The organism is Edaphosphingomonas haloaromaticamans (genome assembly GCF_001853345.1).
Taxonomy (GTDB): domain Bacteria; phylum Pseudomonadota; class Alphaproteobacteria; order Sphingomonadales; family Sphingomonadaceae; genus Sphingomonas_E; species Sphingomonas_E fennica.
In genome coordinates this window covers 4,409,327-4,523,124 of sequence record NZ_MIPT01000001.1, presented here as the reverse complement: position 1 = coordinate 4,523,124, position 113,798 = coordinate 4,409,327, and the positions used below count along the sequence as shown (strand labels likewise).

The window sequence follows — 113,798 nt, the reverse complement described above, 5'->3', positions numbered from 1 at the left end:
ATGCTGGCGATGACCCTGCTCACCGCGCTGCCCAGCTTCGTCACCGGGCCGGTGCTGGCGCTGGTCTTCGCGCTCTGGCTCGGCTGGCTGCCCGTATCGGGCTGGGGCGATGGCCGGCCGGCTTTCCTGGTGCTGCCGGTAATCGCGCTTGCCTTGCCGGTGGCGGGCGCCATCGCCAAGCTGGCGCGCGCGGGCCTGGCGACGGCGCTGGCGCAGGATCATGTCCGCACCGCGCGGGCGCGGGGCCTGTCGCCGCTGCGCGTCCTCGTCCGCCATGCGCTCCGGCCGGCGCTGGTGCCGGTGGCGAGCTATCTGGGCCCGGCCGCCGCCGGGCTGCTCACCGGCGCGGTGGTGATCGAAACGGTGTTCGCGCTGCCCGGCCTCGGCGGCTATTTCGTGCAGGGCGCGCTCAACCGGGATTATCCCCTGGTGCTGGCGGTGGTCATCCTCTACGCCGCGCTGATCCTGCTGTTCAACCTGATCGCCGACCTCGCTTATGGCTGGCTCGATCCGCGGATACGCGGATGAAGGCGGCGCGCCTGCCCGTCCTCCTGCTGGGGCTGGTGATCCTCGCCGCGATCGTCGGGCCGATGCTGCTGCCGTGGCGGCATGACGCCATCGACTGGAATGCCGTGCGCGTGCCGCCGGGAAGCCCCGGCCATCCGCTCGGCACCGACATGGTGGGCCGCGATCTGCTGGCCCGTTCGCTCGCCGGCACCCGGATCACCCTGCTGGTCGCGGCGGCGGCGGCCGGCGTGTCGCTGCTGATCGGCGTCGCCTGGGGCGCGGTGGCGGGCTGGAAGGGCGGCCGCACCGACGAGGCGATGATGCGGATCGTCGACGGGCTCTATGCGCTGCCCTTCATGTTCGTCGTCATCCTGCTGATGGTGCTGTTCGGCCGGTCGATCCTGCTCGTCTTCCTCGGCATCGGCGCGGTGGAATGGCTGACGATGGCCCGCGTGGTGCGCGGCCAGGTGCTGGCGCTGCGCGAACGCCCCTTCGTGCTCGCGGCCGAGGCGGCGGGCGCGCGGGCGCCGGCGATCATGATCGGCCATATCCTGCCCAATCTCGCCGGCATCGCCATCGCCTATCTGCTGCTGACGATCCCGCAGGTGGTGATGATCGAAAGTTTCCTCTCCTTCCTCGGCCTCGGCGTGCAGGAGCCGCTGACCTCGCTCGGCATATTGGTGAAGGAAGGGGCGGACGACATGGACGTGGCGCCCCACGCGCTGCTGCTGCCGGGCGGGATATTGGTGACGATCCTGATCTGCCTCACCCTGATCGGCGAGGATTTGCGGGATCGTCTGGCATGAGCGCGGTCTATGCGGTCGCGGGGCTGGAGGTGCATGCCGGCGACCGGGCGATCGTGCGCGGCGTCGATTTCGCCATCGCGGCGGGCGAATGCGTGGCGCTGGTGGGGGCATCGGGATCGGGCAAGAGCCAGACCTGCCTCGCCCCCTTCGGCCTCTCCCCGCTTCGCGCCATGGGATCGGCGCGGCTCTGCGGGGAGGAATTGGTCGGTGCGGACGAGGCGCGGCTGCGGCTGCTGCGTGCCGCCCATGCCGGCTTCGTCTTCCAGCAGCCGCTGACCGCGCTCACGCCCCATCTCAGGATAGGCCGCCAGCTGGACGAGGCATGGCGGCAGGCCGGGGCGCCCCGGCCCGACCGGCGCGATCTGGTGACGCTGATGGCCCGCGTCGGCCTCGATCGCGGCGACGAGTGGCTCGATCAATATCCCCATCGCCTGTCCGGCGGGCAGCGCCAGCGGGTGATGATCGCCGCCGCCATCGCCCACGGCCCGCGCCTGCTGGTGGCGGACGAGCCGACGACCGCGCTCGATGCCGGCCTGCGCCGCGATGTCATGGCCCTGATCGCGCGGCTGCGGCGGGAGGAAGGATTGGCGCTGCTGCTGGTCAGCCACGATCTGCCGGCGGTGGCCGAGCATGCCGATCGGGTGGTGGTGCTGGAGGAAGGCCATGTCGCCGAGGCGGGGGATGCGGCGCGGATATTCGCCGAACCGCGCGCCGATTATACCCGCGCGCTGATCGCGGCCAGCCCCCGGCTCACCGATCCGCGGCCCGATCTTCCGCTGGCGGGCGGGACATTGCTGGAGGCGCGGGGCGTCGCGGTTTCCTTTCCCCGGCCGGGCTGGCGGCGCGGGCGCATCGCGGCGGTGGCGGGCGTCTCGATCGGGCTGGGCCGGGGCGAAGGGCTGGCGATCGTCGGCGGATCGGGATCGGGCAAGTCCACGCTGGGCCGTGCCATCGCCCGGATCGGCCCGGCCGATGCCGGCGCGGTCCGCTGGCAGGGCCGGGATCTGCCGCCGCGCAAGGCGATGCGGCCGGGCGATCGGCGGCTGATCCAGCCTGTCTTCCAGGATCCGGTGGCGAGCCTCGATCCGCAATGGCGCGTGGCCGATATCATTGCCGAGCCGCTGCGCCATCTGCGGCCGGGGCTGGATGCCGCCGCGCGGGACGAGGCGGTGGCGAGGGCGATCGCCGAGGTGGAGCTGGAGCCGGCGATTGCCAGGCGGCGGCCGGCCACGCTTTCCGGCGGGCAGGCGCAGCGCGTGGCCATCGCCCGTGCCCTGGTGGCGGAGCCGGAGATGCTGCTGCTCGACGAGGCGACGTCCGCGCTCGACGTGCTGGTGGCGGGCCGCGTGCTGGATCTGCTGGCGCGGCTTCAGCGCGCGCGCGGGTTGGCGATCCTGTTCATCTCCCACGATCTGGCCGTCGCCCGGCGGCTATGCGGGCGGATCGCGGTGATGGAAGGCGGCAGGATCGTGGAGGAAGGCGATATGGAGGCGGTGATCCGCACGCCCTGTCATCCCGTCACCCGCGCGCTCGTCGCCGCCAGCGCCTGAGGGGCGGTTTGGCAAATCCGGTTCCGCCGGATTTGCCACTCGGCCCAAAAAAGAAGGCGCGTGGTTGCCCACGCGCCCTTTCTCGCTCCGGCTTGCCCGGAGTGTCGTTCAGAAGGCGACGCCGAGCGAGAAGACCACGGCATCGTCCGCCAGCCGGGGTTCGGCATAGGGGCGGATGCCCTTGATGTTGGTGCCGGAATAGGTGACGCCGGCGGTTATCACGCCGAAGGTGGCCGAGGCGCCGAGCGACCAGTCGCTGTAGCTGTGCGCATAATTGCCCAGTTCCTGATGGCCGAACTTGCCGGTCACGGTGATGGGCGTGCTCGGAATGGCGGCGGAAAGCTGGCCGTAGCTGTAGAACCAGTCCTCATTGCCCGTCGCGTTGGACGAGATCGCCCAGTTCACGCCCGCCTTCGCGGTGACGGGGCCGATCGTGTAGGACGCGCTGACATAGGGTTCGAAATAGTCGCTGTCGCCGTGGCCATCGAGATAGGTGTAATAGAGCACGGCGGCGTCGACGGTGATGCCGGCGCCGACCTCGCCCGTCCAGCCGGCGTAGAGATCGGTTTCCCAGCTGCCATAGGTGTAGCTGTCCTTCAGGTTCGACATCCAGGTGCCGACATAGAAGCCGCTCTTGTGGCTGATGGTCAGCGTCGGCTGGATGGCGAGATCCTTGTCCGTCAGCGATACGCCGCGGAAACGATAATCGGTGACGCCGGTGATGCCGCCGCTGATGGTGATGCCCTCGATCGGCTCGGTGCCGCCGGCAAAGGCGGGTGCGGACGCGGCGAAAAGGGCCAGGGCCGGAAGGCCCAGCAGAATCTTGCGCATGAGAAATGTTTCCCCTTCTTGTGTTCGTTCCATTCCCCGCGCCTTCAGCGCCGGGCCTCATTTTCCACTATAGACGTGGCGGGCCGGCTGCCTTCGGAACGGCTCTTTTGTGCATGGGCTTTTCGCACTGCACAAACGGAATTGGCCGTTCGCAAGGGGGAATCAGACAAACTGTTGCTGGATCGCAACAGATGATGTCCATGCGCGCGGCCGGCCCGGCGGGCGAATCGTTTAGGCTTTCCTTACCGGCGGCCTGCTATCACCGAAGGCGCAGATGACGGGAAATCATGCCCTTGCCCCCCCGATCCCGGCCGCGGCCGAGGATGCGGACGATCCCGGCCGGCGTTTCGCGCGGCTGGCGGGCGCGCTTGCGCTCGTGGAGCGGCTGGCGGGGATGGAATCGCCCCTGGAAGACCGGGCCTCGGCGGAAGACATCGCCGCCGGCTATGGCCGCGCGACGCCGATCGCGCGCCGGCGATTCGATGCGCTGGCATCCGAAACGGCGACGTTCAGCGCGGCGGGGATGGAGATATTGCTGCGCCAGCGCACGGCGGGCCGGGGCGATTGCCGCGCCGCCGCACGGCGCCTCGCCGCCGAGATCGCGGCCGCGCTGGCGGCTATGGCGACGCTCGTCGCCCGGCGCGGCCCGGCCGCCTGATCCCGCCGGCGCCGGCCCCGTTCAGCGGCCGGGGTAGCGATCCAGCCCGCGCTTCAGGTCGGCGATCAGATCGGCGGGGTCCTCCAGCCCGATATGGAGCCGGACGAGCGGCCCTTCCGCCTGCCAGCGGGTGGCGGTGCGGATCGGCGCCGGATCGACCGGCAGGGCCAGGCTTTCAAAGCCGCCCCAGGAAAAGCCGATGCCGAACAGGTCGAGCCCGTCGATCAGGGCGGCGCGGTCCGCGTCGCTGCCGCCGGCCAGCACGAAGGCGAACAGCCCGGAAGCACCCCGGAAGTCGCGCTGCCACAGGTCGTGGCCGGGGCAGGAGGGCAGGGCCGGATGGAGGACGCGGGCGACGGCGGGATGCGTTTCCAGCCAGCGCGCCACCTCCAGCCCGCCGGCCTGATGCTGGCGCAGCCGGACGTCGAGCGTGCGCAGCCCCCGGCTGCCCAGCGCCGCATCGTCCGGGCCGACATGCTGGCCGAAGGCGTGGGTCATGCGGCGCAATCCATCGAGCAGGCCGGGCGCCGCCGTCACCGATCCCAGCATCGCATCCGAATGGCCGACGATATATTTGGTGCAGGCGAGGATCGACAGATCGACCCCGCTGGCGATGGCGGGCAGGAAAAGCGGTGTCGCCCAGGTATTGTCGAGCAGGGTCGCGATGCCGCGCGCCTTGGCGGCCGCGCAGATCGCCGGGATATCCTGCACCTCGAAGGTGAGGCTGCCGGGGCTCTCCATGAACACGGCGCGGGTGCGATCGCCGAACAGCTCGGCTATGCCGGCGCCGATTAGCGGATCATAGAAACGGGTGGTGACGCCCATCGGCGCCAGCACGTTGCGGCAGAAAGCGCGCGTCGGCTCATAGGCCGAATCGACCATCAGCAGCTCGTCCCCCGCCTTCAGCACCGAAAGCAGCGCCATGCCGACGGCCGCCACGCCCGACGGGTAGAGCATCGTGCCTTCCGCGCCCGGCTCCAGCCGGGTCAGCGCATCGGCCAGCGACCATTGGGTCGGCGTGCCGCGCCGGCCGTAATAGAGCCGGTCGTTGGGGCTGGCGACGGCGGCGCGCAGGTCGCCCACGCTGTCGAACAATATGGTTGATGCCCGCCAGACCGGCGTGTTGACCACGCCCTGCGTCCATTCCCGCCGCCGCCCTGCCGCCACAACCTCTGTCGCGGGGCGGAAAGCCCGATCGTCCGTATCGCTCATGCCGGCCCCAGCGCCTTGGGTGTGTCGGGGCGCATGCCCCATTCGCTCCACGACCCGTCATAGAGCGCGACATCGTCCTTGCCGATCAGATGGGCGGCGAACAGCACCGTCGCCGCCGTGACGCCCGATCCGCAGGTGGTGACGAGCGGCCGGGCGAGATCGATCCCGGCGGCGGCGAATTCGGCGCGGATGCCGGCTTCGTCCTTGAAGGTGCCGTCCGCGTTCAGCAGGCGATCCATCGGCAGGCTGCGCGATTCCGGGATATGGCCGGAAGCGAGGCCGCGCGGATCGGCCTCCTCGCCCGTAAAGCGCTTCGCGCCGCGGGCGTCGACGACCTGCTCGGCCCCGCTGGCGAGGTTGGCGCGCATCTGATCGAGATCGCGGACGCGCGCCTCGTCCTTCCAGACGGTGAAGTGGCGGTGGCGCGTCTCCCGCCGCCCGGTTTCCAGCGGGCGGCCCTCGGCCTGCCATTTCTGGAAGCCGCCGTCGAGGATCGCGACCTGGTTCTTGCCGAAGGTGCGGAACATCCACCAGGCGCGCGCCGAGGTGCGGTGCGGCGTCGAATCGTAGAGGACGACGCGGCTGCCGTCGCCGATGCCCAGCGCCGCCATCCGGCTGGCGAATTTCTCCGCCGGGGGCAGCATGCCGGGCAGGGGGGAATTGGTGTCGGCCAGTGATGCCAGCCCCATGAACATGGCGCCGGGAATATGGCCCGCTTCATATTCGGTCGCCGGATCGCGCGTGGGATCGAGCGGGAAATAACTCGCGTCGAGGATGACGAGATCGGGCTCGTCCATCGCATCCGCCAGCCATCGGGTCGAAACCAGTGGGTCCATCGCCTGCTCCTTCGGCCTCCGCCTAGCCGATCGCCGCGCGCGTGGCGAGGTTGCGCAAGCCCCGGGCCTTACCTAGGTGGGGCGGCATGAACCCGATCCATCTTGGCCAGGCCAGCGCGCTGCCCGCCTCCCCCGAGGAAGCGGTGCTCGATTACGTCCCCAATCCGCGCGTCGGAAGCCTCTATCTGGTGCGCTTCGCCGCGCCCGAATTCACCTCGCTCTGCCCGGTGACGGGGCAGCCGGATTTCGCCCATCTGGTGATCGATTATGCGCCGGGCGAAACGATCGTCGAATCCAAGTCGCTCAAGCTGTTCCTGGGCAGCTTCCGCAACCACCGCGCCTTCCACGAGGATTGCACCGTCGGCATCGGCCAGCGCCTGTTCGACGAGATGAAGCCCGAATGGCTGCGGATCGGCGGCTATTGGTATCCGCGCGGCGGCATCCCGATCGACGTGTTCTGGCAGTCCGGCCCGCCGCCGGCGGGGCTTTGGCTGCCCGATCAGGGGGTCGCCCCCTATCGCGGTCGGGGATGAAGCCTCCCCGGCCCGACCGCCAGGCCGGCTTGCGCCGGCATGGCGGCCAGGCTTCAGGATGACGATTAACGCGAGCGGATGAACTGGCGGACATCCGCCGACAGCTTCTTCAGATCCTGTTCGCGCACATACATCATGTGCCCGGACTCGTAATAATGGAACTGGATGCGGCCGTCCGTGGGCATGCCGGTCCGCGACAGCGAATATTCCGCCGCGAAGAAGGGCGTGGCGAAATCATAATAGCCCTGGCCCACGAAGATGCGCAGGCCGCTATTCTCGCGCAGGCCCCGCCCGATATAGGGGGCGACGTTCATATAGACTTCCTGGTCGCGGCCGGCGCCTTCCAGCTTCCAGTCCCAGCCCCTGACCCCGCCGATGCTGATATAGTCGCGCTCGGTCTTGAAGCCGAGCGTCTGGCGGGCATAGCTGTTCATCGCCGCCGCATAGGCGCCGTCGATGCCGTAGAAGCTGGGATCATTGTCCGGCTCCTCACCCGCCGAATCATAGTCGACGCCGGTGTAGCGGCTGTCGAGGCGGCCGACGGTGAGGCCGCGATCGCGCAGCAGCTCCTTGTAGAAGCGGCTGGGCAGCACGCGCAGGTCCGCCCGGTCGAGGAACTGTTCGGACAGGCCGGTGAAGTGCGAAAGCTGCTGGCGGACGCTGGCGCGTTCCTCGGCGCCCAGCGCATTGCCCTTCAGCAGCGCGGCGGCATAGGGGCCGGCGGCGAAGGCGCGGGCCTGGGCGACGAAATCCTCCACCTTGGCCGGGCGGTCGCCGCTCACCTTGTTGTGATACCAGGCGGTCGCCGCCATCGACGGCAGGTTCAGGATGTGCGTCATCTCGTTGCCGGGCGTATCCGCGCCGGCCGCGAAATCGAGAATCGTCGAGATCAGGATGACGCCGTTGACCGCGACGTCGTTATAGGTGCCTTCCAACTCGTTCAGCAGCGCCGCCGAGCGGGTGGTGCCATAGCTTTCGCCGCCGATGAACTTGGGCGCGTTCCAGCGGCCATTCTCGTTCAGCCAGATGCGGATGAATTCGGCGATCGACTTCGCGTCCTTGGTGACGCCCCAATAATCCTTGGGGTCCTTCTTGCCGAGCGCGCGCGAGAAGCCGGTGCCGACCGGATCGATGAAGACGAGGTCGGTGACGTCGAGCAGGCTCTCCGGATTGTCGACGATCGGATAGGGCGGCGCGCCATCGTCGCGCGCGTCGGACGGGATGGCGACGCGCTTCGGGCCGAAGGCGCCCATGTGGAGCCACAGCGAGCCGGAGCCGGGGCCGCCATTGTAGAGGAAGGTGATCGGCCGGTTCGGATCGACCGGACCTTCCTTCACATAGGAGGTGGAATAGATCGCCGCGATCGGCTTGCCGTCCTGATCCTTCAGATAGGTTTCGCCGGCGGTGGCGCGATAGTTGATCGTCGTGCCGCCGAAACGGCCGCTATGCTTGGTGACGGAAACGGTGGGCGGGGGGATCTCGGCCGCCGGCTGTTCGGCCTTCTTCTCGTCCTTGGCGGGCGCGTCCGCATAAGCGGCGGGGGGGAAGGCGGCTATCGCGCAGGCAAGCAGCAACGAACGGAATTTCATGAGGAATGCAGCCCCTTTTATGGACCGCACGAGCCCCGATCCCCCCAAGACCTCGGCACATACGGCGGTTGTTGAGGCCTGCCGTTATGCCGCGCCGACGGTGATTTGCAACACTATTACAGCAGTTTGATCTCCCGCAGCCGCTGCATCAGATAATCGTGCGCGGTGATCGGTTCGGGATAGAGGTCGGGCCGGCCCTCGCCCGTGCAGCCCGGCAGCGTTTCGATCAGGAAATCGGGGCGGAAATGCAGGAAGAAGGGCATGGAATAGCGCGAGAAACCGCGTCGTTCGGGCGGCGGGTTGCGGACGCGGTGGGTGGTCGACCGCAGCATGTTGTTGGTGAGCCGCTGCAGCATGTCGCCCACATTCACCACAAGCTCGCCCTCATTGGGCGCGACCGCCAGCCAGCGGCCGTCGCGGTCGAGCAGCTCGAGGCCCGCTTCCTCGGCGCCCAGCAGCAGCGTGATGGTGTTGATATCCTCGTGCGCGCCCGCGCGGATGCCCGGCGCATCGGCCGATACCGGCGGATAATGGAGCAGGCGCAGCACCGAATTGCCGTCCGCCACCGTATCGTCGAACCAGTCGGGCGCGAGGCCCAGATAGCGGGCGATGGCGGAAAGCAGCTTGCGGCCGGTGGCGTCGAAGGCATCGAACAGCGCGAGCTGGGTTTCGCGGAAATCGGCGACTTCCGTGGGCCAGAGATTGGGCTGCATATATTCGGCGAAGCGGTGGCCGGCCGGCAGCTCGCGCCCGACATGCCAGAATTCCTTGAGGTCGGACTGGACGGCATCCTTGGCGGTCTCGACGCCGAAGGGGGTGTAGCCGCGCGCGCCGCCGGTGCCGGGCACATGATAGCGGCGCTTCACCTCCTCCGGCAGGGCGAAGAAGGCGCGGGCGGCGGCATCGGCGCGCGCGATCAGCGCGGCATCGATCCCGTGATCGGCGACGATGGCGAAGCCGTAGCGTTCGAAGCTGCCGCCCAGCGCCCGGGCGAATTCCATGGGATCGGCCCCGGCCCGCAGCAGCGAGACGGAGGCGACGCGATCCTGATCGGCATTGTGAAGGCTTGTCATGCCGCCCTTATAGTGCGGCCGTGGCGGCGCTCAATCGGCTGCGCCGAAGCCGTCCCTCATCGCCGCCGGAAGGTGATCGCCTCCCCGAACCGCTCGAAATGGAGCTTGTCCCCGTCGATCGGCAGCCGCGTGCCGTTGAAGGCGGCGCGGCCGAGATCGTTGGGGGCGAAACGCACCTCGATCCGCCGTCCGCCGCCCTTCAGGTCCAGCGGGAATTCCTGGCTGACCAGATCGTAGATCGGCAGGATCAGGTGGATGGCGCGGGGCGGCTGGGCGGGATCATAAGCGATTTCCGCCGTCCCACCCTGACGGACACGGCCTTCGACAGGCGACATCGTCGGGCCGACCAGCACGAAGGAGAAGAATTGCGGGTTCAGCTCCTTGGGCAGAACCAGCCGGGCCGTGACGACACCCGGTTCCCCGCGGCCGCGATCGGTGAAGCTGAAGGCCGGCGCGCGGACGGGATCGCTGTCCAGCACCACCGATCCGGCGGCGACGTGCCAGCGGCCGGACGCGGTCTCGTCCAGCGCGCCATAGGCCAGCCCATATTCGAAGCGGCCGTCCGGGCGGAGGATCAGCTCGGCCGCTACCTCCGCCCGCGATCCGTTATAGGCGCCGGCCAGGCTTGCCGGATCGGGCGTCGCGTCGATCGACTGGAGCAGCGCCAGCGCGGCCAGTATCAGCGCCATCGTTCCGGTCTCCCTCTGCCGCCGCCGCCGTCAGCGCCCCTTGAACAGGCCGCCCAATATGCCGCGCACGAGTTGGCCGGCGATGCCGCCCCCGCTGCGCGAACGGCCGCTGCCGCCGAAGATCTGGCGACCCAGCTCGTTCGCCACCTGCCGGCCCAATGAGGAGGAGGCCGATCGCGTGGCGGAGGTGATCGCCCTGTCCAGGGCGTCGGGCTTCGCGGCCTCGCGCTCGGCGGCGACGCGGGCGCGTTCGGCTTCCTTCGCCTGCCGGGCGGCTTCCCGTTCCGCGGCGATCCGGGCCTTTTCGTCCTCCTTGGCCTTGGCGGCATCCAGCTTCGCCTGCTCCGCGGCCGCCCTGGCTTCCGCGGCGGCGGCGGCGGCCTCCCCGGCCTTGGCCGCCAGAATCTCCTCGGCGGACTCGCGATTGATGGCCGTGTCATATTTGCCGTCGATGGGCGAGACGGAGCGGATGATCGCGCGCTCCTTCTCCGTCAGCGGGCCGACCCGGCTGGACGGCGGCTTGATCAGCGTGCGCTGCACTGGCGACGGCGCGCCATCGGCCTGGAGCAGTGACACCAGCGCCTCGCCCACCTTCAGCTCGGTAATCACGGTGGCGACGTCGATGTCCGGGTTGGCGCGGAAGGTTTCGGCCGCCGCCTTCACCGCCTTCTGGTCGCGCGGGGTGAAGGCGCGCAGCGCGTGCTGCACGCGATTGCCGAGCTGGCCCGCCACCTTTTCGGGGATGTCGATCGGATTCTGGGTGATGAAGTAGATGCCGACGCCCTTGGACCGGATCAGCCGCACCACCTGCTCGATCTTGTCGAGCAGCGCCGGGGGCGCGTCATCGAACAGCAGGTGCGCCTCGTCGAAGAAGAAGACGAGCTTCGGCTTGTCCGGATCGCCCACCTCGGGCAGCGTCTCGAACAGTTCGGACATCAGCCAGAGCAGGAAGGTGGCGTAGAGCTTGGGGTTCGCCATCAATTTGTCGGCGGCGAGGATGTTGATCGTGCCGTGACCCTTTTCATCGGTGGTGATGAAATCGGCGATGTCGAGCGCGGGCTCGCCGAAGAAGCGGTCGCCACCCTGCGATTCGAGCTGGAGGAGCTGGCGCTGGATCGATCCCACGCTCTGCTTGGTGACGTTGCCGTAGCGCGTGGTGAGATCGGCGGCATTCTCCCCCACATGGGTCAGCATCGCCTGCAGGTCGCCCAGGTCGAGCAGCAGCAGCCCCTGTTCGTCGGCGACGCGGAAGACGATCGAGAGCACGCCTTCCTGCACCTCGTTCAGCCCCATCAGCTGCGCCAGCAGCAGCGGCCCCATTTCGGATATGGTGGTGCGCACGGGATGGCCCTGCTCGCCGAACAGGTCCCAGAAGACCACGGGATTGTCCGCGTAGGCCCAGTCGGAATAGCCGATCTCGGCGGCGCGCGCGGCCCAGGTGTCGTGCAGCTTGTCGGTCGGCGATCCGGCCAGCGCCATGCCGGAAAGATCGCCCTTCACATCGGCGACGAAGGCGGGAACGCCGGCGCGGGAAAAGCCTTCGACGATGCCCTGGAGGGTGACGGTCTTGCCGGTGCCGGTGGCGCCTGCGATCAGGCCGTGGCGGTTGGCGCGGCGGAGGTTGAGATATTGGGGGCCGGCCGCGGGGCTCGTGCCGATGAAGATGCCGCTAGTGTCGTCGGTCATGCCCATGGATCTCCGTCGTCATGCCGAAGGGAATTCAGCATGACGACGGGATTTAGGCAATCGCGCGATCAGTTGCCGCTGCCGGAGTTGATCTTCACGCCGATATAGCGCGGCGTGCCGTTGCCGCGCTGGATGAACAGCAGGGCAGTGGAGCGGCCGGCCTTGCGCGCGGCATCCACGGCGGCGGCGGCATCGGCCACCGTCGTCACCGGGCGCTGGTTGATCGAAAGGATGATGTCGCCGCGCTGGATGCCTTCCTGGGCCGCATCGCTGTTCGGATCGACCTGCGCCACGACCACGCCGCGCGTGGTGGTGGGCACGCCGAGCTGGCGGGCGACCTCGGGCGTCAGGGCCTGCACGCCGAGGCCGATCGACTGGCGTGTCGACTGGGCGTTGGGCGCGGGCGTGGCCGAACCGTCGCCATCATCGTCATCGCCGGCGGCGGCGGCAAGCTGGTCCTCGGGCGGGCGTTCGCCCACCACCACCGTCAGGGTCATGCGCTTGCCGTCTCGGATCAGCTCGATCGGCATGCGGGTGCCGACGGGCGAATTGGCGACGATGTAGCTCAGCGTCTCGTCCGGCGTGACCTCGCGGTTGTTGACCTTCACGATCACGTCGCCCTGGCGGATGCCGGCGCGGGCGGCCGCCTCGCCCGGCTCGACCCGGCTCACGATCTCGCCGCGATCCTTGGGCAGGCCGAGGCCGGAGGCGATATCCTCGCTCATCGGCTGGATGCCGACGCCCAGATAGCCGCGCTTCACCCGGCCGCCGCCCTTGAGCTGCTCGATCACCGGCTTGGCCTGTTCCGCCGGGATGGCGAAGCCGATGCCGACATTGCCGCCGGTTGGCGAGAAGATGGCGGTGTTGATGCCGATCACATTGCCCGAAAGATCGAACATCGGGCCACCGGAATTGCCCTGGTTGATCGAGGCGTCGGTCTGGATGTAGCGATCATAGGCGCCGCCGCTGATCGAGCGGTGCAGCGCCGATACGATGCCCGCCGTCACCGTGCCGCCCAGGCCGAAGGGGTTGCCGATCGCGACCACCCAGTCGCCCACGCGCGTCCGGGTGGAATCGCCGAACTGGACGAAGGGCAGCGGCGTCTTCGATTCGATCTTGAGCAGGGCGAGATCGGAATAGGGATCCCGGCCGATCACCTTGGCCTTGTATTCGCTGCGGTCGGGAAGCGTGACGGTGATCGAATCCACCACCGAGCTGACGATGCCGCGCCCCTGGGCGCCGCCCGAGATCACATGGTTGTTGGTGACGACATAGCCGTCCGGCGACACGATGAAGCCCGAGCCGAGCGACGTCGCCTCGCGCGTGATCGGCTGGCCGTCGCCGCTGCCGCCGAAGCGGCCGAAAAGGTCGCCAAAGGGCGTGCCGGCGAACGGGTTCTGGTTCTGCACCTGCACCCGCTGGGTGGTGGAGATGTTGACCACCGCCGGCTGGAGCTTGGCGGCGAGATCGGCAAAGCTCAGCGGCGCGCCGGGGCGCGGCGCCGCGGCCTGGATCTGGCCCGGCGCGTTCTGCGCCACCTGTGCCCCCACCGGTTGCTGCAGCACCATCGTCGCAGAGGCCCCGCCGGCGAGCAGGGCGGCAGTGATGGCATAAGCGTATCGCACGATCGCAGACTCCTCAGATATTCCCCCCGCGCCGCCATCTGGTCGAACGGGCGGGGCGCGAGCCTATATTAGGTGGGAAGCGGCGCCTGAACGGCGATTGAATGAACGCCGCCTGCCCAACCCTGTCCTTATCTAGCGCCGCCCGCGGAACTCGCGAAGATATTCGTTGTCCGGCGAGAGTATTACGGACGAAGCTCCCGACGCCTCATTGCCGTCCGTCCCGAAGGTGATGCGATAGGACTGCATGGCCCGATAGAAATCGTAGAAGGCCGGGTCCTTGCCGAAGCTTTCGGCATAGACGCGCGAGGCATCGGCATCGGCCTCGCTGGTGATGAGCTGGGCCTGCTTGCGGCCTTCGGCCTCGATGGAGCGGGCTTCCTGCTGGCGCGCGGTGCGCATGCGCTGGAAGGCGCTTTCCAGCGGCGACCCGCTGGGCAGATCGGCGCGCTTGATGCGGACGTCCACGATCTCCGCGCCATATTGCCGGGCGACGCGGGCGAGCGCGTTCTGGATATTGTCCATCACCTGGCCGCGTTCGGGGCTGAGCAGCGCCGCGAAGGGCCGCTTGCCCAGCTCGTTGCGGAGCGCCGATCCCAGGATCGGGCGCAGCGCCTCGCCCACGCGCTTTTCGCTGCCGGCGGATACGAACATCCGCCGGGGATCGACGATGCGGTAGCGGGCGAAGGCGTCGACCTCGAGCCGGAGCTGGTCGGTCGAAAGCACCGCCTGGCGCTGCATGTCGAAATCGAGCACGCGCTTGTCGACCCAGATGATCTGCTCGACGAAGGGGATGCGGAACAGCAGGCCCGCGCCGGTGCGGCCGAAATCCTCATTGGCGTGATAGCGGTTGGCCACCTGCACCGGCTGGCCGAAGCGGACGATCAGCGCCTGCTTGGTTTCGGGCACCACCTTCACGCACATCAGCAGGGCGGCGAGCAGGATGGCGGCCAGCACCAGCCAGGCGGTGGGCGTGCGGCCGAAGCGATCGGCGGGGCTCATCGGCCGGCTCCCTGCGCGGTCGCGGGCGGCGTGGCGGCTTCCGGCCGGCGCAGCTGCTGCAGCGGCAGATAGGGCTGCACGCCGTTCGCCTCGATCACCGTCTTGTCGGTCTTGGCCAGAACCTTCTCCATCGTCTCATAATACATGCGCTTGCGCGTCACTTCGGGCGCCAGCTTATATTCGGCATAGACCTTGTCGAACGCCTGCGCCTCGCCCGATGCCTGGGCCGTCTTCTGCATCGCATAAGCGCGCGCCTGGTTGAGGAAGGACTGGGCGAGCTGCTGGGCGGCGGTGACTTCCTTGAAGGCGTCGTTCACGGCGGCCGGCGGATCGGCCTGCTTGATCGCCACGCCCTGCACGGCGACGCCGGCGCGATAGCTGTCCAGCAATTCCTGCATGCGGGCGGCGACGCGGGCCTCGATCTGGCTGCGCTGCGGGCCGATCGCGTCGTTCAGGGTGACGCGGGCCAGCTCCTCGCGCATCGCGCTTTCGGCGACCTCGCGGATCGTGTCGTCGGGATCGGCCAGCTCGAACAGGTAAAGTTCGGGATCGCGGATGTTCCAGCGCGCGGAATAAGCGAGGTCGACGATATTCTGGTCGCCCGTCAGCACCAGATTCTCGGAGCTTTCGCTGGTCGATCCGATGTCGACGGTGCGGATCTCGTCCACGTCGATCTTCTGGACGATCTCGAAGGGCGCGGGCAGCGAGAAGTTGAGGCCGGTGCCCATCGTGCGCGCATAGGCGCCGAAGAAGGTGACGACGCCGCGCTGCTGCGGGCCGATCGTGTGGATGCTGGTGATGGCGACCCAGATGGCGATGAAGCCCAGCAGGCCCCAGAACCAGAGTGGCCGGCCGCCGAACTGGGGCATGCCGCCCATGCCGCCGCCACCGCCCATCTTCTCCCGGCCGCGGCGCAGCAACTCGTCCAGCGCGCTCGGCCCCTGATTCTTGCCGCCGCCGCCGCCCGGGGGGCGCTTGCGCGGAGGCTGGCTCCACGGATTGCGCGGGCCGAGGCCGCCGCCGTCCCCGCCGCCATTGCCGCCGGACCCGCCCGATCCGCCGCCGCCCCACGGGCCGCCCCCGCCGCTTTCGTTCAGGTGCGCGATGGAAGAAGCGGACGGGCCGGAAATCTGTTGCATGGGCGTCATTATAAGTAGCGGTTCGCGGAAAAACAGTGCCATCCGCCGTTTGCGTGGCCTATGGCGCCAATCATGAGCGATTCCGATCCTTTCGCCGCCGCCCTCGATGCCATTGCCGATCCCGTTTCGGGCCGCGGCCTGATCGCGAGCGGGCGGGCGGCCGCACCCCGCGTCAACGATGCCGATGCCACCGCCAGCGTGATCCTGGACGTGACCGGCCTTTCGGGCGACGACCGCGCCGGGCTGGAACGGGCGATCCGGGCGAAGCTGATCGGCCTCGGCGGGCTGCGCGACGTGCGCATTGCCATGACGGCGGAGAAGACGGCGCGGCGGCTGATCGTGGTGGGCAGCGGCAAGGGCGGCGTCGGCAAATCGACGCTGGCGGCCAATCTGGCGGTGGCGCTCAAGCGGCTGGGCGCGAAGGTGGGGCTGGTGGATGCGGATATCTACGGCCCGTCGCAGGCCCGGCTGCTCGCCACCGAGGGCCGCCGCCCCGAAGCCGAGGGCCAGCGGCTGCTGCCGATCGAATCTCCCTTCGGCCTGCCGATGCTGTCCATGGCCCATCTGGTGAAGCCGGGGCAGGCGATCGCCTGGCGCGGGCCGATGGCCGGCAACGCGCTGGGCCAGCTGATCGAGGCGGACTGGGGGGATGTGGACACGCTGATCCTCGATCTGCCGCCCGGCACCGGCGACGTGCAGCTCTCGCTGATCCAGAAACACAAGCCCGCGGGCGCGATCATCGTCTCCACCCCGCAGGATCTGGCGCTGATCGATGCCACCCGCGCGATCGACCTGTTCCGCCAGGCGACGGTGCCGATCATCGGGCTGGTGGAGAATATGGCCGGCTATGCCTGCCCCCATTGCGGCGAGGTGAGCGACCCCTTCGGCGCCGGGGGCGCGGAGGCGGCGGCCGGGGCGCTGGGCGTGCCCTTCCTCGGCCGCGTGCCGCTGGAGATCGCGATCCGCAAGGCATCCGACGCGGGCGATCCGCCGGCAGCCCATGGCGAGGCGATCGCCCAGCCTTTCCTCGATATCGCCGGCGCGCTGATGGGCTGGCTGAACGCGAAGGCCGCTCCTACGTTCTGAACGGGACGAACAGAGGAGAATGACCGTGCCGCTCACGTCCGACGAAGATATCGCAGCCCTGCTGTCCGAAGTGCGGACCATTGCGATGATCGGCGCGTCCGACCGGCCCGACCGGCCGAGCTACGGCGTCATGCGCTTCCTGCAGGATCATGGCTATCGCGTGATCCCGGTGAACCCGCAGATCACCGGCGAGCATGTCCATGGCGAATTCATCTGGCGGGAGCTGTCCCAGCTGGGCGATCCGATCGACATGGTCGATATCTTCCGCCGACCCGAAGCGGCGGGCGAGGCGGTGGACCAGGCGATCGCGGCCGGCGCGAAGGCGGTGTGGATGCAGCTGGGTGTCGTCAACGAAGCTGCCGCCGCCCGCGCCGAGGCGGCCGGCCTCAAGGTGGTTATGGACCGCTGCCCCGCGATCGAAATCCCGCGCCTGGGCCTGCCCCCCGTCGCCTGAAATGGAGGCGGCGGTGTCGGGCCCGCACAACGGCGCACCCCGCCATAAGGCAGTGCGCCGATGATCCAACGTTGCCGGATTCACCGATATGGATGGTGACCCCTACGGGAATCGAACCCGTGTTTCAGCCGTGAAAGGGCCGCGTCCTGACCGCTAGACGAAGGGGCCGTCAATCGGTGTCGCGCCGTTAAAGCAGCGATCGGGCGGGGTCAAGCATCCCGTGCAATATTATTTCCCGCCCTCGTCCGCTCAGCGATGCTCGTCCGCCCAGGCCGCATCCTCGAGGTGGAGCTCGGCCGCCGGGCGGCTGTTCCAGTCGTCCACCTTGGGCCGGCCAGCCAGCCACAGGCGGCGATCCGCGCCCGCGCCGAGCAGGGCCTGGCCGAGCGCGCTGTCCGCCTGGCGGAAGGCGATCGTCTTGATCGAGCGGCCGTCGTCGCCCTGGACGATGGCGCGGACATGGCCCTGGCCGACGATATCGGCCCTGACGATGCGGACCGGGCCAGCTGCCACGCGCGGCGACGGCCAGCCCGCGCCATAAGGGCCGCCGGCATCGAGCGCATCGACCAGCGCCGGGTTGATCCCGCCCGGCGCCAGCACCGCATCGAGCAGCAAGGCGCGGCCGTCCTGCGCGCGGGCCACGTCCGCCGCGAGCCTGTCGTCGAGGAAGTCGGCGAGCGCGTCGAGCCTTGCCTGCTCCACCGTCAGCCCGGCGGCCATGGCGTGGCCGCCACCGGCAACGAGCAGGCCCATATCCTTGGCCGCCAGCACCGCCGCGCCGAGATCGACGCCCGAGATCGACCGGCCGGAACCCTTGCCGATGCCGGCATCGTCCATCGCCACGACGATGGCGGGGCGGCCGAGCTTCTCCTTCAACCGGCCGGCGACGATGCCGATCACGCCGGGATGCCAGCCGGCGCCCGAAACCAGCGCCACCGCGCGGTTGCCCTGCGTGGCGGCGGCGACTTCCGCCGCCTCGGTGACGAGCATCTCGATGGCGCGCCGCTCGCCGTTCAAGCGGTCCAGCTCGGCGGCGATCGTGCGGGCCTCCTCCGGGTCCTCGGTGGTCAGCAGGCGGACGCCGAGGTCGGACTTGCCGACGCGGCCGCCGGCATTGATGCGCGGCCCCAGCGCGAAGCCGAGATCGGTGCAGGTCGGCGCGCGATCCAGCCGGGCGGCCTGGGAGAGGGCGGCCAGGCCGATATTGTGCCGCTGCGCCATCACCTTCAGGCCCTGGGCGACGAAGGCGCGGTTGAGCCCGCGCAGCGCCGCGACATCGGCCACCGTGCCCAGCGCCACGAGATCGAGCAGATCGATCAGCCGGGGTTCGGCGCGGGTGGCGAACCAGTTGCGCGCGCGCAGCGTGCGCAGCAGCGCGGCGCCCAGCAGGAAGGCGACGCCGACGGCGGCGAGGTGGCCGTGGGCGGCGGCGTCCGCCGCCTCGTCCAGCCGGTTGGGGTTCACCAGCGCCAGCGCCGGGGGCAGGGTGGCGGCGCATTTGTGATGATCGACGACGATCACGTCGACGCCGGTGGCGCGCGCCATTTCCAGCGCCTCGAACGCCTGGGCGCCGCAATCGACGGTGACGATCAGCCGCGCGCCGCCGGCCGCGATTCGCACCAGCGCCTCGCCCGACGGGCCATAGCCTTCCATCAGCCGGTCGGGGATATAGGCCTGCGGATCGAGCCCCAGCCCCCGCAGCAGCCGGATCAGCAGCGCCGCCGATGTCGCCCCGTCGACGTCATAGTCGCCGAAGATGGTCACCGGCTCGCCGCGCGCGACGGCGTCGGCCAGCCGCTCGGCCGCTTGGTCCATGTCGCGGAAGATCGAGGGGTCCGGCATGAAGCCGCGGATGGTGGGCGCGCGGTGCGCCTCCACCGCCTCGCGCGGGACGCCGCGCGCCATCAGCAGGCCTGCGACGAGGTCGTCCGGCCGGAAACCCGCGTCGCGGCCGTCGGTGCCCGATCCCCGCCAGCGCCAGGGCTGGCCGAGGATCGATCGGGAGATGTTGAGCACGGCAGTCATGCCCATGCCCTAGAGCATTTTCGCGCCCGCCGGAATCGGCTGGCGGCGGAATCGGGAAATGGCGGGAGGCGGCGCGCTCAGCCGCCCTTGTGATGTTCGCCCTTCACCCAGCGCACGGTGCCGGAGCTGGCGCGCATCACCACGCTTTCCGTGGTCATCACGCCGTTCTTGCGGCGCTTCACGCCTTCCAGCAGCGATCCGTCGGTCACGCCGGTCGCGGCGAAGATGGCGTCGCCCTTCACCAGATCCTCGAGATGATAGATGCGATCGAGATCGGTGACGCCCCATTTGTGGGCGCGGGCACGCTCCTCCTCGTTGCGGAAGAGCAGTCGGCCCTGGAACTGGCCGCCCACGCAGCGCAGCGCGGCCGCCGCCAGCACGCCTTCCGGCGCGCCGCCCGATCCCAGATAGATGTCGATGGTGGTGTCGGGATCGGTGACGGCGATCACGCCGGCCACGTCGCCGTCGGGGATCAGCACGATGCCGCAGCCGATCTGGCGCAGCTCCGCGATCAGCTTTTCGTGGCGCGGGCGATCGAGGACGCAGGCGATGATCTCGTTCGGCTGCACGCCCTTGGCGGCGGCCAGCGCGGTGATGTTCTCGGTCGGCGTGCGATCGAGGCCGACGAGGCCGGCCGGATAGCCGGGGCCGATCGCGATCTTGTCCATATAGACGTCGGGCGCGTTCAGCAGGCCGCCTTCCTCGGCGATGGCCAGCACGGCGAGCGCGTTGGGGCCGGCCTTGGCGGTGATGGTGGTGCCTTCCAGCGGATCGAGCGCGATATCGATCTTCGGGCCGGTGCCGACGGCGGCGCCCACCTTCTCGCCGATATAGAGCATCGGCGCCTCGTCGCGCTCGCCCTCGCCGATCACGACGGTGCCGTCGAACTCCAGGCCGTTGAAGGCCTTGCGCATGGCTTCGACCGCGGCGGCGTCGGCGGCTTTCTCATCCCCCCGGCCGATCAGCCGCGAGGCGGCGATCGCGGCCGCCTCGGTGACGCGCACCATTTCCAGAACCAGCACGCGATCGAGCGCCTTGCTTGCCTTCACCATCGTTCCCACGCCTTTCCGTTAATCACCGGCCCGATAGGCAAGGCGTGCGACAAAGTCGAGAATCGATCGCATGCAAGATTCATGGAACCACGGCGGGCCGTGTGCTTTGATCGGTTATATGGTCTTTTACCTTCGGTTAACCAATCTGAACTAGCTCTGTCGGCGATAAGCCGATGCGGAGACCATGATGAGCCTCGCGGCCAAGCTACGTCAGACCTTTGACGAGGACGAAGAGCGCCGCTCGACCCGCACGCGGTTGCTGCTGGACGGCGGCGTGCGCCACGGGACCGAGGATTTCGCCGACATCACCGTGCACGATCTGTCGGTCGACGGCTTCCGCGCCGAATCGGCGATGGAATTGTCGCCGGGCATGACGGTGGAGATCGACCTGCCGGGCATCGGCGTGCGCGAGGCGGACGTGATGTGGGCGGGCTACCCCTATGCCGGCTGTGCCTTCGTCCAGCCGCTGCTGCGCGAACAGGTGCGCGCGGCGCTGGCGGAAAGCCCGGTCGTGTGGGGCGAATTCGGCGGATCGGAGGACATGACCTCCGCAGTGTCGCGCGGCGCGGCCATCCAGATCGCCGCCGCCGTCGCGGAGGCCGTGACGCCGCCGGCGACTGCCGGCGAGACCGAACGTCCGCTGCCCTTCGGCACGCGGCTGCGTTCCATCCTCGTCATCAACGGCCTGCTGTGGGCCGGGATCGTCGCGGTCGCCTGGATGCTGTTCGGCTGACGGCGGGGGAAGGGGCAGGCCCCTTCCCGAATCCTCGGATGTCGAGCCGGAATCCTCAGATATCGAGGATGTGCATCAGCATCGGCTGGCTCAGGATGCTGGCCGACCCTTTCAGCCGGTCGAGCGCGTCGGCGACGGCGCTTTCCGGGCAGTCGTGCGTCACCATCACCAGAAGCACGCCGCCATCGGCCGCCGCCCCGCGCTGGATCAGGCTTTCGATCGAGACGCCGGCATCGCGCATCGCGGCGGTGATCTCCGCCAGCACGCCGGGCCGGTCGGCCACGGTGAAGCGCAGATAGGCACGGCCGTTGCGCTCGCCGGGAATCGCGGGCGGCAGGTGGGCGAGGCTCGCGACCGGCATGGCGAAGGCGGGGCCATATTCGCCGCGCGCGATATCGATGAGATCGGCCACCACCGCCGATGCGGTCGGACCCTCGCCGGCGCCGCGGCCTTCGAAGAACAGGCGGCCGACGAAATTGCCCTCGGCCACCACCGCGTTCAGCGATCCGACGACATGGGCGAGCGGGTGGCTGATCGGCACCAGGCAGGCATGGACGCGCTGGAACAGGCCGCCCCCGCCGGCTTCGGCCAGCCCGACCAGGCGGACGCGGAAGCCCAGCGCCTGCGCCTCGGCGATGTCGGCGGCGATCACGTGGCGGATGCCCGATATGGCGACGGAATCGAAATCCAGCGTCGTGCCGAAGGCCAGGCTGGCGAGGATCGAAAGCTTGTGCGCGGCATCGACCCCGTCGATGTCGAAGCTGGGATCGGCCTCGGCATAGCCCAGCGCCTGCGCCTCGGCGAGGACGTCGGCGAAGTCGAGGCCCTCCTGCTCCATCTTGGTCAGGATATAATTGCAGGTACCGTTGAGGATGCCGTAGACATGGCCGATCTCGTTGGCGGCCGCGCCCTCGCGCAGGCCCTTGATCACCGGGATGCCGCCGGCCACCGCTGCTTCATATTTCAGCGCGGCATCGGCCTTCTCCGCCGCTTCGGCCAGCTCAACGCCATGATGCGCGATCATCGCCTTGTTGGCGGTGACGAAGGCCTTGCCCGCCGCCAGCGTGGCGCGCGCCAGCGTCAGCGCCGGGCCATCCGCGCCGCCGATCAGCTCGACCACCACGTCGACATCGTCGCGCGTCGCGAGCGTCGCGGCATCGTCCACCCAGGCAAAGCCGGAAAGGTCCACGCCGCGATCCCGCGTGCGATCGCGCGCGGAAATGGCGGTGATCGCGATCGGGCGGCCGGCGCGGCGCTCGATCAGCGCGCGATTGGCCTCCAGCAGCTTGACCACCCCGCCACCGACCGTGCCGAGCCCCGCGAGCGCGATTCGCAGCGGTTGCGTCATGAACAGATTCTCCAGCCTCTAACCACGCCGCCTCCTAGAGCAGATGCGCGAGGGGTGGGAACCAGTTTTTCCAGCAGGATGGAAAGCGATTGCATTTCGTGCAACCGTAGGCGCTTTCTTCGCACTTGCAGCATGTGCACTGCAACATAAATTCGAACGGGAAATCGGGGTAGGACGGGAAAGCCGGATCGATACCCCTCACAGGAGATCGTTCGATGCGTTTCATCAAGACCGTCGCGGCGCTGGCCGCCGTCGCCGCCCCCGCCCTTGCCGTGCAGCCGGCCTTCGCCCAGAGCGAATGGACCGAAAGCCGCTTCCAGCGCGATGGCGACGAATATGTCGTCAAGACCAGCCAGGTCGGCGAAACCACGCGCCTCAAGGGCTATGTGGTCGGCAAGATGGTGAATTTCGACCTCAACGTGCGCGGCGATCGCGTGCGCGGCAAGGTGAACAACACCAATGTCGAGTTCCGCCGCAAGGACGCTGCCGAGCTCGCTTCCAACTGATCGCCCGCCGATCGCTTCGGCGGATCGGCTGATCGCTCAAGCGGCCCCGCCCTCACCGGCGGGGCCGTTTCAGTTGCAGAACATCGCATTTTCCGTGCTTTTCGCATTGGCCGATGGAGCCGCCGCGCTTGGCCTTCGTTCATTGTTCGTCCCTTTCCGGGACGAGGAAGGAACGGACATGGCGAACCAGAAGCAGGACGGCCAGGGCCAGCGCAATCAGCAACGCGAACAGCAGCGCCAGGCCGAACGCCAGCAGCAACAGCAGCAGCGCGGCCAGCAACAGCAGGGCGATCGCGGCGGCAAGCAGGATCGCGAAGGCGGCGATCGGCAGCGCTGACCGCGGCTCTCCCCCGAAACCGTCAAAATCGAAACCGTCAAAGCGGGCCGCCTTCGGGCGGCCCTTTTTTGTCCCGCACGGGGACGGGATTATCCCCTCCCGCCTGACGCCGGATGCTGGCAATGACGGAGCAGGGAGCGAGTGTCCATGCGTGGCGTAGCGGATGAGGAGGAAGCGCGGCGGGCGCTTCGGGTTGCACGAGCGATGATGGCGGACGCGCTGGAGCGGCTGGATGTCTATTCCCGCTCGCCGGCCGCCGCGACGCTCGATCTCGCCATCCATCATCTCGATCGGGAGCTTGGCGGGCCGGTGCCGGCCGCGGCCGGCGGCTGATGCGACCGGAAGATGGGTGCCGGGGCATCGCGGCCCTTGCTTGCGCCCGCTCGGATCGTCCAAAGGCTGATATGTGACGATCAGGATCGAGATGGGAAATGATGCCGCCGGCCGGCCGGTGGCGATGGATGTCGAGGAGCTTCTCGCCACCCGGTTGCTCGTGCAGGGCAATTCCGGGTCCGGCAAGTCGCACCTGCTGCGCCGGATGCTGGAGGAGAGCGCCGGCGTCGTCCAGCAGGTGGTGATCGATCCCGAGGGCGATTTCGTCACGCTTTCCGGCCCTTATGGCCATCTGCCGATCGAGGCGGGCGATTATAGCGAGGGCGAGATCGCCCGGATCGCCGCGCGCGTGCGCGAGCATCGCGTGTCGGTGGTGCTGAGCCTGGAGGGGCTGGAGCTGGAAGCCCAGATGCGCTGCGCCGCCACCTTCCTTTCCGCCCTGTTCGATGCGCCGCGCGATCACTGGTATCCCGCGCTGGTGGTGGTGGACGAGGCGCAGCTCTTCGCGCCCGCCGTGGCCGGCGAGGTTTCGGACGAGGCGCGCCGCGCGTCGCTGGGCGCGATGACCAACCTGATGTGCCGCGGCCGCAAGCGCGGCCTCGCCGGCGTGATCGCCACCCAGCGCCTGGCCAAGCTTGCCAAGAATGTCGCGGCCGAAGCCTCCAACTTCCTGATGGGGCGCACCTTCCTCGATATCGACATGGCGCGCGCCGCCGATCTGCTGGGCATGGAGCGGCGGCAGGCGGAAACCATCCGCGATCTGGCGCGCGGCCAGTTCCTGGCGCTCGGCCCGGCGGTCTCGCGCCGGCCGGTCGCGGTGAACATCGGCCCGGTCAAGACGTCCGCGCGCAGCGGCAGCCCCAAATTGGTGCCGCTGCCCACCGCGCCGGCCGAGGATGTCGAAAATCTCATCCTCGCGCGGGACGAGGCGCCTCCGCCGCCCCCGCCGCCGCCCGCGCGGCCGGCGGTCTCCTCGGAGGACCTGATCCGCGCCATCGCCCGGCCGCAGCTTGCCCCGGCCGTGGATGCGCCCGCCGGGCCGGCGATGGCAGAGGACGAGCGTGCCGATATCGTCGCGGCAGTGCTGGCCGATGTCGCCGCCGATCCCGAGGCCGCCTTCCGGCCGGTGGCGGTGCTGTTCCAGGATTTCCAGCTCCGCTGCCGGATGCGGCGGCTCACGGATTCCGGCGTCGATCTCGTTGCCTTCCGCCGGCGCATGGCGATGGCGCGCGCCGGCATCTTCGACGAGCGGGAGGAAGGCTGGGCCGAGGCGCTGGCGCTCGCCGCCGAGCTGCCGGAAGATATGCTGGGCGCCTTCCTGCTGATCGCGCGGGCGGCGCGCGAGGGCCGCGAGGCGCCGGGCGAGGCGGAGCTGGCCGAGGTCTATGGCACCCGGTCGCCGGGCCGGGTCCGCCGCCTGATCGCCTATATGGAGGCGCGCGACCTGATCGTCGTGCGCACCGATCTCGGCGGCAAGCGATCGATCGCCATCCCCCGGCTGGGCTGGACGACGGCGGCCACGGCGGCCGAGGCGGAAGCGCCGCCGCGCCCGCCGCGCCCGACGGAAGGCGCCACGCTCTTCTAGGCGGGCGCCGGCGCGGGTCTATTTCTCCCCCGTCTCCGCCGGGGCGGCCGGCTTCACCACGCGGTAGAGCACACCCCGCTCGCGCCCATGCCAGATCGGGATCAGATCCGGCTCGTGGGGCCAGCGTTCGCGCGGCATGTCGATCAGCCAGAAATAGTCGAAGGCGGCGCGGGGGAAGTTGGCGAGCGTATCCTCCCAGGTCGGCTCGCCCCGGCCGTGACATTCCGGCGGGCGGAGCAGTTGGGAGGGATCGCGCGCGAAGCGGCCGGCGGCGGCATATTTCACCGTCAGCAATTGCGCGCCCGCCATCGTCCATTGCCCGTTGGCAAACGCATCGCGGCGCAGGATCGCCTGGCTGCCGAGATGGTCCATGCGCGACGTGATCCATTGCGTGCGGCATTTGAGGTTGACCATCACCATCACCGCCGAACCGGGGCGGATATGGTCGATCGCGCCCAGCTGGTCGTCATAGGCGCGGGAGAATTGGTAGAAGCTGACGGTGGAGGCGCCGATGCGCGCCACGCAGAACAAGGCGGCGGCCACCGCGATGCCGCGCACGAAACCGCGCCCGGCCCCCGGCTTCGGCGCCAGCGCGATCACGCCGATGGCCAGCGCATAAGGCACCAGCCGCATGTCGGCATAGGCCGATCCCAACAGGATGCGCGGCAGCATGACGAAGGCGATCGCCAGGATCAGGAAGGCCAGCCCCAGCATCTTTTCGAAGCGCAGCTTCACCCGGAACAGGCCGGCCAGCAGCAGCAGGCCGATCAGCGCGATGCTGGCGGTATCGAACAGCTCCCACCGTTCGCGCAGCGCCCACCACAGCCAATAGCCCTTCATCTCCCAGTTGAACCAGTCGGCCGTCTGCCCGGCGACATTGCCGCTGCGCCAGGCCAGCATCAGCGCGGCCGGCGGCCAGAGCGGCCAGGTGGAAAGGCCCGCCCGCCAGATCGCGTGCAGGCGGGTGCCGCCATGGCCGCGATCGCGCACCAGCTCGGCGGCGAAGGCCAGCAGCCCCAGCACGCCCCAGCCGAAGCTGTGCACCAGCCAGATCGCCGCGCCCAGCGGCACGAACAGCGCGCCGCGCAACGCCCAGCGCTCCGCCCGCGCCAGCCGGAGCCACAGGCCGAAGGCGAGGAAGGCGAACGCCATCGCCAGCGTGTAGTTCAGGAAACCGAACTGGAAGGGATAGCCGAAGGCGAGCGGCAGGGCGAAGGCAGCGGTGGGCGGGATGCGGCCATGCGCCTCGCGCGCGATCCACAGCAGGCCGGCGGCGGTGATCGGCGGCACCGAGAGCGCGATCAGCTTCACCGCGAGCTGGAGGCCGAAGACCTTGGATAGCGGGATCACCAGCAGGTCGACGCCGAGATTGCCGAGCAGCGCCCATTCGAAGCCGAAATAGCGCGACAGATAGGGCGAGCTGTCGATCGTCAGCTGCACATGGTAGCGCGCCAGATGGCCGAGCAGGTCGGTCAGCGGCGGCAGCGGCGGATAGACGAGCGGGATCGCGCAGAGGATCACCAGGGCCGCGGCATAGCGCCAGTCGGCCCACCAGGGGGCAGCGTCGGTCGGGGGCGGATTCATGCGCGCGGCTTATTCTCCGCCGCGCGGGCGGCCGCAAGCGGGGATTTCATCGCGCTCGGCGCCTTGTGCCGCTTCAAATCGCCGGCGCGAGGCAGTACAGGCCCGCCGATGATTCTGATCCGCCGTTTCGCGATCGCGCTGGCCGCGATCCTCATCCTCGCGATCGCAGGCTGGTTCCGCATCCGCGGCACGCTGGCCGAACCGCTGTGGCTGGATGAGGCCTATAGCGCCTATGCCGCCGCCAAGGGCTTCGATTTCCTCTGGAATATCGTTCCGCTCTACGAAACCCATCCGCCCTTTTATTATTCGCTGCTCCGGCTCTGGACCTTGGGCTTCGGCGATTCGCTCGCCGCGCTCCGCGCGCTCGGCATCGCCTGCGGGCTGCTGACCGTGCCGGTGACGGTGCTGGCGGCGCGGGAAGCGGCGCGGCTCGTCCGCCTGCCGGCGATGCCGGTCATGCTGGCGGCGGGGCTGGTGGCGGCGCTTTCGCCGGCGCTGGTCGAAATGGCGCGCGAGGTGCGCCCCTATCCGGTGCTGATCCTCGTCTATGCCGCCGCGCTCCTCGCGCTGATCCGCGCCGCGCGCGGGGTGGAGGCGGCGGGGCGCATCCCGCGCCGGCCCTTCGCCGCTTATTGCGCCTGCCTGCTGCTGGTGCTCTGGCTCCACAATCTCGGCCCGCTTTATGCCGCCGCGCTCGGGCTCGCCTCGCTGCTGCTGATCGCCCGGCCGGGGCTTTCGCGGCGGGACTGGGCGTTGCTGATCGGCGGGCAGGCGCTGGCCGGGCTGCTCTATCTGCCGGGCCTCCTCATCCTGATCGATCAGGCGCCGACCTGGGTGAAATCCACCTGGCTGCATTTCTCCACGGTCAATCTCGTGCCGCGCCTGGCGGAAATCTATGTCGCGCAGGGCACGAAGGGGATCGTCGGCGGCTGCCTGCTCCTGCTCGGCGCGATCGTCCTGCTGGCTTTGCGCAGGGGCGGCTGGCGGCTGGCGGCGGCGCTGCTGGTCGCGGCGCTGCTGCCGGTCGCGGCTTCCATCGCCCTGTCGCTGCTGGTGGCGCCGGTGTTCATCGTGCGGACGATGACGGCGGCGGCGGTGCCCAGCCTGATCCTGATCGCCATCGGCATGGGCGGCGTATTCGGGCTTCCCGGCTGGCCGCGCCGCATCGCCATGGTCGCCGCCGGGGTTTGCCTGATCCTGCTGGCGGGCCGGATGGCGGTGATCGACGTCCGCCGTCGCGCCAGCCCGCCGATGCAGGACTGGTATGCCGCCGTCCGCTGGCTGGAGCAGCGCTACCGCCCCGGCGACATGGTATGGGCCTATCCCAACGAAGGCGCGCTGCCGTTCGATTATGCGGTCCGCGATCTCGGCCTCAGGATCGCCACCCGGCCGATCCCGACGCCGATACCGACGCTGGATGGCGGGCCGGGCGCCTGGAATCCCACCGGCAGCCGGGGCGTCTTCTCGCTGCCGGCGGATCGGCTGGCGGCGATCGCCGATGCGCCGGATGCCCGCGCGGTGCCGACCATCTGGCTGCTGCGGCTGGGCGCCAACGCCTACGACAAGGGCGATCATCTGCTCGACGCCCTGGATCGCACCCGCGTGCGGGTGGGTGATTGCGAAAGCTATCCGATCGACATCATCGGGCTCGCCCGGCCCGACGTCGCCGGCCCGCCGCAGATCTTCCCCGAGGATCGCGTGCCCTGCGAGCCCGATGACAAGCCGCCCGTCCGCCACAAAATGAAATCGCCGCCCCCGCGTGACGGGGACGGCGATCGTTTCTCGACGAAGAAGAAGCGGGCCGCGCTCAGCGGCCGTCGCGGCGGCCCAGCAGGCGCAGGCGCAGCGCGTTGAGCTTGATGAAGCCGGCGGCGTCGCGCTGGTCGTAGGCGCCGGCGTCGTCCTCGAACGTCACCACCTTCTCGCTGTAGAGCGTGTAGGGGGACTTCCGCCCGATCACATGCACGCCGCCCTTGTAGAGCTTGAGGCGGACGGTGCCCGTCACCTTCTCCTGGCTGTGGTCGATCGCGGCCTGCAGCATCTCGCGCTCGGGCGAGAACCAGAAGCCGTTGTAGATCAGCTCCGCATAGCGCGGCGCCAGTTCGTCCTTCAGGTGCGCCGCGCCGCGATCCAGCGTGATCTGCTCGATCCCGCGATGGGCGAGGTGCAGGATGGTGCCGCCCGGCGTCTCATACATGCCGCGCGACTTCATGCCGACGAAGCGGTTTTCGACCAGGTCGAGCCGGCCGATGCCATGGGTGCGGCCGAGATCGTTGAGCTTCGCCAGCAGGGTGGCCGGGCTCAGCCCCTCGCCGTTGATCGCCACCGCGTCGCCGCGCTCGAAATCGATCGTGATGATCTCCGGCTGGTCGGGCGCGTCCTCGGGATTGACGGTGCGCGAATAGACATAATCGGGCACCTCCTCCCACGGATCCTCCAGCACCTTGCCCTCGGACGAGGTGTGGAGGAGGTTGGCGTCGGTGGAGAAGGGGCTTTCGCCGCGCTTGTCCTTGGGCACCGGAATCTGGTGCTTCTCGGCAAATTCGATCAGCGCGGTGCGGCTGGTCAGGTCCCACTCGCGCCACGGCGCGATCACCTTGATGTCGGGCGACAGCGCGTAATAGCCCAGCTCGAAGCGCACCTGATCGTTGCCCTTGCCGGTGGCGCCGTGGGACACCGCGTCGGCGCCGACCTGCTTCGCGATCTCGATCTGGCGCTTGGCGATCAGCGGCCGGGCGATCGAGGTGCCGAGCAGGTAGAGCCCTTCATAGAGCGCATTGGCGCGCATCATCGGATAGACATAGTCCTTCACGAACTCCTCGCGGAGATCGTGGATGAAGATATGCTCTTCCTTGATGCCCATCAGCCGGGCCTTGGCGCGGGCGGGTTCCAGTTCCTCGCCCTGGCCGAGATCGGCGGTGAAGGTCACGACCTCGCAGCCGTAGGTCTGCTGCAGCCATTTCAGGATGACGCTCGTGTCGAGCCCCCCCGAATAGGCCAGCACCACGCGCTTCACATCGTTCGTCATCTTGATCTCCGAAAGGGGGCCGGATTCCCGGTGCGGGCGCGCTCTGCCACAGCGCTTGGCCACGGTTCAAGCGCGATACAGGCAGGCGGGCCAAAGATGTCAGCGTTGAAACTTGCTTTCAGCGTCGAACACGGGCCGCAACATCCCCCTGCGAATCAGGGAGGGTGCAGAACGAGAATCGCACGTTCGATCGACAGGATGAAAGGAACAAGTCCATGAAGAAGTTCGTCATCGGCGCTTCGCTGGCCGCCCTGGTCGCCGTGCCGGCCCTGGCCTTCCAGGATGCGCCGCGCGCGCCCAAGGCCCCGCAGACGCGGGCCGAGGTGCAGGCGCAGGTCGCCGAGCATTTCGCCCGCATGGATCTCAACAAGGACGGCTTCGTTACCCAGGAGGAGATCAAGGCCGGCCGCGAGGCGCGGGCGAAGGCGCGGGCCGACCAGCGCTTCGCGGCGCTGGATAGCGACAAGAACGGCCAGATCAGCCGTGCCGAGTGGGATGCCGGCCGCGAACATGCGAAGGAACGCTTCGCCGAACGGCGCGGCGGCGATCACGGCCCCGGCAAGGGCCGGGGCATGCGCGGCCATCACCGCATGGGCGGACATGGCTGGGGCGGCCAGGGTGCCGGCGGCTGGGGCGACCGGATGTTCGCCATGGCCGATGCCAACAAGGACGGGAAGGTCTCGCTGGCCGAGGCGACCGCGGCGCGGCTCGCCTGGTTCGACCGGATCGACACCAACAAGGATGGCACCATCTCGCCCGAGGAACGCAAGGCCGCCTTCGATCAGATGCGCGCCCAGCGGGCCGATCGCAAGGCGCCGCCCGCCGGCAACTGACGATCGGCGCCGGCCTTCCGGCGCACGGCCTGCCTTGATGCCGTCGGCCTCCACGCGAGGGGCCGGCGGCATCGTCGTTTCCGGGAAGGGAACGGCGTCCGCCCGCCCGGTTTGCACGGCTGCCTATCGGCGCTATGCTGATTCAACTGCCGTCCTGTCCACGCAAGATGGGAATTGACGGCGCGAACAATGTCATCCTTCGAAGCGAGAGGCGGGTGATGGCGCATACCAACTGGACGACGCTGGCGGAAACGCGGGCGGGCGGGGTCGTCGCCCAGCTCCGCCAATATGAGCTGCCGACGCCGGTGGAGATGACGGTGCGCGAGACCCAGCCCGTCATCAGCATGATGATGCCGCCCTATCCGGTGGAACGGCTGGGTCGCTATGAAGGCGCGGGCGCGGACTATCACGGCCTCGGCAACATCGTCTTCACGCCGGCGGCGGCCGATTGCCAGTTCCGCGGGGACGGCGGCCGGCCGGTGAGCATCAGCTGCCTGTTCGATCCGGCCCTGTTCGACCGCGTCGTGCCGATCGGCGAGGGCTGGAGCCGCAGCCGGCTTGCCGCCACGCTCGACATCGGCGGCACGGCGGGCGGCGCGATCGATCGGCTGCTCCGGCGCATGGCCGAGGAACTGCGCGCGCCTGGCTTCGCCGCCGACATCATGGTGGAAGGGCTGGGCCTGGCCACGCTGGCGGAGCTTGCCCGTTTCCTGCGCGCCGGCAAGGTGCACGAGTCGCGCGAGAGCGGCCGGATGAGCGCGGGCCAGCTCCGCCGGCTGGAGGAATATGTCGATGCCTTTCCCCGCCAGCCGCCGACCATCGCCACCTTGGCGAGGTTGCTGGGCATCAGCCCGCGCCGCCTCACCACCTTGTTCCGCGATACCACGGGGCTCACCGTCCGCGCCTGGGTGGAGGGCCGGCGCATGGAGCAGGCCCGGCGGCTGCTGACCGAGGGCGATCTGCCGCTGAAGGCGATCGCCTATGATCTGGGCTTCGCCAATCAGGGCGTGTTCTCCACCGCCTTCCGCCGCATCGCCGGCATGACCCCCAGCGCCTATCGCGACGCCTATCGTTGACCGGGCGGCGCAACAGCCTGCCCGTATGCGGAAGACATAGCCGGCGCGCGCTTGTGCCGGCGGGCTTATGCTGCCGGCAAAAGCAAGGGAGGGTTGGATGAAGGCCGTGCGCGTCCACGGGCCGGGCGATGTCCGGCTGGATGAGGTCGAGGCGCCCGTGGCGGGCGAGCGCGACGTGGTGGTCCGGGTGGCGGCCGCGGGCATTTGCGGCAGCGACGTCACCTATGTCCGCACCGGCGGCGTCGCCGCGCCCGCGACCGAGCCGTTCGGGCTGGGGCATGAACTGGCCGGCACCGTCGAAACGGTGGGCGCGGCCGTCCAGGGCATCCGGCCGGGCGACCGGGTGATCGTCAACCCGATGGGGGATGGCAACGCCATCGGCGCCGGCGTGCCGGAAGGCGCCTTCGCCCCCCGGCTGCTGGTGCGCGACGCCACCCTGGGCGGCGCGATCCACCGCATCCCGGACGATCTCTCCTTCGATCGCGCCGCGCTAGCGGAGCCGCTCTCGGTCAGCCTCCACGCCGTCAACCGATCGGAAGCGAAACCGGGCGATCGCGTCGTGCTGTTCGGCGCGGGGCCGATCGGGCTCGGCATCCTCATCTTCCTGAAGCAGCGCGGCATCACCGATATCGCCGTGGTCGACACCACCGATCACCGGCTCGATCGCGCCCGCCGGCTCGGCGCCACCCTCACCGTCAACCCGGATCGGCAGGATCTGCGCGAGGCGCTCGGCGTCGCCTTCGGCATGGGCGAGCTGTTCGGCTGGCCGGTGGTGAATGCCACCCATTGGTTCGAGGTGACGGGATCGGCGGCGGTGGTCGATTCGATCGTCGCGCTCGCGCCTTTCCATGCCCGCATGGTGCTGGTGGCGGTCCACCACGATCCGGTGCCGGTCAATTTTCAGATGGCGCTGGGCAAGGAGATGACGATCGTCACCTCCATGGCCTATCCCGATGAATTCCCGGACGTGATCGCCGCGATCGAAGGCGGCGTCGATCTTTCGCCGATGATCAGCCACGTCCTGCCCTTCGCCGATTTCGAGGCCGCCTTCGCCACCGCGCAGGATCGCCATGTCTCGGCCAAGGTGCTGGTGACCTTCGATGACTGAGATTCGGGCGATGACGGGAATGCAGGCGAAGACCGGGATGGAGGAGGCGCCGGCGATCCGCATCGCCGATCTCGCCCGGCCCGTGCTCACCGATATGCAGGCGGCCGCGATCGCGGCGGCCCCGCCGGTCGCGATGGAGGTGGAGGCAGTGCTCGCCGCCGCGCGGGGCGCCACCGGGCTTGCCGATTTCGGCGCGCCCGATTTCCGCGNGCGGCTGGCCATATGGCTTGCCGCCTTCGATGCGGACAAGGGCCTCGGCCCGCTGGGCCGCGCCGGCCTGTTCGGCGATTGCGTGCGCTATGCCTCCACCCGGCTGCGCGTCGAGGATATCCATCGCCGCCATCCCGAGATCGCCGATGTCGCGATCGACCGGCCGATCATGATCGCCGGGCTGCCGCGATCGGGCACCACCCATCTCGTCAACATCCTCGCGGCCGATCCGCGCCTCAGGTCCATGCCGCTCTGGGAAACGATGGAGCCGATCCCGGCCGATGACGCGCCGGCCGTGCCGGGGGAGGACCCGCGCTTCACCCGCACGCGGGCGATGTGGGGCCAGTTCGAGGCGATCGTGCCGCTGATGCCGGCGATGCACGAAATGGCGCCCGATCATGTCCATGAGGATATCGAGCTGCAGGGCGCGGACTTCTCCTCCTACCTGCCCGAATGGCTGAGCCGGCCTTATGCCTGGCGGGATTATTATGCGGCGCACGATCAGACGCCGCATTATGCCTATGGCCGGCGCGTGCTGCAGGCGATGACGTGGCTGCGCGGGCCCAACCGCTGGGTGATGAAGTCCCCGCCGCACATGGAGAATTTCGGGCCGCTGCTGGCGACCTATCCCGACGCGACCGTGATCGTCACCCATCGCGATCCGCTGGCGGTGATCCAGTCGGCCGTCACCATGCTGGCCTATGGCGATCGCATCCGCCGCACCCTGCCGATCGACCTCAAGGAACTGGCCGATTATTGGATCGACCGGATCGAGATGCTGCTGCGCGCCTGCGTTCGCGATCATGATCTGCTGCCGCCGGGCCGGTCGATGGACGTGCTGTTCCACGAATATATGGCCGATCAGAAAGCGGTGATCCGCCGCGCTTATGCGCTCGCCGATCTCGATCTCACGCCCGAGGCCGAAGCCGCGATCGATCGCTATCTCGCCGCCAACCGGCGCGGCAAGCATGGGCAGGTCGCCTATGACCTCGCCGGCGATTTCGGCGTCGATATCGGCGCTTTGCGCGAACGCTTCGCCTTTTATTACGATCGCTTCCCCGTCCGGCGGGAGCGGATGGCCGGGGAGGCCCAATGACCGATACGACCAGCGAAACCGCGCGCCAGCGCCTGCTTTCCGGCAAGGCGTGGGACGATTTCTGCGAAACCATCCGCCGCACCGGCCATATGGTCGATCGCTTCGGCGAGGATGCCGACGCGCTGGACCGGGCCGAATGGTATCGCTTCATGACACGGCTGATGCGCAACGGCTTCGAACGCTTCATGGAGAATTGCGAGCCCGATCGCCCCCGGCTGCGCGATGCGCCCTGGCGGCAGGGCATCAATTTCCAGTCGCCCGATCAGGATCACCTGCTCGCCGAGTTCGTCGACGGATCGGCCGATTACCGCATCACCGGCAATCGCGGCACCATCCCCTATTTCGTGATGGCGGCGTGGGAGGCGAAGCAGCCCGCCGACATCGGCGCCCGCGACTGGGCCGGGCGCGAGGTGGAGGGGCTGGCCGAATTCGATCCGGCGACGCTGCGCACCACCGGCTTCCTGCAAAGCGATGCGATCCGGTTCGACGCCAATGGCGATTTCGAGGTGATCGTCAGCCGGAACAAGCCGGCGGGCGACGTCGCCTGGCTGCCGATCACCGATCATTGCGTCGGCCTGCTAGTCCGCACCGTCTATCATGACCGCGGCGCCACGGTGCCGCCGGTGATGCGGATCGAGCGGCTCGACGGCGCCGATCCGCGCCCGATCCGCCCGGCGGAGATGAGCGACGGGCTCGCCAAGGCGGGCCAGCTCGTCCTTGCCTATGCGGAACTGGTGCGAAGCTGGTGGCAGGACAATCTCGCCAAGCGGCCCAACCGCATCCGCTTCAGCCGCGCCGTCTATCTCTCCAATGGCGGCGTGCCCGATCGCCATCACGGCTTCGGCACGTGGCAGAAGGCGCCCGGCGAGGCGATCGTCCTGCGCTTCACGCCAACGCCCTGCGATTACTGGATCTTCCAGCTCTGCAACATCTGGCAGGAAAATCTGGATAATTATGAGGACGGCCAGGGCTATGTGCAGAAATACACCGCCCGCTACGAATCCGACGGGTCGGTGCTGCTGGTGGTGGCCGATGAGGACCCCCGTATCGGCGGCAACTGGATCGATCCCTTCGGCCACGCCCATGGCGGCTGGAGCCTGCGCCTGATCAAGACGGAAGGCGATCCGCCGCCCGTCACCCTCTATCGCCTGCCGCTCGCCGCGCTGAAGCGGGACGGCCTCGCCGCGGTCGATGCGGCGGACGCGGTCGAGACCGGCGAGATCAGCGACTGAGCGCGAACAGGCCCAGTCCCGCGACCGCCGTGGGATCGAGCGCGATCCCGAACCGGTCGGCCAGCAGGCGCGACCAGCCTGCGGCGTCGCCGGCCTCGACCTGATCGACGATCCGCCCATTCGCCCGTTCAGTGAAGCTGCGGTCGGTGAGCGAGAGGAATCCCGTCTCCGTCACCCGGCTGGCGATATGCAGCCGGGTGAAGCGCGATGCTGGCGCGGTCGCCGTCCAATGGTTCGCCATCTCCAGATCGGCGGGCACCACCGGCGCCAGGGTGAAGCTGTATTGATCGGCCCAGCCATTGCCGTCGTGGCGTTCCAGCATCCAGGCGGATTCGCCGCCGATTGCGCGTGCCGATAGCCGGTGGCGGGCGCCATCGGGTGACGACGCCTCGGCACCATCGTTGAGCGGCATGGGCGGCGTGAAGGCGCCGCCGAAGCCCGCATCGGCGATCCACGGCCGGCCGCCCAGTTCCACGAGGTTAAAGCTGTGGGTGCGGGGCGGCGTCGTGTCCGTGGGGATCAGCCATACCCGCGCCAGCAATGGTCGCGCGGTAAAGCCTGCCGCCAGCAGCGCGCGCAGGAAAAGCTGGTTCTGCTCGAAGCAATATCCCCCGCGCCGCGCCGTCACCAGCTTGGCGAACACGCTATCCGGCGCCAGATCTATGCCGCGGCCCAGCATGATATCCAGATTCTCGAAGGGGATGGCCAGCCGGTGCGCCCGCTGCATCAGCGCCAGCCCCTCGGCATCGGCGGCGGGCAATGCCGCTAGGCCGATCCGCGCGCAATAAGCGGCGCTCTTCCCGTTATCCAAGGCTGCGATCATCGGCGGCACGTCTCCCTCGCGCGCCGATGTGCCCGCGCCGGGGCCCGCGATCAATCCTTGGCGGAGACCCAGGCCATTGCCGCTTCGGCCTCGCCGGGTTCGAAGGTCCTGATCGCCATGAAGGGTATGACGGGATCGAGCAGGCGGATGGCCGTCCTGATCCATTCCTTGTCGGTGATCACCGCCTCGCGCGAAAAGCGGTTGAGCTGGAACAGCTTGGACAGGCTGTAACGCATGTCCTTGAGGCCGGCCTGGAAGGTCATGTCGCGGAAATCGGCGAGGTCGGCGAGGATGGCGATCTTGTCGTGCCGGCCCAGCCGCGCCTCGATATCCGCGATCATCCGGTCATAATCGCCATCGTCGAGGATGCCCGACAGGCGGTAGGCGGCGACATGATCGGGCGAGGGCAGGATTTCCAGCATGGCGCTCTCCGTTGCGCGTGCAGGTGCGCTTCACGAAACAACGATCCTTGCCGGCTTCGGCTCCGCCGCCGAACAGGTTGACGACATGGGGCGGTTGATGGCAGTGGCAGCGCTTGGCCGTTAGGCGAGCGGGTATAGCATAGTGGTAATGCACTAGCCTTCCAAGCTAGCTAGAGGGGTTCGATTCCCCTTACCCGCTCCAGACTTCCTTCAGTATCTCAGGAAGCTGCGGGCGAAGGGGCATCCCTCCGCCCGCCGGGTGGCGCGTCAGTCGAGCACGGGCGCGCCGGGCATGCCCATATAATAATGGCCCGCGTTGAGGCCGCCATCGACCGACAATTCGGTGCCGATGCAATAAGCCGCGTCGTCGGACGCGAGATAGGCGGCGGCCGCGCCGATATCGGCAGGGTCGCCGGCGCGCTGGGCGGGATAGATGCGGAAATTGCGGTCATAATCCGCGCGCGGCACGCCGGTGGGGTTGGCGAGCGGGGTGTAGATGCCGCCGGGGTGGATGGAGTTCACCCGGATGCCGCGGGGCCCAAGCTCCAGCGCGGCGGCCTTGGTGAAGCCGCGCACCCCGAATTTGGACGCGCAATAAGCGGTCAGCGCATTGGCGCCGGAAATGCCATCGGCCGAGCTCATGTTGATGATCGATCCGCCGCCCGCGCGCTCGATCGCGGGGATCACCGCCTGGGTGCCGATCATCACCCCCATCAGGTTCACGTCGATGATGCGGCGCATCTCCGCCTCGCTCAGGTCGTCCAGCCCCTTGAACACGATGATGCCGGCATTGTTGACCAGGCTGTCGATCCGGCCGAAGCGCGCCTCGGCCGCGGCGATCACCCGATCCCAGTCGGCGCGGGAGGTGACGTCGAGATGCTCGTAGGCGGCGACGTCGCCCAGCTCGGCGGCGAGCGCCCGGCCCGCATCGTCCAGCACGTCGGCGATCACCACGCGCGCGCCCTCGGCGACGAAGCGGCGCACGATCCCCTCGCCGATGCCGCGCGCGCCACCCGTTACGATGGCAACCTTGTTCTCCAGGCGACGCATATATCCTCCCTCGATGCTCCGCATCGCCAATATGCGTAGCCGTGCCTGCCTGCAATCGCGGGTTGTGCGGAAACGGGCGGTGGAACCGCGATGCCGGTGCGTGAAGCATCTTGGTCGATAGGGCGGAGCGATCCGTCGATTGACCCTTCTTCCTTTTGGGTTAATCCTTTAGGCGAGCATCGGGGGCAATGCGGAGTATCCTATATTGCCTTCATCCGATTCCGGCGGGACCGTCGCGGAAAGATTGCCCGCCAGTCTCGATACGGTGCGCGGCCTCGCCTGCCTGCTGCTGGTCTGCTTCCACGTCGTCGGCGATACGCCGGCGCGCGGGCTGGGGCTGCCGGCGGAATCGGGCTGGCATTATGCCAGCGACAGCCTGGCGCTGATCCGCATGCCGGTCTTCACCATCCTGTCCGGGCTGCTTTACGGCTGCCACCGCGCCAGCCTGCGCAATATCGAGGATTTCGCGATCAAGAAGCTGCGCCGGCTGGGAATTCCGCTGCTGGTGCTGACCTTGCTGATGTGGTCCGGCCGGTCGCTGGTGCATGGCGAGGATGTATCGCTGCCTTATGCGCTCACCCACAGCTATGAGCATCTCTGGTTCCTGCAGGCGCTGCTCTGGGTGTTCGCGTCCGTCGCACTGGTCGATTGCCTGGCGCGGCCTTCGCCCGTCCGGCTGGCGATGCTGGTCGGCGGCGCGGCGCTGCTTTCGGCGCTGACCCACACCACTTCCTTCCTCTCGCTGGAACGCGCCATCTACCTGCTGCCCTTCTTCCTCTACGGCCTCTTGCTGTCGCAATTGCCGGCGGGTTTCCTGTCCCGGCGGAACGGGATAGCGGCGCTGGTCGCGGCGCTCGCGATCATGGCCTATGCGCAGGGCGGCCTGCTGGGGATCGTCCCCCGGCTGCGGCCGGACGGAATCCCCGCCTTCGCCTGCGGGGCGGCGGCCTGCACCGCGCTGCTCGCATTATTGCCCCGGATCGGCGCGCTGGCGACGATCGGCCATTATTCCTATTCGATCTACCTCTGGCACGTCTTCTTCCTGGCCGGCGGCCGGATGGCGCTGCGCGCGGCGGGCCATGAGGATGTGCCGATGCTGTTCCTCGCCAGCGCCTTCTGCGGGCTGGCGGGGCCGATCCTGCTCCATCGCGTCGCGATCCGACACGAATGGAGCGCGATCGCGCTGCTGGGGATCAAGCCCGCCCGCCGCGGGCTGCAGGCGGCCTGAGGTCAGGCGGGCTCGGCGACCAGGCCGATCGATACGCCGAAGGGCAGGCTCCACCGGCCCACCCAGCGCCGCTCGGCCGCGAATATGCCCTGAAGCAGGCGGTTGACCAGCGGGGAGGGCATCGCATCGTCGCCGTCCTCCTGCCCCCTGAGCTTGCCCAGCCCGCGCGCGGCGGCGATCAGCGGGAAGAGCAGGGTGTTGAAATGGGTGGCGTGGCGCACCTTCAGCCCGCTATCGGCAAGCACCTTGCGGACATGCGCCATGGTGTAGCGCCGCTGGTGGTGGTGGGCGACGTCATGCGCGCTCCACATCCAGGGCGCGGCGGGCACCGTCACCAGGATGCGTCCGCCGGGGGCGAGCTTGGGCACCAGCGCGGACAGGGCCTCGCGGTCGCCGGGAATATGTTCCAGCACGTCGAGTAGGACGATGAGGTCGTAGGTGCCGTCGTCCAGCACCACGTCATGCGGCAGGAGGCCACCCTTCACGGCGACGCCGGTGCGCTCCGTGGTCAGCGCGCGCGCGGCGTCGTCCGGCTCGATCGCGTCGACGGTGCCGTAGCGCTGGAGCATCGGGATGTTCGATCCCGTGCCGCATCCCACCTCCAGGATACGGGCGCCGGGCCGGGGCCGGACCTGCTGTTCGATCAGCGCTGCGATGATGCGGCGGCGGGCGACGAACCACCAATGCGCGCCATCGATCTCGGCCATCCGGTCATAGATGGCGCGATTCATCCAATTCTGCCTTCCAAGCTAGTCCTGTCCTTCGATCCGTTCGCGGATCACATAGATGGGGCGACGCTTCACCTCCACCAGAATGCGGCCGATATACTCGCCCAGCACGCCCAGCGACAGCAATTGCACGCCGCCGAGGAACAGGATCGCCACCATCATCGAGGGATAGCCCGCCACATCCGCGCCGTAGATCACGGTGCGGATCACGACGAACGCCGCATAGACCAGCGCCACCAACGCGATCATCGCGCCCAGATAGCTCCATATCCGCAGCGGGACGGTGGAGGCGGAGGTGATGCCGTCCAGCGCCAGCGTCCATAATTTCCAATAATTGAACTTGGTGCGGCCCACCTGGCGTTCGGCGCGGTCATATTCCACGCCCGCCTGGCGGAAGCCGGACCAGGCGAACAGCCCCTTCATGAAGCGGTTGCGTTCCGGCATCAGCTTGATGACCTCGACCACCTTGCGGTCGAGCAGGCGGAAATCGCCAGCATGCTCGGGTATCTTGTCCGACGAAAGCCAGTTGTGCGCGCGATAATAGAGATCGGCGGTCATCCGCTTGGGCAGCGAATCCGTCTGGCGATCGCGGCGGATGCCGTAGACCACCTCGCAGCCCGCGCGCCAGCGATCGAGCATCTCGCCGATCACCTCGGGCGGGTCCTGCATGTCCACGTCGATCGGGATCACCGCGTCGCCCAGCGCATGGTCCAGCCCCGCCGAAAGCGCGGCCTCCTTGCCGAAATTGCGGGAGAGCGAGAGCGCCCACACCCGCGGATCGGCGCGATGGGCTGCGTGGATCGCGGCCAGCGTCGCATCCTTGCTGCCATCGTCGATGAACAGGATCTCCCAGCTCAACGGCGTGCCGTCCGGCTCGCGCAGCCCGTCCAGCACGCCGCCGACGCGGGTGACGAACGGCGCGATCGCGGCCTCCTCATCCTTGACGGGCACGATTACCGAAAGGCGGGGTGCGGTCATGCGCTGGCTTTCATCCGGTGGGTGTCCCGCGCATAGCCTTTCGCAGGCGCGGCGAACAGATGGCCTTGCGCGGCGGCCGGAGTAAAATCATCGCGAGGGGGAGTGGGCCGGCGGCGGGCCGGCCCGTCAGATGCGTTCGCCCTGGAGCAGCCTTGGCAGCTTGCCGGTTTCGCCCCTGGCCTCCGCCATGAAACGGCGCTTGAGCGGGGCGATCCGCTCCACCGCGCCCAGGCCGAAGCGCCGGATCGCCGATGCGGTGCGGCCGGGCACGCCGAACAGGCGGGTGAGCCCGTCGGTCGCGGCGGCGACCATGAAGGTATCGAGCGAGCGCCACCGTTCGTAGCGGGCGAGGAGCTGCGCATCGCCCAGGTCCATTCCCAGCCGCGCGCCTTCCACCAGCACCTCGGTGAAGGCGGCGACATCGCGGAAGCCGAGGTTCAGGCCCTGGCCGGCGATCGGGTGGATGCCGTGGGCGGCATCCCCCACCAGCGCGAGCCGCGTGCCGGTGATCCGCGCGGCATGGTGGAAGCCCAGCGGATAGCTGGAAAGCGGCGAGGCGAGCTCCAGCGCGCCCAGCAGGCCGCCCATCTTGCCGGCCGCCTCCGCCGCGAAGGCGCGCGGGCCGAGGCCGAGCATGGCGGGCGCATCCTTGCCGGCGACCGTCCAGACGATCGCCGAGCGGTGGCGGCCTTCGGCATCGTCCACCAGTGGCAGGATGGCGAAGGGGCCCTGCGGATAGAATATCTCGTGCGCCACGCCCTGATGGGGATGTTCGTGGATCACCGATCCGATGATCGCGGCGTGATCATATTTCCAGTGGGCGATGCGGATGCCGGCGGCGTCGCGGGTGGGCGACCGGCGGCCCTCGGCGCCGATCAGCAGCGGCGCCTGCACCCTCCGCCCATCGGCCAGCGTGACGCGGGCGGACGTGCCGTCGCGCTCCACGGCGGCGGGGCGGGCGGGCATCAGCAGGGTGATGTTCTTCGCCGCCAGCGCCGTTTCGCGGAGCGCGACGCGGAGCGCCCGATTCTCGAACATGATTCCGACGGCGCCTTCATCCTCGCCCGGCTCGAATATCAGCGCCTGCGGGGTCAGCCCGTCCGTCACCCGGATCGTCTCGATCGGGCAGCCCTTGCCGGCCAGCCTGTCGCCCACGCCGATCGCCTGCAGCATCCGCCACGGCGCGGCGGCGACCGCCGATGCGCGCCCGTCGAAGCCGGCGGTAAGCGTCGCTTCCGGATCGGCGGGGTCGATCACGATCGTGCTCAGGCCGTGCGCATCGAGCGCGATCGCCAGCGTCAGGCCGACCAGCCCGCCGCCCAGGATGATGACATCGCTTCTGAGGTCGCTGCTTTCCATTCCCGCCTGCTAAAGCATTTTCGAGCCGGGTGGAAACACCCGACGGCCCGGACGATACGGAAAACCGGCCGCGCCGGGCGTCGCGCTTGACCCGGAGTCCGCCGCAGGCGATTGTCGGCGGACGGAACATTTCGGGCACGCCCGCCGGCCCCGGCCGCGCGGACGTGCGCATGGCGGGCAAGCAGCATGGCGATGGAACAACCAGTCTGGCGGGAAACCGCGCGTCGCGCGGCGCAGCGTGGCGGATCGATGGGCGGCGCGCTGGCGCTGCTCGCGCTGATGCTGGCGCTGGCCTTCGCGCTGGCGAGCTACCAGCCGACCGATGCCGCGCTCAACACCGCCGCCGGCGGGGACATCGGCAATATCCTGGGGCCGGTGGGCGCATGGGTGGCGGATCTGCTGCTCAGCCTGTTCGGCCCGCCGGCGGCGCTGCTGCTGCCGATCGGGATCATCGCGGCGCTCAGGCTGTGGCGCGGCGCCACCGTGGGCCGGTGGAAGCGATCGCTGCTGCTGTGCATCGCCGGTCTGCTGCTGCTGGGCATGGCGCTCTCGCTGCTGCGCGGCGGCTCGGTCTCCGGCCTGCCCGCCGGCTGGGGGGGCGTGCTGGGCCTCGTCCTCGCCAACGGCCTCGACGCCCTGATCGGCCTTGCCGGCAATGCGAGCTGGATCTCGGCACTGCGCGTCGCCGCCATCCTGCTGTTCGGGGCGGGTGGCATCGCCTTGTGGATTTGGGGCCTGGGGCTGGAGGCCGGCGAGCGCGAATGGCTGTTCCGCCGCCGCGATCGCGCGGCCGCCGATGCCGCCGATGCGGATGCGGACGAAACCCCGCGCCGCGAACGCCAGCCCGCGCGGATTCGCGAGGCGATGCCCGCGCCGCGCCCGCGCGCCACCGCCCTTGTCGACGAGGATGAGGGCGAGGCGCCTTCCGGCCCCACGATCAAGGAGCCGGAGCGCCGCCCGCCGCCCAAGGAGGCGCGCCGCGAACAGCGCCAGCTGCCGCTGGGCGATACCTACACGCTGCCGCCGCTCACCCTGCTGGCGGAGCCGCCGGCCGCCGCTGGCCCCGCGATCGACCGCACCGCGCTGGAACGCAATGCCCGGCTCCTCGAAACCGTGCTCGACGATTTCCACGTCAAGGGCCGCATCGTCGAGGTCCGCCCCGGCCCCGTCGTCACCATGTATGAGCTGGAACCCGCCGCCGGCATCAAGGCCAGCCGCGTCATCCAGCTTGCCGACGACATCGCCCGCAACATGTCCGCCCTGTCGGCGCGCGTCGCCACCATTCCGGGGCGCACCGTGATCGGCATCGAACTGCCCAACAAGGTGCGCGAGGCGGTGGTGCTGCGCGAGCTGATCGACAGCGCCGCCTTCGAGACCCAGGGCGGCGCGCTGCCGCTGGTGCTGGGCAAGAACATCGCTGGCGATCCGGTGATCCACGATCTCGCCCCCATGCCGCACCTGCTGGTGGCCGGCACCACCGGATCGGGCAAGTCGGTGGGTCTCAACTGCATGATCCTGTCGCTGCTCTACCGGCTGACGCCAGACCAGTGCCGGATGATCATGATCGATCCCAAGATGCTGGAACTCAGCGTCTATGACGATATCCCCCACCTCCTCTCGCCCGTCGTCACCGAGCCGCAGAAGGCCGTCCGCGCGCTGAAATGGGCGGTGGAGCAGATGGAGGACCGCTATCGCATGATGGCCTCGGTCGGCGTGCGCAGCCTGACCAGCTTCAACGATCTGCTGCGCACCGCGCGCGCCAAGGGCAAGCCGATCACCCGCCGGGTGCAGACCGGCTACGACGCCGAGACCGGCCAGCCCATCTACGAGGAAGAGACGCTGGAATTCGAGGTGCTGCCCCAGATCGTCGTTATCGTCGATGAGCTGGCGGACCTGATGATGACGGCGGGCAAGGAGGTGGAATTCCTGATCCAGCGGCTGGCGCAGAAGGCGCGCGCCGCCGGCATCCACCTCATCATGGCGACGCAGCGCCCCTCGGTGGACGTCATCACCGGCGTCATCAAGGCGAACCTGCCGACGCGCATCAGCTTCCAGGTCACCTCCAAGATCGATTCGCGCACCATCTTGGGCGAACAGGGGGCCGAACAGCTGCTCGGCAAGGGCGACATGCTGTTCATGCCCGGCGGCAAGCAGATCGCCCGCGTCCATGGCCCCTTCGTCTCGGACGACGAGGTGCGCGCCGTGGCGGAGNATTGGAAGGCGCAGGGCACGCCCGAATATATCAACGCCGTCACCGAGGAGCCGGCCGAATCCTATGAGCTGGAGGGCGCGCCCACCGGGCCGGACGATCCCGAGACCAAGGATTATCGCCGCGCCGTGCAGCTCGTGGTCGAAAACCGCAAGGCATCGACCAGCTGGCTCCAGCGGCAATTGCGCGTCGGCTACAACTCCGCCGCGCGGCTGATCGAGAGGATGGAGAAGGATGGGGTCATCTCGTCCCCCGATCATGTCGGCCGGCGCGAGGTGCTGCTGGACGTGGGCGATCTCCCCGATTTCGGTCGCAGGCTCGGCTGATCGATTCGCCGCCGGTTCACAGCCTATTCAAGCCGCAGACGGCATCCCCGCGCCATGACCTACCCGGAGAAACGCATGATCCGCCCCTTCCTGCTTGCGCTCGCCGCGCTGCCGCTGGCCGCCGCGGCCGTCATCGGCGCCGGCCCGGTCGCGGCGCCGGCCGCCGCCGAGGCGGCCGATCCGCTGGCGCAGGTTTCGGCGCATCTCAGGGCCGTGAACACGATGACCGCGGCGTTCGCGCAGACCGACCGCAACGGCAAGACGCTGACCGGCACGCTCACCCTCAAGCGGCCGGGGCGCATCCGTTTCGAATATCAGAAGGGCGTGCCCCTGCTGGTGGTGGGCGACGGCAAGGCGCTCACCATGATCGATTATCAGGTGAAGCAGGTTTCCCGCTGGCCGATCGGCGATTCGCCGCTGTCGGTGCTGCTCGATCCGTCACGCGATCTGTCGCGCTTCGCCAAGGTGGTGCCCAGCGGCGATCCGAAGCTGCTCCTCGTCCAGGCGCGCGATCCCAAGCGGCCGGAATTCGGCACGATCACCATCGCCTTCAGCCGCTCGCCCTCGGCGCCGGCGGGGCTGATGCTGCGCGGCTGGACGATCGTCGACGCGCAGAACAACCGTTCGACCATCGAACTCGACAGCCAGGCCTTCAACATGCCCGTCGCCGACGGCGCCTTCCGCTGGACCGACCCGCGCCCGCGCGGCCCGCGCGGCTGATCGGCGCGACGGTAAACGATTTGTAATGTCCATTCATCCCGGCGACAGCTTTGGGGGCGTAGATATTCCCAAGCGGCCATGGAAGCCGCGCGGGATTTCCCCCTGTTGCCCGCGTCGCACATATCCATGTCCCGCCTTCGCGTGACGAACGCAAGGTCGGCCCCTGTTCCACGCCCCCGGAGCAGGGGCCATTCCTTTTCAGGGTGGCCGCCCTTCAGCTGCAGACGCGCTTGCGCACCGTGGTGACGTCCGTCACCCGGCCGCTGCGGGTGGCGATGGCGACGCACTGGCTGGTGCCGCCGTTCCAGTAATAAGCGGTGTGGCCGCCATCCGAATTGCTGTCCCGATCCACCTGGCGGAAGCCGCGGCGCGACAGTTCGGACTGCGCCCGCTCCCAGTCCTGGTAGGAAATGTCCGACAGGTTGACGTAGTCGCCATAGCCCCCGCGCGGATGATTGGGCCGGTAGGCGGTTTCCTGGTTCCGCTGCTCCACGCCTGCCGAATAGCCGCTGGCATAAGCATCGCTGCGCGAATAATTATGGTAGGACTGGTTGTAGAGCCCGTCGCGATAGCCGCGTTCATAATCCGCTTCGGACTGGCTGTCCGAATAATGCTGGCCGTCGTCATGATTGTGGGATTTGTGGGCCAGCGCGATCACGCCGATCAGCGCCGCCGCGCCCACGGCGACCGCCGCCGCCGTATCGCCGCCACCGCCTTTCTGCCCGCAATCCGCCGCCGGCGTGGATGTGATCGCGTCGTATCGGCCGTCCACCGTCGATACCGACAGGCACTGCTTCTTGTCGCGGTTCCACCAATAGGTCCATTTGCGGTCGTCGCCGGTGCTGCCGTGCTGGAACGTATAGCCCCGCGATTCGAGCGCGGACTCCCCTGCCGAGGCGCGGGCGCCCACCAGATCGCGGACGTCGCCGGGTGTCGCCGCCAGGGCCGGCGCCCCCGGCAGCATGGCGATAAGGAACGACGCCATCGCGGCGCCGGAAACGACCTGCTTCATTCGACTTTCCCCATATCGATGATAGGCGGCGGGCCGAGGCTATCATGATTCTTCGCGCCCCGTAACGGATTGCAGCCGCCCCGTGGGGCTGGTGACTGGCGCCGGCGCGGCGGCATCGCTACATCGCGGCCATGTCCGATACGCTCAAGATCGCTTCCTGGAACATCAATTCGGTGCGCGCCCGCATCGATATCGTCACTCGCTTCCTCGAGGAGGAGCGGCCGGACATATTGTGCCTCCAGGAAACCAAGGTGGTGAACGACATCTTCCCCGGCGATCCGTTCCGCCGCATGGGCTATGTCCACCAGGTGCTGAACGGCCAGCGGATGCACCATGGCGTCGCGATCCTGAGCAAGGTGCCGCTGGACGAGAATCTCAACCATGACTGGCAGGATAATGGCGAGGCCCGCCATGTCGGCGTGCGCCTCCCCAACGGCGTCAGGCTGGAAAATGTCTATGTGCCCGCCGGCGGCGACATTCCCGATCGCGTGCTGAACCCGAAATTCGGGCAGAAGCTGGATTTCATCGAGCGGATGACGCGCTGGTCCGAGACGCTGGCCGAACCGACGCTGATGGTGGGCGATTTCAATATCGCGCCGCTGGAATGCGACGTGTGGAGCCACAAGCAGCTCCTCGACGTCGTCAGCCACACGCCTGTCGAGGTGGAGGCGCTGACCCGCCTGCAGCAGAGCCATGGCTGGATCGATCTCGGCCGCCATTTCCACCCGGCGCCGGCGCGGCTCTATACGTGGTGGAGCTATCGTTCGAAGGACTGGACCGCCAATGATCGCGGTCGCCGCCTCGATCATATGTGGGCGAGCCCCACGGTCGCCGCCGCGGCGACCGGCCATCGCGTGCTCGAGCCGTGCCGGAGCTGGCTCAAGCCGTCCGACCATGTGCCGCTGGTGACGGAGTTCTCCTTTTGACGGGCCTGCGCGATGCCGCCCGCGCGCTGGACGCGCTGCGCCGGGGCTGGCCGGTGCGCATCCTATCGGCCGAAGGGGCGATCGCGGTGCTGGCGATCGAGACGGCCGACGACGGCCGGCTCGCCACCTTCGATCCCGATGGCCGCGCCGATGTGCTGCTGTCGAGCGGCCGGGCCGCGACGCTGAAGCTCGCCAACCAGCGCGATGCGGCGACGCCGGGAACCGCCGTCCGCATCGAACGCGCGCCCTGGCTCGATCTGCCGGCGGCCGTGGCGCTGGCCGATCCGGCGCTCGATCTGGCGACGCCGCTGAAGGGGCCGTTCCGCGCGATAGCCACGTCCGCGCCCGATGCCGCCGCCGCTGCCCTGCGGCTGGCGCGGCTGGCCGGCCTGCTGCCCGCCTTCTTCGTGCTGGACGACGGGGCCGGCGAGGTGGAGGTTTCGGCCGAAGCCATTGCCGGGCAGGATGCGGCGGCCAGGCTGGTCGTCGCCGCGCGGGCGCGCCTGCCGGTCGAGGTGTCCGAACGCAGCGAGATCGTCGCCTTCCGCAATGCCGATGACGCGGCCGAGCATGTCGCCCTCATCATCGGCGAGCCGGACGGGACGCCGCCTCTGGTGCGCCTCCACAGCGAATGCCTGACCGGCGACGTGCTGGGATCGCTGAAGTGCGATTGCGGGCCGCAGCTCCACGCCGCCCTCCACGAGATCGCCGATTCGCGCTGGGGCATATTGCTCTATCTCAGGCAGGAAGGGCGCGGCATCGGCCTGGTCAACAAGCTGCGCGCCTATGCGCTACAGGATCAGGGCTATGACACGGTGGACGCGAACGTCCGCCTCGGCTTCGATGTCGATGCCCGCGATTTCGGCGTGGCCGCGCGGATGCTGCAATTGCTGGGGCAGGACAGGGTGCGCCTCCTCACCAACAATCCTGCCAAGGTCGCGGGGCTGGAGGCGGCGGGGGTCGCGGTGGTCGAACGGGTGGCGCACGCGATGGAGGCGAACCCCCACAATCGCGCCTATCTGGATACCAAGCGCGACCGCACCGGCCACCAGCTATGATCCGCGTCGATACCGGGGCATTGACGCTCGAGGCCGCCGGCCGGCGGATCGCCTGCGCGATCGGCCGTTCGGGCGCCTGCCCGGCGGCGGACAAGCGCGAGGGCGACGGCATGACGCCACTCGGCCTCTGGGCGATCCGCACCGTGCTGTTCCGCCCCGGCCGCGCCGCGCCGCCGGCGGGCCTCGCCCTGCCATGGCGCTGGACCCGCGCGGACGACGGCTGGTCGGACGATCCCGCCGATCCCGCCTATAATCGCCCGGTCCGGCATCCGCGTGCCGCTTCGGCCGAGCATCTCTGGCGGGAGGACGGGCTTTACGACGTGATCGTCACGCTGGGCCACAATGATGCGCCTCCCGTGCCGGGCCTCGGCAGCGCGATCTTCCTGCATTGCTGGAACGAGGCGAAACCGACCGAAGGCTGCGTCGCTATCGAAAAGGCCGCGCTGCTCGACCTGCTGCCCCTGATCGGGCGCGGCGAAAGCGTCGAGATCGCTGACCGCACGCACAACCGCCGTGCCGGCCCGGTTTCGGCATCCATCGCCGCAACGCCCGAATATCGGGCGCAGCGGCAATGAATCGCGGCTTTCGTCAGGATGGCGGCCGGGCGATGGCCTCAGTCGAACAGCGACGATACCGACGTCTCGTCGGCGATGCGTTTGATCGCCTCGGCAAGCAGCGGCGCGATCGTCAGGTGGCGGATCTTCTCCGCCGCCGCGACCGCTTCCGGCGCGCCGATCGAATCGGTGATCACCAGTTCGCGCAGCTGCGATCCCTCCACGCGGGCGACCGCGCCGCCCGAAAGCACGCCATGGGTGACATAGGCGACCACGTCCTCCGCGCCCGCTTCCTTGAGCGCGGCGGCGGCGTTGCACAGCGTGCCCGCCGAATCGACGATATCGTCGACGAGGATGCAGAAACGGCCGGTGACGTCGCCGATGATGTTCATCACCTCCGATTCGCCGGCGCGCTCGCGGCGCTTGTCGACGATGGCCAGCGGCGCGTTCTCCAGCCGCTTGGCCAGCGCGCGGGCGCGCACCACGCCGCCCACGTCGGGGGATACGACCATCAAATTCTTGCCGGCGAAACGCGCCTGGATATCGGCGGACATCACCGGGGCGGCGAACAGATTGTCGGTCGGGATATCGAAGAAGCCCTGGATCTGGCCGGCGTGCAGATCGACCGAAAGCACGCGATTCGCCCCCGCCGTCGTCAGCAGGTTCGCCACCAGCTTGGCGGAAATCGGCGTGCGCGGGCCGGGTTTGCGGTCCTGCCGGGCATAGCCGAAATAGGGGATCACCGCCGTGATCCGCTTGGCCGACGCGCGCTTCAGCGCATCGATGCAGATCAGCAGCTCCATGAGGTTGTCATTGGCCGGATAGCCGGTCGACTGCACCACGAACACGTCCTCGCCGCGGACATTCTCGTGGATCTCGACGAAGACCTCCTCGTCGGCGAAGCGGCGCACGCTCGCCTCGGTAAGCGGGATTTCGAGATAGGCGGCGATCGCTCGCGCCAGCGGCAGGTTGGAATTGCCGGCCAGTAGTTTCATGTTCGTCCTCGCTGCCGCGTTTCGCGGCCTATTAGTCGCCAGATGCGCGCGGGGGAAGGGGGTAGGGCGTTCGATGGAACGGCGGTCCGCTCTGGCCGTTCGATCCGTCCCGCCCTAAAGCAGGGGTCATGACCATGCGCCTTTCCATCCTGCTCGCCCAGCTCAATCAGAATATGGGCGATCTCACCGCCAATGCCGATGCCATGCTGGCGGTGCGCGATCGTTGGCCCGAGGCCGATCTCATCCTGTTCCCGGAACTCCAGCTGATCGGCTATCCGCCCGAGGATCTGGTGCTGAAGCCCGCGCTGATCGCCCGCGCGCATGATGAGCTGCACCGCATCGCGGCCGCCACCGCCGATGGTGGGCCGGCGATGCTCGTGGGCACGGTGATCGCGCTCGACGACGGGCTCTACAATGCGATGGCGCTGCTCGATCGCGGTGCCGTGGCGGCGATGATCCGCAAGCATGAGCTGCCCAATTACGGCACCTTCGACGAAAAGCGGCTGTTCATGCCCGGCCCGCCGCCGGAGCCGATCCATTTTCGCGGCGTGCGCATCGGCGTGCCGATCTGCGAGGATATCTGGTTCCCCAAGGTGTGCGAGCAGCTGAAGGCGGCCGGGGCGGAGCTGCTGCTCGCCCCCAATGGCAGCCCCTATGAGCCGGACAAGGACGATCTGCGCCTGGCGCTCGTCCGCCGCCGCGTGGAGGAGACGGGGCTGCCGCTCGCCTATCTGAACCGCGTCGGCGGGCAGGATGAGCTGGTGTTCGACGGCTCCTCCTTCGTCGTCAACGCCGATGGCGCGGTCGCGGTGCAGATGCCGGATTGGGAAGCCGCCGAAACGCTCACTTTCTGGGACAAGGGCGCGGGCGGCTGGACCTGCGAGGCGGGGGAGCGCCATGCGCTCGATCCCGCGCCGGCGGATCTTTACCACGCGATGATGATCGCGCTGCGCGATTATGTGAACCGCAACCGCTTCCCCGGCGTGGTGCTTGGCCTGTCCGGCGGCATCGACAGCGCGCTTTCCGCCGCCGTCGCGGTCGATGCGCTGGGGGCGGACCGGGTATGGTGCGTGATGATGCCGTCGCGCTTCACGGTCGACGAAAGCCTGTCCGACGCGGCCGAATGCGCGCGGCTGCTCGGCGTGCGGCTCGATACCATCCCGATCGAGCCGGCGGTGACGGCCTTCGATGCCATGCTGGCCCCCGCCTTCGCCGGCCGCGCGCGCGATCTGGCCGAGGAGAATATCCAGTCGCGCATCCGGGGCGTCACCCTGATGGCGCTCAGCAACAAGTTCGGCCACATGCTGCTCACCACCGGCAACAAGAGCGAGATGTCGGTGGGCTATGCCACCATCTATGGCGACATGGCCGGCGGCTATTCGGTGCTGAAGGATGCCTACAAGACCACGGTGTTCGCGCTGTCCGAATGGCGCAACGCCAATCGCCCGTCGCTGGGCCTGGGGCCGGAAGGGCCGGTGATGCCGGTGAACGTGATCACCAAGCCGCCGACGGCGGAGCTGCGCGCCGACCAGAAGGATTCGGATTCGCTGCCGCCTTACGACGTGCTCGATCCCATCCTGCGCGGGCTGGTGGAGGAGGAGCTTTCGGTCGCCGATCTCGTCGCGCGCGGCTTCGATCGCGATACGGTCGCGCGGGTGGAGCGGCTGCTCTACATCGCCGAATATAAGCGCCGCCAGGCCCCGCCGGGGGTGAAGCTCGGCACGCGCAATTTCGGGCGCGACCGGCGCTACCCGATCACCAACGCCTTCCGCACGGCGTGATCGCGCCCGTTCTGGCCATTCCTGCCGGCTCCGCGCCGGCGCTCAATCGGATCGAAGCATGACCGTGACCACCCGTTTCGCCCCGTCGCCCACCGGGCGGCTGCATGTCGGCAATATCCGCGCCGCGCTCCACAACTGGCTGTTCGCGCGCCAGCAGGGCGGCCGTTTCCTGCTGCGGCTGGACGATACCGATGCCGAACGATCGACCGAGGCGTTCGTCGAGGCGATCCGCGCCGATCTCGGCTGGCTCGGGCTGGTGCCCGATGGGGAGGAACGGCAGTCGCGCCGCTTCGCGCTCTACGAGGCCGCCTTCGATCGGCTGCGCGCGGCGGGGCGGGTCTATCCCGCTTATGAGACCCAGCAGGAACTGGACCTCAAGCGCAAGATCCTCGCCGGGCGGGGCCTGCCGCCGGTCTATGACCGCGCGGCGCTGGCGCTGAGCGATGCCGACCGCGCCGCGCTGGAGGCGGAAGGGCACCGGCCGCACTGGCGCTTCCGGCTGGACCATGACGAGCCGATCGCCTGGGACGATCTGATCCGCGGCCCGCAGCGCTTCGATCCGAAGCTGCTGTCCGATCCGGTCGTCCGCCGCGCCGACGGCAGCTGGCTCTATATGCTGCCCAGCGTGATCGACGATGTGGACATGGACGTCACCCATGTCGTGCGCGGCGAGGATCATGTCACCAATACCGGGCTCCAGCTCCAGATGTTCGCGGCGCTGGGCGCCACGCCGCCGGCCTTCGCGCACGAGGCGCTGCTGACCGGCAGCGAGGGCAAGCTTTCCAAGCGCCTCGGCGCGCTCGGCTGCGATGGCTTCCGCGAAATGGGGATCGAGCCGCTGGCGCTGCTGGCGCTGCTGGCGCGCATCGGCACCAGCGATCCGGTCGAGCCGGTGGCGACGGTGGACGAGCTGCTCCACGCCTTCGATTTCAACCGTTTCGGCCGTGCGCCCGCGCGCTTCGACCTGGAGGAGCTGACCGCGCTCAACGCCCGCATCATCCACCGCCTCCATTATCAGGACGTCGCCGATCGGCTGCCCGCCGGCATGGATGCCGCCGCCTGGCAGGCGATCCGGCCGAATATCGACAAGGTGGCCGATGCGGCGGACTGGTGGGCCGTGGTCGAAGGCCCGGTCGCGGTCCCCGCATTCGATGAACAGGATCGCGCCTATCTGGCCGAGGCGGCCGGCGTCGCCGCCGGTCTCGACTGGGCCGGCGATCCCTGGCCGGCGCTGACGACGCTGCTGAAGGATGCCACCGGCCGCAAGGGCAAGGCGCTGTTCCTGCCGCTGCGCCAGGCGCTCACCGGCCGGGACCACGGCCCGGACATGGCCGCGCTGCTGCCGCTGATCGGCAAGGACCGCGCGATCGAACGGCTGCGCGCGACGGGGTGACCGGGGGAGGGCCGGCCTCCCGGCCCCGTGCCTATCCCAGCCCCAGCGCGGTCGCCGTCCAGAAGGTCGCGCCTGCCGCGATATAGGCCAGCACGAAGAGGTAGCCGAGCGCGAACAGCGGCCAGCGCCAGCTATTGGTCTCGCGCCGGATCACCGCGATGGTGGACAGGCATTGCGGCGCGAACACGAACCACATCAGGAAGGCCAACGCCGTCGGCAGCGGCCAGCGTCCGCTCAGCCGCTCCGTCACCGTTTGCTCCAGCACCGTCTCGTCATCGGATTCGATCGAATAGACGGTGCCGAGCGCCGCCACCGCCACCTCGCGCGCGGCCATCGCCGGGATGATCGCCAGCGCGATTTCATGGTTGAAGCCGATCGGCCGCACCACGGGTTCCAGCACCGATGCGATGCAGCCGGCGGCGGAATATTCCACCTGGCTCCGCCCCTCCGGCGCCTGCGGGAAGGAGAGGAGCAGCCACAGCAGCAGCGATGCCGCGAGGATCAGCGTGCCGGCGCGGCGCAGGAATATCCAGGCGCGCTGGGCCAGCCCGATCAGGATGTCGCGCGGGTCCGGCCACTGGTAGCGTGGCAACTCCATCATGAAGGTGCCGGCGGCCCCCCGCGTCACCGTGCGGCGCAGGATGAAGGCGGCCGCCATCGCGCCCAGGATGCCGGCGATATAGAGGCCGAACAGCACCAGCCCCTGCAGGCCGATGCCGTAACCCATGTCGCGCGCCGGGATGAAGGCGCCGATGATCACGGCATAGACCGGCAACCGCGCCGAACAGGTCATCAGCGGTGCGATCAGGATCGTCGTCAGCCGGTCCTTCGGATCATCGATGGTGCGCGTCGCCATGATGCCGGGGATGGCGCAGGCGAAGGAGGAGAGGAGCGGGATGAACGCCCGGCCGGACAGGCCGACGCCCGCCATCAATTTGTCCATCAGGAAGGCGGCGCGGACCATGTAGCCCGATGCCTCCAGCACGAGGATGAACAGGAACAGGATCAGGATCTGCGGCAGGAACACCACCACCGATCCGACGCCGGCGATCAGCCCGTCGACGACCAGCGATCGCAGCAGTCCGGCGGGCAGGGCATCGGTCGCGGCGCCCTGGATCACGGAAAAGCCGTCCTCGATCCAGCCGATCGGCGCTTCGGACCAGGCGAACACCGCCTGGAACATCACGAACAGCAGGGCCAGCAGGATGGCGAGGCCCGCCACCGGGTGGAGCAGCACGCGGTCGATCCGTTCGGCCGCGTCGCGCGTCACCTCGGGCCGCGTGGTCGCCGCCGCGGCGATGGCGCGCGCGCGCCGCTGGAGCGCGGTGTAGCTGGAATGTTCGGCGGCCTCGGCCACCTCCGGCGCGGCGTTCGATCCCACCGCCTTGCCGAGCGCGGCGCGCAGCTCGTCCAGCCCGCGCCGGCGCACCGCGACCGTGGGAACCACGGGGATGCCCAGCTCGCGCGAGAGCATCTCGGCATCGATGGTCAGCCCGTCGCGTTCGGCCATGTCGACCATGTTGAGCGCCATCACCGTCGGCAGGCCGAGGGCGACGAGCTGGAGCGCGAAGCGCAGATGATTGTCCAGATTGCCGGCATCGACGACGATCACGATCGCCGCCGGCGGCCGCTCGCCCGCCTGGTGGCCGGTCACGACGTCGCGCGTCACCGCTTCGTCCGGACTGCCGGGATCGAGGCTGTAGGTGCCGGGCAGGTCGACCAGCTCGACCGGGCGGCCGTCATCCAGCGAGAAGCGGCCCGATTTCCGCTCCACCGTGACGCCGGGATAATTGCCCACCTTCTGGCGGGCACCGGTCAGGGCATTGAAAAGGGCGCTTTTGCCGGCATTGGGATTGCCGACCAGCGCGACGAGCGGGAGGGGATTCATGCTTCGTGGCCGGTGACGCTTATCGCCAGGGCCACGCGCCGCCGCAGCGCCACCGTCATCCGCCCGACCCGGCAGGCGACGGGATCGCTGCCGATGGGGCCGGTGTGCAGCTTCTGCACCACCACGCCTTCGTCGAAACCGAATTCCCGCAGCCGCTTCGCTTCGGCCGGGCCGATTCCGTCCCAGTCGATCGCGGAAACCGTGGCGTTCCGCCGCAGCGGCAGTTCATCGAGACGCAAGATCATCACCCGCAAGTCAATATTCTGCGAGTGATTATCAATAGGACGGGGAAAAGGCCAGCCCGATCGTCACCGCACAGGATAACGCAGCCGGCCCAGGAAGCGCGCCGGGCTGAAATGGCGATCGGGATCGGGCTTCAACTGCGCCTTCAATTTCTCGAACCGCATCACATTGTCGATCCGCCGGGCCAGGAAGGCGCGAGTGTCGGCGAAATCCTCGCTCTCGTCGTCGAGGAAGGCGAGCAGGGTCGCGCCATAGACAGCGGCCAGCGTCGCCCGCTTGGTATAATAAGCGAAGTCGGTGGTGGTATCGCCGGCCGCCCGCCACATCGCATCGGCGGCGCGCCAGCCCAGCTTCGCGCCGTGGGCGGCATGGGCGGGGCGGGCGAGGATGGAAAGCGCGCGGCGCAGCGCCTCGCGGTCGGGATCGACCAGTTCGAGCCGGGTGGTGACCAGCGCCGAGATTCGCTCGCGGATCTTCATCGCCGCCAGCGTCTCGCCCGGCAGCCTTTGCGCCATCGTCCGGTCGACATAAGCAAACCAGGCGTCGATCATCGCGACCGCGCCGCCGCGGAAGGCGAGCGCCGCCTGCCCCGGCGGCAGGCCGATCTCCGCCCCGGCGGCGTCCAGCGCCGCGGCGCTCCAGCCGTCGAAGGCGGCGTGGCGGGCGAGGCGCGGCGCCAGCGCCTGGCGGATTTCGTCGAGCGTGAGGTCGGGTGCGGTCTCGGTCATGGGCGGAGCATAGGCCGGTGCGCCGCGCACGCCAACAGCGGCGTCAGGCCGGGCGCGATCGATCGGGCCGGCGCACCAGCACCAGGGCGACGGCGATGGCGACCGCGCCGATGCCGTCCACCACGCCCAGCCGCTCGCCATAGGCGATCCAGCCGACGGCGGCCGCCACCACCGGCTGGATCAGCAGGCCGATGCCGATCACCAGCGGCGGCAGATGGCCGATCGCATAGACGATCAGCCCCTGGCCGATCACCTGGCTGCCGATCGCCAGCAGCAGCAGCGGCGTCCAGTTGCCGGGCCGGACCGCCTCGCCCATCAGCATGGCGAAGATGAGCAGCGGCAGCGTGCCGAACAGGGTCGAAAGCGCGATCGTCGGCAGCGGCGCCAGCCGCCCGCGCGCCGCGCCCACCGCGACGAGATAGAAGGTGTAGAGGATGCCGGCGAGGATGCAGAGCAGGTCGCCCACCAGATTCTGCGGCGAAAGCTGGTAGGATCGGCCCATCAGCAGCACCGCGCCGGCCGCCGCCAGGATCAGCGCGAATATCTGCGTCCGTCCCGGCATCGCGCGGGCGATGATGAAGCCGTAGATCGGGAAGGTCAGGCTGGTGATGTTGCCGAACAGGGTGGCGTTGGCCAGCGTCGTGTGGAGGATGCCGACATGCCAGGATGCGAGGTCGGCGGCGAAGAAGAAGCCGCCGCACGCCAGCACCGCCCACAGCCGGCGCGGCATCGCCGGCACCGGCTGGCCCGCCGCCCGGCAGAGGATCAGCAGCAGCGGCGCCGCGATCGCCAGCCGCCAGAATCCCGCCGCCACCGGGCCGACATCGGCCAGCCGCACGAACCAGGCGCCGAAGGCCAGCGCGACGTTCGCCGCCACCATCGCGGCGAAGGCCAACGCCCGGCCACGACCGCGCCCGCCGTCACCCCGTTCCCGGCTTTCTTCCGCAGAAGTTAATCTTGACGCATCCGAATCGTGCATCGCGCCATCTGGCTGCCTATGTCGGTGCAGTCCAGTTTCAAAAAGGGACCTAAGCCATGCCGTCGCTGTTCGATCCCATCCGCCTGGGCGCTGTGGAAGCGCCGAACCGTATCCTGATGGCGCCGCTCACCCGCGCGCGCGCCACCGGCGATCATGTGCCGACGCCGATCATGGCGGAATATTATGCCCAGCGCGCCAGCGCCGGCCTGATCCTGTCGGAAGCGACCGGCATCAGCCAGGAAGGCACCGGCTGGCCGTTCGCCCCCGGCCTGTGGAGCGACCGGCAGGTGGAAGCGTGGAAGCCCGTGACGGAGGCGGTCCACAAGGCGGGCGGGCGCATCTTCGCCCAGCTCTGGCACATGGGCCGCATCGTCCATCCGAGCTTCATCGGCGGCGCCGCGCCGGTATCGGCATCCGCGACCACCGCGCCCGGCAAGGCGCACACCTATGACGGCAAGCAGCCTTATGCCGAGGCGCGCGCGCTCAGGCTCGACGAGATTCCCCGGCTGATCGACGATTATGCCCGCGCCGCGCGCAACGCGCTGGCCGCCGGCTTCGATGGCGTCCAGCTCCACGCTGCCAATGGCTATCTGATCGATCAGTTCCTGCGCGACAATTCCAACCATCGCGACGATGCCTATGGCGGCCCCGTCGCCAACCGCATCCGCCTGCTCGCCGAAGTGGTGGAGGCGCTGGCCGGCGTCGCGGGCGCGGGCCGCACGGCCGTCCGGCTCTCGCCCAATGGCGAGATCCAGGGCGTGGACGACAGCGACCAGAACGCGCTGTTCACGGCCGCCGGTGCCGCGCTCGACGGCTTCGGCCTCGCCTTCCTCGAACTGCGCGAGCCCGGCCCCCAGGGCACCTTCGGCGCATCGGATCGGCCGGCGGTGGCGCCGTTGATCCGCAAGGCCTTCTCCGGCCCGCTGGTGCTCAATTCCGATTATGTCGGCGATACCGCGCAGGCGTTGCTGGACGATGGGATCGCCGATGCCGTCAGCTTCGGCCGCACCTTCCTCGCCAACCCGGATCTCCCCCACCGGCTGGCGAACGGCCTGCCCTTGCAGAAGGATGATCCGCGCACCTGGTACAGCCAGGGCAGCGAAGGCTATACGGATTACCCCGCCGTCGCCTGATGGCTGATCGGATACGGCGCCGCCGCCATCGCCGCGGCGGCGCTTGACGGCCGGTCGCGGCGCCCGCAATCCTGCGGGGATGCTGCCGCCATCCAACGTCGCCGTCGCGGAAATCGCGCACACCATCCAGCTTGCCGTGGCGCCCGTCTTCCTGCTGGCGGGCATCGGCAGCATCCTCAACGTGCTGGCCGGCCGGCTCGCCCGCGTCGTCGATCGCGCCCGCCAGCTCGCGCGCGAATTCACCCCCACCGATCATCCCGATCACGAGGCGCAGGTGCATGAGCTGCGGCTGCTCGACCGGCGGATCATGCTCGCCAACATGGCGATCTTCCTCTGCACGGCCAGCGCGGCGCTGATCTGCGCGGTGGTGGCCGGCCTGTTCATCGCCGATCTCACCAGCCTGGGCTTCGCGCGGACGATGGCATTCGGCTTCATCGCGGCGATGCTGCTGCTGGTATCGGGCCTGTTCCTGTTCCTGATCGAGGTGCGCGTGGCGCTGCTCACCATCCGCGTGCGCGAGGAGCTGCTGGAACAGCGCACCAACCGGCGGAGCTGGCGGCGCTGATCCTGCGCCCGGTTATTTGCGGCAATCCTCCACCACCCGCGCCACTTCCGCCCAGGCGGGGATGGTGAGCGCGGGCAGGCCTTCCGTGTCGATGCGGAAGCTGCCGCGGCTGAAGGCCATCCAGTCCAGCAGGCCATCCGATGCCGTCAGCCGGGCGGTCGGCCCTTGCGCGGTCGGCGTCGCGGGCAAGCGGCGCTTGCCGTAGCTGGTCGTCACGTCGATCCCGTTCGCCGTGCTTCCCGCCGGCGCGGCGCGCGAAAGCAGGATCGTGCGATCGGCCTGGCAGGCTAGCACCAGCTCCGCCGGCTGCCCGGCCACGCCGAAGCGCGCCGTGCCGCGATCATAGCGCCAGTCGCCCGGCGTCAGCGGCGCATCCTCCCAGGCCAGGGGCGGCGGGGGCGGTGGAGGCGCGGGGGCCGGCGGGGGTGGCGGGGGAGGGGCCTCGGGGGCGACGCATCCGGCGACGGCCAGCAGGGCGATTGCCGTCAGCGCGGCGCGGAAGGAAAGCGGGAACCCAGCCATGTCAGCGGAATGATCGATCTCGGCGCATCTGAAAAGCCCTGTCTGTCGCACCCGATCGGATTGCCCGGCCGGCCTATCCCCGTCATATCCGTGCTGAAAAGGGCAGGGGATGGTGAATGGCGCACGGCGCACGGCGGTTGAGATCGATCATCGGCGGATCGGCGGGCAATTTCGTCGAATGGTATGACTGGTTCGCCTATGCCTCGCTCAGCATCTATTTCGCGCCGGCCTTTTTCCCGGAGGACAATCCCACCATCCAGCTGATGAACACCGCCGCGATCTTCGCGGTCGGCTTCATCATGCGGCCGGTGGGGGCGTGGGCGATGGGCATCTATGGCGATCGCCATGGCCGCAAGGCGGGGCTGGCCCTGTCGGTGGGGCTGATGTGTGCGGGATCGCTGCTGATCGCGCTCGCGCCCACTTATGCCGCCGCCGGCTGGGCGGCGCCGGTGCTGCTGGTGTTCGCGCGCATGCTGCAGGGGCTGAGCGTGGGCGGCGAGTTCGGCGCCAGCTCCACCTATCTCAGCGAAATGGCGACGGCCGAACGGCGGGGTTTCTGGTCCAGCTTCCAATATGTCACGCTGATCGGCGGCCAGCTCGCGGCGCTTGGCGTCCTCATCGTCCTGCAGGCGCTGCTGGACGAGGCGGCGCTGGAAGCCTGGGGCTGGCGCATCCCCTTCGCTTTGGGGGCGGTGCTGGCGCTGGGCGTGTTCCTGTTCCGCCGGGGCCTGGCCGAAACCCGGCAGTTCGCCGCGATCGATCGCGCCGCGACGCCCGCATCCTCCGCGCGCAACCTCTGGGCCGGGCATCGCCGCGCGACGCTGATGATCGTGGCGATGACGATTGGCGGCACGCTCGCTTTCTATGCCTATACCACCTACCTCCAGAAATTCCTGGTCAACAGCGCCGGCTTCTCCCGGCCGCAGGCGACCGCGATCACGGCCGCCGCGCTCGCCGTCTTCATGCTCCAGCAGCCGTTCTGGGGCTGGCTGTCGGACAGGATCGGCCGCAAGCCGCAGATGATCTTCTTCGGCGTCACCGGCGCGGTCACGACGGTGCCGATCTTCCACGCGTTGGCGGATGCGGGCGATCCCGTGACCGCCTTCTGGCTGGCGCTGATCCCGCTCACCTTGATGTCGGCCTACACGTCCGTCGGCCCGATCACCAAGGCGGAGCTTTATCCCGCCCATATCCGCACGCTCGGCGTGGCGCTGCCTTATGCGCTCGCCAACACCGCCTTCGGCGGCACCGCCGAATATGTCGCCCTGTGGCTCAAGAATGCGGGCGTCGAGGAAGCCTTCTACTGGTATGTCTCCGCCGGGATCGCGATCGCGCTCATCGCCTTCGTGGCGCTGCCCGATACCCGCCGGATCAGCCAGATTTCGGACGACTGATCCGGGGAGGAAGGCGGCCGATCGGCTTCCGGTTGCCAGAGGGCCGCCTTGCCGCGCATCGTGCGGCCATACGGAGGCCTTCGATGACCATCACCATCACCGCCTTCGAACGCTCCCCCGATCGCGGCCGGGGGCTGGCGCGCGACATGCGCGTTCGCTGGGCGCTCGAAGAAACGGGCCAGCCTTACGACGTCCGCCTGCTTTCGTTCGATGCGATGAAGGAGCCGGCGCATCGCGCGCTTCACCCCTTCGGGCAGATTCCGACCTATGAGGAAGGCGACCTCGCCCTGTTCGAGTCCGGGGCCATCGTGCTGCACATCGCGGAGCATCATGCCGGCCTGCTGCCGGACGACACGAACGGTCGGGCACGCGCGATCGCCTGGATGTTTGCCGCGCTCAACACGGTTGAGCCGCCGATCGTCGACCGGGCGATGGCCGTGCTCCTGGAGGCCGGCAAGAGCTGGCACGAGGAACGCCTGCCTCTCCTCGAGGATCGCGTTCGTGGCCGGCTGGCCGAACTTTCCAGCCAGCTCGGCGATGCCGACTGGCTCGACGATGCGTTCAGCGCCGGCGACCTGCTGATGGTGACGGTGCTGCGCAGGCTGAATGGATCGGGCCTGCTGGAGGAACATCCCAACCTTTCCGCTTATGTCGCCCGCGGCGAGGCGCGGCCGGCCTATAAGCGCGCCTTCGCCGATCAGCTCGCGATATTCACCGGCCGCCCGTCGATCGGCTGACGGCGGGGCCGGCATCGACCAGCCCGATCCGCTCGCGCAAGGCCCAGCGCGCCGTCATCAGCACGGCGACAATGGCGAGGCCGAGCGCGAGGCCCGTCCATATGCCGACCCCCGCCCAGCCGGCGTGGAAGGCCAGCCAAGCGCCGAAGGCCAGCCCGATCAGCCAGTAGCCGACCAGCGCGAACAGCATCGGCACCGTCGTGTCATGCAGGCCGCGCAGCATGCCCGCGCCCACCGCCTGCGCGCCGTCGACGATCTGGAACAGCGCCGCCAGCGCCAGATAGGATATGGCGAGCCTCACCACCTCGGCATTGGCGGGGTTGTGGGCATCCAGGAAGATGCCGATCAGCAGCCGGGGTGCGGTGATCATCAGGATCGCGGTCAGGCCCATGAAGCCCACGCCCATCGCCCAGGCCGTCCAGCCGGCGCGGCCGATCGCGATCCGGTCGTGCCGCCCCACCGCCAGCCCCACCCGCACCGTCGCCGCCTGCGCCAGCCCCAGCGGCACCATGAAGGTGACGCTGGCGATCTGGATGGCGATGGCGTGCGCGGCCAGCGGGTCCTGCCCCAGCAGCCCCATCAGGAACATGGCGGCGTTGAACACCGTCACCTCCAGCCCCAGCGTGATCGCGATCGGCAGCCCCAGCCGCCAGACGGCGCGGAAGCGCGGCCAGTCCGCCCGCCAGAAATGGCCGAACAGGTGGAAACGGCGGAAGCGCGGATGCACGCTCACCACCGTCGCCAGCCCCACGAACATCAGGCTGTTGGCGATGGTCGATCCCAGGCCGGCGCCGACAAGGCCCAGCTGCGGCATGCCGAATCCGCCCAGCACTAGCCCGTAATTGATGACGGCATTGGCGATCACGCCGCCCACCGCGATCACCAGCGACCAGGCCGGCCGTTCCAGCGCGGCGACGAACACGCGCAGCACCAGATAGAACATGTAGGGCAGCAGCCCCCACATCATCGCGCGCAGGAAATGCCCGCCGTCCGCCGCCAGCGCCGGTTCTTGGCCGAGCAGGAGGAGCACCCGCTCGCCCTGCCACAGCAGCAGCCATAAGGGGACGACCACCGCGACGGCCGCCCACATCGTCTGCCGCACCGTGCGCCGGACGTCGCGCACCGCGTTGAAGCGCGCGCCCACGGCCTTGGCGATCATCGGCGATGCCGCCATCACCAGCCCGCTGCCGATGACGACGCAGGCCATCATCAGGTTGGTGCCGAGCGCGCCGGCCGCCAGCTGCCGCGCGCCCAGCCGGCCGAGCAGGATCACGTCGGTCGCATGGATCGCCGCCTGGGCGAGGTTGGTCAGGACCAGCGGCCACGCCAGCGCCAGCGTCGCGCGCATCTCGTCGCGCCAGGGGGTGGGGGACCGGTTCATGCCGGGCCTTCTATCGGCGCGGGAAAATTTGTCACGCGCGGGCCGTCCGGGGCTTTGACGGATGCGCCCGAAACGCGCAGATATGCCGGCGTCCGGTTCGACCGGGCCTACCCGATCGAAAAGGAAACCCATGACGAGTGGAGCGCGTGGTCTTCTGTTGTTCGGCGCCACCGGCGATCTGGCGCAGCGGATGCTGCTGCCCTCGCTGTTCGCGCTCCACGCCGAAGGGCTGATCGCGCCCGATCTCGCCATCACCGGCACGGCGCGCAGCGGCCTGGACGATGCCGGCTACCGCGCCTTCGCGGGCGAGGCGCTGGAAAAGCATGTCCCGGAAGAACGGATGGCGCGCGATGCGATTCCGGGCTTCCTGAAGCGGCTGCATTATGTTCCGCTCGATGCGTCCAACCCGGAAGGCTATGCCGCGCTAGGCAAGAAGGTGGGCGCCGCGCGGGAGAATCTCGCCATCTTCCTGTCGACCGCGCCGCAATTGTTCGAGCCCACGATCGCCGGCCTCGCCGCCGCTGGTCTGGCCGGTGACAACGTTCGCATCGGGCTGGAAAAGCCGCTCGGCACCGATCTCGCCTCCAGCCGGGCGATCAACGATGCGGTGGCGGCGGTCTTCCCCGAGGCCAGGACCTTCCGCATCGACCATTATCTCGGCAAGGAAACCGTCCAGAACCTGCTGGCGCTGCGCTTCGCCAACCTGATGTTCGAGCCGCTGTGGAACGCCGCCGGGATCGAGCATGTCCAGATCACCGTATCGGAAACCGTCGGCCTCGAAGGCCGGACCGCCTATTTCGACGGATCGGGCAGCCTGCGCGACATGGTGCAGAACCATATGCTCCAGCTGCTCGCCCTGGTCGCCATGGAGCCGCCCGCCCATTTCGATGCCCGCGCCGTGCGCGACGAGAAGGTGAAGGTGCTGCGCTCGCTCCGCCCGATCGATCGCGAGACCGCGCTCACCCACACGGTGATCGGCCAATATGCCAAGGGTGCGGTCGGCGGCGTGCCGGTGCCCGGCTATGTCGAGGAGCTGGGCCGGCCTTCGGATACGGAGACCTTCGTCGCCCTGAAGGCGCATGTCGATAACTGGCGCTGGAAGGGCGTGCCCTTCTACCTGCGCACCGGCAAGCGCATGCCCAACCGCCAGTCGGAGATCATCATCCAGTTCCGCCCCGTGCCGCATTCGATGTTCGCCGAGCGCGGCGGCCGGGTGCATGCCAACAAGCTCGTCATCCGCCTCCAGCCCGAGGAGGAGATCCGCCTGCTGGTGATGGCGAAGGAGCCCGGCCTCGATCGCGAGGGCATCCGCCTGCGCGAGGTGCCGCTCGATCTTTCGCTCACCACCGCCTTCGCCGGCAGCCGGCGGCGCATCGCCTATGAACGGCTGCTGCTCGACCTGATCGAGGGCGATCCCACCCTGTTCGTCCGCCGCGACGAGGTGGAGGCGCAATGGGAATGGGTCGATGCGATCCGCGATGGCTGGACGGCGAACGGGATGACGCCCAAGAGCTATCCGGCGGGCACCTGGGGCCCGTCGGCGGCGATAGCGCTGACCGAACGTGACGGAGTGAGTTGGCATGATTGAAGCGGAATGGTGGGATTATGACGATGCCGATGAGATGGCCGATGCCGTCGCCGGCGACGTCGGCTTCATCATCGAAAGCGCACTGGACGCCCGCGGCCAGGCCCTGATCGCGCTGCCGGGCGGCAAGACGCCCGCGCCGGTCTTCGCGAAGCTGGCGAACGCGAAGATCAAGTGGAAGAACGTCACCATCATTCCCACCGACGATCGGCTGGTGGCGGTCAATGATCCGCTGAGCAATGTCGCGATGATCGCGCGCACCTTCCTGCCGCTGGGCGCGCGGGTGATGCCGATCGTCAGCGAGGCCGCGACCGATCATCACGCGGCCGGCAAGGCCGCCGACGCGCGGCTGCAGGATCTGCACTGGCCGCCCGATCTCGTCTGGCTGGGCATGGGCGCGGACGGGCATACCGCCTCGATCTTCGCCGGGCCGGATCTGGACGAGGCGCTGAACGGCCCCAAGGCGCGCCGCGCGGTGGGCGTGCTGCCCGATCCGCTGCCGCCCGAGGCCCCCGTCGCCCGCGTCACGCTGACCCGCGCGGCGATCCTTTCGGCGCGCACCATCCTCATCACGCTTTCCGGCGACGCCAAGCGCAAGGTGCTGGAAAAGGCGATTGCGGACGGCCCGCTTTCGACCGTGCCGATCGGCCGGGTGCTGGCCGATGCCGAACAGCCGATCGATATCCACTGGTCCGCGGCATGACTGATCTTCACCCGATTATATCGTCAGTTACGTCTCGGGTGGTGGAGCGGTCGGCGGCGGGGCGTCGGGCGTATCTGGAGCTGATCGAGCGGGAGCGGGATGGCGGGGTGGATCGTCCGCGTCTGTCGTGCGGCAACCTGGCGCACGGTTTCGCGGCGTCGGGGGCGGACAAGCCCGCGATCCGGGCGGGCGGGGCGATGAACGTCGGGATCGTCACCGCCTATAACGACATGCTTTCGGCCCATCAGCCTTATGGCGGCTATCCGGAGCGGATGAAGCTCTGGGCGCGCGAGGCGGGGATCACCGCGCAGGTGGCGGGCGGGGTGCCGGCGATGTGCGACGGGGNGACGCAAGGGCAGCGCGGCATGGAGCTGTCGCTGTTCAGCCGCGACGTGATCGCCCTGTCGACGGCGGTGGCGCTGNGCCACGGCATGTTCGNGGGCGCGGCCCTGCTCGGCATCTGCGACAAGATCGTGCCGGGCCTGCTGATCGGCGCGCTGCGCTTCGGCCATCTGCCGATGGTGCTGGTGCCGGCCGGGCCGATGCCCTCGGGGCTGGCCAACAAGGAGAAGCAGCGCGTCCGCCAGCTTTATGCCGAAGGCAAGGTCGGCCGGGCGGAGCTGCTGGAGGCGGAGGCCGCCTCCTATCACGATGCCGGCACCTGCACCTTCTACGGCACGGCCAATTCCAACCAGATGATGATGGAGGTGATGGGCCTGCACGTGCCGGGCGCGGCCTTCATCAATCCGGGCACCAAGCTGCGGCAGGAAGTGACGCGCGCCGCCGTCCACCGCCTGGCGGCGATCGGCTGGGGCGGCGAGGATTACCGCCCGATCGGCCGCGTGATCGACGAGAAGGCGATCGTCAACGCCGCGGTCGGCCTGCTGGCGACGGGCGGATCGACCAACCACGCCATCCACCTGCCGGCGATCGCGCGGGCGGCGGGCATCGTCATCGACTGGGAGGATCTCGACCGGCTGTCCTCGGCGGTGCCGCTGATCGCGCGCGTCTATCCCAACGGATCGGGCGACGTGAACCATTTCCAGGCGGCCGGCGGCATGGCCTATGTGATCTCGACCCTGCTCGATGCGGGCCTGCTCCATGGCGATATCCTCACCATCTGGCAGGGGGGGCTGCGCGCTTATGCGGCCGATCCGGTGCTGGCGGGCGACAGCCTCGCCTGGCAGCCGGCGCCGGCCGATCCCCTGGACCCGCAGATGCTGCGGCCGGTGGCCGATCCGTTCCAGCCGGATGGCGGGATGCGGCTGCTCCAGGGCAATCTCGGCCGGGCGACGATGAAGACGAGCGCGGTCGATCCGTCCCGCTGGACGATCGAGGCGCCGGCGCGGGTGTTCCACGACCAGGACGATGTGAACCGGGCGTTCAAGGCGGGCGAGCTGGATCGCGACGTGGTGGTGGTGGTGCGCTTCCAGGGCCCGCGCGCCAACGGCATGCCGGAACTGCACAAGCTGACGCCGCCTTTGGGCGTGCTGCAGGACAAGGGGTTCAAGGTGGCGCTGGTGACGGACGGGCGGATGTCGGGGGCGTCGGGCAAGGTGCCGGCCGCGATCCACATCACGCCGGAAGCGCTTGGCGGCGGCCCGCTGGCGCGGCTGCGCGACGGCGATGTCGTCCGCGTCTGCGCCGCCACCGGCACGCTGCAGGCGCTGGTCGACGAGGCCGAATGGGCATCCCGCCCCGAAGCCGCCCCGCCCCGCGCCCAGCCAGGCACCGGCCGCGAACTCTTCGCCTTCATGCGCCACTCCGCCGACGGCGCCGAACAAGGCGCCTCCGCCATGCTGGCGAGCGCCGGCCTGTGATCGGGGGCGCTGATCGCCATCTATCCTGACGGGCCTGCCCGGCCCGAAGAGCATGCAGAAGGACCAAGGACCGAAGATGAATATCGATGACGTGATGGAGCTGGCGCCCGTGGTCCCCGTGCTGGTGGTGGAGGATGTGGCCCATGCCCGCCCGATCGCCGAGGCGCTGGTGGCCGGCGGCCTGCGCGCGCTGGAAGTGACGCTGCGCACGCCCGCCGCGCTGGATGTGATCCGCGAGATGGCGAAGGTGGAGGGCGCCGTGGTCGGCGCCGGCACCGTGCTCAACGCCGATCAGCTCGAACAGGCGGTGGATGCCGGCGCGCGCTTCATCGTCAGTCCCGGCCTCACCAAGGCGCTCGGCCGCGCGGCGATCACCAGCGGCATTCCCTTCCTGCCGGGCATCGCCACCTCCGCCGATATCATGCGCGGCCTCGATCTCGGCCTCACCCGCTTCAAATTCTTCCCGGCGGAAGCCAATGGCGGCATTCCCGCCCTGAAGGCGCTGGCCGCTCCCTTTCACACCGTCCGCTTCTGCCCCACCGGCGGGATCACGGAGAAGACCGCGCCGGACTGGCTCGCCATCCCGGCCGTGAAGTGCGTCGGCGGCAGCTGGGTGGTCGGCAAGGGCGAGCCCGATCGCGTGGCGATCGAGGCCGCCGCCCGCGCGGCCTCCGCGCTGCGCGGCTGAACCGCCTTTACCGCACGCTGAACAGCACCCGGTCCACCGCCCTACCGCCGGCATCGACCAGCAGCAGGCGGTGCTGGCCCGGTCCGGCGAATATCAGCGGCTGGCTGTCCGCCGGCCCCAGATCGCGCCGGTCCAGCATCAGGCGATGGCCCTCCACCGCGCCGGAGGTGGCGATGCGGATGCGCTGGCGGTCCATCGGGATGTCGGGATCGATCGCATAGACGGTGCCGGCCACCGGATCGGCGATGCGCGGCCGGCGCGCCGCCGGCGGGGTGGCGGCGACGATCGCCTGCCCCGTCCCCTTCAGGAACCATTCGCCGCGCGGCGGCTCGACATCGCCGGCGAAGCGGATGGCGCGGCGCTCCAGCCCCCGCGGCGGGGCGGGGCGCCGGCCCGGCCTGTCGCGATGCAGGGCCAGCATGACCTCCCGCCACACCGGCGCCGCGCCGCTGGTGCCGGAAACGCCGCGCATGGGATCGCCTTCCAGATTGCCCACCCACACCGCCACGGTGAAGCGATCGGAAAAGCCGATGCACCAATTGTCGCGCATCGCCTTGGACGTGCCGGTCTTCACCGCCGCCCAGAAGGGCAGGCGCAGCGCGCTATCCAGCCCGAAGGTCACGGCCCGCGCGCCGGGATCGGCCATCATGTCGGCGGCCAGAAAGGCGGCCTGCGGCGTGAACACGGCGCGCGGCGACGCCTTCGGATCGTCCGCCCGGATGCGCAGCGGCGTATAACGCCCGCCGTTCGCCAGGGTGCGATAGGCATCGGCCTGCTCCAGCAGCGTCACCTCGGCCGATCCCAGCGCCAGGCTGAAGCCGTAATAATCGCCGTCCTCGGTCAGGCCGCCATAGCCCGTCTCGGCCAGCCGCTCGCGGAACGGCTCCACCCCCGTCAGCAGCAATGTGCGCACGGCGGGGACGTTCAGCGACCCGGCCAGCGCCGTGCGGGCCGATACCATGCCCTTGAAGTTCCGGTCGTAATTCTGCGGGACATAGAGGCCCGAGGCGGTATCGAGCTGGACGGGCGAATCCTCGATCATCGATGCCGGCGTCAGCCAGCCCTTCTCCATAGCCTGCGCGTAGAGGAAGGGCTTCAGCGTCGATCCCGCCTGCCGATAGGCGTCCGCCCCGTCCACCGCCGCCGCCGTCGATAGCCCGCCGACGCCGCCGACATAGGCCAGCACGTCGCCGCTCGCATTGTCGGCCACCACCACCGCGCCGTCGCGCGCGCGGCCGGCGCCCAGCCCACGCAGCTGACGGGCGAGCGCGGCGGAGGCGATGCGCTGGATGTCGCGGTCCAGCGTCGTCGTCACCGTCATGCCCGGCTGGCGCAGCAGCTTGACCGCCAGATGGGGCGCGAGGCCGGGGTCGAGCGCCAGCCGCCGCGCCGGCCCCAGCATCGCCACCGCATCGGCCTGCAGGCGCGCGCAATCGGCCCGCCGCCCGATCGCGCAGGCGCGCCGTGCCACCTCGGCGGCGCTCGCCTGCGGGGCGGGCAGCAAGGCCGTCAGCAGCAGCGCATCGTCGGGCGAAAGCGCGGCCGGCGTCTTGCCGAACAGCGTGAGCGCGGCCGCGCCCACGCCCTGCGCCTCGCCGCGAAAGCCGGCCAGGTTCAGATAGGCTTCCAGTATCTCGTCCTTGGACCAGCGCGCCTCCAGCGCGCGCGCCGCGCGCATCTGGCGCAGCTTATCCCGCCAGCTCCGTGCGCCGGGCCGGGCGAGATCGGGCGCGAGGAAAGCGGCGAGCTGCATCGACAGCGTCGATGCGCCGCGCGGCCGCTTGCCGGAAAGCCGGTCCCGCGCCGATCCCGCCAGCGCCCACCAGTCCACGCCGTCATGATGGAAGAAGCGCCGGTCCTCGGCGGCGACCAGGGTTTCGCGCAGCGCCGGCGCGATCGCGTCCAGTTCGGTCCATGCCAGCCGCCGCGCCTGGAAGTCGACGCGCTCGGCATCGAGCAGCCGGCCGTCGCGGTCGCGCAGCCACGCCTCGCTCGGTCGGTAGGCCGCCCGCACCCCGGCATAGCCCGGCATGGCCGGCGGCAGGGTCCACAGCCAGAGCCCCGCCAGCCCGATCGCCAGCGCGAGGACGGCGGCGGTCAGGCCATTGATCGGGGTGAGCCAGCGAACAGGACGCATCACGTCACCTGAGCGCCACCGTCACCGGCTGGTTGGGCAGCGCCGCGTGGATATCGGGCGAATACATCGCCTCCACTCGCGTCGGCGGCAGCTGGAAGGTGCCGGCCCCGTTCAGCCGCACGGCATATTCCACGGTGAAGCGCCCGCGCGGCACCCATTCGAAATAGCCGCGCCACGCATCCAGCCCGCGCCCGACATAGGATGGCTGCACGCCTTCCCCGTCCGATGCCTGATCGGCGAGCTGCTGCGATTGCCCGCCGAGGTTGCCGACGATGGTGGCGCCCGCCGGGATGGGATCGCTCACCACCACCCAGTTGCGCTCCGCCGTGGCATCCACGCTGATGCGGATCCTGAGGACGTCGCCGCGCGTGAACCGCCCCTTCACCCGCTGCTGGATCACGCTCACCTGCCTTTCGATGCGGTATCCGGCGAACAGCGGCTGGCGAAGCGGCACGGCGGCGGTCAGCGCGACCTGCGCCCACGGCCCGCCCCCGCCACTCTGCGCCAGCAGCAAGGGCGCGCGGGCGGCGGGCAAGGGCAGGCGGAGCAGGGGCGCATCGCCGGGCTTCGGCCAGCTCTGGCTGCGGGTCGTGCTGCCGAGCGTGGCCGTGGTGGTGCCCGCCACCGCTTCGGCGGGATAGAGCGCGGCGAAGCGCTTCGCCACCAGCGCCCCCCAGGCATTGGCCGGCGTCGTATCCCAATGGCCGCGCTTCTGGCGCAGCGCCACGCCCACCATCATGCGGGGGCCATCCTCCTGCCAGCCGGGCCGGCCGAGAATGGCCATGAGGGCGCGGATCGCCATCTCGTCCCCGCTCGTCATCATCCACCAGGGCGCGGCGCCGGCATCGTTGAGGTCGAAGCGCGATCCTTCATAGATGAGGCGCGATCGCAGCACGCGTTCCGCCTCCTGCCGCAGGGCGGGATCGCCGCCGGTGCGGTCGATCGCGACCAGCCAGTCGGCAAGCGCGGAACTGGGCATATCGGCGGGCCTGAGGCCGATCTGGCCCAGCATTGCCGGCGTCGCGGCGCCGTTGCGGGCCAAGGCGGCCAGCGCCGCCAGCCGCAGGTAGCGCCGCTCGCCGATCCCCTGGCCGGCGCTTTCGACGCGGCCGTCCACCACCGCCTTCAGTGCCTCGATCATCCGCGCCCTGGCGGCCTCGGGAAGGACGAAGCCGGCTTCGGCGGTGATGTGGAGAACGTAGGCGGTCAGCGCCTCGCTGCCTTCCATGCTTTCCACGGGGAAGTAGCGGAGCAGGCCGTTGCGATCGATATAGGCCGGGATCTCGCCCGCCAGCCGGCCCCAGGCGCCGGCATCGTCGGTCGCCACCGCCTTGGACAGGCGCTGCTCGAAACAGTCATAGGGGTAGGCGGCCATGTAGCGGCGCACGCCGTCCAAGGGTGGGGCGAGGCTGTCGGTCAGCCGGATCGAAACCTCGCCGCGCCCCGGCAGGGCGCCGGCGGGCGGCGCCAGCATGATGCTGGTCTGCGGGCCGACGCGGGCCAGCGTCGCCGCCCAGGTTTCCAGCGGGACGGCGGGCGCCACCTCCTGATTCACCGTGATCCTGTCCACCGCCCGCCCGTCCGAGGCGCGGGCCGATACCGTCCAGCGGAGCCGATCGATGCCCGCCGGCGCCGGCAGGTTCCAGGTGACGGGCACCGCGCCGCCGGCCGGGATCGTCACGGTGAGCGGCCGGGCGGTGCCGATGCGGGGCGCGACCTCCGCCGTCGCCGTCACGGTCATCGGCCGGTCCGATCCGTTGCGCAGCGTGAAGCTCGCGCCGTAGAAATCGCCGGATCGGACGAGCGGCGGCAGGCCCGAATAGAGCGTCAGGTCCTGTGTCGTCCGCACGGTGGCGCTGCCGGTGCCGAAGCGATCGGCGCCCGCCGTGGCGATCGCCACCAGCCGGAAGGAGGAAAGCGCGTCGGACAGCGGCACCGCCACCTTGGCGCGGCCCTGCGGATCGAGCGGCACGCGCCCCTTCCACAGCAGCACCGGGCGGAAATCCTCGCGGTTGACGGCGGAAAGGTCGCCACCGCCGCCGCCGCCCGCCGCCAGCGCCTTGCGGCCATAATGGCGCTTGCCCACCACCTGCATCTGCGCGGTGGAGGTGAGCACGGACAGCGGCCGTTCGCCCATCATCGCATCAATCAGCGCCCAGCTCGGGTTGGGGGAAAGCTGCAGCAGCGCCTCGTCCACGGCGGCAAAGGCGATCTCGGCGGATTTCGGCGCCGTGCCGGCGGCGTCCTTCACCTGCACGCTCACCTGCGCCGTATCGCGGATGCGATATTTGTCGCGATCGGCCTTCACGTCGACGGCGAGCTGGTGCGCCTCCCAGCCGACATTGATCTTGGCGATGCCCAGCCGGAAGCTCGGCTTGGCCAGATCGACCAGCGCGGTGGGGGCGGCGCCTTCCCGGCTGAAGAAGGGCAGGCCCCAATCGCGGGCGAGATTGGCCAGCCACAGCCTGAACCCGCCGATGCGCCCGCGCACGGCCATCACCGATACATAGACGTCGGGCGCATAGGCGCCGTTCAGCGGCACCTCGATCACCGGGTCCTTGCCCGAAAGTTTCGTCACGAAGCTGCCGATCACGCCCTCGCGCTCGACGGTGACGAGCGCGGTCGCCTCGCGGAAGGGCATGCGAACCTGGAAACGGGCGGTCTCGCCCGATTTATAGTCCAGCCGCTCGGGCACCAGGTCCATCCGGTCGCCATTGTCGCCGCCGAACCACCAGTCGTCCTCGCCCGCCAGCCATAGCGATCGGACGGCGCGGCTGGCATTGCCGGCATCGTCCTCCGCGGTGGCGACCGCATAGATCTCGCCCGAAACGCCGGGATCGATCCGGCATTCCGCCAGCCCCAGCGAATCCGTCTTGGTGGTGCAGCCCTGCTTCAGCCGGGTAGTGCGGGCGCTGTTGTCATAGGCGTAGAAGCCGCCGATCAGCCGGCGCCGGGCCGAAATCACCTCGCGGCTGTAAAGCTCCACCTTCACCTTGCGGCCGATCACCGGCCGGCCGTCCACGTCCAGCACCACCAGCTTGAGGCGAAGATCGTCCTCCTTCATCAGCCAGCCGTCGGTCTTCAGGCCGACGCGGACGGCGGATGGATAGATGGGCAGGCGGCGGGAAGCGGTCAGCACCTCGCCATTAGCATCCTGATAATCCATCTCGACCGCCATCACGGTCGGCTGGTCGATCGCCTGCGGTATCTCCACATTGGTGTGCGCCGTGCCCTGGCCGTCGAGCGTGACGGGCAGCATCTGCACGCCGGGCACGGCCGCGCCGCCAATCTCGCCGCCGTCGCCGTCCAGCGGTTTCACCCCGGCTTCGATCCTGGCGCCGCCGAAGCTCCAGCCCTCCCAGCCCTTGGGCGTGCTGTCGTCGGTCTGGAAGGCGGTGCGCAGCGTGACGCCCATGTTCGATGCGCCGCCGCCGGAAAGATAGCCTACGAACAGGTCGACCGGCAGCAGCCGGGGGCGCACGGCCGCCGCCTTGGGGCCGGTGATGGTCGCGCGCATCGTCGGCAGGCGATATTCGTCCACCCGGATCGACTGGTTGGTGAAGATCGTCCGGTCGCCCGACACGATCGTAAGATCGTAATCGCCCTGCGGCGCCCCGGCGGGCGCCGTCCATGCCGTTTCGCCGATGCCGTCGGCGCCGATGTCCAGCGGCAGATCGAACTGGGTGTCCGATCCGCGATGGGTGAGCCGCAGCACGCCCTGCAACCGCCCGGCGAAGGTGAAACCGGCGGCCACCGGGCGGCGCAATATATGCTTCATGTGCACGGTATCGCCCGCGCGCATCAGGCTGCGGTCGAAGATAGTGTGGAAGATGTCGGTATCGTCGGACCAGCCATAAGGCAGGTCGAAATCATAAGGCTGGATGCCCTTCGACCAGCTCGTCAGGGTGAAGCTGAAATCGCCGTCCTTGCGGGCGGATATCATCAGCGGATGGGATGCTTCGGGATCGCAGGCGCCGTAGGTCTCGGGCTCCGGCAGGCGGCGGATCGCCAGCCGGCCGCGCGCGTCGCTGCGGCCCTGCGCCAGCAGGCGGCCGGAACAGCTGTCGGTTATCCGCACGTCGGCGCCGGCGACGGCATCGCCGCTGTCGAGCGCCGTCACCCAGGCGAGCGAGGTATCGCGCCCCCATTTGAAATGGACGGCGAGGTTGGTGACGAGCGCGCCTGCGGAAACATAGCGGGTGGCATCGCGGCCCAGCAGCGCGCGGCCCAGCGCGGGGCTTGCCAGCTCGACGACGTAGAAGCCGGGCTTGGCCAGCGGGATGCCGACCACTTCGAACTGCCGGCCCTTGCCGGGCAGCGCCAGCGACATCGGGCGGGCGCCGGCCACGTTCCTCAGCACCGCGTTCGCGCCGGTGTGGTTGACCGTCACCTTCTCCTTGCCGCGTCCCTCCTCCCGGAAATCATTGTCGTCGGCCTTGTCGATCGTGCGCAGCCAGCGGGCGACGGCCCCGTCGTCGCCATCGATGCGGGCGATATTGCCGTCCACCGCCAGGGTGCCGCCCTGCAATGCCGGTTCGACGTTGCGCACGGCGACGGGCAGCATCCCGCCTTCCTTCGCTTCCAATATCCCGAACGGCGCCGCGAACTTCACCAGCGGCGGCGCGGCATCGAAGCGGATATCGAGCGGAAAGCGCCCGGCATTGGCGAGCGGGCGGCCGCTATCGTCGATCAGCCGTTCCGGCAGCAGCAGCCTGCCGTCCACCGATTCGGGGAAGGGCGCCTTGAAGCGGACGGCGCTGACCTGCGCGGCGCTCTTGTCCGCGATCTCGGGCAGCAGCTCGGTGCCGTCGGCAAGGCGGATGCGGACGCCCTCGGCCGCCGCGCGCGCGATGGGGGCGGTGAAGCGGACATTGGCGGGCTCGACGGGGCTGCAGCCGGCCTGCGGATTCACCCGCGAACATTCGAACCGCGCCTCGAACGCCTTGCGCACCGTGAAATCGAAGCGCTGGTCCGCGCCGGCCGTGCGCCCGCCCGGCCCGCTGATGCCGGCACCCCACAGCAGCGCCATGTCGCGCCCCGGCGGCAGCGGGCGGCGGCATTTGAGCGCGGTGATGCCGGCGAGCGCCGTCGCCCGTTCCCTGGCGTCCTTGGGCAGGGCTTCCGGCAGGCCGGCTTCCGAGAGGAAATTGCGCACCTCGTAGCGATCCGGCCCCATGCCGGCGAGGATGTCGCCCACGGTCGCGGGCGGCAGCACGTCCACCGCGATCTTCTCGCCGATGCCGTCGACGGCGCAATAAGCGGCCTGCGCCACGGAGGCGCGATCCGGCACGACATTGGCGGCGACGAGGAATATCTGGTCCTCGGCCACGTCCCCGCCATAGCGCGACGGCAGGACGGCGCGGGCGACGGGACCGCCCGTATCGATCACGAAGCTCTGCTGGCCGGCAAGGGTGGCGCCCCGCAGCGTCTTCAGCCCCTCGCGCAGCGATAGGGCGCAGGAAAGCCCGCCGGGCAGCGCCCGATCGAATTCATGGACGTAGATCGACTGGTCGACCCAGCGGCCCTTGCCCGGAACCGGGCAGGCGACGGCGAAGGGCGCGGCCGCGCGCGGATCGCCCAGCGGCACCATCGGTTCGGAAAAGCGCATGGTGAAGCGTTCGATCAGGCCGCCCGCGCCGCCGGGCGTCGCCATCACCACCTGCGGAGCGACGTCGCTGGAGGCCGCGACGGGCGCGAGGACCAGCAGCAGGGCCGCCCAGCGCATTCCGAAAAGCCGCCGCATCATCCGCTCCCCTTTTCATTGTGGTTCGAAAATGCCGTCTGGCGGATAGGGAATCCAGCCGCAATCGAAGGTCAACGGCAATCGAGGCAAAGTAAAGCCCGGCATTATTATGGCATTATCGTCTTGCGCGGTCGAACTCCGCGCGACATGTTCCCGTCCCGGGGGGCAGGAGAATGCCGGGAGCGGGGGCTTTGCCATGGCTTCTCGATGCCGCATTGCGCGAAGTCGCGTTATTTGCGGCCATCGGGATCCTGATCGGCGGGATCGACGATCTCGCCATGGATATGCTGTGGCTGCTGCGCACCGCGAAGCGGCGGCTCACCGTCTATCGCCGTCATCGGCCCGCCACGGCCGCCCGCCTGCCGCCGCCCGATAGCCCCGGCCGGATCGCCATCTTCATCGGTGCCTGGGACGAAGGCGAGGTGATCGGCCCGATGCTCCGCCATGCGCTCGATCGGCTGGATCATGCCGATTTCCGCATATTCGTGGGCGTCTATCCCAATGATCCGGCGACACAGACGGCCGTCCGGGCCGTGCAGGCGAACCATGCGCGCGGCGGCCGGGTGCGGATGGTCGACGGGCGGCTGCCCGGCCCGACCACCAAGGCCGAATGCCTGAACCGCCTGTGGCTGGCGCTGCTGGAGGAGGAAAGGGCGACCCGCATCCGATTCAAAGCGATCGTGCTGCACGATGCCGAAGACGTGGTGCACCCGGCCGAGCTTGTCGTGTTCGACCGGCTGATCGAACGCTTCGCCCTGGTGCAGCTGCCGGTAATCCCGCTGGTCGTGCCGGGCTCGCTCTGGATCAGCGGCCATTATTGCGACGAGTTCGCCGAGGCGCATGGGAAACAGCTGGTCGTGCGCGAGGCGATCGGCGCGGCGCTTCCTTCCGCAGGCGTGGGATGCGCGATCGCGCGCGATGCGATCGCCCGGATCGCGGCCACGCGCGGCGGCCTGCCCTTCGACGCCGACAGCCTGACGGAGGATTATGAGCTTGGGCTGCGCGTCGCCGAAATGGGCGGGCGCGGCGTCTTCGTGCGATTGCCGGTGGACGATGGCGGGCCGCTGGTGGCGGTGCGCGCCTATTTCCCGGCGACGATCGACGCGGCGGTGCGGCAGAAGACGCGCTGGCTGATCGGCATCGCGCTGGCGGGCTGGGACCGGCTGGGCTGGCGCGGCGGCATCGCCGAACATTGGATGCGGCTGCGCGATCGCCGGGCGGTGCTGGCCGCGCTGATCGTGAGCGCGGCCTATCTCGCCTTGCTGCTGTGGGCGGCCGCGGCGGTGGCGCATCGGGCCGGCGGCCTGCCTGCGCCGGTGCTCGATCCGCCGCTGTCCACATTGTGCTGGATCAACCTCGGCCTGCTCGGCTGGCGCATGGCGATGCGCTGCTGGATGGTCTGGCGCTTTTACGGTGCGCGTGAGGCTATGCGCGCGCCGGTGCGGATGATGGTGGGCAATATCATCGGCATCATGGCCGCCTGGCGCGCGCTGCTCTTCTATGTGCGGAGCGGGCGCACCGCGCTCCGATGGGACAAGACGCGCCATCGCTTCCCGGCCGGCGGCGCCGAATGAAGCTGGCTGCGCCGCCGATCCGCTTTCTGGCCTTGGTGGTGGCGTCCTGGATCGGTGCGCGGATATGGTGGGTGCAGGGAAGCGACGCCGCCGATGCGCCTCCGCTCCTGACGGCGCGGCGGGATATCCGGCCGCAATCGCCGCCGCCGCATCGGGATATCCATCCGTCGATTCCCGCTCGTGCCGATCCGGGTCCGGAGCCGGAGACGGCGGGGGTCGCGAAGACGCGGTTGGCCGCACATGTCCCGGCATTTCCCTGGCCCGTCACCCAGGTGGCGGACGAGCCGGAGGATGCTCCGGTCCCTGCATCAGGCCCGCCACCGCCACCGTTTCCACCCTCCGATCTCCCGGTCGCTCCCGTGGATGTGGCGCCAGCGGAAGGCTCGCGCTGGTCGGCCAGCCTTTATCTCTTCGCGCGCGGCAGGGGCGGCGAAGGGCTGGCGGCGGGCGGCCAGCTTGGCGGCGGGCAGGTGGGCGGCCGGATCGCCTGGCGGGCGAATCGCGATCTCGGCCTCGCCGCCCGGCTCTATGCGCCGACCGATTCGATCCGCGCGGCCGAAGGCGCGATCGGCATCGATCTCCACCCCTTGCCCGACCGGGCGATCCGCCTGTCGATCGAGCGGCGAATCGACCTTGGCGGCGAGGGCCGCAATGCCTGGTCGGCCTATGCGGCGGGGGGATTCTGGCGGGCGCTGGGGGCGGGGATGGAGGCTGACGGCTATGCCCAGGCCGGGATTGTCGGCATCCATGCGCGCGATCTGTTCGCCGACGGCGCGGTCCGCATCGCCCATCGCCGGGATGTCGCGCCCGATGTCGCCCTGCGGCTGGGCGCGGGGGCATGGGGCGGTGCCCAGCCCGGCGCGAACCGCCTCGATATCGGCCCCCGTGCCGCGATCAGCCTGCCGATCGCGGGAGCGATGGTGACGGGCGCGCTGGAAGGCCGTTTCCGCGTGGCGGGCGACGCCACGCCCGGATCCGGCGTGGCCTTCACCCTCGCGACCGATTTCTGAGGTCGCCCGCGGGCTGGCCGATCAGGAGGCCTTGTCGCCCTTCTTGTTGCGATTGGCGTAGAGCAGGGCGGCGACGATCGCGGCCGATCCGATCGCGACGCCCACGCCGATGCCCGCCGCGGGCGTGATCCGGCCGGCCTTCTTGGTGCCGGACGATTGCGCCTTGCCGGTGGTCGATTCGGATTCGGACATCGGATTCTCCTCTACGCGAACGGCGCCCGAACGCGGGGCCGCCCTGGCCATCTTACCGGCAACTCTCTCAATTCCAACCTGAATGGGGGATTTCTGCCGGTGGAACGTTTCGCATCGCCCGAAGTGGATGCCCCGCGAGGGCGCGGCCGTCCCGCTCTTATCAATCTGTTGCATTGGCGACCCGAAAAAATGGCGCACGCATTTCAGCGGCCGCCAGAAAGTGGGTGGCTAACCTGCGGGGGGCAATTTGAGCGCCTCGTCGCATTCTCAAGGATTGGTCGAAGCCGCCCTTTCCTATGCGGCGCGGGGCTGGCCTGTCTTTCCCTGCTCGCCGCGCAACAAGGCGCCGCTGCTGCCCGCCGATAAGGATGCGACCGGCAAGCGCATTCCGGGATCGGGCGGCTGTCGCAAGGCGTCGCTGGACCCGGAGCAGATCCGCGCCTGGTGGAGCAAGTGGCCGTCTGCGATGATCGGCGTGGCGATGGGCGGCAACGGCCTGTTCGTCTTGGACTTCGATCCGCGCATCGATCCCGACACCGGCGAGGAATGGACCCTCGATCGCCTCAAGGCCGAGCTGGAGGAACAGATCGGCGGCGCGCTGCCGGCGTCGCTGGCGGTGCGCACGCCCAGCGGCGGGGTCCACGTCTATTTCGCCCAGCCGGCGGCCGGCGAGCCGATCCGCAATCGCGGCAACCTACCGCGCCATGTCGATGTGCGCGGCGAGGGCGGCTATGTCATCGCCCCGCCCAGCTGCATGGAGGATGGTCGCCGCTATCGCTGGCTGCGCGATGAAGCCGATGCGTCGATCGCCGCCGCGCCGGCCTCGCTGATCACGATCCTGCAAAGCCGCAAGGGTGCAAGCCCGCCGACTGGAAAGCTCAAGCGGCAGGGCGTGGGGGCGGCGAACGACGCCGAGCGGCGTTATGCCCTGTCCGCGCTCGATGGCGAATGCCGCGCGATCCAGACCGCGCCCAGCGGCGCGCGGCAGGATGCGCTCAATCGCGGCGCCTTCGCCATCGCCCAGCTCGTCGCGGCCGGGGCGCTGGCCGAGCCGATGGCGCGCAGCGCCATCCTCGCCGCCGCCATGGATAATCCCGGCCAGGACGATCCCCGCCAGATCGAAGCGACGATCGACAGCGGCTGGGCCGCCGGCCTGGGGGCGCCGCGCGATCTATCGGAGGTAGGCCAGCGCGCGGCCTCTCCCGCGCGCGGCGCCCGCCTGCGGGCGGCGAATGACGATCCACCCTTGCACGATATTGCTGCGGACGCCGACGCGCTGCACCGTCGGCTGTGCATGCTGCCGATGACCGATCTCGGCAATGCCGAGCGGTTCGCGGCGCGGTTCGGCGATCGGGTCCGCTATGTCGATAAGATCGGCTGGATGGCCTATGACGGCCGCCGCTTCATCCTCGACGGGGCCGAGGCGCTGATCGGCGGCTGGGTCCATGAGACGGTGCGCGCGATCCGGCAGGAAGCGCGCGTGATGCGCGAGACCGGCCGGCGCGACCAGGACGATGCCGGCGCGCTCGACGATCTGGTCGAGGTGAAGCGCGAAGGCACGGAAGTCCTGCTGTCCGACAAGCTCGCGACCTGGGCCAAGGCGTCGGAGAGCGCCAACCGGCTCGGCTGTATCGCCGGCATCGCCAAGAACCTGTCCGCCGCTGGCCTCACCGTCCAGCCCGAGCAGCTCGATCGCAATCCCTATCTGATCAATGTGCTGAACGGCACGCTGGAGCTGTATCACGAAGCGGAAGCCCCCGAGCCATGGGCCGAGCTGCGCTTGCGGCCGCATGATCCGGCGGACCTGATCACGCGCCTGGCGCCGGTCGAATATCGGCCGGGGGCGACATGCCCGGTCTATGATCGCTTCCTCGCCCGCGTGCAGCCGGCGAACGATATGCGCCGCTTCCTCCATCAATGGGGCGGGCTGTCGCTGACCGGCGACGTGTCCGAACAGAAGCTCGCTTTCTTCCACGGCAAGGGCGCCAACGGCAAATCTACCCTCGTCGATACCTGGGCGACGATCGCCGGCGACTATTCCGGCACGGTGCCGATCGAGACCTTTCTCGATCAGGGCCGCAAGCGGAAGGGATCGGATGCCTCGCCCGATCTGGCGGCGTTGGTCGGCGTGCGCATGCTCCGCACCTCGGAGCCGGAGAAGGGGTCGAAGCTCGCCGAGGCGCTGATCAAGCTGGCGACCGGCGGCGAGCCGATGCCGGTGCGCCGGCTGATGCGCGATCCGTTCGACTTGCATCCCGCCTTCAAGATGACCGTATCGGGCAACCACCGGCCGTCGATCAGCGGAATCGACGACGGCATCTGGCGGCGCGTGATGCTCGTGCCTTGGGACGTGCAGATCCCCGATCGCGAGAAGGATCGCCAGCTCGTCGCCAAGATGAAGCGCGAGGCCAGCGGCATCCTCAACCGCCTGCTGGACGGCCTCATAGACTGGCGCGTCAACGGCCTCACCGAGCCGGAAAGCGTGCGCGGGGCCACGGCCGACTATCGCGAGGAGAGCGACCCGCTGGGCCGCTTCCTGTCCACCTGCACGCGCGTGGCACCCGGCGAGCGGGTGCAGTCGTCGCGGCTCTATGCGCTGTTCATCGCCTGGGCGCGTGCGTCTGGTGAGCGCGAATGGACGCAGACCGGGTTCAGCCGGGCGATGACCGATCGCGGCCATCGCAAGGTGGAGAGCCATGGCATGCGCTGGGTCGACCTGGAGATGACCCGCACGGCCGACGACTTCGACGATGCGGACGAACGCTCCGCGTCGCCCCGTTCACCCTGGGAGGACGATGATGACGTACCATAAGGGAGACCCTTGCAAGGGTTGGTGCAAGGGTCTCGCAAAGGTTGGAGCAAGGGTTGCGCCGCAGATTTCTGCGGCGTTGCAAGGGTTGCAACACTTCTGCGCGATCCTGTCTCACGTATATGCGCGCGCATGTGCGGGCGCGCACATGCGTTGGATTACACAAAACCCTTGCAACCCTTGCTACCCTTGCACTTCCGAACAGGAAGTGACGGAAATCCGTCCTTCTCTCGCCGATGACGGTGCAAGGGTAGCGCAAGGGTCGGGGGCGAACCCGCAAGGGTCACCCCCCGGTCAAAAGTCTGGAAGCCCCTCCTGCCGGAGACCACGCGCCCTCTCATCTAGAGATTTTTTTCCGGGTGATGAGAAATTTCGGGGGCGGGGTGACGCCCACAAAGGCCGAGCCGGCCGCCCCTTCCATGTGCCGACCGTCGAAAATCGAATTACTGTCAAGCACTTGGCTGATGCGGGATGGCGGCAAGAGCGTATCGCCGTCGCGATCGGGGTCTCTCATCCCACCCTAAGGCGCCATTATTTTTCCGAACTGGGTTCGCGTGCTGGAGCTGCTCGCCATGCCAAAGAGAGCGGAGATCGGACACATGGACACGATTGACACCATTGAGCGATGCCGTGCGCTCAATCGCAGGGCGGCCGCCAAATATTTCGAGCTGGGCATAGAGCCGATCGATGCAGCGATCGCCGCCATCTATTCGGCTCATGATTTGGCCGTTGCGGCCGTCGGCGACGCGCATGGAGCGATAGAATGGATGCGCAATGCTGCCGACCTGATGGAACGCCAGCTGCTCGATCGTCAAGCGGGGGAGGCGAGACATGGTTGAACGTGTGGAATCGGCCGACAGTGATGCGGACATCATTCTCGAAGATCCGATGACACCCCGCGAGTTCGAAAACGCGTTAGCTGGGCATCTGACGCGCAAGGATCGCCGTCGTTTTTGGGCGGCGTTGAAGGAGGCCGGGCTTCTGGTGTTTCACGCATGATGGGCCGGTGTGAGAAGTTCATGACGCTCGATGAGGCGTCGAAGGTCGCGGGCATTCGGTGGCGCACGCTGAAAGCAAGGCTCATCGCCTCTGGTTGGCTGGTGCCGGTCGGCGGTGGTCAGGTGCGTTGCTCATCCGGGGCGATCGGCGCTGGCTATCTCGTGCCGATGATCTCCGATCGTCATGGCGTGTTCGGGTCGATCACTGTCGAGGTAGGTTACAAGATCACCAATGTGGGCTTGGCCGAATTGCAGCGGAGGTTTTTAGCGTGAAGCTGCCGCGCGGGTTGATAGGGCCGATCTATGCGATGGCGCGCCCCCGCCGCCCGGGTGCCGAGCGGGAGACAGTGATCGCAGCCGCCGGCACAAACGGTTCAGCATCGAACCGCGCCCGGCAACTGGCGCGGGCCGTTGCCGCCGCCGCATTGGCCGATATCGACCGCGATCCGGCCGAACACGTCATTCGCCTTCTACGAGATCTAGCACCAACGCCGCTCGACACGCTGGCTATATCGGCCGAGATCGATACGGCCGGACTTGTCATTGCAGAGCGTGTGCGCCGCTTGCGTGCTCGTGGCGGGCGCAGGCTTTCCGATCGAGAGGCGCTGTCAGAGGATAGTGAGGTGATTGCCGCCGTCGCGTCCATCCTCTCGGAACGGTATCGCCGCTATCTCGCAAAAAAATAGATGGGGAAAATCGGATTTTTCCCAGCGAAGATGCGCCATCGATCAGCGGTGACTTGCTGGAGAAACCCTATGTTGATCGCTAACTCGTCCGCCCCCCGCGCCCTTATGGCGGCGGGGCTGCCTTCCGTCCGTGCCGAGGGTGGTCGCCCTTCTTTGGAGGCGAGAGCCGTCTCCGAACTCACGGAAGCCATCAACGATTTCAAAGCCAAGTTTGAGGGGCGCCTGCAGGCGCTGGAAAAGCACGGCGACGAGCAAGCTCTAAAACTGGCCGCCTACCAGCTTAATGGGGGACCCTCGGAACAGAGCGATGGACAGGCTAACGATCCTGAATATCGACAGGCTTTTGCAAGCTACGCGCGCCGTGGCGCGATGGATGCCGAGGCGACTCTGAGGGATGCCAACGCCGACGGCACGGATCGCGGTAGAATCCGCGCCGCAATGTCGGAGGGCGACAATTCGGCCGGTGGCTATATGGCCCCGGTCGAATGGGACCGGCGGGTCCGCAAGGCCCAGCGTTCGTTTTCACCGATGCGCCGGCTTGCCCAGATCGTCACGACAGGCGTCAACGGCTATTCGACGCTTTGGAACAGCGAGCAATGGGGGTCGGGNTGGGTGGGCGAGACGGCCTCGCGCCCGCAGACCAGCACCACGACGCTGACGCCGCTCAACTTCCCGGCCGGCGAGATCTACGCCATGCCGGCGGCGACGCAACGCTTGATCGACGATGCATTGCTCGATTTTGAGCAGTGGCTTTCCAACGAACTCAGCGATGAATTTTCGCGTCAGGAGGGCATCGCGTTCATCTCGGGCGACGGCGTCAACAAGCCGCTCGGCTTTCTGCAATACCTTCCCGGCGGCGTGGCCGCCACTGGCCAACCGCTCGCTCATCCCGGCGGCGAACTGGGCGTCACCGTGAGCGGTGCGGCTGCGGCCTTGACGCCGGACGGCTTGGTTGACCTGAAATACGGTCTGGGCGCCCCCTATCGCCAAGGTGCGGCCTGGCTAATGAACAGTATGACGGCAGCGCTCATCACGAAGATGAAGGACGGTGACGGCAATTTCCTGTGGCGCGAAAGTCTCGCGGTAGAGCAGCCGCCGCTTTTGCTGGGCAGCCCGGTCGAGATCGACGAGGCCATGCCCAACGTTGGCGCTGACGCTTTCCCGATCGCGTTCGGCGATTTCTCGCGCGGATATTTGATCAACGACCGAATTGGGGTGCGCATCTTGCGCGACCCCTTCACTGCTAAGCCTTATGTGCTGTTCTACGCCACCAAGCGCGTTGGCGGGGGTGTTCTCGATCCAAAAGCGATCCGGGTCCAGAAGGTTTCGGCAGGATAGTTCCAATATACTGAAGTCTATAGCAGGGAGGGCGCCGTGAAGGCGCCCTCTCATTATCATTTGCGGGGGGTGATCACCCGCTCCCTTTCTGTTGTTGATGGATGGCTCTCAGCGTAGCGCTTCGTGACAAACTGTCCATCAGTTGAGTCCCGATATACGGTACGTCGAGGTCCTTTAGCATTCGACATTGCAAAGTGTCCTTTGAATTGTCTCCGGTGTCGACCTGGCCGGTTGCAGTGGAATGAATCCGCTGCAACCGGAGTTGGGTTTCTACTCGTCGACCAAAATGGGGAAAGCGCGCAGGCCAAACTGTTTGGCGTATATGCGCGAGCCATCCTTTTTCGTGATCCACGGGCGGAAGACCCACCGTTTTCCAGGTGGAGCGACCATAGACATAATAAATTGCCTCGTGAGAGGCGGCTTCGAACGCTTTGCCTATGGAATCGTGTGTGCTAAGCACACGGTGCTAACCTGATTCGAGGCATCGCGAGCTAGGCCGCGGTTCTGAGATGAAGAGGAGAAGGGGTGCTAGTCGATAGGCTGGCGCTCCTTTTTCTTTAGCTTTGATACCTTACGCCGCAAGGCGATCCGTCCACGCATCGTGTTGCCGGTGGAGCGTCACAGTTTGGTCGGCGCGCTCGTCCAGCTCTTCGATGGATTCCAGGTGGTTGATGAACTCTTCGAGTTCTTCGTCATCCATATTCCGGACAATAAAGAGGATTCGCAGTAACCGGTCGGCGGGACCCGGGATTGCGCTTGCACCCTTTTCCCATCGCGCAACCTGTTGGCTGCTTTGTCCCATCATTCTACCTAGCTCTGCCTGCGTAAGATCCATAGTCTTCCGCAAGAATTTAATTTCGGCAGGGGCCAGTTCCTTTCGGTTGCTTACCAGATGTTCTCCTATGCTACGGTGCAGTCCTTCCATATCAATAATTGATATGAATTCTTCCCCGTCGCGTTCCTTCCGACTAAATCCGTTCTGAAGGAAGATTCCGGAGAGACCGCACTCCTTGTACTCGTATGGGATGGATTTCAGATCCTCCCCACAACGGTAAAAGGTTTCGGTGTTGCTCATAAGTCTTCCCATTCCACTGTCTTCACAAAGATCTCTTTGTTAATCACGACAATCGTGACAACGCCGATCTCTCGACTCCCCTTTACCCGTGCGACAACCTTGCATCGCCATTCTCCCTGTTCGGCACCCTCTGAAATGTCTCCTTCGATGCACCCGGTGCGCAGCACCCTTATGGCATCCTCGCGCGTAATCCCGCGTTCGCACATGCGTTCGCGGCTATGGGTTCCGAAGTAGACCTTGCCAGTCTCGGTAGCCAGCGCTCGAATCTCCCTTTCCAGAGCGGAGCAGGTCGGGCGGAAAGGCACCACATTGGCGTTCGTTTGCTTCGTCATCCACCTATCAATATGATAGGTAGTATGTGATGTCAACTTAACAAGACGTAAATGGTTCCATGGCGTCTGACCCGGTTAAGGCTCATTGGTCGATTTTCGACCCTACGGCCTGGTAGAAGTCCGCAAGTGCCCGAGATATTTCCTTGGCTGCTGCTGCCAACTCCGCATGGGATTTCGTATAGACGTGCCCAGCGATGAAATCGTCAAACAGGCTCTGCACCATGGCGGCGCCATGCAGCACCTCATGGCGGTGGAAATCGTCGATAGGTGTTGATCGCGTCATGCCTCGGCCTACTCGCCCTTTCGAGCCGTCGCCTTGGGAACGCGCGATAGCATCTTGAAGCCCCGCGGCGATTTTATCGAAAGCTGCCTTCGTCATGGGGTCACCAGCCGCTCCGCTAAGAGCTGACGTATTGCCTCCGGCCGCGATGGCCGAGGATGCGGTTGCGTTTCGATCCAGGCGTCGAGTGCGGCGAGCTGGTCGGGGGGTAAACGAAGATTGATCGGTGTCGCTCCAACGGGCGGCCGACCTCGCCCCCTTTTTCTGGCACCGACAATTGACATGGCAGATATCTAGTGCCAGAAAATGCGAACCGGGACAAGGCTGCAACCTTGCCCCGGTTCTGACCACCCCCGCAATGGAGCTGCGATTATGGCTGTGGAACCTCTACGGGCTGAATTCGCCCAAAACAATGATGTGAGCGCCGAGCGCGAATCAGATCCTTTTGCTGAAGCGTTCATGCAGACCTTCCTTGAATGGAAGGTGCTTGATGAAGACCTGAACCATGAAATTGACGTAATCTATAAACGCCTCGCGTTTGCTTATGAAGGCGGGAAGGCGCGGGCGGCCTTCGGAGGTTGGTACATGTCCGGCGATCATGCGGCTATTGCCGCGCTGGTCGCGTTCGAGGAAATAGATATGATCCTGGACAACCAATATCAGACCCCTTCTATGGAGCGCGGCCGGGAGGAAGAAAACGCTTTACTGCGCGTCGCGGAATCGCTGCGTAGCGTCTGGCGATACCTCGACCGTCAAGGCTTCACGGCCGTACGCCCATTTGCGCGATATGTCGGCGCTGTTCAAAAAAGTGACGAGATCATTTGGGGTTGAGTGGCGATGCCACTAGCGCGCCGTTTGCGCGGTCAGTCAGCGGCATCTGGCGCCCGCCTGGACTATCGATGCTTGACAATGTTCTCCGCTGAGATATTTGACATTAAATACTCAGCGGAGAAAATTTGTATGTCATCCTTAGCCGATCGGAAGACGCGGTTTTCAGACGCGGCCAAGGCGATCGAAACCACGCCGAAGGCGTTGCGAAACTGGATCGCGCGTCGGCAGGTCGTTCTTTACGGGCAGGAAGATACGCGTGTTTGGCACGATTTTTCCCTCGCCGACGTCGCGAGCTTGGCGATTACCCGGCGGCTCGTCGATTTCGGATTGAAGGTGGAGGAAGCCAATGTGCTGGCGCGCCGCATTCTATCGACGTTGCAAGGGCCGCAGTTCGCGCATGCCGAGGATTTCGAGAAGCTCATGGGCTTTTGGGAAGAGCGTCGCGTGGCCGTGTGCCATGAGCTTGAAGGCTGGCGACTGATCCGCGTGATGGATGGCGATCGGATTGATCCCGATGCCTGCATACTGCTCAATGTTCATGGCATTCTTGCGCGGGTGAGCGCTCGCTTGGCGGAAAACGAGGCTTAGGCCCGATGTCCCAGCGCTCCTCCCATTTCAAACAGAGCGACGTCACCCGCGCTGTTCGCGGAGCGTTGCAGGGTGGGGCGCAGGTCGCCAGCGTGGCGATAACCCCGAGCGGGGTTATCACGCTGAAATTCGTCGGCGGTGAAAATTCCAATGGCGGCGGCGATGATCTCGATGATCGTCTTGATCGGTTCGCTGCACAATGAAGAAACGCTATCCTTGGGCGACCCCCTACCGAGACCGTCATGGGAAGCCACGCTGGCGATTCCGCCGTAAGGGCTATGCTCCGCATTCGTTCAAGGCGCCATACGGCACGAAGGATTTCGAGCGCGAATATGCCGCTTGCCTTTCAGCCGAGCCAATTCAGATCGGGGCGAGCCGGATCATTGCCGGCAGCGTCGCGGACGTGATTTCCCGCTATTACAGCGACAATGCTTTCCTCGATCTGAAACCGGCGACGCAGACCGTCTATCGCGGCGTGCTGGAGCGCTTTCGCGCCAATTTCGGGAAGGATCCGATGCGTCGCTTCGATGCGGAGCGGATCGCCAGACTTATGAACGCCATGCGTCACAAGCCCCATGCGGCGGCGCGGCTGCGTAAGCTGCTGACCCAGTTGTTCATCATCGCCCGCCGGGCCAAGATCGTTCCCCAGGGCTTCGATCCGGTGAAAGACACCAAGCCGCCAAGGGCGGTTAGCGACGGCTATCACCGTTGGAGTGAGGACGAGCTGGCCGCTTTCGAGGCGAAACACGCCCTGGGCACCAAGCCGCGCCTTGCCTTCGCCCTGCTGCTCTACGGCGCCCAGCGGAGCGGGGACGTCCGGTTGATGACCCATGAGACGATCGAGGGCGGCCGAATCAGGCTGGACCAGAGCAAAACCAGCAACGCGGTGGACGTGTTAGTTGTCGAGCCGTTGCAAGAGGCGCTGGACGCGGGCCCCTTGGGCGAGGCGACCCTGCTGGAAAGCAATCGCGGCGAGCCGTTCACGCCCAAGGGATTCTACAATTTGATGAAACGGGCGTGCATTCAGGCAGGCTTGTCGCATTGCTCACCGCACGGGCTTCGCAAGTCGGCCGCGCGCCGCTGTCGGGAGGCGGGATGCACCCCTGATGAAGGCATGGCGATCACCGGCCATAAAACGCTGAAAGAGTATCTGCGCTATGCCGGCGACAGCGATCGGGGCGTGCGTGCGGACGCAGGAATGGCCAAGGTTATGGCTAACCGTGACAGAAAGTTAGCCAAGGCACGCGCGCAAACGGCTGAATTGGAGGCAGAAAATGCCTGATGTTGGATGCCCCGCGAGGATTCGAACCTCGATTGACGGAGTCAGAGTCCGTAGTCTTACCTTTAGACGACGGGGCAAAAGGCAGGCGCGCGCAATATAAGCCGTCCTGCCTCCTGTCAACGCCCCAACGTTCGATCCCTGTCGCCGGCGGCCTTGCCGCGACCTCCATGTGCCGATAGTCTCCCTCCCAAGTCCCGGCGGCATCGGATCGGCCGGAAAGATAAGAGTGATTGCATGGCGCAGCAGACCGGAATGGCGGCGCCGCGACGCGGAAGCTTTTCGCGCAACGCGGCCCCCGACGCGCCCCAGAGGCGGCTCCACCGCCGCACTTATGCGGCGCTTGATCTTGGCACCAATAATTGTCGTCTACTTGTCGCGCGGCCGGCGGAGGAAGGTTTCGTCGTCGTCGATGCCTTTTCGCGAATCGTTCGTCTGGGCGAAGGTCTGGCCGCGACGGGGCGGCTCAGCGACCGGGCGATGGACCGCGCGGTCGCCGCGCTTTCGATCTGCGCGGAAAAATTGCAGCGCCGGCAGGTGACGCTGGTGCGGTCGGTGGCGACCGAGGCCTGCCGCCGGGCGAGCAACGGGCGCGAGTTCGTGGAGCGCGTCTATCGCGAGACGGGGATCGCGCTCGACATCATCTCGGCGGAGCAGGAGGCGCGGCTGGCCGTGCTGGGCTGCCATGTGCTGCTGGAGCCCGGGGAGGGGCCGGCGCTCATCTTCGACATCGGCGGCGGCTCCACCGAACTGGTGCTGATCGAGCCCGTCGGGGATACGCCGCGCATCATCGAATGGTTTTCCGCGCCCTGGGGCGTCGTCTCGCTCACCGAGACCGAGCCGCACGACTGGGCGGACCGCGAGGCGCGGCTGGCCGCCTATGGGCGCATGCGCGCGCGGGTGGCGGAGGCGTTCGCGCCCTTTGCCGAAGGGCTGGCCGGGGTGAACCATGCGTCGTCCCGCTTGCTCGGCACCAGCGGCACGGTGACCACGCTCGCGAGCCTGCATCTCGGCCTGGCAAGCTACGACCGGCGCGCGGTGGACGGGCTGATGGTGCCGGCGCAATCGATGCGCGACATCAGCACGCGCCTGTCGTCCATGTCCGTCGCCGAACGCGCGGGCCTGCCCTGCATCGGCACGGAACGCGCCGATCTGGTGGTGGCCGGCTGCGCCATCCTGGAGGCGATCATCGACATCTGGCCGGCGGAGCGGCTGGGGGTTGCCGACCGCGGGATTCGCGAAGGCATCTTGCGTTCGCTGATGGCGCGTGAGACCGGGCGCGCATGAGTATGAAGCAATGAGCCGCGGCGGATCGGGCGGCCGCCAGAGGGTGAAGACCGCACGGGGACGCAGCGCCGCCTCGACCCGCTGGCTCGAGCGCCAGCTGAACGACCCCTATGTGCGCCGCGCCAAGGCCGAGGGCTATCGCTCGCGCGCGGCCTACAAGCTGCTGGAACTGGACGAGCGCTTCCACCTGCTGAAAGGGGTGAGCCGCGTCGTCGACCTCGGCATCGCGCCTGGCGGGTGGAGCCAGGTGGTGCGCAAGGTATCGCCCAAGGCGACGATCGTGGGCATCGATCTGCTGCCGGTCGATCCGATCGACGGCGTCACCATCCTGCAGATGGATTTCATGGATGATGCCGCGCCCGATCTGTTGAGCGAAGCGCTGGGCGGGCCGGCCGATCTCGTCCTGTCCGACATGGCGGCCAACACCGTGGGCCATCCCCAGACCGATCATCTGCGCACCATGGCGCTGGTCGAGACCGGCTGCGCCTTCGCGGCGGACGTGCTGCGGCCCGGCGGCGCCTATGTCGCCAAGGTGCTGGCAGGCGGCGCGGACAATGATCTGGTCGCCGAGCTCAAGCGCCTGTTCACCACCGTCAAGCACGCCAAGCCGCCGGCGAGCCGCAAGGACTCGTCCGAATGGTATGTGATCGCCCAGGGCTTCAAGGGGCGTAAGCCCGAACCGGACAGCGGCGCGGAAAGCTGATCCGCGCCGCCGCCGGATCGGCGTCTCAGTGCCTGGCGGTGCGGGCCTCCGCGATCGCCTTCTTCAGCGCGTCATAGCCGACGGCGCCGGGCAGCAACTGGTTGCCGACGATGAAGGCCGGCGTGCCGCTGAGCTGGAGCGTGCGGGCAAGGCCGATATTGCCGTCGATCTCCGACTGCACCGCGGCCGCCTTGCTGTCCGCCGCCACGCGCACGGGATCGAGGCCGACCTGCTTCTGCACCTCGGCGATGGCAGCGGGCGTGGGCCGGCCGCTATTGTAGAGCTTGAGATGGAAGGGATAGAAGGCGCCCTGCCGCGCGGCGGACAGGCTGACCTTCGCCGCCGCGTCGCTGGCGTCGCCCAGGATCGGCAGTTCCCGGAAGACGACCTTGAGCTTCGGGTCCTCCTTGATCAGCCGATCAACGTCGGCAACGCTCTGGCGGCAATAGCCGCAGGAATAATCGAAGAATTCGACCAGTACGACATCGCCGTCGCGCGCGCCGGCCCAGGCGCCCGCGAAGGGCGTTTCCAGCGCCTTGCGGTTGGCTTCGATCAGCTGCGCGGTCTGGCGGCCCTGCAATTTCTCCATCGCCTCCGGGATGATCTCCGGATGGGCGAGGATATAGTCATGGACGATCGCCTCGATCGCCGCGCGATCCCTGGCCGGAACCGTTCCCGCCGAGGGGGCCGATTGCAATGCCGTGAGCGCCAGCGCGGCCGCTCCCCCGGCCAGCGCACCGATGATGCCTGCCACCCAATATCCTTTCCTGTTTTCCTGCACGGGCGTGCCGGCCCCTTTCCGTTCAGCGTCGCTTGCGATCGGCGATCGCCTGCCGGGATGTCAATGCGATATCCTCCGCGCGCACATAATCGGGCGTGCCTTGCGGGATGCCGCGCATCGCGGTTTCGGCGTTGCCGAGCGCGAGCTGCGGCTGGCCGGTCATCGCATAGCGTTCCGCCGTGGCGAGCGCCGCGCGCGCGATATCGCCTTCCTGGCTGTAGACGATGCCGAGCTGATACCAGGCGAAGGGATTCTCATTGTCCCGCGCCACCGCGTTGCGCAGCACGGTGCGGGCCTCGGCCAGGTTGGCGGGGTCTTCGGACGCGATCAGCGCATGGCCCAGCAGGGTGGCGATCAGCGGGGTGCTGCGCGTGCGCTCCACCGCCTCGCGCAAGGGGGCGATCGCGGCCTTGGGCTGCCCGGATTCGAGCAGGACCTGGCCCTTGAGCTCGAGAAAATAGGGATCGTGCGGCTGGGCGGCGATCAGCTTGTCGACCTCCGCCACCGCCTTGTCCGGATAGGCGGCGCGATGCCAGGCATATGCGCGCGCATAGCAGGCGGGGATACTCTGGTCGCTTTCGGGATATTTGATCAGCGTGACCTTGGGGTCCTGGACGAAGCCGGCGAGTTTCGCCTTCACCCGCTGGAAGCGGGCCTCCAGCGCCGGATCGGTCGGCTTGTTCCAGGCGGGATCGGTCTTCAGCTCCGCCTCCATCACGGCGGCGCGATCGGCCGACATCGGGTGGGTGCGGGCATAGGGATCGACATCGGCATAGCTGGAGGAGAGGCGGAATTCCTCCTTGCGCAGCTTCTGGAAGAAGGAGACCGATCCCTTCCCCGATATGCCGGCCTTCTTCATGAAGCTGGCGCCAGCGGCGTCCGCGCTCGATTCCTGGGTGCGGGTGAAGGCGAGGAAGTTGCTCATCGCCGCCTGCTGGCCCGCGGAAAGGATGCCCATGCCCGCCTCGCCGCCGCCGGCCGCGATCGCGGCCACGCCCAGCAGCAGCGAAAGGATGCTGATCCCCGTCGCCGCACGCGCGCCTTCGGAAAAGCGGACGATATGGCCGCCGGTGATGTGGCCCACCTCGTGGGCGATCACGCCCTGCACCTCGTTGGCGTTGTCCGCCGCGGTGATCAGGCCGGAATGGATGTAGACGATCTGGCCGCCCGCGACGAAGGCGTTGATCTCCTTGTCCTGGATCAGGACCATCTGGACATTGTTGGGCTCGAGCCCAGCGGCGACGACGATCGGGCGGGCGATATCGTTCAGCAGCGATTCGGTTTCGGCATCGCGCAGGATGGATTGCGCCATCGCCGGCCGTGCCAGCAGCGCCATGGAGAGCAGCAGCGCCATCAGCCAGCGGCCGATCTGCCTGCCGGGAAGGGGACGGACGGAGCGATGCATCATGCCGGATGTCTCCCCATGCGCCTGAACTCCGGATGAAAGCGGCCGGCCATCGGATGGATGGCCGGCCGCCGTCAGGCGATCAGTTGCCGAACGTGCGCTGCCACCAGCCCCGGCGCGGGGCGGCATCGGCCGCCGCGTCGGGCGCGGCTGGGGCTTCCGCGACGGCCGCCTCGGCAGGCGCATCCGCCGCCTTGGCACGGGTGCGGCGGCGCGGCTTGGCCGGGGCCTCCTCGTCATTGGCCGGGGTTTCGACAGGCNCGGCCGCCTTGGCCTTGGTGGCCCGGGGCTTGGGCGCCGCCTTCGGCTTCGCGTCGGCCACGGCCTCGGCGGTTTCCGCCTTGGGCGCGGCCTTGCGGCGGGTGCGCTTGGGCTTTTCCTCCGCGACCGGCNCCACGGCGGCTTCTTCGACGGGAGCGGCCACCGCGGCGGGTGCTTCGGCCACGACGATTTCGGCCTCGGCCTCCTTGCGGGCACGCGGACGCCGGCGAGCGCGCGGCTTGGCCGGGCCTTCCTCGGCCACCGCCTCGGCGGCGGGAGCCTCGGCCGTCACCGCCTCGGCGGTCTCCGCTTCCTCGGCCTCAGCCGATTCGGCTTCCGCGGTCGCGGCGTCGGTCACCGTCTCGTCGCCGTTGCGGCGGCGGCCGCCACGACGGCCGCGACGGCCACGGCGGCGACGGCCTTCCTCGCGTTCCTCGCGCTCGGCCTCGCTCTCGGCGCTGACGGCGGGGGCTTCGCCCTGCTCGTCCTCGTCGTCGCCGGCTTCCTCGTTCTCGCCCTCGGTCTGCTCGTCGCGCGGGGCGGTCTCGCCCTCCTCGCGCCGGCCGCCGCGACGGCGGCGACGGCGGCGACGGCGGCCGCGTTCCTCGCTGTCGCGCCGTTCCTGCTCGCCACCGGCGGCCTCGGCCTCGGCTTCCTCGGCGGCTTCTTCCTCTTCCTCGTCCTCGAGATCGAGGATGTCGTCATCCTCGGGCTCGATGGCGACGGGCTGCGGCAGGCGCGGCGTATAGGCCGGCGGCGGGCCGGAGGATTCCACCGTCATCCGCGCGCCTTCGAGCGAGCCGTCCGAAAGGATCTCGATCAGCACGCCATAGCGTTCCTCGATCTCGCCGATCTCGTCGCGCTTGCGGTTGAGGACGTAGAAGGCGGCTTCCTGGCTGGCGCGCAGCACGAGGCGCGAACCGCGCCCGCGCGCGGCCTCGTCCTCCAGCATGCGCAGCGCCGAAAGGCCGGCCGAGGATGCGGTGCGGACGAGCCCGGTGCCCTCGCAATGCGGGCACTGGCGGGTCGAGGCCTCGAGCACGCCGGTGCGCAGCCGCTGGCGGCTCATCTCGAACAGGCCGAAGCTGGAGATGCGGCCCACCTGGATGCGGGCGCGGTCGTTCTTCAGCGCCTCCTTCATCGCCTTCTCGACCTTGCGGTTGTTCGAGTTCGATTCCATGTCGATGAAATCGATCACGACCAGGCCGGCCATGTCGCGCAGGCGAAGCTGGCGCGCGATCTCGTGCGCGGCCTCGAGGTTGGTGCTGAGCGCGGTCTGCTCGATATTATGCTCGCGCGTCGAACGGCCCGAGTTGATGTCGATCGAAACCAGCGCTTCCGTGGGATTGATGACCAGATAGCCGCCGGACTTGAGCTGGACGATCGGCTGATACATCGCGGCCAGCTGGTCCTCGACCCCGAAGCGCTGGAACAGCGGCACCGGATCGTTATAGGCCACGATCTTCTTGGTATGGCTCGGCATCAGCAGCTTCATGAAGCTGCGCGCCTGGCGATAGCCTTCCTCGCCCTCGACGATCACCTCGTCGATGTCGCGATTGTAGATGTCGCGGATCGCCCGCTTGATGAGGTCGCTGTCGCCGTAGATCAGCGCCGGTGCCTCGGACTGCAGCGTATTCTCGCGAATCTCGTCCCACAGCCGGGCGAGATAGTCGAAATCGCGCTTGATCTCGGTCTTGGTGCGCTGGAGGCCCGCCGTGCGGACGATGCAGCCCATCGTCTTCGGCAGGTTGAGTTCCGCCATGATCGATTTCAGGCGCTTGCGATCGGCGGCGTTCGAAATCTTCCGGCTGATGCCGCCGCCATGGGCGGTATTGGGCATCAGCACGCAATAGCGGCCGGCAAGGCTGAGATAGGTGGTCAGCGCCGCGCCCTTGTTGCCGCGTTCCTCCTTCACCACCTGCACCAGCAGCACCTGGCGACGGCGGATCACGTCCTGGATCTTGTAGCGGCGGCGCAGGTTCATGCGCTTGGCGCGCAGCGCCTCCACGGCATTCTCGTCGCCGCCGCCGGCGCTCGTCGGCCTGCGGCGGGGCGCATCCTCGCTTTCGCCATTGGCGTCGTCGTCATGATCGTGATCGTCATGATGATCCTCGTCATCATGATGATCCTCCTCGGCCTCCTCGCGCTGGCGCAGCGCTTCTTCCTCGGCGGCGTGCTCCGCCTCCTCGCGCAGCAGGGCCTCGCGATCCTCCTTGGGGATCTGGTAGTAATCGGGGTGGATTTCCGAAAAAGCGAGGAAGCCGTGGCGGTTGCCGCCATAATCGACGAAGGCCGCCTGCAGCGACGGCTCGACGCGCGTCACCTTGGCCAGATAGATATTGCCCTTGAGCTGCTTGCGCTCGGCGGACTCGAAATCAAATTCCTCGATGCGGTTTCCCTTGACGACGGCTACGCGGGTTTCCTCCCGGTGGCGCGCGTCGATCAGCATGCGCATGGTCATTCATTATTCTCCGGGCGCGTCCGCCATCCGCCAGTCTGCGGCGCGGCGCGCGATATGTAAGGGGCGCAGGCGCCGGCATCGTCGCGATGCCGCGCCAGTTCACCCGGTTGAAAAAGAGAAACTGTGCGTCTGCCGCAATGTCATGTCCGGCACCGTGCGCCGGAAACAGGCCCCGAACCGACGCGCCGCCACCTTTCGAGGGGCGACTGAGGTTCGGGAAATCAAGACTCATGCAGCGTCAACCTAGATGGGCGGCCGCAAATGCGGCTCCTGTTCCGATCGGGCCTTGCCCTGTTGGATCAAAGGCAGCCGCGCGGATATTCCGCTGCTAGCATCTGCGCGGACGGCGGGCAACCACAACTGTCCGGCAGGGCCGTGATATCGGGACTTTGGTAAAGTAAGTGTTTGCCCCTATGCTTCAAGGCGAAACCGGAAAGCGCTACGGGACGGCTCGAAACATGATCTCGCGCATCGCGCAGGCTGGCGGCGGAATATTCGGCCGCTTGCGCCGATCGAAGGACGAAGGGGGGGACAGGCAGATCTTTTCCGCAATTCCACGCGTCCTCTGCCTGGTTCTGCTTGCCATCTTCATCGCGACCCCGATCGACGCCGCGTCGATCCGGGGCGTCGAGATATTGGGGGACAGCATCACCCTGCGCTTCGACGGGCCGGTAGAGAAGGCGTCGGTCTTCACGCTGGACGGGCCGCGCCGCATCGCCATCGACATCGCATCCGCCCATGCCGGGTCGGGCGGGGAGGCCGGCGGCTATATCGCCGCGATCCGGCAGGCGCAGTTCGATCCGCGCACCGCGCGCGTCGTCCTGGACCTGAAAGGCCCCGCGCTGGTGAAGGGCGGCGGGTTCGCGGCGGACGGCCGGTCGCTGGTGCTGGAGATAGCGGGCGCCAGCGAACGCGCCTTCGCCCGCAGCATCGATGCGCCCCGGCGCGTCTTCCTGCCGCCCGTCGCCGTCCAGGCATCCGCGCCGCGCCGGTCCGATCGGTCGGCCGTGCGCGTGCCGCTGGATCGTTCGGCGGAAGGCGATGGGCCGCCGCTTCCCCGCGTGATCGGGGCGAAGGGCAGCAATCGCCCGCTGGTGGTGATCGATGCCGGCCATGGCGGCCATGATCCGGGCTCGCTGGGGCCGGGCGGGCGCCGGGAGAAGGATGCCGCACTGGCCATCGCGCTCGCCATCCGCGACGAGCTGGTCGAATCCGGCCGGGTGCGCGTGGCGCTCACCCGCGAGACGGATCGTTTCCTGGTGCTGGGCGAGCGGCGGGAGATAGCGCGCCGGCTGGGGGCGGACCTGTTCCTTTCGGTCCATGCCGACAGCGCCCCCAATCCGGCGGCGCGGGGCGCCACCATCTACACCCTGTCCGAGGTCGCGTCCGACCGGGTGGCCGCCGCCGTCGCCGCGCGCGAGAATCGGGCGGACGTGCTGAACGGCGTCAATCTCGGCGGGGAGAATGAGGACGTCTCCTCGATCCTGTTCGACCTCGCCCAGCGCGAGACGATGAACATCTCGGCCGATTTCGCGGTGCTGCTCCAGCGCGAGATGGCGCCGCACATCCCCTTCAAGGACGAGTTCCACCGCTTTGCCGGCCTGATCGTGCTCAAGGCGCCGGACGTGCCCTCCGTGCTGCTGGAAACGGGCTACATCTCCAACGAGGAGGATGCGAAGCTGCTCTTCTCCGAAAAATATCGTCGCGATATCGCCAAGGGGGTCCGCCGCGCCATCGAGGTCCACTTCGCACGGCGGCTGGCGAGCAACTGATCGCCTGATGGCTGGCAAAGCGGCCTCAACCTGCTAGATGGCGGGGCGATGGAAGATGCGCCGCCGGAGAATCTGCACATGAAGCTCAGGCGTGCGGGCGACGGCCTCGGGCCGGCGCTGCGCGCGTTGTGGCAGCGCCGAATCGTCCGCTGGGCGGCCTATGCGGCGGGCGGGCTGCTGGTGCTGTGGCTGGCGGTATGGCTGGTCTTCGCGCGCGACCTGCCCGATGCGGACCAGCTTCTCGCCTATGAGCCGCCGCTCCCCACCAATGTGCGCGATATCGACGGCATGCCGGTCCACAGCTTCGCGCGTGAGCGGCGGGTGGAGCTGGCCTATGACGAATATCCGCCGATGCTGGTCCACGCCTTCCTGGCGGCGGAGGACAAGACCTTCTTCTCGCACAGCGGCGTTGACCTGACCGGCCTTGCCGGCGCGGTGATCGATTATGTCTCCAAGCTCGGATCGGGCGAGCGGGCGCGCGGCGGATCGACCATCACCCAGCAGGTCGCCAAGAACCTGCTGATCGGCGACGAATATTCGCCGACCCGCAAGATCAAGGAGATGATCCTCGCCCGCCGGATCGAGCATGCGATGACCAAGCAGCAGATCCTGGAGCTTTACCTCAACCAGATCTTCCTCGGGCGGAACGCCTATGGCGTCCAGTCCGCCGCGCGCGCTTATTTCGACAAGGACGTCGATCAGCTGTCGCTGCCGGAAATGGCCTATCTGGCCATCCTGCCCAAGGCCCCGGCCAATTATAACCCCGATCGCTTCGCCGCCCGCGCGCTGGAACGGCGCGATTATGTGCTGGCGCAGATGAAGGCGAATGGCTGGATCGACGAGGCGCAGCGCGCCGCCGCCAGCGCCGCGCCGCTCGGCACCATCCACCGCGCCGCCGTGGTCCGCCGCGACATCGGCGGCTATTTCATGGAAGAAGTGCGCCGCGAGCTGATCGAGCGTTATGGCGAGGCCGCCAAGGACGGCCCCCACAGCGTCTATTCGGGCGGGCTCTGGGTGCGCACCTCGATCGATCCCAGGGTGCAGGGGGCGGCGGAAACCGCGCTGCGCGACGGCCTCGTCCGCTACGATCGCGGCAAGGGCTGGAGCGGCCCGGTCAAGAAGATCGATCCGGGCGAAGGCTGGCCCGCGCGGCTGGCCGCCGCCAATGTCGGCACGGGCTATGCCGACTGGCTGGCCGCCGTGGTGCTGGCGAAGAGCGCCGGCAGCGCCGAGATCGGCCTTGCGGACGGATCGACCGGCACGCTCTACGCCGCCGCCGCCGCCATGCCGAAGCGCGGCGTCGGTGGCCGCGCCTTCGATTTCCTGGCGCCGGGCGACGTGATCGTGGTGAAGCGGGAAGGCGGCGCCTTCGGCCTGCGCAACATCCCCGCGGTTTCCGGCGGCTTCGTGGCGGAGGACCCGCATAATGGCCGCGTGCTGGCCATGCAGGGCGGGTTCGATGCGCGCGGTTCCTCTTTCAACCGCGCGACCCAGGCGCAGCGCCAGCCGGGATCGAGCTTCAAGCCCTTCGTCTACGCCGCCGCGCTGGATAATGGCATGACGCCGGCCTCGATCATCGTCGATGGTCCCTTCTGCGTCTACCAGTCGGCCAGGCTCGGGCAGAAATGCTTCCGCAACTTCTCCGGCGGCAATGCCGGCCCGCAGACGATGCGCTGGGGCGTCGAGCAGTCGCGCAACCTGATGACGGTGCGCGCCGCCAGCCAGACCGGCATGGACAAGGTGGTGAAGACCGCCAAGGCGATGGGCATCGGCGATTATCCCGCCGTGCTCGCCATCTCGCTCGGCGCCGGTGACACCACGGTGCTGAAGCTCACCAACGCCTATGCGATGCTGGCCAATAACGGCCGCGAGCTGAAGCCGACGCTGATCGACTATATCCAGGACCGCAACGGCAAGACGATATGGCGCGCCGATACCCGGCCGTGCGAGGGCTGCAACGCCAAGGACTGGAACGGCGGCCCGATGCCGCGCCCGCGCCCGCGCGGCCGCCAGGTGATGGATGCGATGACGGCCTATCAGACCGTGCATATCCTGGAAGGCGTGGTCCAGCGCGGCACCGCCACCATCCTGCGCGATCTCGGCCGGCCGCTGTTCGGCAAGACGGGCACCTCCACCGGCCCCACCAACGTATGGTTCGTGGGCGGATCGGCCGATCTCGTCGCCGGCGTCTATCTCGGCTACGATCAGCCGCGCTCGCTGGGCGGCTATGCCCAGGGCGGCACCGTCGCCGCGCCGATCTTCAAGCAGTTCGCGCAGGTGGCGATGAAGGACATGCCCGTCGTGCCCTTCCGCGCGCCGCCGGGTATCCGCATGGTGCGGATCGATCGCAAGTCGGGCCGCAAGGTCTTTGCCGGCTGGCCGGGCACCGATCCCAAGGCGGCGATCATCTGGGAAGCCTTCAAGCCCGAAAGCGAGCCGCGCCGCACCATAAGGCGCGAGGAGATCGCCAAGCAGGCGGATGCCGCGCGGCCCGCGCAACGCAGCGGCGACAGCGATTTCTTGCAAAGAGAGGGCGGCATCTATTAACCCGCCAGCCGATGCTTCCGCCCGGCGCGGGCCGGGCCACCGCATTGTCCCGCCACGCCGCCGCGGGATTGCCCCGGCCGGCGCCGGGGCGACAGACCATGTTCAGGAGCCTTGACGATGCGCGCCGAAGCGCAAGCCTATGCCGACCAGATCAACGATGCGCTCGCGCTGCTGCGCCGGTTCCTGGATTGGGACCGCGCGCTGCGCCGCCTCGATGAGCTGAACAACCGCGTCGAGGACCCGAAGCTGTGGGACGACCCCAAGGCCGCGCAGGAGGTGATGCGCGAACGCCGCCGGCTGGACGAGGCGATCACCGCGACCCGCGCGATCGAGACGGAGCTTTCCGACACGATCGAGCTGATGGAGATGGCCGAGGCCGAGGGCGACGATGCGATGGTCGACGAAGGCGTCGCCACGCTGGCCGCACTCGCCGAACGGGCCGAGCGGGACAAGGTGCAGGCGCTGCTGGCGGGCGAAGCCGATGCCAACAATGCCTATATCGAGGTGAATGCCGGGGCCGGCGGCACCGAGAGCCAGGATTGGGCCGGGATGCTGCAGCGCATGTATGCGCGCTGGGCCGAGCGCCACGGCATGAAGGTGGAGCTGATCGACTATCATGCGGGCGAGCAGGCGGGCATCAAGTCCGCCACGCTGATGATCCGCGGCGAGAACGCCTATGGCCACGCCAAGACGGAAAGCGGCGTCCACCGCCTCGTCCGCATCAGCCCCTATGATTCGGCGGCGCGCCGCCACACCAGCTTCGCCTCCGTCTGGGTCTATCCCGAGGTGGATGACGACATCGATATCGAGGTGCTGGACAAGGACCTGAAGATCGACACCTACCGATCGTCCGGCGCCGGCGGCCAGCACGTCAACACCACCGATTCGGCGGTGCGCATCACCCACATCCCCACCGGCATCATCGTCGCCTGCCAGAACCAGCGTTCGCAGCACAAGAACCGGGCCGAGGCGATGAAGCAGCTCAAGGCGCGCCTCTACGAGCAGGAATTGCAGCGCCGCGAGGCGGAGGCGAGCGCCGGCTATGAGGCGAAGACCGATATCGGCTGGGGCCACCAGATCCGATCCTACGTGCTCCAGCCCTATCAGCTGGTGAAGGATCTGCGCACCGGCGTCACCTCCACCTCGCCGTCGGACGTGCTCGATGGCGATCTCGATCCGTTCATGGCCGCCGCCCTTTCCCAGCGCGTGACCGGCGAGAAGGTCGAGGTAGAGGACGTCGAGTGAGGCTGAGGGCGCCGGCCATATTGCTGCTGGGCGCGCTGGCGGCCTGCACGCCGGCGGCACCCGGCAGCGATGCTGAGGTGAAGAGCAGCGATTTTCCCGCTGCCCATCGCCCGGTGGCGCCGATCGTCTCCAACCGCTACTCGAACGAGGATGATCGCGATCGCCTGCGCGAGGCCGTTAATGTCATGACGCGCTCCGGCGTCGTGCGCGGCATGACGGTGGCGGATATCGGCGCGGGCGAGGGCTATTACACCATCCGCCTCGCCTCCCGAGTCGGCGAGGACGGCCGCGTGCTGGCGGAAGATATCGTGCCCGAGGTGCGCGACAGGCTGGCCGAGCGCGTCAATCGCGAGGCGATCGACAATGTCAGCGTCAAGCTGGGCGAGCCCGCCGATCCCAAGCTGCCGGAGGCGAGCTTCGACCGGATCTTCCTGGTGCACATGTATCACGAGATCGGCGCGCCCTATGAGTTCCTCTGGCGGATGCGCCCCGCGCTCCGCCCCGGCGGCCGCGTCGTCGTGGTCGATTCGAATCGACCCACCGCCGAACATGGCACGCCGCCCGCGCTGCTCGATTGCGAGATGGCGGCCGTCGGCTATGCCCGCGTCGGCCGGCTGACCATGCCGTCGGCTGGCGGCTATATGGCGATGTATGAAGCCAGGGGCGAACGGCCCCGGCCAAGCGCGATCAAGCCCTGCATCCTTTCCACCAGCGCCCCCGGCACCCCCGCGCCGAAGAACCCGCACGACCGCTGACCGGCCGGCCGCCGGCACGCGGCTCCATTATCCGCCCATCGGCCGGTGGATTACATCCGCGAGGATTTCCAGCGATAGCTTGATCGGACAACAGCGAGGCGGCGAACCCACGGACTTCGTTCCAATCGCCCCGTGGCTCCATTGCTTTCGTGGGTCGCGCTAACCCCCGAAGGGATAGGGCTTCTGAAACAGCCCCAGGCCGCAAACTCCCCGAAATACGGTGGGGTGTTTGTTTTCCAGGTAATGGGTGCTGTTTAGGATCACGGCATTCGGGGCCGTGTGGCTGCGGAACTCCATTGCGGCGCGATGCGAGCCACCCTTCTTCGTCCGATCGAAGTCAGCCGACAGGCCCGACACGTCGTCCATCACAAGCAAGCCACCGGGGGGAAGGGCTTCCCACCATAGTTCCAGTTCCTGCCGAGTGTGGTCATATTGGTGGGAGCTGTCGATATATACAAGCTGCGGCGCTCCTCCGAGAAAAGCCGCAGCTTCCTTAGCGCAGATCGGATCTGATGAGTCGCGGACCGCGACTTGGACTATGTCTGACAGTTCCGCTCGTTCCAGCCAACCCGAAGTATAGGCGCTCGACTTCGGATCAATATCTACCGTGTAGAGCTTCGTTCCTATCCCCATACGGCGGGCGATCATGCCCAACAAGAGCGTCGAAAACCCGACATAGTGCCCACATTGGACAACGCGCTTGATGCCCGACGACATCATCAGACCGGTAAGCATTGTAATTGTATCGATGCTGGAGGCGCCTGAATTTGGCCACTGTTCGCTTGTCTGGCGAAGCCAGGCGATTAGGATGTCATGGTCTTCCGCGGAAAGGACATGCAGAAACGGCGGATCGTAGGGGTGCGCGCGAAACCAGTTGTTGTCAGCGCCTGGGGTTTGCGCGGCGACAGTTGCGTACGGAGTGCGAGTCATGAGGGCCTCCAGGAATTGAGGTCGACTATCATGGCCAAGTCATTGGCTAAAGCTTAAAAATCACCGCAGCACCAGTAATGATCCCGGAGGACTTGGTATCTCCTGGATTGCTCAATTTCATGTCAGATCATCGAATACCGTCTGCTTCATGGCCGGGGATCGCTGCGGAAATTTTGGTCCAGCCTCCCCTCCGGAGCCGCTACCTCGGCATCCTTCACGGCAAATATTGCCTCCAGACACGCAATCACTATCGGCCGCCCGCCGAACCGATGCCTCCCGTGATATTTCGACCGATCCGAAATTGGCAGTGATCTCCTGACAGCCGCGCTCTCGCGTTCAACCAGTGCGGGAGGCGCCGGGCGAGGAAATATCGTCCGGTCGGGCCTGTGCCCGCCAGCTCACCGAGCGCATCAGAGCCCATCCGCTATATGTCGAGGTGAAATCGGCTCAGACGCCTTCGCGGGTGCAGAAGGAATCGAGGCTGACGCGCGACGCCGAGACCGGCCAGAAGTCGATTCGTCGGTGGATGACGAAGCTGGCTCGAATTCCGCTGGGCGAGCCGCACTGGATCGAGGGGCGGACGATGCCGCGCGCAGCGCAGGGGCGGGGCGATCCGGCGCCCGCGCCGTTCGGACGATCATCGTAAGATTGGAAGGCCCCCGATCCATTCGGGGCAAGCGGCCCGCTCGGTGCGTCCGGCGCCGGCCAAGGAGGCCGGCTACCGCTGACGGCGGAACAAGATGAATGGTCGGGGAGAGAGGATTCGAACCTCCGGCCCCTGCCTCCCGAAGACAGTGCTCTACCAGGCTGAGCTACTCCCCGACGCGGAGTGCAATCGCTGTTTTGTGCCTCTCGGGAAGGCGCGACTGCTTGCCAAGTCGGGCGCCTATAGGGGGGATTTTTCCGGCTTTCAAGCGCCTCGTGCAGCCAGCATGTCCGCAACCACCACGAATTTTTCGCGCGGGGCTCCGTCGCGGGCGCGCGCGGTCTCCGCCGCCTCGATTTTCTGCCAGTCGGCGAAGCTCACCTTGTCCGCCCCGCGCTCGGCCAGCAGCACGTCCAGCCCCTTGCCGCCGGCCTTGTTGGCGGGGGCGGGATGATCGGCGGCGATCTCCTCGGCGATCTTGTAGCCATCGGGACGATTCGTGCCGATCGTGCCGGTCGGCCCCCGCCTGGCCCAGCCGACGGCGTAGAGGTTGCCGCCGTCCACGGGCACGCGGCCCTCGCTGTTGGCGAATCGCCCGGCGCTCTCGTCATAGGGCACGCCGGGAATGGGCGGCGTGCGATAGCCGATACAGGATACGACCAGCCCGCACGGGATCGCATAGGTTTCGCCCGTGCCTTCCACCTGCCCATCGCCGATCGGCCGGGTGCGCTCGACGATCAGGCGCTCGACGCGGCCGTCGCCCTCGATCGCGACCGGCTTGGCGAAGAAATCGAAGTCGATCGCGACCTCCTTGTCCTGGGCGAGCGAGACGAAGCCGCGCAGATGGCCCATCGCCTTGCGCTGGCCCGGCTCGAGCGCGGCATCGGCCTCCACGGGCGGCAGATCGGCGGGGTCGACATGCGGCACGGCGCGCCGGAGGTGGCCGAGCTCGCCCAGCTCCTTGGGCGTCATCTGCATTTCGTGCGGGCCGCGGCGGCCCACCATCGTCACCCTGCGGATGGCCGAATTGCCCAGCGCCTCGAAGGCGTGGGCGACGATATCCGACCCGACGAACTCGGCCGGCCCCTTGGCGAGGATGCGCGTCACGTCCAGCGCGACATTGCCGTTGCCGATCACCACCGCGCCATCGCAGTCGAGTGGCGGGTTGAGCCCGGCGAAATCGGGATGGCCGTTATACCAGCCGACGAAGGCTGCCGACCCGATGACGCCGGGCAGGTCGCCGCCGGGGATGCCGAGCGGGCGATCGACGGGTGCGCCGGTGGCGAGGATCACGGCGTCATAGAGGGCGACCAACTCCGCCACCGTCACCTCGCCGCCGACGGTGATGTTGCCGACGAACCGGACATTGGGGTTGAGCGATACCTGCTCGTAGCGCTGGGATACCGCCTTGATCGACTGGTGATCCGGCGCGACCCCGAACCGGATGAGGCCGTAGGGCACGGGCAGACGATCGATGATGTCGATGCTCACCTGGTCGCCGAACTGCTTCTGGCAGGCTTCCGCCGTATAATAGCCCGCCGGGCCCGAACCGATGATCGCGATATGCCGCATATCGTTCGCCTCTCCAGTATTTTGGACGATGGTAACGCGGTGCGGGCGCGGCACAAGGGCCGTCCGGCGGGCGGCTGGCGATTGCATTTGCCAATATTACGTTTCAATGACAGCCGCGCATTCCCGAAGGAGCCCGTCCCATCCGCCAGATCGCTGCCTTGCCCTACCGTATCGAGGCGGACGGATCGGCGCGCGTGATGCTCATCACGTCCCGCGATACGGGGCGCTGGGTGATCCCCAAGGGCAATCCGATCCGCGGGCTCGATCCGCACCGCGCCGCCGCGCACGAGGCTTATGAGGAAGCGGGCGTATCGGGCATTCCCTGCCCGTCCGCGCTCGGCACCTATCGCTATCGCAAGAGAAAGAATAATGGCGAATCGCGCAACGCCACCGTCGCGGTCTTCCCGCTGGCGGTGCTGAAGCAGGCGGAAGAATGGCCGGAGCAGGATGAGCGCGAGACGCGATGGTTCACCCTGGCCGAGGCCGCGGATGCCGTCGCCGAGCCGCAACTGAAACAACTGATCGCCGGTTTCCGGGCGCCCGTCGCGCCCGCCGGCCTGCTGGAGCGCGGCCTCGCCTGCGTCCGCAATTGGGGAGCTACGATACCGATGCTGCGCTGGTTCCAGGCCTTGATGCCGAAACAGGGGCGCTTCTTCGAACAGTTCGAGGATCATGCCGCCACGCTGGTCGCCGGCGCCGACGCGCTCGCGCGGCTGCTGGAAGGCGGCGACGACATGGCGGATCATGTCCGCGAGATCTTCGAGCGCGAGCATGAAGCGGACGAGATCATCCGCGAGGTGCTGCAGGATGTGCGCCGCATCCTCATCACCCCGTTCGACCGCAGCGCCATCACCAGCCTGATCGGGGTGATGGACGATGCGATCGACCAGATGAACAAGACCGCCAAGGCGATCACCCTCTACGAGATCATCCGGTTCGAGCCGCAGATGCGCGACATGGCCGGCATCATCGTGGAGGCCGCGCGGATCACGGCGGAGGCGATGCCGCTGCTACGGTCCGTTGGCACCAATGGCGGGCGGCTGCATGAGCTGACCGAACGGCTGGTCAGGATCGAAGGCCATGCCGACGAGATCCACGATGCCGGCCTGCGCGCGCTCTACCGCGCCCATATCGACAGCAAGCCGCTGGAATTCATCGTCGGGCGCGAAATCTACAGCCATCTGGAAAAGATCGTCGACCGGTTCGAGGACGTGGCCAACGAGATCCAGGGTCTCGTGATCGATCACGCCTGATCGCGCCGGACAATCATCATGGAAGCCGCTGCTCTTTCGCTGCCGCTGCTGATCGGGCTGATCGGTGTGGCCTTGCTGTTCGATTTTCTGAACGGCCTGCACGATGCCGCCAACTCGATCGCGACGATCGTCTCCACCCGGGTGCTCCGCCCGCAATATGCGGTGGTCTGGGCCGCCTTCTTCAACTTCATCGCCTTCCTTTTCTTCGGCCTGCATGTCGCCGAGACGGTGGGGCGCGGCATCGTCAGCGCGGAGATCGTCGATGCCCATGTGATCTTCGGCGCACTGATGGGGGCGATATCGTGGAACCTCATCACCTGGGGGCTGGGCATCCCTTCCAGCAGCAGCCACGCGCTGATCGGCGGCCTTCTGGGCGCCGGCACCGCCAAGGCGGGGCTGCACGCGGTGGTGTGGAGCGGCGTGTTCAAGACTGCCGCCGCCATCGTGCTGTCGCCCACCATCGGCCTGGTGCTGGCGCTGGTGCTGGTGCTCATCACCTCATGGGCGTTCGTGAAGGCCACGCCCACGCTTGCCGATCGCTGGTTCCGCAAGCTCCAGCTCGTCTCGGCATCGCTCTATTCGCTCGGACATGGCGGCAATGACGCGCAGAAGACGATGGGGATCATCGCCGTGCTGCTTTATTCGCAGGGGATGCTGAGCGGTGGATTCCACGTGCCCTTCTGGGTGGTGATAAGCTGCCAGGCGGCGATGGGGCTGGGCACGCTGATGGGCGGATGGAAGATCGTCCACACCATGGGATCGAAGATCACTCGCCTCACCCCGGCGCAGGGCTTCTGCGCGGAAACGGGCGGCGCGCTCACCCTGTTCGGCGCGACATGGCTGGGGGTGCCGGTATCGACCACGCACACCATCACCGGCGCGATCGTTGGCGTGGGATCGGCGCGGCGCATGTCGGCCGTGCGCTGGAACATCGCCAGCCGCATCGTCGTCGCCTGGGTGGTGACGCTCCCGGCCGCCGCCGCGATCGGTGCGCTCTTCTACTGGCTGGCGGGTCTTTTCGCCTGGTGACCGCAAACAGGCGGGCGACCTCGGGGCCGCCCGCCTGCCCGATCAGTTGGCCGCCTTGGGCGCCGCGGCCGATGCGTCGGCGGGCAGGCCGCCGAGCTGGGTGACCAGCTTGGTATAGGCATCGAGATAGGCGAGCACGATCACCTGGCCGATCTCGGTATTCTCATAACCGCCGCCGCCGGCACCGAAGGCACCGCCGCTGAACAGGCCGGCGCCGGCGCCGAAGCCCAGATCCTGCTTGCGGGCATAGCCTTCGATCAGCGCCTCTTCCTCGGTGGTGCGGGCGTTGACGACCGAAAGCGTGACGTTGGCTTCCTTCTTCTTGATCGAAAGGCCGCCGGCCAGCGCGCCGAACGTGTTGCGGCCGAGGACACCGCCCAGCAGGCCGCCCAGCGCATTGCCGCCGGCATTGTTGTTGGAGCTCACGATATCCGGCTGCAGGAAATAATCGGCGGCCTTCACCTGGCCCTTGCCGATATTGGACTTGGCCTGAAGCTCGCCGGAATCGGCCAGCGCGCGCTCCATGTTGCGGCTGGCGAGCGATCGGCCGCGATTGACCAGCGTGAAGCAGCCCGATTTCTGGACGAACGTCTTGATGATCGCCTCGGGGCTGCCGAGGCTCAGTTCACGCCACCACTGATTCTCGGGCTCGACGATGGCGATGGTGCCCAGCTTGCGGGTGCAGACGGGGATCTCCGCCTGCTTGGCGGTCTGCTGCTTGCGGGCCGAGGATTGCGCCTGGGCCGCGGGCGGCAGCAGGGCCACGCTGGCCAACGCGCCAGCGAGCAACATGATCTTCTTCACAACAAATGCCTCCCAGTTATGCGACCCCCGATAACGCCTGCGCGTTAACACCAACCCCTTAACGGATTTTGTGACGCGGGTCACATGCCGGCGGATTTCACATATCTTTGGCAAGCGGCCTGCTTGATGCTATCGGCGGCGCCAATTCCATCCATCCCAGAAGATCGGCCCTTTCCGTGACCCCGCTCGACCGTATCCGCAATTTCTCGATCATCGCGCATATCGACCATGGCAAGTCGACGCTGGCCGACCGCCTGATCCAGCGCACCGGCGGGCTTTCGGACCGCGAGATGTCCGCCCAGGTCCTCGACAATATGGATATCGAGAAGGAGCGCGGCATCACCATCAAGGCGCAGACCGTGCGCCTCGATTATACCGCGAAGGACGGGCAGAGCTATGTCCTGAACCTGATGGACACGCCGGGGCACGTGGACTTCGCCTATGAGGTCTCGCGCAGCCTTGCCGCCTGCGAGGGCGCGCTGCTGGTGGTGGACGCGGCGCAGGGCGTGGAGGCGCAGACGCTGGCCAACGTCTACCAGTCGATCGAGCATGATCACGAGATCGTGCCCGTCATCAACAAGATCGACCTGCCCGCCGCCGAGCCCGAGAAGGTGCGCGAGGAGATCGAGGAGGTGATCGGCCTCGACGCGTCCGGCGCGGTGCTGGCGTCGGCCAAGTCGGGCATCGGCATCGACGACATTCTCGAGGCGATCGTCGCCAAGATCCCGCCGCCCAAGGGCGATGCGACCGCGCCGCTCAAGGCGATGCTGGTGGATAGCTGGTATGATCCCTATCTGGGCGTCGTCATCCTGATCCGCGTGATCGACGGCGTGATCCGCAAGGGCCAGCAGATCAAGTTCATGCAGGCCGGCACCACCCATCTGGTCGATCGCGTCGGCTGCTTCCGCCCGAAGATCGAGCAGCTCGGCGATCTCGGCCCCGGCGAGGTCGGCTTCATCACCGCCCAGATCAAGGAAGTGTCGCAGACCGCCGTCGGCGATACCATCACCGATGCGAAGAAGCCGGCGGCCGAGCCGCTGCCCGGCTTCAAGGAAGTGCAGTCGGTGGTGTTCTGCGGCCTCTTCCCGGTCGACGCCAATGATTTCGAGAAATTGCGCGAATCGATCTCCAAGCTGCGCCTCAACGACGCCTCGTTCAGCTTCGAGATGGAGACGTCCGCCGCGTTGGGCTTCGGCTTCCGCTGCGGCTTCCTCGGCCTGCTCCACCTGGAGATCATCCAGGAGCGGCTGACCCGCGAATATGATCTCGACCTCATCACCACCGCGCCGTCGGTGGTCTATCGCCTGCTGCTCACCCGTTCGGCGGGCGAGGCGGAGGCGCGGACGATCGAGCTGCACAACCCCGCCGACATGCCCGATCCCAACAAGATCGAAATGATCGAGGAGCCGTGGATCGAGGCGACGATCTACGTGCCCGACGAATATCTGGGCAGCATCCTCAAGCTCTGCCAGGATCGGCGCGGCATCCAGAAGAACCTGACTTATGTGGGCGGCCGCGCGCAGGTGACCTACGAGCTGCCGCTGAACGAAGTGGTGTTCGATTTCTACGATCGCCTGAAATCGATCACGCGCGGCTATGCCAGCTTCGACTATCACCAGATCGGCTATCGCGAGGGCGATCTCGTGAAGATGTCGATCCTCGTCAACAACGAGCCGGTCGATGCGCTCAGCATGATCGTCCACCGCGCCGCCGCCGAGGCGCGCGGCCGCCACATGTGCGAGCGGCTGAAGGACCTGATCCCCCGCCACATGTTCAAGATCCCGATCCAGGCGGCGATCGGCGGCAAGGTGATCGCGCGCGAGACGATCGCGGCGCTGCGCAAGGACGTGACCGCCAAATGCTATGGCGGCGACGCGACCCGCAAACGCAAGCTTCTGGAAAAGCAGAAGGAAGGCAAGAAGCGGATGCGCGAATATGGTTCGGTCAGCATCCCGCAGGAAGCCTTCATCGCCGCGCTGCGCATGGGTGACGAGGGATAAGGGTGACGAGGGATAAGGCGCCCGGTTTCAGGCGCTTTTCCTGAGGCCCGATCGCACGCCGCCCATCTGCCAGATAAGGAGCGCCGGCACGCCGATCGCGATGTCCCGCGCCCGCTTGACGAGCGACAGCGCCACCGCCGCCTCCGGCCCGATGCCGAATATCGGGCCGAGCAGGATATAACCCGCCTCCTGGATGCCGATCGCGCCCGGCACCACGAAGGCGGCGCTGCGCAGCACGAAGATCAGGCTTTCCAGCGCTATGATGTGCAAGATCGTCTGATGCTCCCCCATCAGCCGCAGGGTGAGCCAGGCCGAGGCCGCGCTCCCCGCCCAGGCGAGCAGGTTGAAGAAGAAGGAGGCGAGGATCGCGCGCCGCACCCGGTAATAGCGCGTCAGCTCGGCCACCACCGCATCCACCGCCACCTCCGCCCTGGGCAGCATCCGCCGGGCGAGGAAGGCGAGGAAGCGCAGCGCCGGCACCTGCAGAAGGGCGAAGGCGATCGTCACCGCCACGGCCACGCCCGCGCCGATCAGCGCCAGCGTGCGCAGCGATCGCATCGCATCGGCGTCCAGCAGGATCGCCCCCAGCATCCACAGGCCGAACAGGGTGAACAGCAATTGCGCCGCCATCTCGGTGGTGAGGTCGACGATGATCGAGGCATAGACCCGCGTCGCCGGCAGGCCGCGGCCGATCAGCGTCCACGCCCCGACCACGATGCCGCCGATCTGGGAAAAGGGCAGCAGGTCGCTCGCCCCCTCGCGCGTCGTCCGCGCCCAGGTGAAGAGCGGCAGGCGGCGGAAGGATGCGTCCGGCATCGCCGTCAGCCAGGCCGCGCCCAGCAGGCCCAGCACCGCGAAGGAACAGGCGATCAGCAGCAGGAAGCCGCCGATGCCCAGCCGGCCGGCGGCGGCCATGATGTCGCCCAGCCCCGCCCGGCCGATCGCCCACAGCGCGATGGCGAGCCCGATCGCGGTCGCCGCCAGCAGCGGCCAGCGGAACGGGACCTTCACGATCGCATGAAGCGCAGCACGAAGCGGATCGCGCCGGGCACGAAGCGCGGCCGGATCAGGCGGCGGTCATAAGGGGCCAGCCGCCGGTCGTTTTCGGCAAGGCAGATGCGGGCCAGCTCGGGAAAGCTGATTTCCACGCCCAGTTCCCTGGAACCGTTGAGCGTGAAATTATTCTCCTGTGCCTTGGTGTTGCTGCCCATGCCCTTCGCCATGTCGATCCGCTCGAGGATCAGCACGATCCACACCGCGATCACCTTCAGTTCGAACCAAGGCCGGCGCCACCAGGGCATGTTGCGCCGCCACCAGGCCACCCAGTTGACGAAGAACAGGATATGGCGCCCTTCCTCGCGCATCACCGGCTCGAACGTATCGACCAGCTCCGGCGGGAAGAAGCCCGATCTGCGGGCGACATCGAACAGGCCGAATCCGAAGAAGCTGTCGATGCATTCGGAATATCCGGTGCGCATGAAGGCGAATTCGGGATCGCGCGGGCGGCGATATTCGGGCTCGGGCGCCAGTTCGATCCCATAGGCCTGCACCATATCCGCCAGCACCAGCTTGTGGCGGCTCTCCTCGAAGGCGTTCATCATGATCGCTTCCTTGAGGAGGGGGTCGGAAACCGCCTCGCCGAAGGTGCGCACGTTCATGCCGGCCCGGCCCTCGGTGGCGACGGCGATGTCCCAGATCGGCAGTGAGGTGATCTTGCCGTGCGTGTCCGCGTCCAGCTTCGGCCATTCGATCAGCGCGGGGCGGTAGGGATCATGGGTATCCAGCAGGGTGCGGCAGAACAGAGTCTTGTGCGTCTCGCTGCCCAGCGGCGCCGGGGCGCCCCCGGCTGCGGCGGCGGGGGCAAAGGCGCTCATGCTCTCCATCAGGCCGCGACCCTTTCTTCCTCGAAATCGGTGAAGCTGCCCAGCCGCGCGCCCGACAGGCGAAGCGCGGCGCGGGTGCGCTCGTCCACCAGCGCCGCCAGCTCGGCCTCATAATCGTAACCCGGCGCATGGCCGGCAAAGCCGGCCTCGGTCGCGGGATGGAGATAGATTTCGGTGAGGCCTGGTGGCAGATGCTCGATCAGGCCCGCCAGCCGCCCGACATGCATATGGCCGGACCAGCGCAGGCCGAACACCTGATCGGGCACGATCAGCCCCGCCGATGCGAAGCGCGCCTGCAGCGTCCGCGCCCATGGCGCGGCGACGCGGTCGGCCAGCCGGCCGGGACTGGCCGGCTCCACCTCGGCCAGCGGCTCGGGCGGTTCCACCGGCGCGCGCACGGCGCGCAGGCCGAAACGCCCGCCGATCTCCACGATCAGGCCGGCGATGGTCGGGTGCAGGTGGAAATGCTTGTGGGCGTTCACATGATCCAGCTTCAGCCCGGTCGCGCCGAAGGCGATGAACTGCGCCTCGATCTCCTCGGCCAACTGGCGCCGCACGGCGGGGCGGAAGAAGAAGTCCACGCCCGCGCGCACCATGTTGGCGCGGAACCGGCCGTCGCCATCGACCAGATCGGGCACGCGATCGGGCGGCAAGGTGGGCCGGCCGTCGACCAGCACCAGATGCAGGCCCACGCCCAGCATGGGCAGCTTGCGCGCGGTGGCGATCGCGTCGGTCGCGGCCTCGCCCGCCACCATCAGGCTGGTCGCGGTCAGCACGCCTTCGCGATGCGCGCGCTCCACGGCGCGGTTCACCGCGATCGACGCGCCGAAATCGTCGGCGGTTATCACCAGCCTCCTGGCCGGGTGCGGCGCGGGCGCGGCCTCGCCCGGCTCGGTGCCGGCCCAGCCTGGCCCATGGGCGGGGGGGCGGGACAAGGTGCCGGCCGGGGCGGCTGCGTGGGCGGGAAAGCGCATCGTCCCGCCCCCCTTCAGGCCACCGCTTCCTTGCGCTGGCGCAGGAAGCGGAAGAATTCCACCCCTTCGCGCAGCCGCCGCTTCATCATGTCCTGGTCGCGGATCATCTCGCCCACGATCGCGCCGATCTTGCGCGGGCGGAAGTAGAAGCGCTTGTAGAAATCCTCGACCGACGCGAAGATCTCCGTGCTGTTCAGGTGCGGGTAGCTCAACTGGGCGATCTGGTTGCCATGGTCGGTCAGCAGATGGTCCGTCCCGTCGAACCAGCCATTCTCCGTCGCCTGCCGGTAGAGGAAGGTGCCCGGATAGGGCGCGGCCAGCGATACCTGGATGGTGTGGGGGTTGATCTCCTGCGCGTAGCGGATCGTTTCCTCGATCGTCTCCTTCGTCTCGCCGGGCAGGCCCAGGATGAAGGTGCCGTGGATGACGATGCCCAGCGCGTGGCAATCCTTGGTGAACTGCCGGGCGACATCGACGCGCAGGCCCTTCTTGATATTGTGCAGGATCTTCTGGTTGCCGCTTTCATAGCCGACCAGCAGCAGGCGCAGCCCGTTGTCCTTCATCACCTTCAGCGTATCATAGGGCACGTTGGCCTTGGCGTTGCAGGACCAGGTGACGCCCAGCTTGCCCAACTCGCGGGCCAGCGCCTCGACGCGCGGCGCGTTGTCGGTCAGCGTGTCGTCGTCGAAGAATATCTCCTTCACCTGCGGCATTTCCCGCATCACATATTTCACCTCCTCGATCACATGGCCGATCGATCGGGTGCGGTAATTATGGCCGCCCACGGTCTGCGGCCACAGGCAGAAGGTGCAGCGGCTCTTGCAGCCGCGCCCGGTGTAGAAGCTCACATAGGGATGCTTCAGATAGCCGCCGAAATATTTCTCGATCACGAGGTCGCGCTTGTAGATCGGGCTGACGAAGGGCAGCGCGTCCATATCCTCCAGCACCGGCCGGTCGTCATTATGGACGATCACCCCCTGCGCGTTGCGGTAGCTGATGCCCTTGATCGATGCCCAGTTCTGGCCGTCGGCGACGTCCTTGATCGTGAAGTCGAATTCGTTGCGGGCGACGAAGTCGATCGCCTCGGACGCCGCCAGGCTTTCCTGCGCCTGCACCGCCACCTTGGCGCCGATCAGGCCGATCTTCAGATCGGGATTCAGCGCCTTCAGCATCTCCGCCGTCTTCACGTCCTGCCGGAAGGAAGGGGTGGAGGTGTGGAGGATCACCAGGTCGCGCGCATAGGCTTCGTGCTTGATGTCGTCGAAGGAAAGGTCGTGGGCGGGGGCGTCGATCAACTTCGATCCCTCCACCAGCGCCGCCGGCTGGGCGAG

Annotated in this window: 101 protein-coding genes and 4 tRNA genes (2 of these 105 running past the window's edge); 57 read left to right on the top strand and 48 right to left on the bottom strand. The window is 68.1% G+C overall.

The features are described from left to right. The 3 genes in view from BHE75_RS21025 to BHE75_RS21015 are tightly spaced (each overlapping or abutting the next) and all read left to right on the top strand, a layout consistent with a single transcriptional unit that may run on beyond the window. Positions 1-528: the 3' portion of an ABC transporter permease gene (locus tag BHE75_RS21025; RefSeq protein ID WP_070935250.1), read on the top strand. 393 nt of this gene lie to the left of the window's left edge; 528 of the gene's 921 nt are visible here — the last part of the coding sequence; its start codon lies beyond the left edge, outside the window; the stop codon is at positions 526-528. After that, positions 525-1,313, top strand: coding sequence for an ABC transporter permease (locus BHE75_RS21020; protein ID WP_015458684.1), 789 nt, complete (start codon positions 525-527; stop codon positions 1,311-1,313). Before BHE75_RS21025 ends, BHE75_RS21020 begins: the two co-directional genes overlap by 4 nt. Beyond that, positions 1,310-2,863, top strand: coding sequence for an ATP-binding cassette domain-containing protein (locus tag BHE75_RS21015; RefSeq protein WP_070935249.1), 1,554 nt, complete (start codon positions 1,310-1,312; stop codon positions 2,861-2,863). The genes BHE75_RS21020 and BHE75_RS21015 overlap by 4 nt, the downstream gene beginning before the upstream one ends. Positions 2,864-2,971: 108 nt before the next feature. Here the strand turns inward: BHE75_RS21015 and BHE75_RS21010 are convergent, their stop codons facing one another. Beyond that, positions 2,972-3,694 carry a TorF family putative porin gene (locus BHE75_RS21010; protein WP_070935247.1) on the bottom strand — a complete coding sequence of 241 codons (723 nt, stop codon included), beginning with the start codon at positions 3,692-3,694 and terminating at the stop codon, positions 2,972-2,974. Between the two features lie 274 nt (positions 3,695-3,968). On the opposite strand from BHE75_RS21010, the gene BHE75_RS21005 reads away from it, so the two are divergent. Then, positions 3,969-4,352, top strand: coding sequence for a hypothetical protein (locus tag BHE75_RS21005; RefSeq protein WP_070935245.1), 384 nt, complete (start codon positions 3,969-3,971; stop codon positions 4,350-4,352). A 21-nt stretch (positions 4,353-4,373) separates the two neighbouring features. Here the strand turns inward: BHE75_RS21005 and metC are convergent, their stop codons facing one another. Both metC and sseA read right to left on the bottom strand, forming a co-directional pair. Next, on the bottom strand, positions 4,374-5,564 hold the full coding sequence (metC, locus tag BHE75_RS21000; RefSeq protein WP_015458680.1) for a cystathionine beta-lyase: 1,191 nt from the start codon (positions 5,562-5,564) through the stop codon (positions 4,374-4,376). Next, positions 5,561-6,400 carry a 3-mercaptopyruvate sulfurtransferase gene (sseA, locus tag BHE75_RS20995; protein WP_070935243.1) on the bottom strand — a complete coding sequence of 280 codons (840 nt, stop codon included), beginning with the start codon at positions 6,398-6,400 and terminating at the stop codon, positions 5,561-5,563. The genes metC and sseA overlap by 4 nt, the downstream gene beginning before the upstream one ends. 86 nt (positions 6,401-6,486) lie before the next feature. On the opposite strand from sseA, the gene queF reads away from it, so the two are divergent. Next, positions 6,487-6,933, top strand: coding sequence for a preQ(1) synthase (gene queF, locus BHE75_RS20990; RefSeq protein ID WP_070935241.1), 447 nt, complete (start codon positions 6,487-6,489; stop codon positions 6,931-6,933). Positions 6,934-6,998: 65 nt separating this feature from the next. Here the strand turns inward: queF and BHE75_RS20985 are convergent, their stop codons facing one another. From BHE75_RS20985 to hflK, 7 genes are all read right to left on the bottom strand, one after another. Further along, complete coding sequence (locus BHE75_RS20985; RefSeq protein ID WP_070935240.1) at positions 6,999-8,522, bottom strand: S10 family peptidase; 1,524 nt, start codon at positions 8,520-8,522, stop codon at positions 6,999-7,001. A gap of 116 nt (positions 8,523-8,638) precedes the next feature. Beyond that, positions 8,639-9,595, bottom strand: coding sequence for an isopenicillin N synthase family dioxygenase (locus tag BHE75_RS20980; protein WP_070935239.1), 957 nt, complete (start codon positions 9,593-9,595; stop codon positions 8,639-8,641). Positions 9,596-9,651: 56 nt separating this feature from the next. Further along, positions 9,652-10,284, bottom strand: a complete 633-nt coding sequence (locus BHE75_RS20975; RefSeq protein ID WP_070935237.1) for a hypothetical protein — start codon at positions 10,282-10,284, stop codon at positions 9,652-9,654. A gap of 30 nt (positions 10,285-10,314) precedes the next feature. Then, positions 10,315-11,976, bottom strand: coding sequence for a helicase HerA-like domain-containing protein (locus tag BHE75_RS20970; protein WP_438830603.1), 1,662 nt, complete (start codon positions 11,974-11,976; stop codon positions 10,315-10,317). Positions 11,977-12,038: 62 nt separating this feature from the next. Beyond that, positions 12,039-13,595: a Do family serine endopeptidase gene (locus tag BHE75_RS20965; RefSeq protein ID WP_015458673.1), complete on the bottom strand. Its 1,557-nt coding sequence runs from the start codon at positions 13,593-13,595 to the stop codon at positions 12,039-12,041. A gap of 132 nt (positions 13,596-13,727) precedes the next feature. Beyond that, on the bottom strand, positions 13,728-14,594 hold the full coding sequence (hflC, locus tag BHE75_RS20960) for a protease modulator HflC (RefSeq protein ID WP_015458672.1): 867 nt from the start codon (positions 14,592-14,594) through the stop codon (positions 13,728-13,730). Next, positions 14,591-15,733: an FtsH protease activity modulator HflK gene (gene hflK / locus BHE75_RS20955; protein ID WP_191225236.1), complete on the bottom strand. Its 1,143-nt coding sequence runs from the start codon at positions 15,731-15,733 to the stop codon at positions 14,591-14,593. Before hflK ends, hflC begins: the two co-directional genes overlap by 4 nt. 72 nt (positions 15,734-15,805) lie before the next feature. On the opposite strand from hflK, the gene BHE75_RS20950 reads away from it, so the two are divergent. Both BHE75_RS20950 and BHE75_RS20945 read left to right on the top strand, forming a co-directional pair. Further along, entirely contained in the window at positions 15,806-16,819 is a 1,014-nt protein-coding gene (locus tag BHE75_RS20950; RefSeq protein WP_015458670.1) for an Mrp/NBP35 family ATP-binding protein, read from the top strand. A 25-nt stretch (positions 16,820-16,844) separates the two neighbouring features. Then, the gene (locus BHE75_RS20945; protein WP_041865311.1) at positions 16,845-17,273 is read left to right on the top strand and encodes a CoA-binding protein; all 429 of its coding nucleotides are present in this window, start codon (positions 16,845-16,847) and stop codon (positions 17,271-17,273) included. 93 nt (positions 17,274-17,366) lie between these two features. On the opposite strand, the gene BHE75_RS20940 is transcribed toward BHE75_RS20945, so the two are convergent. From BHE75_RS20940 to glpX, 3 genes are all read right to left on the bottom strand, one after another. Continuing rightward, a tRNA-Glu gene (locus tag BHE75_RS20940) sits at positions 17,367-17,441 on the bottom strand. 81 nt (positions 17,442-17,522) lie between these two features. After that, complete coding sequence (gene recJ, locus BHE75_RS20935; protein ID WP_070936233.1) at positions 17,523-19,298, bottom strand: single-stranded-DNA-specific exonuclease RecJ; 1,776 nt, start codon at positions 19,296-19,298, stop codon at positions 17,523-17,525. Positions 19,299-19,375: 77 nt separating this feature from the next. Next, positions 19,376-20,350, bottom strand: coding sequence for a class II fructose-bisphosphatase (gene glpX, locus BHE75_RS20930; RefSeq protein WP_015458650.1), 975 nt, complete (start codon positions 20,348-20,350; stop codon positions 19,376-19,378). A 187-nt stretch (positions 20,351-20,537) separates the two neighbouring features. Here glpX and BHE75_RS20925 point away from each other — a divergent pair, with 187 nt between their 5' ends. Further along, positions 20,538-21,083: a pilus assembly protein PilZ gene (locus BHE75_RS20925; RefSeq protein ID WP_070936231.1), complete on the top strand. Its 546-nt coding sequence runs from the start codon at positions 20,538-20,540 to the stop codon at positions 21,081-21,083. A gap of 55 nt (positions 21,084-21,138) precedes the next feature. On the opposite strand, the gene BHE75_RS20920 is transcribed toward BHE75_RS20925, so the two are convergent. Beyond that, on the bottom strand, positions 21,139-22,431 hold the full coding sequence (locus BHE75_RS20920) for a homoserine dehydrogenase (protein ID WP_015458648.1): 1,293 nt from the start codon (positions 22,429-22,431) through the stop codon (positions 21,139-21,141). A gap of 215 nt (positions 22,432-22,646) precedes the next feature. Between BHE75_RS20920 and BHE75_RS20915 the strand changes: the two genes are divergently transcribed. From BHE75_RS20915 to BHE75_RS20905, 4 genes are all read left to right on the top strand, one after another. Continuing rightward, positions 22,647-22,937, top strand: coding sequence for a hypothetical protein (locus tag BHE75_RS20915; RefSeq protein ID WP_070935235.1), 291 nt, complete (start codon positions 22,647-22,649; stop codon positions 22,935-22,937). A gap of 178 nt (positions 22,938-23,115) precedes the next feature. Next, positions 23,116-23,274 carry a hypothetical protein gene (locus tag BHE75_RS24615; protein ID WP_015458646.1) on the top strand — a complete coding sequence of 53 codons (159 nt, stop codon included), beginning with the start codon at positions 23,116-23,118 and terminating at the stop codon, positions 23,272-23,274. Positions 23,275-23,421: 147 nt separating this feature from the next. After that, a complete protein-coding gene (locus BHE75_RS24280) occupies positions 23,422-23,607 on the top strand; it encodes a hypothetical protein (protein ID WP_139181803.1) in 186 nt (61 codons plus the stop codon). A gap of 73 nt (positions 23,608-23,680) precedes the next feature. Beyond that, positions 23,681-25,192: an ATP-binding protein gene (locus BHE75_RS20905; RefSeq protein ID WP_070935231.1), complete on the top strand. Its 1,512-nt coding sequence runs from the start codon at positions 23,681-23,683 to the stop codon at positions 25,190-25,192. A gap of 18 nt (positions 25,193-25,210) precedes the next feature. Here the strand turns inward: BHE75_RS20905 and BHE75_RS20900 are convergent, their stop codons facing one another. Next, positions 25,211-26,776: a hypothetical protein gene (locus tag BHE75_RS20900; protein ID WP_015458644.1), complete on the bottom strand. Its 1,566-nt coding sequence runs from the start codon at positions 26,774-26,776 to the stop codon at positions 25,211-25,213. Between the two features lie 108 nt (positions 26,777-26,884). Here BHE75_RS20900 and BHE75_RS20895 point away from each other — a divergent pair, with 108 nt between their 5' ends. Continuing rightward, entirely contained in the window at positions 26,885-28,630 is a 1,746-nt protein-coding gene (locus tag BHE75_RS20895; RefSeq protein ID WP_070935228.1) for a hypothetical protein, read from the top strand. Here BHE75_RS20895 and BHE75_RS20890 read toward each other — a convergent pair. Beyond that, positions 28,584-29,804: an argininosuccinate synthase gene (locus BHE75_RS20890; protein ID WP_070935226.1), complete on the bottom strand. Its 1,221-nt coding sequence runs from the start codon at positions 29,802-29,804 to the stop codon at positions 28,584-28,586. The genes BHE75_RS20895 and BHE75_RS20890 overlap by 47 nt on opposite strands. A gap of 215 nt (positions 29,805-30,019) precedes the next feature. On the opposite strand from BHE75_RS20890, the gene BHE75_RS20885 reads away from it, so the two are divergent. The 5 genes from BHE75_RS20885 to BHE75_RS20865 all read left to right on the top strand — a co-directional run bounded on the left by BHE75_RS20885 (position 30,020) and on the right by BHE75_RS20865 (position 35,359). Beyond that, positions 30,020-30,637, top strand: coding sequence for a DUF4148 domain-containing protein (locus BHE75_RS20885; RefSeq protein ID WP_070936229.1), 618 nt, complete (start codon positions 30,020-30,022; stop codon positions 30,635-30,637). A gap of 218 nt (positions 30,638-30,855) precedes the next feature. Then, the gene (locus tag BHE75_RS20880; protein WP_070936227.1) at positions 30,856-31,713 is read left to right on the top strand and encodes a helix-turn-helix transcriptional regulator; all 858 of its coding nucleotides are present in this window, start codon (positions 30,856-30,858) and stop codon (positions 31,711-31,713) included. Positions 31,714-31,810: 97 nt separating this feature from the next. After that, positions 31,811-32,821 (top strand): zinc-dependent alcohol dehydrogenase, encoded by a 1,011-nt coding sequence (locus BHE75_RS20875; protein WP_070935224.1) that lies wholly within the window; start codon positions 31,811-31,813, stop codon positions 32,819-32,821. Then, positions 32,814-34,127 (top strand): sulfotransferase family protein, encoded by a 1,314-nt coding sequence (locus BHE75_RS20870; protein ID WP_438830602.1) that lies wholly within the window; start codon positions 32,814-32,816, stop codon positions 34,125-34,127. Before BHE75_RS20875 ends, BHE75_RS20870 begins: the two co-directional genes overlap by 8 nt. Beyond that, positions 34,124-35,359: a hypothetical protein gene (locus tag BHE75_RS20865; protein ID WP_070935222.1), complete on the top strand. Its 1,236-nt coding sequence runs from the start codon at positions 34,124-34,126 to the stop codon at positions 35,357-35,359. The genes BHE75_RS20870 and BHE75_RS20865 overlap by 4 nt, the downstream gene beginning before the upstream one ends. Here BHE75_RS20865 and BHE75_RS20860 read toward each other — a convergent pair. Next, positions 35,349-36,182, bottom strand: a complete 834-nt coding sequence (locus BHE75_RS20860; protein WP_070936224.1) for an arylamine N-acetyltransferase family protein — start codon at positions 36,180-36,182, stop codon at positions 35,349-35,351. The genes BHE75_RS20865 and BHE75_RS20860 overlap by 11 nt on opposite strands. A gap of 50 nt (positions 36,183-36,232) precedes the next feature. Continuing rightward, entirely contained in the window at positions 36,233-36,604 is a 372-nt protein-coding gene (locus BHE75_RS20855; protein ID WP_070935220.1) for an STAS/SEC14 domain-containing protein, read from the bottom strand. On the opposite strand from BHE75_RS20855, the gene BHE75_RS25260 reads away from it, so the two are divergent. Both BHE75_RS25260 and BHE75_RS20850 read left to right on the top strand, forming a co-directional pair. After that, positions 36,603-36,728 (top strand): hypothetical protein, encoded by a 126-nt coding sequence (locus BHE75_RS25260; protein ID WP_269078705.1) that lies wholly within the window; start codon positions 36,603-36,605, stop codon positions 36,726-36,728. The genes BHE75_RS20855 and BHE75_RS25260 overlap by 2 nt on opposite strands. A 4-nt stretch (positions 36,729-36,732) precedes the next feature. Then, positions 36,733-36,806 (top strand) — tRNA-Gly (locus tag BHE75_RS20850). A gap of 65 nt (positions 36,807-36,871) precedes the next feature. Here BHE75_RS20850 and BHE75_RS20845 read toward each other — a convergent pair. Next, positions 36,872-37,654 (bottom strand): glucose 1-dehydrogenase, encoded by a 783-nt coding sequence (locus tag BHE75_RS20845; RefSeq protein ID WP_070936223.1) that lies wholly within the window; start codon positions 37,652-37,654, stop codon positions 36,872-36,874. 244 nt (positions 37,655-37,898) lie between these two features. Here BHE75_RS20845 and BHE75_RS20840 point away from each other — a divergent pair, with 244 nt between their 5' ends. Next, a complete protein-coding gene (locus tag BHE75_RS20840; protein WP_191225235.1) occupies positions 37,899-38,882 on the top strand; it encodes an acyltransferase family protein in 984 nt (327 codons plus the stop codon). Positions 38,883-38,884: 2 nt separating this feature from the next. Here the strand turns inward: BHE75_RS20840 and BHE75_RS20835 are convergent, their stop codons facing one another. From BHE75_RS20835 to BHE75_RS20825, 3 genes are all read right to left on the bottom strand, one after another. After that, a complete protein-coding gene (locus BHE75_RS20835; protein ID WP_070935217.1) occupies positions 38,885-39,613 on the bottom strand; it encodes a class I SAM-dependent methyltransferase in 729 nt (242 codons plus the stop codon). An 18-nt stretch (positions 39,614-39,631) separates the two neighbouring features. Next, positions 39,632-40,588, bottom strand: coding sequence for a glycosyltransferase family 2 protein (locus tag BHE75_RS20830; RefSeq protein WP_015458631.1), 957 nt, complete (start codon positions 40,586-40,588; stop codon positions 39,632-39,634). Between the two features lie 126 nt (positions 40,589-40,714). Continuing rightward, positions 40,715-41,947, bottom strand: a complete 1,233-nt coding sequence (locus BHE75_RS20825) for an FAD-dependent monooxygenase (protein ID WP_015458630.1) — start codon at positions 41,945-41,947, stop codon at positions 40,715-40,717. 186 nt (positions 41,948-42,133) lie between these two features. Here BHE75_RS20825 and BHE75_RS20820 point away from each other — a divergent pair, with 186 nt between their 5' ends. Then, on the top strand, positions 42,134-44,482 hold the full coding sequence (locus BHE75_RS20820) for a DNA translocase FtsK 4TM domain-containing protein (RefSeq protein WP_070935215.1): 2,349 nt from the start codon (positions 42,134-42,136) through the stop codon (positions 44,480-44,482). A 54-nt stretch (positions 44,483-44,536) separates the two neighbouring features. After that, positions 44,537-45,202 carry a LolA family protein gene (locus BHE75_RS20815; protein WP_015458628.1) on the top strand — a complete coding sequence of 222 codons (666 nt, stop codon included), beginning with the start codon at positions 44,537-44,539 and terminating at the stop codon, positions 45,200-45,202. A 214-nt stretch (positions 45,203-45,416) separates the two neighbouring features. Here BHE75_RS20815 and BHE75_RS20810 read toward each other — a convergent pair whose 3' ends face one another. After that, positions 45,417-46,214, bottom strand: a complete 798-nt coding sequence (locus tag BHE75_RS20810) for a hypothetical protein (protein WP_139181802.1) — start codon at positions 46,212-46,214, stop codon at positions 45,417-45,419. A gap of 131 nt (positions 46,215-46,345) precedes the next feature. On the opposite strand from BHE75_RS20810, the gene BHE75_RS20805 reads away from it, so the two are divergent. From BHE75_RS20805 to BHE75_RS20795, 3 genes are read left to right on the top strand one after another with little or no spacing between them, the layout of a single operon-like run. Continuing rightward, a complete protein-coding gene (locus BHE75_RS20805; RefSeq protein ID WP_015458626.1) occupies positions 46,346-47,140 on the top strand; it encodes an exodeoxyribonuclease III in 795 nt (264 codons plus the stop codon). Then, a complete protein-coding gene (gene ribA / locus BHE75_RS20800; RefSeq protein WP_070935213.1) occupies positions 47,137-48,198 on the top strand; it encodes a GTP cyclohydrolase II in 1,062 nt (353 codons plus the stop codon). The genes BHE75_RS20805 and ribA overlap by 4 nt, the downstream gene beginning before the upstream one ends. Continuing rightward, a complete protein-coding gene (locus BHE75_RS20795; RefSeq protein WP_254684519.1) occupies positions 48,195-48,773 on the top strand; it encodes a L,D-transpeptidase family protein in 579 nt (192 codons plus the stop codon). The genes ribA and BHE75_RS20795 overlap by 4 nt, the downstream gene beginning before the upstream one ends. A gap of 38 nt (positions 48,774-48,811) precedes the next feature. On the opposite strand, the gene BHE75_RS20790 is transcribed toward BHE75_RS20795, so the two are convergent. Then, positions 48,812-49,747: a ribose-phosphate pyrophosphokinase gene (locus tag BHE75_RS20790; RefSeq protein ID WP_015458623.1), complete on the bottom strand. Its 936-nt coding sequence runs from the start codon at positions 49,745-49,747 to the stop codon at positions 48,812-48,814. A 128-nt stretch (positions 49,748-49,875) separates the two neighbouring features. Here BHE75_RS20790 and BHE75_RS20785 point away from each other — a divergent pair, with 128 nt between their 5' ends. Then, a complete protein-coding gene (locus tag BHE75_RS20785) occupies positions 49,876-51,528 on the top strand; it encodes an NAD+ synthase (protein WP_070935211.1) in 1,653 nt (550 codons plus the stop codon). 58 nt (positions 51,529-51,586) lie between these two features. Then, positions 51,587-52,921 carry a glutamate--tRNA ligase gene (gene gltX / locus BHE75_RS20780; protein ID WP_070935209.1) on the top strand — a complete coding sequence of 445 codons (1,335 nt, stop codon included), beginning with the start codon at positions 51,587-51,589 and terminating at the stop codon, positions 52,919-52,921. A gap of 31 nt (positions 52,922-52,952) precedes the next feature. On the opposite strand, the gene feoB is transcribed toward gltX, so the two are convergent. The 4 genes from feoB to BHE75_RS20760 all read right to left on the bottom strand — a co-directional run bounded on the left by feoB (position 52,953) and on the right by BHE75_RS20760 (position 56,759). After that, positions 52,953-54,809, bottom strand: coding sequence for a ferrous iron transporter B (gene feoB / locus BHE75_RS20775; protein ID WP_070935207.1), 1,857 nt, complete (start codon positions 54,807-54,809; stop codon positions 52,953-52,955). Beyond that, positions 54,806-55,054, bottom strand: coding sequence for a FeoA family protein (locus BHE75_RS20770; RefSeq protein ID WP_084653402.1), 249 nt, complete (start codon positions 55,052-55,054; stop codon positions 54,806-54,808). The genes feoB and BHE75_RS20770 overlap by 4 nt, the downstream gene beginning before the upstream one ends. 63 nt (positions 55,055-55,117) lie before the next feature. After that, on the bottom strand, positions 55,118-55,780 hold the full coding sequence (locus BHE75_RS20765; protein ID WP_070936219.1) for a COQ9 family protein: 663 nt from the start codon (positions 55,778-55,780) through the stop codon (positions 55,118-55,120). A gap of 43 nt (positions 55,781-55,823) precedes the next feature. After that, positions 55,824-56,759 carry a DMT family transporter gene (locus BHE75_RS20760; protein ID WP_191225234.1) on the bottom strand — a complete coding sequence of 312 codons (936 nt, stop codon included), beginning with the start codon at positions 56,757-56,759 and terminating at the stop codon, positions 55,824-55,826. Between the two features lie 56 nt (positions 56,760-56,815). On the opposite strand from BHE75_RS20760, the gene BHE75_RS20755 reads away from it, so the two are divergent. Then, positions 56,816-57,892: an alkene reductase gene (locus BHE75_RS20755; RefSeq protein WP_070935202.1), complete on the top strand. Its 1,077-nt coding sequence runs from the start codon at positions 56,816-56,818 to the stop codon at positions 57,890-57,892. A gap of 79 nt (positions 57,893-57,971) precedes the next feature. Further along, positions 57,972-58,457, top strand: a complete 486-nt coding sequence (locus BHE75_RS20750; RefSeq protein ID WP_015458615.1) for a DUF2721 domain-containing protein — start codon at positions 57,972-57,974, stop codon at positions 58,455-58,457. A gap of 12 nt (positions 58,458-58,469) precedes the next feature. Here BHE75_RS20750 and BHE75_RS20745 read toward each other — a convergent pair whose 3' ends face one another. Further along, on the bottom strand, positions 58,470-58,979 hold the full coding sequence (locus BHE75_RS20745; RefSeq protein WP_070935200.1) for a hypothetical protein: 510 nt from the start codon (positions 58,977-58,979) through the stop codon (positions 58,470-58,472). A gap of 116 nt (positions 58,980-59,095) precedes the next feature. On the opposite strand from BHE75_RS20745, the gene BHE75_RS20740 reads away from it, so the two are divergent. Next, positions 59,096-60,373 (top strand): MFS transporter, encoded by a 1,278-nt coding sequence (locus BHE75_RS20740; RefSeq protein ID WP_070935199.1) that lies wholly within the window; start codon positions 59,096-59,098, stop codon positions 60,371-60,373. An 83-nt stretch (positions 60,374-60,456) separates the two neighbouring features. After that, positions 60,457-61,110 carry a glutathione S-transferase family protein gene (locus BHE75_RS20735; protein WP_070935196.1) on the top strand — a complete coding sequence of 218 codons (654 nt, stop codon included), beginning with the start codon at positions 60,457-60,459 and terminating at the stop codon, positions 61,108-61,110. Here the strand turns inward: BHE75_RS20735 and BHE75_RS20730 are convergent. Further along, the gene (locus BHE75_RS20730) at positions 61,085-62,491 is read right to left on the bottom strand and encodes an MATE family efflux transporter (RefSeq protein WP_070935193.1); all 1,407 of its coding nucleotides are present in this window, start codon (positions 62,489-62,491) and stop codon (positions 61,085-61,087) included. The genes BHE75_RS20735 and BHE75_RS20730 overlap by 26 nt on opposite strands. A gap of 130 nt (positions 62,492-62,621) precedes the next feature. Between BHE75_RS20730 and zwf the strand changes: the two genes are divergently transcribed. From zwf to eda, 4 genes are all read left to right on the top strand, one after another. Beyond that, positions 62,622-64,079 carry a glucose-6-phosphate dehydrogenase gene (gene zwf / locus BHE75_RS20725; protein WP_070935191.1) on the top strand — a complete coding sequence of 486 codons (1,458 nt, stop codon included), beginning with the start codon at positions 62,622-62,624 and terminating at the stop codon, positions 64,077-64,079. Then, complete coding sequence (pgl, locus tag BHE75_RS20720; RefSeq protein WP_070935189.1) at positions 64,072-64,779, top strand: 6-phosphogluconolactonase; 708 nt, start codon at positions 64,072-64,074, stop codon at positions 64,777-64,779. Before zwf ends, pgl begins: the two co-directional genes overlap by 8 nt. Continuing rightward, positions 64,776-66,599: a phosphogluconate dehydratase gene (gene edd / locus BHE75_RS20715; RefSeq protein WP_070935187.1), complete on the top strand. Its 1,824-nt coding sequence runs from the start codon at positions 64,776-64,778 to the stop codon at positions 66,597-66,599. Before pgl ends, edd begins: the two co-directional genes overlap by 4 nt. Before the next feature lie 76 nt (positions 66,600-66,675). Continuing rightward, on the top strand, positions 66,676-67,287 hold the full coding sequence (gene eda / locus BHE75_RS20710) for a bifunctional 4-hydroxy-2-oxoglutarate aldolase/2-dehydro-3-deoxy-phosphogluconate aldolase (RefSeq protein ID WP_070936217.1): 612 nt from the start codon (positions 66,676-66,678) through the stop codon (positions 67,285-67,287). A gap of 7 nt (positions 67,288-67,294) precedes the next feature. On the opposite strand, the gene pbpC is transcribed toward eda, so the two are convergent. Together pbpC and BHE75_RS20700 are read right to left on the bottom strand one after the other, a co-directional pair. Further along, entirely contained in the window at positions 67,295-69,424 is a 2,130-nt protein-coding gene (pbpC, locus tag BHE75_RS20705; protein WP_139181861.1) for a penicillin-binding protein 1C, read from the bottom strand. Between the two features lie 4 nt (positions 69,425-69,428). Beyond that, complete coding sequence (locus tag BHE75_RS20700) at positions 69,429-75,170, bottom strand: alpha-2-macroglobulin family protein (protein ID WP_438830601.1); 5,742 nt, start codon at positions 75,168-75,170, stop codon at positions 69,429-69,431. A gap of 170 nt (positions 75,171-75,340) precedes the next feature. On the opposite strand from BHE75_RS20700, the gene BHE75_RS20695 reads away from it, so the two are divergent. Beyond that, complete coding sequence (locus BHE75_RS20695; protein WP_070935185.1) at positions 75,341-76,741, top strand: glycosyl transferase family protein; 1,401 nt, start codon at positions 75,341-75,343, stop codon at positions 76,739-76,741. Between the two features lie 359 nt (positions 76,742-77,100). Further along, positions 77,101-77,751 carry a hypothetical protein gene (locus BHE75_RS25105; RefSeq protein ID WP_254684518.1) on the top strand — a complete coding sequence of 217 codons (651 nt, stop codon included), beginning with the start codon at positions 77,101-77,103 and terminating at the stop codon, positions 77,749-77,751. Positions 77,752-77,772: 21 nt separating this feature from the next. On the opposite strand, the gene BHE75_RS24610 is transcribed toward BHE75_RS25105, so the two are convergent. Continuing rightward, positions 77,773-77,943 carry a hypothetical protein gene (locus BHE75_RS24610; RefSeq protein ID WP_170112616.1) on the bottom strand — a complete coding sequence of 57 codons (171 nt, stop codon included), beginning with the start codon at positions 77,941-77,943 and terminating at the stop codon, positions 77,773-77,775. A gap of 274 nt (positions 77,944-78,217) precedes the next feature. On the opposite strand from BHE75_RS24610, the gene BHE75_RS20685 reads away from it, so the two are divergent. From BHE75_RS20685 to BHE75_RS20670, 6 genes are all read left to right on the top strand, one after another. Continuing rightward, positions 78,218-80,755 (top strand): phage/plasmid primase, P4 family, encoded by a 2,538-nt coding sequence (locus BHE75_RS20685; protein WP_070935181.1) that lies wholly within the window; start codon positions 78,218-78,220, stop codon positions 80,753-80,755. A gap of 551 nt (positions 80,756-81,306) precedes the next feature. Continuing rightward, on the top strand, positions 81,307-81,591 hold the full coding sequence (locus BHE75_RS20680; protein ID WP_139181800.1) for a hypothetical protein: 285 nt from the start codon (positions 81,307-81,309) through the stop codon (positions 81,589-81,591). After that, positions 81,584-81,751 carry a hypothetical protein gene (locus BHE75_RS24605; RefSeq protein ID WP_191225233.1) on the top strand — a complete coding sequence of 56 codons (168 nt, stop codon included), beginning with the start codon at positions 81,584-81,586 and terminating at the stop codon, positions 81,749-81,751. The genes BHE75_RS20680 and BHE75_RS24605 overlap by 8 nt, the downstream gene beginning before the upstream one ends. A 20-nt stretch (positions 81,752-81,771) precedes the next feature. Beyond that, positions 81,772-82,023, top strand: coding sequence for a hypothetical protein (locus tag BHE75_RS20675; protein WP_139181799.1), 252 nt, complete (start codon positions 81,772-81,774; stop codon positions 82,021-82,023). Then, on the top strand, positions 82,020-82,436 hold the full coding sequence (locus tag BHE75_RS24275; RefSeq protein ID WP_139181798.1) for a hypothetical protein: 417 nt from the start codon (positions 82,020-82,022) through the stop codon (positions 82,434-82,436). Before BHE75_RS20675 ends, BHE75_RS24275 begins: the two co-directional genes overlap by 4 nt. Beyond that, positions 82,437-83,774, top strand: a complete 1,338-nt coding sequence (locus tag BHE75_RS20670) for a phage major capsid protein (protein WP_084653400.1) — start codon at positions 82,437-82,439, stop codon at positions 83,772-83,774. 571 nt (positions 83,775-84,345) lie between these two features. On the opposite strand, the gene BHE75_RS20665 is transcribed toward BHE75_RS20670, so the two are convergent. The 3 genes from BHE75_RS20665 to BHE75_RS24270 all read right to left on the bottom strand — a co-directional run bounded on the left by BHE75_RS20665 (position 84,346) and on the right by BHE75_RS24270 (position 85,560). Beyond that, positions 84,346-84,849: a helix-turn-helix domain-containing protein gene (locus tag BHE75_RS20665; protein WP_070935173.1), complete on the bottom strand. Its 504-nt coding sequence runs from the start codon at positions 84,847-84,849 to the stop codon at positions 84,346-84,348. After that, complete coding sequence (locus BHE75_RS20660; protein WP_070935172.1) at positions 84,846-85,181, bottom strand: DUF4258 domain-containing protein; 336 nt, start codon at positions 85,179-85,181, stop codon at positions 84,846-84,848. The genes BHE75_RS20665 and BHE75_RS20660 overlap by 4 nt, the downstream gene beginning before the upstream one ends. Before the next feature lie 82 nt (positions 85,182-85,263). After that, entirely contained in the window at positions 85,264-85,560 is a 297-nt protein-coding gene (locus BHE75_RS24270) for a hypothetical protein (RefSeq protein WP_139181796.1), read from the bottom strand. 273 nt (positions 85,561-85,833) lie between these two features. Here BHE75_RS24270 and BHE75_RS24260 point away from each other — a divergent pair, with 273 nt between their 5' ends. The 4 genes from BHE75_RS24260 (at position 85,834) to BHE75_RS20640 (ending at position 88,162) form a co-directional block, all read left to right on the top strand. Continuing rightward, on the top strand, positions 85,834-86,292 hold the full coding sequence (locus BHE75_RS24260) for a hypothetical protein (RefSeq protein ID WP_139181794.1): 459 nt from the start codon (positions 85,834-85,836) through the stop codon (positions 86,290-86,292). A gap of 129 nt (positions 86,293-86,421) precedes the next feature. Continuing rightward, positions 86,422-86,880: a hypothetical protein gene (locus tag BHE75_RS20650; protein WP_070935169.1), complete on the top strand. Its 459-nt coding sequence runs from the start codon at positions 86,422-86,424 to the stop codon at positions 86,878-86,880. 5 nt (positions 86,881-86,885) lie between these two features. Further along, entirely contained in the window at positions 86,886-87,083 is a 198-nt protein-coding gene (locus BHE75_RS24255; RefSeq protein WP_139181793.1) for a hypothetical protein, read from the top strand. After that, positions 87,080-88,162 (top strand): tyrosine-type recombinase/integrase, encoded by a 1,083-nt coding sequence (locus BHE75_RS20640; protein WP_070935165.1) that lies wholly within the window; start codon positions 87,080-87,082, stop codon positions 88,160-88,162. The genes BHE75_RS24255 and BHE75_RS20640 overlap by 4 nt, the downstream gene beginning before the upstream one ends. Before the next feature lie 3 nt (positions 88,163-88,165). Here BHE75_RS20640 and BHE75_RS20635 read toward each other — a convergent pair. After that, positions 88,166-88,239 (bottom strand) — tRNA-Gln (locus BHE75_RS20635). 157 nt (positions 88,240-88,396) lie between these two features. Between BHE75_RS20635 and BHE75_RS20630 the strand changes: the two genes are divergently transcribed. Together BHE75_RS20630 and BHE75_RS20625 are read left to right on the top strand one after the other, a co-directional pair. Beyond that, positions 88,397-89,446, top strand: coding sequence for a Ppx/GppA phosphatase family protein (locus tag BHE75_RS20630; RefSeq protein ID WP_070935162.1), 1,050 nt, complete (start codon positions 88,397-88,399; stop codon positions 89,444-89,446). 10 nt (positions 89,447-89,456) lie between these two features. Next, on the top strand, positions 89,457-90,149 hold the full coding sequence (locus BHE75_RS20625) for an RlmE family RNA methyltransferase (protein ID WP_015458601.1): 693 nt from the start codon (positions 89,457-89,459) through the stop codon (positions 90,147-90,149). 25 nt (positions 90,150-90,174) lie between these two features. On the opposite strand, the gene BHE75_RS20620 is transcribed toward BHE75_RS20625, so the two are convergent. The 3 genes from BHE75_RS20620 to BHE75_RS20610 all read right to left on the bottom strand — a co-directional run bounded on the left by BHE75_RS20620 (position 90,175) and on the right by BHE75_RS20610 (position 95,057). Continuing rightward, complete coding sequence (locus BHE75_RS20620) at positions 90,175-90,903, bottom strand: DsbA family protein (protein ID WP_070935160.1); 729 nt, start codon at positions 90,901-90,903, stop codon at positions 90,175-90,177. Positions 90,904-90,952: 49 nt separating this feature from the next. After that, complete coding sequence (locus BHE75_RS20615; protein WP_015458599.1) at positions 90,953-92,338, bottom strand: M48 family metalloprotease; 1,386 nt, start codon at positions 92,336-92,338, stop codon at positions 90,953-90,955. Positions 92,339-92,417: 79 nt separating this feature from the next. Beyond that, on the bottom strand, positions 92,418-95,057 hold the full coding sequence (locus tag BHE75_RS20610; RefSeq protein ID WP_191225232.1) for an Rne/Rng family ribonuclease: 2,640 nt from the start codon (positions 95,055-95,057) through the stop codon (positions 92,418-92,420). A 458-nt stretch (positions 95,058-95,515) separates the two neighbouring features. Here BHE75_RS20610 and BHE75_RS20605 point away from each other — a divergent pair, with 458 nt between their 5' ends. The 4 genes from BHE75_RS20605 to BHE75_RS20590 all read left to right on the top strand — a co-directional run bounded on the left by BHE75_RS20605 (position 95,516) and on the right by BHE75_RS20590 (position 101,376). After that, positions 95,516-96,829 carry an N-acetylmuramoyl-L-alanine amidase gene (locus BHE75_RS20605; RefSeq protein ID WP_015458597.1) on the top strand — a complete coding sequence of 438 codons (1,314 nt, stop codon included), beginning with the start codon at positions 95,516-95,518 and terminating at the stop codon, positions 96,827-96,829. A gap of 48 nt (positions 96,830-96,877) precedes the next feature. Continuing rightward, complete coding sequence (locus BHE75_RS20600; RefSeq protein ID WP_070935158.1) at positions 96,878-99,376, top strand: penicillin-binding protein 1A; 2,499 nt, start codon at positions 96,878-96,880, stop codon at positions 99,374-99,376. 117 nt (positions 99,377-99,493) lie between these two features. Beyond that, positions 99,494-100,621: a peptide chain release factor 2 gene (prfB, locus tag BHE75_RS20595; protein WP_041864863.1), complete on the top strand. Its 1,128-nt coding sequence runs from the start codon at positions 99,494-99,496 to the stop codon at positions 100,619-100,621. Beyond that, positions 100,618-101,376, top strand: coding sequence for a class I SAM-dependent methyltransferase (locus BHE75_RS20590; RefSeq protein ID WP_070935156.1), 759 nt, complete (start codon positions 100,618-100,620; stop codon positions 101,374-101,376). The genes prfB and BHE75_RS20590 overlap by 4 nt, the downstream gene beginning before the upstream one ends. A gap of 159 nt (positions 101,377-101,535) precedes the next feature. Here the strand turns inward: BHE75_RS20590 and BHE75_RS20585 are convergent, their stop codons facing one another. From BHE75_RS20585 to BHE75_RS20570, 3 genes are all read right to left on the bottom strand, one after another. After that, positions 101,536-102,306, bottom strand: coding sequence for a class I SAM-dependent methyltransferase (locus BHE75_RS20585; protein WP_084653398.1), 771 nt, complete (start codon positions 102,304-102,306; stop codon positions 101,536-101,538). A 745-nt stretch (positions 102,307-103,051) separates the two neighbouring features. Beyond that, positions 103,052-103,128, bottom strand: a tRNA-Pro gene (locus BHE75_RS20575). Between the two features lie 88 nt (positions 103,129-103,216). After that, positions 103,217-104,524, bottom strand: a complete 1,308-nt coding sequence (locus BHE75_RS20570) for an FAD-dependent oxidoreductase (protein ID WP_070935150.1) — start codon at positions 104,522-104,524, stop codon at positions 103,217-103,219. A 140-nt stretch (positions 104,525-104,664) separates the two neighbouring features. On the opposite strand from BHE75_RS20570, the gene BHE75_RS20565 reads away from it, so the two are divergent. Continuing rightward, positions 104,665-105,777, top strand: coding sequence for a DUF47 family protein (locus BHE75_RS20565; protein ID WP_070935148.1), 1,113 nt, complete (start codon positions 104,665-104,667; stop codon positions 105,775-105,777). Between the two features lie 18 nt (positions 105,778-105,795). Beyond that, positions 105,796-106,806 (top strand): inorganic phosphate transporter, encoded by a 1,011-nt coding sequence (locus tag BHE75_RS20560; RefSeq protein WP_070935146.1) that lies wholly within the window; start codon positions 105,796-105,798, stop codon positions 106,804-106,806. Positions 106,807-106,848: 42 nt separating this feature from the next. Here BHE75_RS20560 and BHE75_RS20555 read toward each other — a convergent pair whose 3' ends face one another. Further along, positions 106,849-107,598 carry a CsgG/HfaB family protein gene (locus BHE75_RS20555; RefSeq protein ID WP_041865292.1) on the bottom strand — a complete coding sequence of 250 codons (750 nt, stop codon included), beginning with the start codon at positions 107,596-107,598 and terminating at the stop codon, positions 106,849-106,851. A gap of 188 nt (positions 107,599-107,786) precedes the next feature. Here BHE75_RS20555 and lepA point away from each other — a divergent pair, with 188 nt between their 5' ends. Beyond that, complete coding sequence (gene lepA, locus BHE75_RS20550) at positions 107,787-109,610, top strand: translation elongation factor 4 (protein ID WP_015458573.1); 1,824 nt, start codon at positions 107,787-107,789, stop codon at positions 109,608-109,610. Between the two features lie 27 nt (positions 109,611-109,637). Here the strand turns inward: lepA and BHE75_RS20545 are convergent, their stop codons facing one another. The 4 genes in view from BHE75_RS20545 to hpnJ are tightly spaced (at most 14 nt apart) and all read right to left on the bottom strand, a layout consistent with a single transcriptional unit that may run on beyond the window. Continuing rightward, positions 109,638-110,621 (bottom strand): lysylphosphatidylglycerol synthase domain-containing protein, encoded by a 984-nt coding sequence (locus tag BHE75_RS20545; RefSeq protein WP_084653394.1) that lies wholly within the window; start codon positions 110,619-110,621, stop codon positions 109,638-109,640. After that, positions 110,618-111,493, bottom strand: a complete 876-nt coding sequence (locus tag BHE75_RS20540) for an aminomethyltransferase (protein WP_070935144.1) — start codon at positions 111,491-111,493, stop codon at positions 110,618-110,620. Before BHE75_RS20540 ends, BHE75_RS20545 begins: the two co-directional genes overlap by 4 nt. After that, positions 111,493-112,467, bottom strand: coding sequence for a hopanoid biosynthesis-associated protein HpnK (gene hpnK, locus BHE75_RS20535; protein ID WP_084653392.1), 975 nt, complete (start codon positions 112,465-112,467; stop codon positions 111,493-111,495). The genes BHE75_RS20540 and hpnK overlap by 1 nt, the downstream gene beginning before the upstream one ends. A gap of 14 nt (positions 112,468-112,481) precedes the next feature. Beyond that, a protein-coding gene (gene hpnJ / locus BHE75_RS20530; protein ID WP_015458569.1) for a hopanoid biosynthesis associated radical SAM protein HpnJ crosses the window boundary here: on the bottom strand, positions 112,482-113,798 show its 3' portion. The gene runs 111 nt beyond the window's last position; only the last 1,317 of its 1,428 coding nucleotides appear in the window; its start codon lies off the right edge, out of view — the gene reads right to left on this strand; it ends in the stop codon at positions 112,482-112,484.

Coding starts and splice junctions, on each gene's coding strand:
- BHE75_RS20795 (WP_254684519.1), top strand. CDS start 48,195: ATGATCCGCGTCGATACCGGGGCATTGACGCTCGAGGCCGCCGGCCGG.
- BHE75_RS20745 (WP_070935200.1), bottom strand. CDS start 58,979: ATGGCTGGGTTCCCGCTTTCCTTCCGCGCCGCGCTGACGGCAATCGCC.
- BHE75_RS20540 (WP_070935144.1), bottom strand. CDS start 111,493: ATGGAGAGCATGAGCGCCTTTGCCCCCGCCGCCGCAGCCGGGGGCGCC.
- BHE75_RS20895 (WP_070935228.1), top strand. CDS start 26,885: ATGATTCTGATCCGCCGTTTCGCGATCGCGCTGGCCGCGATCCTCATC.
- hpnK (WP_084653392.1), bottom strand. CDS start 112,467: ATGCGCTTTCCCGCCCACGCAGCCGCCCCGGCCGGCACCTTGTCCCGC.
- BHE75_RS20555 (WP_041865292.1), bottom strand. CDS start 107,598: ATGTTGCTCGCTGGCGCGTTGGCCAGCGTGGCCCTGCTGCCGCCCGCG.
- BHE75_RS20970 (WP_438830603.1), bottom strand. CDS start 11,976: ATGGGCATGACCGACGACACTAGCGGCATCTTCATCGGCACGAGCCCC.
- BHE75_RS20855 (WP_070935220.1), bottom strand. CDS start 36,604: ATGCTGGAAATCCTGCCCTCGCCCGATCATGTCGCCGCCTACCGCCTG.
- BHE75_RS24270 (WP_139181796.1), bottom strand. CDS start 85,560: ATGACGAAGGCAGCTTTCGATAAAATCGCCGCGGGGCTTCAAGATGCT.
- BHE75_RS20900 (WP_015458644.1), bottom strand. CDS start 26,776: ATGAATCCGCCCCCGACCGACGCTGCCCCCTGGTGGGCCGACTGGCGC.
- BHE75_RS20765 (WP_070936219.1), bottom strand. CDS start 55,780: ATGACCGAGACCGCACCCGACCTCACGCTCGACGAAATCCGCCAGGCG.
- sseA (WP_070935243.1), bottom strand. CDS start 6,400: ATGGACCCACTGGTTTCGACCCGATGGCTGGCGGATGCGATGGACGAG.
- feoB (WP_070935207.1), bottom strand. CDS start 54,809: ATGAATCCCCTCCCGCTCGTCGCGCTGGTCGGCAATCCCAATGCCGGC.
- BHE75_RS20760 (WP_191225234.1), bottom strand. CDS start 56,759: ATGCACGATTCGGATGCGTCAAGATTAACTTCTGCGGAAGAAAGCCGG.
- BHE75_RS20750 (WP_015458615.1), top strand. CDS start 57,972: ATGCTGCCGCCATCCAACGTCGCCGTCGCGGAAATCGCGCACACCATC.
- BHE75_RS21020 (WP_015458684.1), top strand. CDS start 525: ATGAAGGCGGCGCGCCTGCCCGTCCTCCTGCTGGGGCTGGTGATCCTC.
- BHE75_RS24255 (WP_139181793.1), top strand. CDS start 86,886: ATGTCCCAGCGCTCCTCCCATTTCAAACAGAGCGACGTCACCCGCGCT.
- BHE75_RS20885 (WP_070936229.1), top strand. CDS start 30,020: ATGAAGAAGTTCGTCATCGGCGCTTCGCTGGCCGCCCTGGTCGCCGTG.
- BHE75_RS21015 (WP_070935249.1), top strand. CDS start 1,310: ATGAGCGCGGTCTATGCGGTCGCGGGGCTGGAGGTGCATGCCGGCGAC.
- prfB (WP_041864863.1), top strand. CDS start 99,494: ATGCGCGCCGAAGCGCAAGCCTATGCCGACCAGATCAACGATGCGCTC.
- eda (WP_070936217.1), top strand. CDS start 66,676: ATGAATATCGATGACGTGATGGAGCTGGCGCCCGTGGTCCCCGTGCTG.
- BHE75_RS25260 (WP_269078705.1), top strand. CDS start 36,603: ATGGCGCTCTCCGTTGCGCGTGCAGGTGCGCTTCACGAAACAACGATC.
- BHE75_RS20570 (WP_070935150.1), bottom strand. CDS start 104,524: ATGCGGCATATCGCGATCATCGGTTCGGGCCCGGCGGGCTATTATACG.
- BHE75_RS20925 (WP_070936231.1), top strand. CDS start 20,538: ATGAGCCTCGCGGCCAAGCTACGTCAGACCTTTGACGAGGACGAAGAG.
- BHE75_RS20805 (WP_015458626.1), top strand. CDS start 46,346: ATGTCCGATACGCTCAAGATCGCTTCCTGGAACATCAATTCGGTGCGC.
- hflK (WP_191225236.1), bottom strand. CDS start 15,733: ATGCAACAGATTTCCGGCCCGTCCGCTTCTTCCATCGCGCACCTGAAC.
- BHE75_RS20875 (WP_070935224.1), top strand. CDS start 31,811: ATGAAGGCCGTGCGCGTCCACGGGCCGGGCGATGTCCGGCTGGATGAG.
- BHE75_RS20700 (WP_438830601.1), bottom strand. CDS start 75,170: ATGATGCGGCGGCTTTTCGGAATGCGCTGGGCGGCCCTGCTGCTGGTC.
- gltX (WP_070935209.1), top strand. CDS start 51,587: ATGACCGTGACCACCCGTTTCGCCCCGTCGCCCACCGGGCGGCTGCAT.
- BHE75_RS24260 (WP_139181794.1), top strand. CDS start 85,834: ATGGCTGTGGAACCTCTACGGGCTGAATTCGCCCAAAACAATGATGTG.
- BHE75_RS24280 (WP_139181803.1), top strand. CDS start 23,422: ATGCGTGGCGTAGCGGATGAGGAGGAAGCGCGGCGGGCGCTTCGGGTT.
- queF (WP_070935241.1), top strand. CDS start 6,487: ATGAACCCGATCCATCTTGGCCAGGCCAGCGCGCTGCCCGCCTCCCCC.
- BHE75_RS20740 (WP_070935199.1), top strand. CDS start 59,096: ATGGCGCACGGCGCACGGCGGTTGAGATCGATCATCGGCGGATCGGCG.
- BHE75_RS20735 (WP_070935196.1), top strand. CDS start 60,457: ATGACCATCACCATCACCGCCTTCGAACGCTCCCCCGATCGCGGCCGG.
- BHE75_RS24615 (WP_015458646.1), top strand. CDS start 23,116: ATGGCGAACCAGAAGCAGGACGGCCAGGGCCAGCGCAATCAGCAACGC.
- BHE75_RS20650 (WP_070935169.1), top strand. CDS start 86,422: ATGTCATCCTTAGCCGATCGGAAGACGCGGTTTTCAGACGCGGCCAAG.
- pbpC (WP_139181861.1), bottom strand. CDS start 69,424: ATGCGTCCTGTTCGCTGGCTCACCCCGATCAATGGCCTGACCGCCGCC.
- BHE75_RS20605 (WP_015458597.1), top strand. CDS start 95,516: ATGATCTCGCGCATCGCGCAGGCTGGCGGCGGAATATTCGGCCGCTTG.
- BHE75_RS20730 (WP_070935193.1), bottom strand. CDS start 62,491: ATGAACCGGTCCCCCACCCCCTGGCGCGACGAGATGCGCGCGACGCTG.
- BHE75_RS20600 (WP_070935158.1), top strand. CDS start 96,878: ATGGAAGATGCGCCGCCGGAGAATCTGCACATGAAGCTCAGGCGTGCG.
- BHE75_RS20790 (WP_015458623.1), bottom strand. CDS start 49,747: ATGAAACTACTGGCCGGCAATTCCAACCTGCCGCTGGCGCGAGCGATC.
- BHE75_RS20975 (WP_070935237.1), bottom strand. CDS start 10,284: ATGGCGCTGATACTGGCCGCGCTGGCGCTGCTCCAGTCGATCGACGCG.
- BHE75_RS21010 (WP_070935247.1), bottom strand. CDS start 3,694: ATGCGCAAGATTCTGCTGGGCCTTCCGGCCCTGGCCCTTTTCGCCGCG.
- BHE75_RS20770 (WP_084653402.1), bottom strand. CDS start 55,054: ATGATCTTGCGTCTCGATGAACTGCCGCTGCGGCGGAACGCCACGGTT.
- BHE75_RS20755 (WP_070935202.1), top strand. CDS start 56,816: ATGCCGTCGCTGTTCGATCCCATCCGCCTGGGCGCTGTGGAAGCGCCG.
- recJ (WP_070936233.1), bottom strand. CDS start 19,298: ATGACTGCCGTGCTCAACATCTCCCGATCGATCCTCGGCCAGCCCTGG.
- BHE75_RS20830 (WP_015458631.1), bottom strand. CDS start 40,588: ATGACCGCACCCCGCCTTTCGGTAATCGTGCCCGTCAAGGATGAGGAG.
- BHE75_RS20785 (WP_070935211.1), top strand. CDS start 49,876: ATGACCATGCGCCTTTCCATCCTGCTCGCCCAGCTCAATCAGAATATG.
- BHE75_RS20880 (WP_070936227.1), top strand. CDS start 30,856: ATGGCGCATACCAACTGGACGACGCTGGCGGAAACGCGGGCGGGCGGG.
- BHE75_RS20835 (WP_070935217.1), bottom strand. CDS start 39,613: ATGAATCGCGCCATCTATGACCGGATGGCCGAGATCGATGGCGCGCAT.
- BHE75_RS20665 (WP_070935173.1), bottom strand. CDS start 84,849: ATGAGCAACACCGAAACCTTTTACCGTTGTGGGGAGGATCTGAAATCC.
- BHE75_RS20615 (WP_015458599.1), bottom strand. CDS start 92,338: ATGATGCATCGCTCCGTCCGTCCCCTTCCCGGCAGGCAGATCGGCCGC.
- BHE75_RS20915 (WP_070935235.1), top strand. CDS start 22,647: ATGCGTTTCATCAAGACCGTCGCGGCGCTGGCCGCCGTCGCCGCCCCC.
- BHE75_RS20865 (WP_070935222.1), top strand. CDS start 34,124: ATGACCGATACGACCAGCGAAACCGCGCGCCAGCGCCTGCTTTCCGGC.
- BHE75_RS20845 (WP_070936223.1), bottom strand. CDS start 37,654: ATGCGTCGCCTGGAGAACAAGGTTGCCATCGTAACGGGTGGCGCGCGC.
- BHE75_RS20950 (WP_015458670.1), top strand. CDS start 15,806: ATGAGCGATTCCGATCCTTTCGCCGCCGCCCTCGATGCCATTGCCGAT.
- BHE75_RS20860 (WP_070936224.1), bottom strand. CDS start 36,182: ATGATCGCAGCCTTGGATAACGGGAAGAGCGCCGCTTATTGCGCGCGG.
- pgl (WP_070935189.1), top strand. CDS start 64,072: ATGATTGAAGCGGAATGGTGGGATTATGACGATGCCGATGAGATGGCC.
- glpX (WP_015458650.1), bottom strand. CDS start 20,350: ATGGTGAAGGCAAGCAAGGCGCTCGATCGCGTGCTGGTTCTGGAAATG.
- BHE75_RS20640 (WP_070935165.1), top strand. CDS start 87,080: ATGAAGAAACGCTATCCTTGGGCGACCCCCTACCGAGACCGTCATGGG.
- metC (WP_015458680.1), bottom strand. CDS start 5,564: ATGAGCGATACGGACGATCGGGCTTTCCGCCCCGCGACAGAGGTTGTG.
- BHE75_RS20630 (WP_070935162.1), top strand. CDS start 88,397: ATGGCGCAGCAGACCGGAATGGCGGCGCCGCGACGCGGAAGCTTTTCG.
- BHE75_RS24610 (WP_170112616.1), bottom strand. CDS start 77,943: ATGTCCGAATCCGAATCGACCACCGGCAAGGCGCAATCGTCCGGCACC.
- BHE75_RS20660 (WP_070935172.1), bottom strand. CDS start 85,181: ATGACGAAGCAAACGAACGCCAATGTGGTGCCTTTCCGCCCGACCTGC.
- BHE75_RS20585 (WP_084653398.1), bottom strand. CDS start 102,306: ATGACTCGCACTCCGTACGCAACTGTCGCCGCGCAAACCCCAGGCGCT.
- BHE75_RS20825 (WP_015458630.1), bottom strand. CDS start 41,947: ATGGAAAGCAGCGACCTCAGAAGCGATGTCATCATCCTGGGCGGCGGG.
- BHE75_RS20815 (WP_015458628.1), top strand. CDS start 44,537: ATGACCTACCCGGAGAAACGCATGATCCGCCCCTTCCTGCTTGCGCTC.
- hflC (WP_015458672.1), bottom strand. CDS start 14,594: ATGAGCCCCGCCGATCGCTTCGGCCGCACGCCCACCGCCTGGCTGGTG.
- BHE75_RS20695 (WP_070935185.1), top strand. CDS start 75,341: ATGCCGGGAGCGGGGGCTTTGCCATGGCTTCTCGATGCCGCATTGCGC.
- BHE75_RS21005 (WP_070935245.1), top strand. CDS start 3,969: ATGACGGGAAATCATGCCCTTGCCCCCCCGATCCCGGCCGCGGCCGAG.
- BHE75_RS20920 (WP_015458648.1), bottom strand. CDS start 22,431: ATGACGCAACCGCTGCGAATCGCGCTCGCGGGGCTCGGCACGGTCGGT.
- BHE75_RS20980 (WP_070935239.1), bottom strand. CDS start 9,595: ATGACAAGCCTTCACAATGCCGATCAGGATCGCGTCGCCTCCGTCTCG.
- BHE75_RS20985 (WP_070935240.1), bottom strand. CDS start 8,522: ATGAAATTCCGTTCGTTGCTGCTTGCCTGCGCGATAGCCGCCTTCCCC.
- BHE75_RS24605 (WP_191225233.1), top strand. CDS start 81,584: ATGGTTGAACGTGTGGAATCGGCCGACAGTGATGCGGACATCATTCTC.
- BHE75_RS20810 (WP_139181802.1), bottom strand. CDS start 46,214: ATGAAGCAGGTCGTTTCCGGCGCCGCGATGGCGTCGTTCCTTATCGCC.
- zwf (WP_070935191.1), top strand. CDS start 62,622: ATGACGAGTGGAGCGCGTGGTCTTCTGTTGTTCGGCGCCACCGGCGAT.
- BHE75_RS20560 (WP_070935146.1), top strand. CDS start 105,796: ATGGAAGCCGCTGCTCTTTCGCTGCCGCTGCTGATCGGGCTGATCGGT.
- BHE75_RS20675 (WP_139181799.1), top strand. CDS start 81,772: ATGACGCTCGATGAGGCGTCGAAGGTCGCGGGCATTCGGTGGCGCACG.
- BHE75_RS20625 (WP_015458601.1), top strand. CDS start 89,457: ATGAGCCGCGGCGGATCGGGCGGCCGCCAGAGGGTGAAGACCGCACGG.
- BHE75_RS20890 (WP_070935226.1), bottom strand. CDS start 29,804: ATGACGAACGATGTGAAGCGCGTGGTGCTGGCCTATTCGGGGGGGCTC.